The organism is Pedobacter rhodius, from assembly GCF_027213645.1.
GTDB classification, from domain to species: domain Bacteria; phylum Bacteroidota; class Bacteroidia; order Sphingobacteriales; family Sphingobacteriaceae; genus Pedobacter; species Pedobacter rhodius.
The window spans coordinates 1-115,343 of sequence record NZ_JAPWGL010000003.1 but is presented as its reverse complement, the minus strand read 5'-3'; the positions used below and the strand labels follow the sequence as shown (position 1 = coordinate 115,343).

Sequence of the window (115,343 nt, the reverse complement as noted above, 5' to 3'; positions counted from 1 at the left end):
CGTCGGGCAGCGCTACTTCACCTTTAAAAGTTAAAGGACTTGCAGAAGTTAAGTAACCGCTTAAACGAACATCGCCTTTAGGATTCTTCTTCAGGTTAAAATTAATGCTTACCCAATCGCCGTTTCTGGCAAATGTTGCTGTTGTTTTAACACTATCCACACCACTTCTTTCGATGGCAGCAGTTGAGCCGCCAGCAGTTCCGGTAATTTTCAACAGTAGGCCTCCGCTAATTCCATCAACATTCAGGTTGTAATTTCCACGAACATCAGAAACATCCATTTTATTGACGATGTAGCGTTTACCCTGCACCCAGTTTTCGAAAATGATATTTTCCTTTTTGAATAAATTATCCGAAGAGATTAGGAAATTAGCCACTTTACCTTTTTCCAGTGAGCCAACTTTATCACTGATGCCTAAAAGTGAAGCCGGAACCTCAGTAATTGATTGTAAAGCTTGTTTTTCGGTTAATCCGTTATCAATCGCAGTGCGGATATTCGCCCAGAAATCGCGGATATTTTCTAGACCAAAAGCCGTTAAGGCAAATTTAACGCCTGCTTTTTCAAGCGCTGCAGGGTTTGTTGGTGCCAGTTCCCAGGCTTTCATTTGTGCTAATGTAATGTTTCTTGCTTCCGCAGGATCTTCAACATCGTAAGCTTTAGGGAAAGACAAGGGAATAATCAAGCTTGCGCCTGTTGCCTTTACCTCATTAATGCGTTGATACTCATCGCCTGTGGATTTGATGATGTATTGTTTGCCAAACTCTTTTCCAAGTTTATCTGCACGAAGTACATTTGCCCAGCCGTCAACTTCAAAAATCTGAGGCATCGCTTGTTGTTTTCCAAACTCCTCTAAAGAGATATTATACTCCTCTTTTTGTTTGCCATACCATTGCGAATCGTAATAGGTTTGGCGTAACAGAGCGATTGAACCCATTAAAGACGTCGGGTAATCGTTTGATGATGTGCCTTTATTAAATGAATAGTTGGCTGCGGTTTGGTCTTTTAAAAAGACATTATTATCAGAACCCTCGTTTAAAGTTACAGCTGCCGAAACGCCACGTGCAATACCATCACGACTAATCGTATTCACACTTCCGAAACCGGCTTTACGTAACTCATCCGCTTTTTTACTGTCGACAGTGAAGATATTCTTCACATAAGTTTCTGGTCTGATGGATTCATTCCAGCCATAAGCGCCTTTTTTAGTAGAAACAAAAATAGACTGGCGCTGACCACCACCTCCACCGAAACCACGTGCCTGAACAGTTGCTTCAGGAACGCCATAACTTGTAAAAGCATCAACGAGAGCAGGGTAAACGAATTTCCCTTTTAAATCTACAACAACATAGCCTTTTGGAACGGCCAATCCGGAGCCAACGGCCTGGATAGTAGAGCCTTTTACTAATAATGTTGCATTTGTTAAAGTTTGATTGGCATTTACTACAATTGTTGCATTAATGAATGCAAACATACCCGGCCTTGTGTCGTAAGAACCGTTAACTGGATAGGTATTTTGCTGTGCAAACAAAATCGTAGAGGAAAATACCAGCGCAAAGGCGAGTAAAATTTTCTTCATAATATGTTTTAGGGGTTTATTTTGTTTAAAACTAATATAAATTACAGTCGAAATTGCTTGTTAACCTCTTTTTTACAATTAATCATTACTTTTGGTGTACAAAACATTATCACTATGTATCAAATTTTAAAAAGTGCTCATTCCGGATGGCGTTATATCGTTTTTATTTTATTGCTTATTGCAGTTATTAAGGCCTTGACTGGCTGGTTAGGCAATAAAAGTTATACTGAAGGCGATAGAAAACTAAATGTGTTTACTTTAATCAGTGCGCACATTCAACTATTGATTGGTTTGGCTTTATATTTTATTGGCGATTGGTACAAAGCAGATAGCAGCAACGCTGTTGGTCGTTATTGGAAAATGGAACACATCAGCATGATGATTTTGGCCATTATTTTAATTACAGTTGGGAATTCAAAATCGAAAAAGGCAGTTGAAGCGGTTGCAAAGCACCGTACGATATCAGTGTTTTTTGGATTGGCATTAATTCTGATTATCGTCGCCATTTTATTAATGGTTAAAGATGTTCCGGGTAGAAGTTTCTTTGGAATATCTTAAAGGGATTTAACCGCAAAGCGCATAAAGTTTTTTCGCAAAGTTGAGCAAAGGTTTTTACCATAGAGCACACAAAGATCTCACAGAGGGCATGGAAAATATATAAACTCATGTGCTTGTGCCTTTTCTCCGTGTGCTCGGTGGTTAAATGGTTTTAGAATTCCAGTTTAGCGGACTTTGCGGTTAAAATTTTTAAAACTATTTTTATTAATATTTCCGTTTTTCAAAATTCTTTATATTTTTGTCGCTCATGATCAACAATATACATACATGGCTTTGGCAAGGTAATTCAAAACAGAATTGCGCCGGCTGCGTATGAGGAAATATTTTTTATCAACCTAAACCTTAAAGAACCATTAAAGCCCGGCGTAGAACCACACGCCGGGCTTTTTATTTATTAATAAATTCACGTCATTGCGAGGTACGATGTAATGATGACTACAGAGAAAGAAATGTTTAAAATTAATACCACCTATAAAAAATTGCTTGCTGATACCACTACACCGGTAAGCATTTACCTACGCTTGCGCGATGTATACCCGAACAGTATTTTATTGGAAAGTTCTGATTACCATAGTCGTGAAAATTCAATGAGCTTTGTATGCGCCGATCCGGTTGCAGGCATCATTTTAAAAGGTACCAGACTGGAAAGTTATTTTCCTGATGGTTCGGTTGAAATAACCGAGAGTGAAAACTTAACCGAACAGATTTCTGCCTTTAAAGATAAATTTAAAGAAACCGAAATTCCCGAAATCAAGTTTATAACAAGTGGCTTGTTTGGCTATTTCACCTGGAATGCCGTTCAGCATTTCGAAGATATTAAGTTTACATCTGAAACGCCGGAAGGAGAAGAAATCCCTGAAATGCAATATCATTTGTATCGCTACATCATCGCAATCGACCATTTCAAGAATGAAATAACCTTATTCAGAAATGCTTTTGAAGGTGAAGAAGAGGTTGGTTTGGAGAAAATGGAATACCTGATTCAGAATAAAAACTACCCGGAATACAAATTTCAAATTAAAGGCGAAGAATCTTCTAATTTAACTGATGAAGGATTTATTCAGCTGGTAGAAAAACTTCAAAAACACATTTACCGCGGCGATGTTTTCCAGATTGTACCTTCCAGGGCCTTTAAACAAGCTTTTACAGGGGATGAATTTAATGTTTACCGCTGCCTGCGCTCAATAAATCCTTCACCGTACCTGTTCTATTTTGATTATGGGAATTTTAAACTTTTTGGTTCATCACCCGAAGCACAGATTACCATTAAAAACAATACAGCCAATATTTTTCCTATAGCGGGTACTTTTAAACGTAGTGGAAACGATATCGAAGATGCAGAACAGGCAAAAAAATTAGAACAAGACCCGAAAGAGAGCGCCGAACATGTAATGCTTGTTGATTTGGCCAGAAACGATTTAAGCAGGCATTGCAACCGGGTAGAAGTTAAATCTTTTAAAGAAGTTCAATATTATTCACACTTAATTCATTTGGTAAGCAAAGTTAGCGGCCATTTACAGGATGATGTCAGTGCTTTTAAAGTTGTTGCAGATACGTATCCGGCAGGAACTTTAAGTGGCGCACCGAAATATAAAGCTATGCAGCTGATTGATGAAAATGAGCAGCTGGGGCGCAATTTTTACGCCGGTGCAATTGGTTTTATGGGCTTTAACGAAGACTTTAATCATGCCATAATGATTAGAACTTTTATGAGTAAAAACAATGAACTGCATTACCGTGCCGGTGCCGGAATTGTTGCCGATTCTGTGCCTGAAACAGAAATGCAGGAAGTAAACAATAAGATTGCAGCTTTACGCAAGGCGATTGAAATGGCACAAAATATTTAAGATTTTTAATTTACGAATTACAATGAGTGATAATAAAAAGACGGTTCTGGTAATCGATAATTACGACAGTTTTACGTATAACCTGGTTCATTTAATTAATGAAGTTGGTTACGAAGCCGAAGTATGGAGAAATGACAAATTTGAACTTGCCGACGTAGAACAGTACGATAAAATTTTACTTTCTCCCGGACCAGGAATTCCGGAAGAAGCCGGATTATTGCTTGATGTAATTAAAACTTATGCGCCTACAAAAAGTATTTTCGGCGTTTGTTTAGGTCAGCAGGCAATTGCGGAGGTTTTCGGCGGAACACTTTTAAATCTTGGCCGGCCAATGCATGGCATTGCAACGCCGGTAACGGTTGTAGACGGCGATGAATTTTTGTTTTGGGAATGCCCGCAAACCATCAATGTTGGTCGTTACCATAGCTGGGTAGTTAGCAAAGAGAATTTTCCATCCTGCTTAAAAATTACGGCCAGGGATCATAAAAACGAAATTATGGCATTAAGGCATGAAACACTCGACGTTCGTGGAGTGCAATTCCACCCGGAAAGTGTATTAACGGAATTTGGTAAACAAATGATGGAGAACTGGTTGACATCTTAAAGAAAACTCGTCATTGCAAGTATATCCGCCATTGCGAGGGCACGAAGCAATCAATTTTATAGAAAATATTGCTTCGTTGACTGAAAAAGCCAGCTCGCAATAACGACTTAATAGAAAAGTAAATGAATATTTTAGATAAAATCGTATTACGCAAGCAGCAGGAAGTTGCCAACGCAAAAGCATTGGTTTCTGTTAAGGATTTGGAGCAATCCATCCATTTTAACAGAAATACTTATTCTTTTAAAGAATTTTTGCTGGCTGAAGACCGAAGCGGAATTATTGCTGAATTTAAGCGTCGTTCACCTTCGAAGGGATTAATTAACGGCACTGCAGATGTAGCTGAGGTTACACAAGCCTATAATAATGCGGGTGCTTCTGCACTTTCTGTTTTAACCGACGTAGATTTTTTTGGCGGTAAAACCGACGATATCCTGGCTGCAAGGGCGGCAAACAATATCCCGGTTTTGAGAAAAGATTTCATGATTGATGAATACCAGATTTTGGAAGCGAAAGCCTGGGGAGCGGATATTATTCTGCTGATTGCCTCGATTTTGACGCCGCAGCAAGTAAGCGATTTCGGAAAGTTTGCCCAAAACCTTGGTTTAAATGTGCTGCTTGAAGTGCATAATCTTGAAGAGTTGGAAAGAAGCATTTGCCCGGATTTAGACGCTATTGGTGTTAATAACAGGAATCTTGGCGATTTTACGGTTAATATTCAAACATCATTCGATTTGGTAAACAGAATCCCTGATGAGTTTTTGAAAATTTCGGAGAGTGCAATTAGTAATCCGCAAACAATTAGAGAATTAAGAACGGCTGGATTTAATGGATTTTTAATTGGCGAGAATTTTATGAAAACCGACAATCCTGGTGCTGCGATTAAAGAATTTGTAGGGCAGATTTAGTTTTTTGGTTTTCCACGGAAACACAGAAGGCACTGAATTTAACTTATAGCTCACGCTCATTTGTAACAAGCGGGTTTTGTATTATCGCATCTTACGATGTTGAAAAATGTGCAGGTCCGGAGCCTCTATCTAAAGCGCAGCGTCGGATGTGTTTTATAACGAAGCTTAATAAATAAAATCAATTTATATGCTTAAAATTATTAAACCATTTAGAGGTTAAGACTATTAAGATAAATATGCTTTTGGCATTTTTCCCTATTAGATATATACCGGAAAAGCCTTAATTTTCTTAATGCATTAATGATTTCAATTCTTCCGACACCTAAAGGGTATAACTGACCAAAGCAAAAAACTTTTATTACACCTTCATGGTTTGTATATGGATTTACACGTTTGCAAATTTCGTATCTTTGTTCTAATTACATGGGAAAACAAAAATTTTATGATACTGCTATCAAGCAGGAGCGAGCCATTTTGGTCGGCGTAATAACGCCTGGCGAGAAAGAGGAGCAAACAAAAGAATATTTAGATGAGTTGGCCTTTTTGGTTGAAACAGCCGGTGGTATGGTAGAAAAAAACTTCACCCAAAAGATGTTAAAACCAGAGCGTGCAACTTTTGTGGGTACCGGAAAGCTTGAAGAAATAAAAGCGTATGTAAAATCGGAAGAGATTGATACAGTGGTTTTCGATGATGAATTATCGCCATCGCAACTGCGAAATATAGATAGAGAATTAGGCGTTAAGGTTTTAGACAGAAGTAATTTAATTCTGGATATTTTTGCTAGCAGGGCACAAACTGCACAAGCGAAAACACAGGTAGAATTAGCCCAGTTACAATACGTTTTGCCACGGCTAACCGGTATGTGGACGCACTTAGAGCGCCAGAAGGGTGGTATTGGTATGCGTGGACCTGGTGAAACGCAGATTGAAAGTGACAGGCGAATTATTCTGAATAAAATCTCTTTGTTAAAAGAGCGTTTAAGGAATATAGATAAGCAAAATGAAACGCAGCGCAAAAATCGCGGTCAGCTTATTCGTGTTGCCCTTGTTGGTTATACCAATGTCGGGAAATCGACTATTATGAACATGCTTTCGAAATCGGAAGTGTTTGCAGAAAACAAGCTTTTCGCTACTTTAGACACAACGGTTCGTAAAGTCGTAATTGAAAACCTGCCTTTCTTGCTGTCCGATACCGTTGGATTTATCAGAAAGTTACCTCACCATTTGGTAGAATGTTTTAAATCGACTTTGGATGAAGTTCGTGAAGCAGATCTTCTGATTCATGTTGTCGATGTTTCGCATCCGAATTTTGAGGATCAGATTCATATCGTTAACGAAACCTTAAAAGATATCGGTGCAATTGATAAAGACATGATTTTAGTTTTTAATAAAATTGATGCCTATGTTTCGCCGGAAGTTAAAGACGAAGATGATGATGGAAAATTAACCATCGAAGATTTTAAGAAAAGCTGGATGAGCCATGGCAAAGTGCCGGTTTTGTTTATTTCGGCTACAGAAAAAGAAAATATAGAAGAATTTAAAACGCTATTATATGATAAGGTAAAGGCTGCACACACAGCGAGGTATCCTTATGATAGTAATTTGTTATATTAATTAATCAACCGTCATTGCGAGGGACGAAGCAATCTTACAACAATCGCTATTCAAAATTAAGCGTTTTAGGATTGCTTCCTGCCTCGCAATAACGAAGAAAAAATATTATGGAAAGTAAACGTCAGCAGAAATTTGCAGGAGTACTACAGGAAGAATTGGCACAGGTTTTTCAGCGCGAAGGCGGTTCGTTTTTGCCAAATACTTTGGTTACTATAACACGTGTGCGGGTTTCGCCGGATTTAGCCGTTGCCAAAGTTTATTTGAGCTTTTTTAATACGAATAACACAACGCTTTCCATTAATACTGTAAATGCCCACAGTGGCGAAATCAGGTATAAATTGGGTGGAAGAATACGTCACCAGGTAAGAGTTGTGCCCGAACTCACATTCTTTGTAGATGATACAAATGAATATGTTGAACGTATGGACAGTCTTTTCGAAAAGATTGCTAAAGAACCAAGGCAAAAAGAAGAAGACAGTGAAGAATAGTTTCGCTGTTTTAGCGCAGAAATTAATGAGAACTTTCAAAGAGGTTATTAAAGCCAATGCCTTATCTATTCAAAAAGTAGTCGATTTTAACAAAAATTCTGATAAACTTTTGCCGCTTGATTTTACTTCAGCCAATACCGAATTAACAGATGAAATTCTGGATAAAACGGATTTGTTTTCTGCATGGGTAAATCAGAAACTGGCAGATAATGATGCCCGTTATGGTATTGGCGGTTATAATGAGCATAGAACGATTTATTCCAGAAGTGCTCATTTCAATACCGGCGAAGAACCCCGCCGCTTACATTTAGGTGTTGATGTTTGGGGTCCGGCCGAAACATCAATTTATAATTTTTACGATGCTAAAGTTCATAGCTTCGCGAACAACAATAACTTCGGCGATTATGGCGCAACGATAATTCTTGCCTACAACATGGAGGGCTTTGAATTTTATGCACTTTATGGCCATCTAAGTTTGGCGTCGTTAAATGGTTTGGAAGAGGGCAAGGTTATAGGTGCAGGGAAAAAGATTGCTGAACTTGGCGTAAAAGAAGAAAACGGATACTGGCCACCACACCTTCATTTTCAGCTAGTTTTAGACATAAAAGATTTAAAAGGTGATTATCCTGGTGTTTGTAAATTCAGCGAGCGCGATAAATACCTGGCAAACTGTCCTGATCCAAACTTAATTCTAAAATATTCGTTTTATTAAACTAAGTAGGTTTTCAGCTTATTTTCAGTAAATTAGGGTGATGAAGAAGTTATTAATTCTTGGTTTTGTTTTGTTCAGCAGCCTGGCAATGGCGCAGGTGCAGTTTAAAAGCGGACCATCTGGTTTTGCTTCGTTCCTTAAAAACAATACCATTTATCCTCAGTTTTCGAAGCAAAATTGTATTCAGGGAACTGTTAATGTAAGTTTTAAGTTAGATCAAACCGGGAAAGTTTACGCATCGAAAATTACCAGGGGAATTATTTCCGATTTAGATGATGAAGCACTTCGATTGGTTAGAATGAGTAGCGGTAAATGGCAGGTTCCGGCAGGTTACGATACCACAATTTCAGTCGTTGTTCCGGTGAATTTTAAATTATCCGGCTACAATTGTGAAGGCAAAAGCAATGCTGAAATTAAAGCTTCTATTGCAGCTTATCAGGCAGAAGAGGGATTAACAAATGCGGTAATTAACTTTTACAAAAATAAAGCACAGGCAAAACCCGGACAGGAAGCACAAATATTAGCCATAAAATCTCAGCTTGGAATTGATGATGAGTACCTGGATGGTGTACTTAAAACGGCACTAAAAAAAATAAAACAAGGCGATAAGCAAGGTGCCTGCGAAGATTTTAATCTCGTAAAAAATCTGGGAAGCGATAAAGCAGATGATTATCTTGCCAAATATTGTAAATAATGCGGTTAACCATTCGAATTTTTGCGCTTTTAGATGTTATTAGTATCGGTCTTTTAGCAAAACCTTTCTGGGAAATCATCACACATCTGAAAGAAATCCCTAATCAGATTTTATCACAGGTAAGGGTTGTGCTCACCATCCCAATTTTTTTACTGTTATTTGTTTCTGCTATAGGATTATTGCTTAATAAAAAATTTGGTTTCATTGCCTACTACATTCAATTCCCTTTTCGGTTAATCGTTTGGATATTTTCTATAGGTTTTATAACCTTATTGCCAGAACTGTTAAACTTAAACCAAAGCTGGTTCGATATTCTGTTTAAACTATGTTTTATTGCAGAATTTTTCAGGTTGTTCTTTACCATCAAAATCCATAAAAGATTATTTTAAACAATCACCGAAATTGCTGCAGGTATAATTGTTGCCTCAACCTTATTTAGCTTACCGATATACTCACCATCTACCTGGAAATGTGCTTTGTACTTAGAGTATATTTTCACTTCTGAAGTTTGAAAAACTTCTATTTTCTTTGGATTAAACGGCAGTTTGGTTATCCAGATTTTAAGAATCTCCAGATAAGAATAGTCTTTCACCAGAATGATTTCGAACAATTCATCATCTAATTTTCCGTCGGGATTTATCTTTAAGCCGGTGCCGTACATCGTTGCATTCGCTATTGCAACCATTGCCGCTTTCGATTTTACAGTTTCATCCTTAAGTTTCAGTTCAACATCCATTCTTTTATGGTTCCACAGGGCATGCCAGGTTGCCTTCGCATAACCCCACATACCACGTTCCGGTAAGGTATCGAACTTATTTACAAGGTAGGCATTAAAACCTAAATCGGCCAGGTGGATGCAAATCTCATCGTTAATTTTAACCACATGAATTTTCTTCGGCGTTCCTGTTTCCAGGAAATTTAATGCTTCCGTGATATCCGTTGGAATTCCCAATTCCTTTGCCATTCCATTTGCAGAACCTGCTGGAATTATGCCGATTGGCGTTTCCGAATTTAATAAGCACTCGGCAACCAATTTTAACGTTCCATCGCCACCAACGGCAATAACTTTATCGGCTTTTGAGCGACTTATTTCGTGTTTTATTTTATCAATAGAACAATCATCAGGTAATTCGAAAAGATCAGTTTCAATTGGATTTTTCTCGAAATGATTAGAAATTACTTCCTTCAGATTGATATTGTGGCTACCCGAACCCGGGTTAATAATGAACAGTAATTTCATGGCAGATTAACCTCTTTTGGTAACATCAAAACAACTTATTACAAACTCTGTTTTAATTATAATGAATAAATCGGTTAGCGTTAAAGTATATCATGGTTATGGCCACACACACAATTTAGTGGTTTATGGGCATGTTTTTAAACATAAAGCAAAAACTAACCAGATATACAGTAACAATTTATTCGTGAACATCATTCACCTGTTCAAGCTTTTTGTACTCAAACCTTATCCTTTTGTGCAAATAAGGCTTCAGTTTTCAACGCAAACCATATATAATAAAACCGAAGCAGATGGTTTCTTTAAGTTTGAATTTGAGGCAGAAAAAGAGGTAGCAGCAGGCTGGCATGCGGTAATGGTTGAGGCAATTGATGAAAATGGAAATATTTTAAATTCAGGCGAAGGTGAAATTTATGTTCCGCATATCACCCAGTATGCTTTTATATCTGATGTGGATGATACTGTTATGATTTCACATTCGGCAACAATTGGAAGACGATTACGGGAGCTTTTTATTAAAAACCCACATACGAGGAAAACTTTTCCTGATGCCGCAAAACACTATCGGCAACTTGCATTTGCACACACAAAGGCAGAACAACCAAATCCCTTTTTCTATGTAAGCAGTAGCGAATGGAACTTATATGATTACCTGCTGGAAACATTTAAATTTAATAATTTACCAAATGGAGCTTTTTTGCTTAACACTTTAAAAAGATGGAAGGATTTGGTTAAAACCGGTAAAACAGGACACGAAGGTAAACTGCTCCGGGTGATGCGGATTTTAGATGCTTTTCCAAATCAAAAATTTATTTTTTTTGGCGATAACTCACAGCAGGATCCGGAAATTTATACTTCCATAGCAGAAAAATATCCAAAAAATATCGAAGCGATTTACATTAGAAATATTCGTCCGGAAAGAGCGAACGAAACAAAAATGCTTTTAAAAAAGGTGGAAGTTAATAATGTTTATACCTGCCTTTTTAATAACAGCAATGAAGCTATTGAACATTCAAAAACAATCGGACTGATTAGTTAAGTTATCGACTTCCCGAATGGTGTAAAAGCCAGGTTCATTAATTTAAAATGCTGGCGACCGAAAGGAATCCCGACAATTGTCAGGCAAAGCAAAATACCAAAAAAGAAGTGTGTTAATGCTATCCAGATGCCTCCGCAACAAATCCAGATGATGTTCATAATTGTAGAAAGACAACCTGTGTTCGATGAAGTATCGGTTATTTTAACACCAAATGGTGCCAAGCCCACAACAGCGAATTTAAAGCATTGAATACCAAATGGGATGCCGATAATGGTTAGGCAAAGGATTAATCCACCGATTAGGTATTCAAAGAAAATGAAAATCCCACCGAAAATAATCCAAATGATGTTGCCTAAAAAATTCATTGTTGCTTTTATTTTAAGATAGCAGGAAATCAATTTTGTTACAAATAAGGCAAAAGCTTAAAGCATATATTTTCTTATTTTAGATTACACACAAAAGAAAACCTTATTATGAAAAAATTATTTGTCCTGGCTACAGCTGTTGCCTGCTTTGCTTTTTCCGGAGCAAAAGCTCAAAATGTTAACAAAGTTAAATTAACTGATATTAATTCGCCTTACATTGAAATCTCTGAAGACACCCAGCCTTTTAGTAATAAAATTGGAATAAGACTTGAATACGGACAAAAAGTTGATTACAGTGACGACAACTTAATCAGAGATGACAATGGGAAAAGGATAGGGTTTAATTCTTTATTGGATTGTGCAAATAAAATGAAAAATTATGGATATGAAATTTTTCAGGCAAGAGAAGTTCAAAACGGAAAGGATTCGAGTTATACAAAATACCTGCTAAAAAGAAAATAGCAAGATTATTCATTTCCCGCAGATTTGCTAAACTAACTTATTCTCGCTATTTGTCTTCCGCGAAAATCTGCGGGAAACCTATAGGGCATGAAATAAAATCCAAGGTATTAAGCACATTTTTTCCGCGAAAATCTGCGGGAAACCTTTTAAACCTTAAATGAAATCCAACGTATTAAACTTCTTATTCAAAATGTCGGCATTGTTTACATCGAGCCATTTATCTAAAATAGTTCCATAAACCTGCCTGAAATCGAGTTGATATTTCAAATCACCGGTATCTAAATCACTTAAATTTGGTGCTTCGTTAAAAATACCTTGTTTCTTCAACCGGCCTCCGAAGATAAACATGTTATTTGCTGTTCCATGGTCGGTACCATTACTTGCATTTTGTTCAACCCTCCGCCCGAACTCAGAAAACGTAACCACTAAAGTATCTTCAAGTTTATTGTTTGTTTTTAAATCTTTCAAGAAAGCGGCCATGCCTTCGCTGTATTGTTTAAGCAAATTTCCCTGTTGCTGAACTTGATTTACATGTGTATCAAAACCGCTCAACGACACATAATAAACCCTAGTTTTTAATCCCGATGAAATGAATTTGGAAACAGTTTTCAACTGATTTGCAAAACCAGATTGTGGGTAAGTGGCTTTACTTTGATAAACTTTAGAAGTGTTTTGAATATAACTTGCAGAAGAAGAGGTTTCGATCATTGTTTTGTACAGATAACCCAAATTATCTTCATCTAAATGTTCTTTGTCATTTTGTAACATCGCTTTAAAGAAAGGATCATTGGTGTTACGAAACAATGCTGCAGGATCTTTTAGTGCGATACCTTTTTTAGTTTGCCCCTTCATGGCCAGCGAAAGTGAATCATCTACTTCGATAGCGGTATAGGGAAACTTGCAAGTCTGGCAATTGCTATCCAGGTAACGGCCAATCCATCCGGTAGATAGAAACTGATTACTTTCACTTCCCGTTTGCCAGATATCCATTGAGCGAAAGTGCGATCGATCGGGATTTGGATAACCCACATCATTAATAATCGTCATCCAACCCTGGTCGTGAATTTCCTGTAATGCTGCCATATTTGGATTCAAGCCCTGCATGTCGGTTAACTTAATTACTTCTTCCGGTTTAATGGCGATACCCTTTCTTTTTTGATAGTAAATGTCGTTACCATAAGGGATAACCGTATTTAGACCATCATTACCGCCGGAAAGCTGTACGACAACTAAATTTTTATACAGGTTCAACTCATCGAGCGCCATTGCCTCCAAAGGTTTCATAAATGCCGGAACGAAAAGTGAACCTGCGGCTACAAAACCTGTATTTCTTAAAAAACTTCTTCTATCCATTTTTTTTAAATTTAATGGTTGTTTATATATCGTGCCTTTTAACTTTAGGTACTAAGGGCTTTTAACAAAGTTGATATTCGGGCATGCTTGCAAGTTCTACAGAGGTATTTCTCAAGCCCGCATTGTTGCTAATCATTTTTGTTATTTTATCAGTCAGTTTTGGTTGAAGTAAAAATTCCGCAAGTTCAACCGGTGTTATTCCTTTTGGCAGCGTGTCTAAAAACTTCTGCCAATCTGCCTTCGCATCAACAAAAGATTTTGGTTTCGTTTTTATGTTTGCGTTCGCTGTGGCCGTTTTACTCTGTGCAATTACGGCTTCATCTTCCGGGTCGGCTTTACCGCTGAAATCTATTTCGCCATCATTTAAAACTAAAGATGGAATGCGCATGCGCAACATTAACGAAGAACTATCTATCCAGCTTTGTCCGCCCGGCCAACCGGCTACATTTGGTGGATTAAATAAGTATTGACCCAAACTGCTTTGTAACTGAATTAAAACCTGCGGTTTATTATAAGTAACGTAAAACTCACGGCTTAATCCAACCAAAAATTCAGCCGGCGATTTAATTTTAGTACCTACATTTTCTGGCGCATAAAACCAGTCGGCGGTAAACATTTTCTTCATCAGTTCAGAAATATCATACTTCGAATTGAAAAATGCCAGTGCTAATTCCTTTACGTGAGCTTCATTTGGTGTATCGTTTACAAAAAACTTATAAACCTTTCGAGAAATGAATTCAGCCGTTTCAGGCTTATCTAAAATGATATCAATGATGTTTTCGCCATCGAAGTCTCCAATTTTTCCAAAAAAAGTTTTTGTACCGGTATCGTGCAAATTCGGTCTGAAAATAAACGAACCATCTTTGTCGTACATCCAGCCTGTAAAAGAACGTGCTGATTCTTTTATATCCTGCTCCGAATAATTTCCCCGTCCTAAAGTGAATAATTCCATCAGCTCCCGGGCAAAATTTTCATTAGGTTTCCCTTTTCTGTTTTGCTGGTTATTTAAATACTGTAACATGGCAGGCGATTTAGAAACCTCAACCAGTAAGGTTTTAAAACTGCCTAAACAATTTGTTCTTTGAATATTATTAAGCTGTTGTGCAAACATTGGATTGTTGCTTCTGCAGGCAAAATGACCATGCCAGAAAAGCGTCATCTTCTCTCGCAGCGGATTCGGCGTATTTATCATTTTCTCCACCCAGGCAATATTCAAATCGCGGCTTTTTTCATTCTGCATTTTTATAATATCCTGGCGTTGCTTTTTTTCCTCGTCGGTTAAGTCTTTCTTCGCGTATAAGCCTGCCTGCATTAGAAGCTGTTGTTTAGAAGCGACTGTATCAATCAGTGTAATATCATCTGCTTCTTTGGGTTGCTTAAACAAACCATCAATAACTTTGCTTAGATTTTTCCTGCTTAATTTGTGTAAATCTGTATAGGATATACCAAAACCTGCTCTGTTGTAAAGATGTTTTACTTTATAGAAATTATCTTTCGAACTCATAATGATAACTTTTAATAGTATGACTTAATTAAAACGCAGTGGTTTAATCTTTGTTTCATTTGCTACTTTTACGTATGTTTTTTCAATTGTCTGATGATGACCTGAGTTTTCCGAATCCTGCCCTGGCAGAAGACGATGGTTTGCTGGCCATAGGAGGCGATTTAAGTTTAAAAAGATTGCTTTTAGCCTATTCAAATGGTATTTTTCCATGGTTTAGTGAAGGCGAACCAATTCTCTGGTATTCGCCACATCAGCGCTGCGTAATTTATCCTGATAAGATAAAAATTAGCAAAAGCATGAAGAAAATTATTAAGGACGGGGTTTTTAAAATAACGATTAACCAGGCATTTTCAGAAGTCATTAAAAATTGTGCAACAACGCCCAGAACAGGTCAGGATTCGACCTGGATTACCAGGGAAATGCAGGATGCATATATCAACCTGCACAAAAAAGGTTTCGCCCATAGCGTAGAGGTGTGGTTAAACGGTAATTTGGTTGGCGGGTTATATGGATTGAAAATTAACCGTGTTTTTTGCGGAGAAAGTATGTTCAGCCATGTGAGCAACGCTTCGAAAGCTGCGCTGATTTTTTTAAGTAAAACGGATGTTGATTTAATTGATTGTCAGTTACCTAACGATCATTTAATGAGTTTAGGCGCAGAAATGATTCAGCGAGATACTTTTATAAGTATATTGAAAAGCCGGTAATTCTTAATTTTTTTCTTCTAATGTTTGATGAATTGCATGTTCAATTCTTCTGTCGGGAATAAACCAAATACAGGCAACTACAACATACATACTTGCACCAACCCAGGGACTAATAAAGGCTAAACCGGCACCCAGAACATAAAAAACCAGGGAGATTTTTCCTTTGCTGTCATTGCCAATTGCCTGTACAATTAAAGAATGTTCACCTTCTGTTTTCTTTATAACAATAACTAATAAAAGGTACGCCAGTGCCGCTAAGAATAAAACTATGCCATAAACAACAACCGGCCATAAAGCAAAGTGATTTTCACCCATCCAGCCGGCAGTAACGGGAAACAGCGATAGCCAGAATAAAAGATTAAGGTTTGCCCACATCATTTGTCCGCTTATTTTTTTTACAGCATGCATTAAATGATGGTGGTTATTCCAATAAATACCCACATATGTGAAACTCAAAACATAGCTGATAAACTTCGGAATTAAAGGTTTTAGAGTCATCAGATTTTCTCCTTCCGGTACTTTGATTTCTAAAACCATAATGGTAATTATAATCGCGAAAACTCCATCGCTAAATGCTTCTAACCTACCTTTATTCATAATTAACTGCTTGGATAATACAATTATGCAGCAAATTATTATTAAAACAAAAAATCCCGCGATTTTTAAGTCGCAGGATTTTAAAATATAGTTTTATATTTTTAAAGTTCTCTAACCCAAATGTTTCTAAAGCTTATCGCCGGACTTGGGTCGCCATGATCTTGAAGCTTGATTGACGAAGGACCATGTTTTTTATATTGTGGTGCGCCGATGTATCTTGTTTCACCTTTCAAAACAAAACCATTTTGAAGCAACACACCGTTTAAAAATAAGGTAACACTGGCCGGTTTTAGCAAGCTGCCATCCTCATTAAAACGCGGTGCATTCCAAATAATATCATAGTATTGCCACTCGCCAGGTTTTTTATTTGCGTTGGCTAAAGGAATGGCTTGTTTGTAAACACTTCCGGTTTGGCCGTTAACATAAGTTTTGTTGTTATAAGCGTCCATAATCTGGATTTCGTAACCATCATCGCCACCGCCCGTTGATGCTAAAAATACACCGCTATTACCGCGTGCCTGACCTTCGCCGGTAATATTTGCAGGAATTTTCCATTCCATATGTAATTGGTAATCGGTAAACTTTTTATTCGTTTCGATATTACCTGTACCTTTTTTAACGGTGAAAAAACCATCGTCGATTGTCCATGCTGCAGGTTTAGTTGCATCTTTTACAGAATGCCATGCATCTAAATTTCTGCCGTTAAACAAGATTATTGCATCAGAAGGGGCTTCCTGAGGTAAGTTGCCCGGAGTAACCACCTTTGGAACCGGTTCCCAAACTTCTGTTGTTTTTGGATCTTTGGCCGGATCTATCTTTTTATCTTGTGCCATTGCCTGCATTGAAAAAAATGCCGGGATAAATAATAATGCGTATTTGCTCATAATTACTGATTAACTGGTTAAAGTTAATCGATTTATTAATAAATGAAAATAATAGTATTCAATTTATTACGCCAAATCATCTACAACATAAGTTTCTGTTACAATAACTTCATCAGGAGCTATGCTTTCTTTTTGTTGTTCAGAGATATCGCGAACAGGACAATAACCAGTTATACCTCTGTATAATAAACCTGCACCAATTGCGGCGCCTGTTAAACCAATTACCGGGTGAGAGAATAACCCTGTTATACCTTTGTAAAGTAAATACGTTCCGGCTGCACCAGATAACCAACGCTCAGAACGAGATACATTGTTGTAAAGCTCAGGATAATTCCATGCTTCTTTAATATTATTTATCGTGGTATTTAAATCTTCGTTTGTCATGATAATAGAAATTTATATTCAATAGTATAACAAGTTAGGAAGGAATGAGTTTTGAAAAGAAATTTATATTGTTTACTTAATAAGGTTGTCGTCATTTCGAGGTGTAATTTATTTCATAAAAATCGATATAAATGACAGGAGAATTTAAAGGCGATAATCTCCTCGAAGCGTCGTCATTTCGACCGCAGCGGAGAAATCTTTTTAATTTCATTTCAATACTTGATTCAAAGATCTCTCCATTCCGTTTCACTCCAGTCGAGAAGACGATCTTTTATTTGAACCTGTCAATGGTAGCGGAGTGCAACGTAGTCGAGAAATCTTTTAATATAGATATCTCCGTATAGATATCTCCCTGCCTTCCGCAGGCAGGCAGGCGTTCCACTGCGTTTCATCCGATAGCTATCGGATCGAGATAACGGGTGACTACAGGATACTTAATTCAAAATATCTCGGATATCTTCCTTACTTAACGATTTAAAGAAACTTTCTTCAGTCGTGATTAAGGAATTTGCAAGTGATTTTTTGCGCTTTTGCAGGGCAAGGATTTTTTCTTCAACGGTATCTTTAGCAATAAATTTATAGATGAAAACTTTTTTATCCTGACCAATACGGTGCGTCCTGTCAATCGCTTGCTGCTCAACAGCCGGGTTCCACCAGGGGTCTAAAATAAAAACATAGTCGGCCTGTGTTAAATTTAAGCCGACCCCGCCGGCTTTTATAGAAATTAAGAAAACCTTCAAATCTTCATTCTGCTGAAATTCGGACACAATTTCGCCGCGATTTCTGGTGGCGCCATCTAAATAAGCAAAAGGAATATGTTCAGCTTCGAAATGTTTTTTGAAAATATCGAGGTGTTTAACAAATTGGGAAAACACTAAAACTTTATGACCGCCTTTAAGTACGTTATCTAATGTATGGATAACATTTTCAAATTTCCCTGAATCAGAAAGGTATTCGGCATCAATCATGAACGGGTGATTTGCCAACTGGCGCAAAGCTGTTAAACCCTGTAAGAGCTGAACCTGCTTTTGCGCAAACGTGCCATCATCCATGCTTTGCAACAAATCGTTACGATAGGCAGATTTTGTTTTTTCATAATACGCAGCCTGGTCTTCACTCATGTCGCAGTAAATTACCTGCTCGGTTTTTGGCGGCAATTCAGATGCAACCTGTTCTTTTGTCCGGCGAAGCACAAAGGGTTTTATTATCGACTGAAGTTTACGGGCTTTCTCCTCATCTTTTTTCTTCTCAATGGCCTGAACGTACTCGTCGTAAAAAAAGGCTTGTGTGCCCAGCAAACCCGGATTTAAAAAGGTTAACTGCGACCATAAATCGCCAACAGAATTTTCGACCGGCGTACCGCTCAAAATTAATCTGTGCCGTGATTTCAACGCCCTAACTGCTTTAAAAGATTTTGATGAAGGATTTTTTATGTTTTGGCTTTCATCTAAAATCACATAGTTGAAATAAAAATTATTTAACTCATCGATATCAACCCTGGTAACGCCGTAGGTGGTAATAACAATATCATAATTGGCAAAGTTGGCTACATCTTTATTTCTGTTTGTGCCGGTATGTGCCAGTATTTTAAGCTTCGGGGTGAATTTTTTTGCCTCAGTTAACCAGTTATAAATCAGCGACGTTGGCATAATAATTAACGATGTGGTTTGCGTAGCAATAAGCTGGTCATCTTCCTTAACTTTTTGCAGCATTGCAAGCGTTTGAATGGTTTTACCCAAACCCATATCATCGGCCAAACAGCCACCGAAATTATATTCACGCAGAAAACTGAACCAGTTGTAACCGGCTTTTTGATAATCGCGTAAGTTGCCTTTAAAATGAACCGGCATCTGCATATCGGCAATATCCTCAAAATTGCTCAAACGCTGTAATTTACGTTCTAAGGTTATATTTGCCAGGCTATCTTCGGCCAAATCATTAATTAAGCCGATGTGGTGTTTCTTTAGTTTCAGTGTTTTACCCGCCTCGGCCAGGCTGAATAAGCTGCCATATTGAGTGAACCATTTATCAGGAATAATGGCTACTTCGCCATCAGGTAAGGTGAATTCTCTCCTTTTATGGAGGATGTGTTGTTTTAACGATAAAAACGGTATCTGGTATTTACCAAACCATACAACAGCGTTAATATCGAACCAATCATTTCCTTCTTTAACTTCAAGGTCGATTTTACTTGCACCAAAAACAAAACGTTTTTGCCCGGTTGCCTGCTCAATTTCAAAACCAGAAGCTTCCAAAATTTCAATGTGTTCATTTACCCAGTTAATGGCCGCATAACTTGGATTTTCATCTGCGGAAATAACTTCCAGGTGGCTAAATAATGCGCTTGTTTTTTTTAAGCCGAGTGATAATAGCAAACTGAATTGTTTTTTCTCCCAATCGGCAGAACGTTTAATTCTATGAAATATGTAGTTATCTGCTGTTTTTTCTAACCGGACGGTAACCTTATGGGCATTTTCTACCGGGAAAATATATTCACCATATTTGAAATAAAGTTGTATTTGTGATACGCCTCCATCTACATAAAGAACTTTTAAAACCGGTACTGCTTCATATTGCTCCGTTCTGATTTCAAAACCTTCAGCATAAACATGATGTTTCTCAATTAAGGGCGCCACAAATTTCTCGAAATAAGCAGCTTCCGTGGATTTAGGTATCGCGATATAGCGCTTAGCTAAAAAAGGCTGTAACTTTTTGCCTTCAATATCCTGGTCAAAAAAATATAAAACATCGTTCAATAACAGCCAGGCTGGTTTATTGCTGATGATTTGCGCTTCTTTAAACATAAATTCGATGCGCAAATTCTGATATTTGATTGTCGGGAAATAACGTGTTTCCGTTTCGTTCCTCCGGAAGTGAAAAAGTATAGAAGCGGGTTCAGCGGCTAATTCAATTTTACGTTCTACCGGCCAGCCATCTTTATCCATTAAATAAAGTTCATCCTTAACTTTTAACAGCTCCAAAGCTTCGGCAAGCTTTTTTTCAATTTTCGGGCGAACCGTTTCATAGAACTTGTCGTCAAAAATTTTGGTGAAAAATTCGGTAGGCCTGATTAATTTTTTGTAATGTTTTTTGATAAGTGAATCCTGTTCAATATCATCTAATATTTTAATCAGCTTATAATCAATTTCACTCATACAAGCATTAAACTCTTCAGCGGTATGTGTGAAAATTCTTTGATAGGTAAATGAGAAATCGCCTTGCGGATTAAGCTGAACCACATGAGGTTCAATTAAATAGCCTAAATACTCATGCTTGCACAAGGAGTACACAACTTTACAGTTTTTAGAGCTATCGACGCGTAACATTTGATGAGTTAAAATTTTTTAAAAGCTAAGCGCTTAAAAAACTTTAAACTTACAATATTTTAAGGTTACATCAAAAGAAGTAGCTGAAATAGGAATAAAAAAAATCAACAAGCGCTATAGTGCTCACCATCGAAATACCGTTCAAAATAAATAAAATTTTCGTGTCTTCGAAGATTCTGTAGCAACTGTTTTAATTCGGTTTGTCACAAAAACACAGGTTAAAAATTTCCATGTTAGATTTCGGTACATAGCAAAACAAAAAAAGCATCCTGAATTTCAGAATGCTTTTATCTGTTAATAAATAATTATTTACCTTATTTCCAGCCACCGCCTAAAGCACGGTATAATTCAACAATGGATTGTAGTTTTTGTAATCTGTCGTTAATGCCACTTAACTGAGCAGTTAACAGGCTTTGTTCTGAAGTTAAAACATCAGTGTAATTTGTTGCCGAACTATAGCGCAATAATTCTTTGGTATAATCTACGGCTTTAGTTAGGGAAGCAATTTGTTTTGCCCGGGTTTCTTCTTTTTCGGCAGCCGTTTGATATGCATATAAAGCATTCGACACTTCTTGACCGCCGGTTAAAAGTGTTTGCTGAAAAGTATAAAATGCGATTTGTTGATTTGCCTGAGCTGTCGTTAAACGCGCTTTATTAGCGCCTTTTGCAAAAATAGGCTGGGTTAAACCGCCGACTAGATTATAAAAAATAGACTTATCGAAAAAATTGCTTAACTGCAAACTTGTTAATCCACCGGAAGCAGTTAAAGTTAAAGACGGGTAAAAGTAAGTCTTTGCCACATTGGTATTTTCAAATGCCGATCGGAAGCCAAATTCAGCCGCAATAACATCGGGGCGATTTTGTAAAAGCTGCGCAGAAACGCCTGTTTGTAAATTTGTGTATGGTACTTGCTGGTCTAAATTTGTGCGGTTAATCGGACCTGGTGCTTTGGCCAAAACAATGCTTAACGCATTTTCTGCTTCTTTTATACTTCTTTTTAAATCGGGTAAGGTAACCTGTGCAGCATACAAATTTGCTTCACTTTGTACAACAGCTGCACCATTTACAATTGCACCTTCTTTTAAGGCTTTCATCGTTTCAACATCCTTAATCCGGATTTCAATGGTTTGTTCAGTTATAGCTAATTGTTTATCTAACGCTAACAAAGTATAATAGCTTGTCGCAATTGTTGCAATCAACTGCGTTTGAACAGCGCGTTTTGCAGCATCTGTTTGCAGTAAAGTTGCATAAGCCGCACGTTTAGCACTGCTTAATTTGCCCCAGATGTCTGCTTCCCAAGCCGTACTTAATCCGGCTTTATAAGTTTGGGTTTCTAAATTAATGTTAATTCCTGCCGGAAAATTTTGTGCCGCTGCTGCTGATTTGTTATCGGTAACAGAAACATCTGCCTGTAAACTTGGCAAAAATGCGGCGCGGCTCTGACGCAAAGTTGCCTCAGAAATTTTAATGCGTTCAATGGCCTGTTTCAAATCTAAGTTTTGATTTATCCCTTGCTGGATCAGCGATTGCAACGTAGTATCAGAAAATAAACTTTTCCATGGCAGATCTGCCATAGTTGTCGTGTCTGTTGTGTTATTATCCCGGTATAAACCTGAACTTCCAGCTTCCGGGCGTGTGTATTTTTTAGTTACGCAGGCACTCAAAGTAAGAATGGCAAAACCGATTAAAATTGAATATCTAGATTTTAATTTCATGGTCTGTTTAAATTAGTGTTTACTTTTAGCTGTTGCTAATTCGTACTCTTCAGGTGTTTGTTCTTTTTCAATGCCCTCATCAAAAGGAGATTTATTGCTTATTTTTTCCTGAAGATTTTGGAAGATGATAAACAATGAAGGAATTACAAATACGCCGAATAATGTACCTATTAACATTCCGCCAACGGCACCTGTACCAATGGATTTATTTCCTGATGCACCAACACCTGATGATAACATCAAAGGCAGTAAGCCCAGAATAAAGGCAAAAGAAGTCATTAAAATCGGGCGTAAACGAGCCGTAGCCCCATCTATAGCCGCATTTACAATGCTCATTCCTTTTCGTCGCCTGTCAACAGCATATTCTACAATCAGAATCGCATTTTTGGCCAGTAAACCAACAAGCATAATCAGTGTGATCTGCGTGTAGATGTTGTTATCCACACCGAAAATTTTATCGAAAACGAATACGCCGGCTAAACCAATTGGTAATGATATTAATACGGCTAGTGGCAAGATATAACTTTCGTATTGTGCCGCCAGTAAGAAATAAACGAAGATTACACAAAGTAGAAAGATTAAAACGGTTTCGCTACCGCTACTCATTTCCTCGCGGGATAAACCTGAGAATTCATAACCATATCCTGAAGGCAAACTTTCTGCAGCAACTTCCTGTACTGCTTTTAATGCATCTCCGGAACTATAACCTGCATTCGGGTTACCGGTTATTGCAATCGACGTGAATAAGTTGAAACGCGAAATTGCCTGCGGACCATAAACTTTGGTTAAGGTAATAAATTCAGAAACAGGTGCCATCTGGCCAGAACCATTTCTAACAAAAATTCGGGTTAACGTTTGTTCATTGGCACGATATTGCGCATCGGCCTGGTACATAACCCTGAACTGTTTACCAAATTTATTAAAGTTTGATGCATAAACACCACCATAATAACCTTGCATTACACCTAAAACATCGGCCACGGTTAAACCGGCCTGTTTAACTTTTGCCACATTTACATCAATTTGATATTGCGGGAAGTTTGGGTTAAATGAAGTTGAAGCGTACTGAATTTCCGGACGTTTACTCAGCGCCGCTAAAAATCCATTGCCGATTTCATTGAATTTATTAATATCGCCACCGGTTTTATCCTGTAACTGAAACTCAAAACCACCACTTGTACCAAAACCCTGAATGGTAGGGGGCGCAAAGAATATAATTTTAGCCCCTTTGATGTTAGCCGTTTTAGCAAAGAGCTCTCCGATAATCGCTTTTACATCACGTTTACGTTCATCCCAAGGAGATAACCGGGAAATTACCATACCGTAAGAACTACCTGTACCACTGATAAGGCTACGGCCTACAACTCTTAATGTATTTTTAATTTCAGGAATACCGTGCGCAACACTGTCAATCTTGGAAATAACTACATTCGTTTCTTCCTGAGATGTTCCTGCAGGTAAGGAAATGTCAGAGTATATGGTTCCTAAATCCTCATTGGGTACGAAGCCTTTTGGTGTGGTATTCATCGTCCAAACCAAAACTATTGTGAAGAATGCAATACCCAATCCAACCATCCATTTATTACGGGAAAGGAAGCCAACCGATTTTTTATATTTTCCGGTCACCGCATCAAATGAAGTATTGAAAGCATCGTAGAAACGATTTAGGAAATTCTTCTTTTTCTCGTGATCTTCAGTATGTGGCTTTAAAAATAAGGCACATAACGCCGGACTTAAAGTCAATGCGTTAATCGCCGACAGGATAATTGAAATTGCCAGCGTTAAACCAAACTGTTTATAAAATACACCTGATGAACCCTGGATAAAACTCACCGGGATAAATACGGCAGCCATTACCAAGGTGATTGAAATAATCGCACCGCTGATGTCATCCATTGCATCAATCGTAGCTTTTCTGGCATCGGTGTAGCCTTCATCTAATTTGGCATGGACAGCCTCTACAACCACAATCGCATCATCCACTACAATACCAATGGCAAGTACAAGGGCAAATAAAGTTAATAAGTTGATGGTAAAGCCGAATAAACTCAGGAAGAAGAAGGTACCAATAATCGCTACCGGAACACTTATCGCCGGAATTAACGTTGAACGGAAATCCTGAAGGAAAATAAATACCACTAAGAAAACCAGGATAAATGCTTCGATTAAGGTGTGGATCACCTTTTCAATTGATGCATCTAAGAAATCATTTACGTTTACGAGCGTTGAGTAGTGCACACCTTTTGGAAAAGATTTCTGTGCTTCATCTAAAGTTTTAATCGAATTTTCAATTACCTCTTTGGCATTTGAACCGGCAGTTTGGTTAATCGCAATACCTAAAGCCTGTTTACCATTAAATTTAACCGAACTTGCATAACTCTGCGCACCTAATTCAATCCTTGCAATATCTTTTAAACGAAGAATCTGACCGCTGGCATCTGATTTAATGATGATGTTTCCAAATTGCGCCTCGTCTTTTAACCTGCCGGTATATTTCAGGGTATACTGAAAAGCCTGGTTACCCTGCTCACCAAACTGACCCGGTGCTGCCTCCACATTCTGGTCGGCTAAAGCAGTATTAATATCTGCAGGTACCAGGCCATAAGTAGCCATCACATCCGGTTTCAACCAGATACGCATCGTATAATCTAATGTTCCGAATGCGCTGGCATCACCTACACCATTAATACGCTTGATTTGAGGAATAATATTGATATTGGCATAATTCTGTAAAAACTTCTGGTCATAGGAAGGATCATCGCTGTACAAACCAAAAATTAACACATTACTGGCTTGCCTTTTCGCTGTAATTACACCCGACTTTGTTACTTCTGCCGGCAATAAACTTGTTGCCCTGGCTACCCGGTTTTGAACGTTTACGGCAGCCAAATCGGGGTTAGTACCTAATTTAAAATTTACGGTAATGGTTGCGGTACCATCGTTACTTGCTGTTGAAGTCATGTAAGTCATGTTTTCAACACCATTGATTTGTTCTTCGAGCGGAACAACAACGCTATTCATAACCACATCGGCATTTGCACCCTGGTATGAAGTAGAAACCTGCACCGTTGGAGGCGCAATTTCGGGGTATTGCGAAACCGGTAAAGTAGCTAAACCTAAAACACCGAGAATAACGATAATGATGGATATAACCGTTGATAGAACCGGCCTTTCTATGAATCTTTTAAACATAATTAATATTGATTACACTGATTAGTGTGAATTGCACTGATTATATCATTTATTTTTTTAGGTCAGCATAAACTGAATCGGCACTTTTTTCCTGTGGTTTTATTTTAGTGCCATCTTTTAGGGATTGGAAACCTTCTAAAACAACTTTATCACCCGCTTTCAGGCCTTTTGTTACCACATAAAATTTATCTTTGGCCAAATCCATAATCTGGATTTCGGTACTGATAATTTTTGCTGAATCGCCCAATACATAAACGAATTTTTTACCCTGTAAATCGATGGTCGATTTCTGAGGAACCAGGATTGCATTTTCAACTTTTTGAGGAATTCTAACCGATGCACTACCGCCGGATTTTAATAAGGCTACCGGGTTTGGAAACGTTGCTCTCAAACTCGCCGAACCGGTACTCGTATTAATCTGGCTGTTTATGGATTCAATTTTGCCATCCTGAGCGTAAACGGTTCCATCAGCCAGTACTAAACTTACAGGAGGTATATTTTTCATCTGTTGCGCCAAAGTATTGCCTTTATAAGTTTTAGAAAAATCTAAAAGTTGTTTCTCATTCAGGGAGAAGTATGCATAAACTTTAGATGTATTTGAAACCGTAGTTAGAGGTTCAGTACTTGAACTGCTTACTAAACTTCCATTACGGAACGGGATGCTTCCCACAATACCATCAACAGGACTGGTAATTGAGGTGTAGCTTAAATTTACCTGAGCGTTAACTAAAGCTGCTTTAGCTTGTGCCAATGCAGCCTTTTTGCTTTGAAGGGTTAACTGGGCGGCATCTAAATCATATTTGCTGATGATATCTTTCTCCACCAATGGCCTGGTTTTGTTAACCTGAAGCTGAGCGGCAACAACATCTGCTTCAGCACTACTGATGGCAGCCTTTGCTGTGCGAACTTCCTGTTCATATTGAGGTGCCATGATGGTGAAAAGCAATTGACCCTTCTTAACAACCGCACCCTCATCTACTAATATTTTTTGAATAAAACCGTCTACTTTAGGGCGGATATCAATGTTTTGAATACCTTCTATAGTTGCAGGGTAATCTGAATTTAATTCTGTAGTTTGCGCATTAACGGTAAAAACCGGGTAAGCTTGCGGACCAGCCGCTGCAGCAGCTTGCGCTTTTTTAGCATCGTCGTTACCGCCACAGGATGCTAAAATCATAGCGGCACCGATACCGAAAAAGAGAGTTGTTATTTTTCTCATGGACTATTCTTGTGAGTTTAAATTTATTTCATAGTTCAAAAACAGCATAGAATTGCGTTTTCAACTTTGCGATTTGTATCCAAAAATAGAGCCTAAAAAAAAATAAATCTGTCCGAATTCTGTCATTTAATCAATCGATTGATTTATTTTGTGTTTTTGAGGGGCTTGTATTTTATTTAAATAGTTGTTTTTTAGCTAATTAAAGCGTTTTTTTGGAAGAAAAAAATAGAGTGTAAATAAATTGAGACAGATGTTAAAGCTTGTTAAAATGGACGCAATGTGCTATTAAGACAGCCGCAATTGTTTAGAAAATCGGCCAGTTTTTATTTTGATAGTGTGAAAAGTACACAGTTGTTTAATTAGAAAGGGAACGAATGACTGGTTAAAATATTCAATGGAAATCTCAATCAACCTCACCCTCAAAAACCAATTTCGCCGGACCGCATAAAAATACATTGGTAAACTTATGCCCATCGTAGTCAAATTCTATTTTAATATCACCACCTAGAACTTTAATGTCTGTTGTAATATGTCCGGTTTGATTTTTATGTTTAGCCATTGCCATGGCAACCGCGGTAACACCTGTACCACAAGCATAGGTTTCATCTTCAACGCCACGTTCGTACGTACGAACAAATAAATGGTCGCCTTTATCTTCAACAAAATTTACATTAATACCTTTTTCATTGTAGGTGGCATTGTAACGGATGCTTTTACCGGCGGTAAATACATCAAATCCATCTAAATCACGTTGTTGTATAACATAATGAGGTGAACCTGTATTCAAAACATAAGCATCAGCATCCCTGGTTACCGTATCTACATCAATCATTTGTAAATCTACCCAATCACCAGATGCTGAAATTCTGGCATAATGAGGGCCATCGACTGCCAAAAAGTTCGCCTCCATGTCAATGATACCTAAGTGTTTAGCGAAAGCAACGATACACCTTCCGCCGTTACCACACATACTGCCTAATTTACCGTCGGCATTAAAATAATGCATTTCAAAATCGTAGTTCTCATGCCTGGTGATAAACATAAGCCCATCTGCACCAATGCCAAACCTGCGGTGGCATAGTTGTTCAATCAGCTCATTATCAATGTTTTTTAACGGACTGGTGGTATGGTCTATTAAAATAAAATCGTTGCCGGCGCCTTGATATTTAAAGAAATTAATTTTCATTTATTCTTCATTATTTAATGCAATATTTGAGTTGCAAATGCCACTTCATACGCAATGTTTTTTAATTTAACATTTTTTAACACAGCTTGAAGTGTTTTGGAGATGCAAATATCGTTTATATGGTATTAAATTTGAATAAACTTACGAAAGAAAATTTGAGCAGATAAAAACTGCCTGAGCATTCTGCTTAAATCAAAGTGAATAAATGCTCTTGCAACTTTTACAAATACAAATAACGAACGAATATTAAAGGCAAACAATTAGCTGGCAATTAGGCTTGTAATATGAGTGGATTAAAAAAAACAATTATCAAACATGTGAAACCATTAAAAGCTGACCAGATAGATTTACAGAAAGCTTTTAATAGCTTCATAAGTATTAAAAACAATCAATAAACACATGAAAAAAATATTAGGAATTACCGTGTTAGCTGCTTTTATAGGTGGGGCAGCAGCAATTGGAGGCTACAAACTATTTGAGCGAAACCAAACAGGCAGTACAATTTCAGAGAAACAGAATTTATACTTCGCCAACAACCCACTAAAAGTATCATCGGCAGGCACTTTAGATTTTACACAGGCAGCAGCCGCTGTTGCGCCGGGTGTTGTTCACATTAAAACGACTTATGCTACAAAAAGTGGCGGTAGCCGGGGTTCATCACCTATGGATATGTTCGAAGATTTCTTTGGCGGTGGTGGTCGCCAGTTGCAACGTCAGCCAAGAGCAGCATCTGGTTCAGGTGTAATTATCAGCCAGGACGGTTACATTGTTACCAATAACCACGTTGTTGAAAATGCTGAAAAAGTTGAAGTAATATTAACTGACAGGCGTAAAGTTGAAGCTAGAGTTATTGGCCGCGACCCGAATACGGATTTAGCTTTGATTAAAGTAAATGAAACAGGTTTACCTGTTGTAAAATTGGGTAACTCTGATAATGTTCAGGTTGGTGAATGGGTTTTAGCTGTCGGTTTCCCATTAGATTTGAATACAACGGTAACCGCAGGTATTGTAAGTGCTAAAAACAGAAGTATCGGTATCATTGGCCGTGAACAAGAAGGTAACGAAATTACTGAAGAAGAATATCGCGAATACCAACGTACAGGTAAAAGACCTGATCGCCCGGCTAACACAAGTATCGAATCATTTATTCAAACTGATGCAGCAATTAATCCTGGAAATAGCGGTGGCGCTTTAGTAAATGCAAATGGCGAATTGGTTGGCATTAACTCCGCAATTGCATCGCAAAGTGGTTATAATCAGGGTTACGGCTTTGCTATTCCTGTAAATCTAGCCCGTAAAATCGTTGATGATTTTATGAAATATGGTTCAGTGAAACGCGGTTATATTGGTGTTAGCTTTCAACCGTTAAGTGCTGACAACCCTTCAGAACTAAAAACTAAAGAGGTTAGTGGCTTATATGTTAATGAAGTGGTTCCTGGTGGCGGCGGTGCAGCGGCAGGTATTAAATCAGGCGATATCATTAAAAAGGTAGATGGTGTTGTAATTAACGATTCACCTGATTTACAGGAAAGAATCGGTCGTTTAAACCCTGGTGATAAGGTAAAATTAAGTGTTTTAAGAGATGGTTCTTTAAAAGATTTTACAGTAACATTAAAAGGTGAATCGAGCGTTGGTGTTAATACAAGTACTGCTGCTACAAAAAGCGTCGAGGTTTCAAAACTAGGTGCAACTTTTGTTCCGGCTACACCAGCACAGAAATCTAAGTATGGTATAAACAGCGGTGTTGTGGTAAGTTCGGTAACTACCGGAAAAGCTTTCGATAACATTGGTGTTGAGAAAGGTTTGATTATCACGAAAGTGAATGGTCAGCCTGTAAACTCTGTTGCCGACGTTCAGAAAGCGTTGCCTCAAACCAGAAATAGTATGATTTATATGTCTGGAGTGAATGAGCAAGGAATATTTAACTTTAGTTTTCCAGCTCAATAATTAATTAAAAAATAGTTTTAAAAAGCTTCCTGATTTTACATCAGGAAGCTTTTTTTGTTTTTCGTCATTGCGAGGTACGAAGCAATCTTAATGCGTTAGATATAATAGCGATAGTTGTAGGATTGCTTCTTACCTCGCTATGACGGCCGCTCTATAAAAATTATGCAACTCATCTGTTGGTTATCCTGAACTATCCCAAGTTTTCTAAACCTGACAAAAGCGGGCACGAAAGCCGAATTTAAGCGTTTGTTTCTGTTTTATTATAGGAATGCTCGCTTGCGCACAGGTTTCTTTCGGCTGAGTAAAGCGGCTGGCAGGACTTTCGTAACCGAAAAGCACAGAAACCTGCTTTGCAAATCATTTTTATTTCGGCAAACTGATAAGCGGTAAAAATACGAGCCCAGCTGTAACAGAACTGATTGCCAGGCTGTCATTTCGAGTGATAATTTATTTCATAAAAATCAATATGAGTGACAAAAAAAACAGGAAAATCAAGCCTTCTAGAGCCCGTCATCCGGTAGCTATCGGATCGAGATGACGACTTTCTTTTGATCTGTCAATGGTAACGAAGCCGAGAAATCTTTTAAAGTTGAAATAGCTTTAACAAGGTCGAAGCTTTCCCCCATTTCAGTCGAAAAAACGATTGAGTTGATGTTCCACATCGTTTTTATTTCACTTCCATGAAGCGATTCAGCTAATTAACTCGTTTTGTTAAAAGGGACATGTTCATTCTAAATTCATAATCACCATTTAGTTTCGCATTTACCGATTGAATATCAGGTTTTACCGATACTCTACAAATTAAAGGATTTTATTATATCATATTTGAATCAGCAATTAAAACCGAATATTATGGCTTTAGCTTACATCAACCTTAGCTCAAAACAGTATTTTAATTTCATGTGCAGAACAGATTTCGAACGCAGGATCTTTCACGATACTTATAAGGAGTTCCAAAAGAAATCTAAACCTTATAATCTAAATCAAACCTTGCATACATTTTCGCAAATGTGCCGGGCAAATGAAAAAGCAAATTGTATGCATCAAAAACTGCATTATGCTGTTATGCATACAATCGAATCTTTAGAAAATAAAATGCCTTTGTTGCTAGATACCAATGGTAATCCGATATTATTCGATTGGGCCGAACTACACATTTATGCATCCGATTTGTTGAATAAAGCCGGTCACGTGGTTTCGTTAACGTATACCAGTCCAAGGTTGGTTTTAAATGAAATTATTGGCAATTTGCTTATATTAAGTTATGATGTAAAAGATTGTTATAACAAAACTTTTATGGTTGAGATGACTAATGAATTGGTGGTAAATTACGAACAAAGCGATGAATTGGTTTATGGTTAAAACTACCTTTATTTTTAGCCGGAAAATTATTATTAATTTGTAGCATGCAACGCTTCGAAACCCCGACTTTCATTATTCATACAGCAGGTTGGCTTTTGTTTTTGACTTTCCCGCTTTTGTTTATTAATAACGAGCAATCGGGGCAAAGTAGTTTCTTGTTGCTGGCATCGCCTTACTACTGGCTTTTTTGCCTTACTTACATGTTGATGTTTTACGTTAATGCCATGGTTTTAGTACCCAGGCTGATGTTTAAAAAACGATATGTCATTTACAGTGCGGTTGTTTTATTGTTATTCGGATTTGTATATTATGCTCAGCCTTATGATAATTTATTGGGACATAATAAAAGTGTAATGGCCGCATTGGGTACACTACAGGATTCGCAGCCGAAAGGTTTAAACCGAACGTTGCAACCAGGCAATGATTCTACTGTCGGGCCAAATGCAGGTATGCCTTTCGGCCCTTTACCTAATGAAGATTTACGCATGCAGGATCCAAATCTGAAAAAACCGGCCGGGATTTTGGATTTGCATCAGTCGCAGAATATCGATGTAATCAGTCTTTTCATTTTTATGATGATTATGGGCTTAAGTATTGCGACAAGTACGGTTAAACGCTGGCAAAATGCCGAATCCAAAGTGGTAAAAGCAGAAGCTGAAAAGGCAACAGCCGAGCTTTCCTTTCTGAAGGCACAAATCAATCCGCATTTTTTATTTAACACACTAAACAACATCTATACACAGTCGGTTATCAACAGTAAACATACTTCGGAAAGTATAATGAAGCTTTCGAACATTATGCGCTACGTTACGGATGATGTTACGCAGGATTTTGTAATGATGAAAGATGAAATCGATTGTGTTCGCGATTATATCGAACTTCAACGTTTACGTTTAGGTGCAGATGCAGAAATTAACTTTAATGTTCAGGGTAAACCGGAGGGAAAAAAAATTGCACCTTTAATTTTTATGACTTTCATAGAAAATGCATTTAAATATGGAGTAACGAAAAAGGAAAAAACAATTATAAACATCAATTTAAGCATTGAAAAAGATAAAATCGATTTTACATGTGAGAATAAAATTTATCAGCATAAGCGTAATCTGGAGCGTAAAGGAATAGGAATTATGAATACGCATCAAAGGCTGGAACACCTTTATCCGAATCGCTTTAAACTGGATATCAACAATGTTAATGAAATGTTTTCGGTAAATCTTTATGTAAATTGCTAACCAAAAATTAACGTATGGCTTTAAAATGTGTTGCTATCGATGATGAGCCCTTAGCTTTGGAACTCATAAAAACCTATGTGGCCAGGTTTCCCGGATTGCAACTCGTTCAGGTTTTTGAGGATGCACTTTCAGGAGCTGAATACCTGAAACAAAACCCTGTGGATTTACTTTTTGTAGATGTTAATATGCCAGACATTACAGGTGTGGAGCTGGTCCGTAGCCTGATTAATAGCCCGATGATAATTTTTACTACAGCCTATCGAAATTATGCTTTCGAGAGTTACGAACTGCAGGCGGTTGATTACCTCTTAAAACCGATAGATTTTACCCGGTTTACTGCTGCGGTTGAAAAAGCCATCGATTTTCATAAGTATAAAAATGCTGTTCAGGAAAATACAAATAACGAAAGCTTATATGTTTACTCCGAGTATAAAATGATTAAGATTTTGCTTCGCGATATGGAATACATTGAAAGCATGGGCGATTATTTAAAAATTTATTTAAGCGGAAATGATAAGCCCGTTCTGACGCTAATGACGATGAAAAAGGTTCTGGAAAAATTACCTGAAGATCAGTTTGCCAGGATTCATCGTAGTTTTATTGTTGCTTTAACTAAGATAAAATCAATTCATAACAGAAAAGTAAATTTAACCAATGCGGAACTGCCAATCGGGGATGCCTATAGTAATTTTATAAATCAGCAGAAGGGATTATGAGGTTAAAAGCAAACATTGCAACCAGCGAAAATGGTTTTATTTTCAACCCGTCTACCGGCGATTCCTTTACGAGTAACGGCATTGCATCGGAAATTTTAGCACTAATGAAATCGGGTGAAACGGAAGAAAAGATAAAACAAAAAATATTAGACAGATACGAAGTTGAATCGTTCCAGTTGGAAAAAGACTGGGATGATTATATGCAGCAACTAAAAGAAGCAAATTTGTTAGATTTGTAGCTACAAACAAATATCATGTCCGCTTTTTTAAATCAAAAACAAACTCAAGCTTTAACTATTGCGGTTACAGGTTTAAATGCTAACGATAACCCCGGGCCTGGTTTGGCGGTTATCAGGGCATTGCGGGCGGGCTTTAATGCGGATTTGAAAATAATAGGTTTAGCGTACGAAACGTTGGAACCCGCAGTTTACCTTCGTGATGAAGTAGATAAAACATATAGAATTCCTTATCCTGCGGCTGGAATTGAAGCGTTAAAAACACGTATTAAACACATTCAGGAGATTGAGAAAATCGATGTTTTAATTCCGAATTTTGATGCAGAATTATATAATTTCATTAAGATAGAAAAGGATTTGCTGGAAATGGGAATTCATACTTTTTTACCCTCGCATAAGCAACTGATACAACGCGATAAGGCAAATTTAAAAGCTTTTGGAGATGAGAATAATTTTAAAGTTCCGGCAGACGATGTAATCTTTAAAGCGTCTGAAATCAATAGTTCGGCAGAAAAACTTGGCTTCCCATTAGTTGTGAAGGGAAAATTTTATGATGCATATACGGTTCAGAATTTAAGTGATGCTTACAACGCCTTCTATAAGTTACAGGCAAAGTGGGGCTTGCCGATTATTATGCAAAAATTTATTAAAGGTATAGAAATAAATATAGCAGGTTTGGCTGATGGAAAAGGAAATGCTTTAAGTGTTATTCCGATGCGAAAATTATATATTACTGAAAAAGGGAAAGCCTGGGCGGGAATTACCATAGAGAATGAAAACCTGATAGACCTGGCAAAAAATTTTGCAAATGCAACACAATGGAAAGGTAGTTTTGAACTGGAAATTATGTGTGAGGATAATGGTGATTTATATATTATGGAAGTAAATCCACGTTTCCCGGCATGGGTTTATTTAACTGCCGCCGCAGGCCAGAATCAGCCAAAAGCATTAGTTGATTTGGCTTTAGGTAATCCTGTCAACGAATTTCAAGGCTATAAAGTCGGTAAAATGTTTATTCGCTATGCTTCAGACAATATTGTTGATGTTGAAGACTTTCAAAAATTATCGGTATTTGGTGAATTGTAAATTATGAGCTGGTCAGGATAAATTGCAAACTTATGGCGCATTATTATTAATAAAATTGTGGCAAAATGGGATTGTCCTGATACTTAATACTCGATACTTGCTACTTGCTACTTGCTACTTGCTACTTGATACTTGATACTACAAAATAAATGAAACAAAAATACGAACGTCCAAGCATAAAAAAGATGAATACCGGATTTATGAATAAGTTCGGCACCAGAACTGATTTCGACCCTGTAAAAGAAATCAGCGGTGTATCCATCAAAAGCCTGATCGCAGATTACGGTTCGCCTGTTTTTGTATTGTCTGAAAAACAAATCCGAAAAAATTATCAATCTGCGGCGCGTTCTTTTAAAACCCGGTATCCAAAAGTTCAGTTTGCCTGGAGTTATAAAACGAATTATTTAAACGCGGTTTGTAAAATTTTTCATCAGGAAGGAAGTTGGGCAGAAGTTGTTTCTGGTTTCGAATATCATAAAGCTTTAGGGAATGGAGTGGCCGGTAATCAGATTATTTTTAATGGACCGGATAAAAAAGAAGCCGATTTAATCCTGGCAATTGAAAACCACTCCTCGATTCACATTGATCATTTCGACGAGCTTTACCAAATCATCCGCATTTGCGAACAAATAGATAAAAAAGCTAAAGTGGCCATCAGGGTGAATTTCGATACAGGTACTTACCCAATCTGGGATAGATTTGGTTTTAATTACGAAAATGGCCAGGCCTGGACAGCAATTAATAAAATTATTTCAGCAAAAAACCTGGTACTTACAGGCTTACATTGCCACATCGGTACATTTATGCTTTCCACTTCCGCCTATGCTGTGGCGGCAAATAAGCTTTGTGAGTTGGCAATGCGCTGTAAAGTTGAACTTCAAAATCCAATTCAGTATTTAGATTTAGGTGGCGGCTTTCCATCAACCAATACATTAAAGGGGGCTTATTTACCCGGCGTTGATACCGTGCCATCTGTTGAGGAGTTTGCCGATGCCATAACCAATACCATCTTGTCGTTCGGTTTTACTGCTGATGAACTACCGCTATTAATTTTAGAATGTGGCCGGGTTTTAATTGATGATGCCGGTTATTTAATCGGAAGTGTAGTTGCAAACAAGCGTTTAAGTGATGGCAGAAGAGCTACGATTATGGATTTCGGAATAAACATCTTGTTTACTTCAAACTGGTACGATCATAAAATCAGCGTTGCTCAGGAGGCCGGTCAGTACACTGAAGATACCGTTCTCTTCGGCCCGCTTTGTATGAATGTAGATGTTGTACGTGAAAGCATAACCTTACCACTTTTAGAACCTAAAGATAATGTTGTGGTGCACAAAGTTGGTGCTTATAACATGACACAGTGGATGCAGTTTATTAACATGCGCCCTGCAGTTGTATTGATCGACCAAAATGCAAAATGCCATTTGATAAGAAAACCCGAAACACTGGAATATTTGGAAATGATGGAACAACTGCCTGATTATTTAAAATAATACACCCCCTTCCCTCCTCAATTAGGAGGGGAGCAGATGGTGATTTATGAAAAGTGATTTTGTTAAAAATAGGGTTTTGTGGTTCAAGGCACTTGGAAATAATAGAACATAAAATACACCGAATTACTAACTCCCCTCCTTATTTTCAAGGAGGGGTTGGGGGTGGTTTTAAGCTAAACATTTGAAAAAAAACATACGATATCACCTTAGTTCAGCTTTAAACAGCTACGCAATTTTGTTCTTCTCGCAGAATAAGATTTTAGGTACATTATTATTTGTTGTTTCCATGTTCAACCTTAATGCAGGCATCTCCGGACTTGCATGCCTAATTTGCGCGTTGCTTTTAGTAAATTCCTCAGGCTTTAATAAAGAAAATATAAAATCAGGTTTATACAGTTTTAACCCGCTTTTACTTGGTATTGGTTTCGGCACTTTTTATAATTTTAATTACGCTTTCTGGTTTTGGCTGGCTGCTGCATGTTTGCTTTGTGTTGTTTTAAGTGTTAGCCTGACTGCTTTATTAGGTAAATACGCCCTGCCCACTTTATCAATTCCTTTTGTAATAACCTTTTGGATAGTTTTAATTGCTGCCAATGGCTATGCCGGTATGGGGTTAATACAAAAAAGCAGTTCCCTGGTTTTTGAGTTAGCCACGAATGTGCCATCTCGCTTTACCAGCATCTGCAATTTCTTTGATAAATTAAATATGCCGGCTTACCTTGCGCTGTTTTTCAGATCGGTAAGCGCTGTTCTGTTTCAAAACAGCATTTTCGCGGGTATTTTAATCAGTCTGGGCTTTTTTATCCATTCCCGTATCGGATTCAGCTTGCTCATAATTGGATTCGTTGCCGCATGTATTATCAATCATTTAACCGGTACTTATCCCGATGGAATCAGCTACTACCATTTAGGTGCAAATTTTATGATGGTAAGTTGTGCCATCGGCGGTTTTTTTCTTATCCCTTCATGGCGTTCTTATCTGTGGGCAATTGCTACGATTCCGTTAATCTTTTTGGTGTTAAATGGTATTTCCAGGCTATTGGGCATACATAGTTTGCCCGTATTTTCCATGCCATTTTGTTTAGTTACGGTTGGATTGCTTTATTTTTTCATGCTCCGAAAAACAACCGGAAAATTAAAACTTACCGCTTTACAGAATTACTCGCCTGAAACAAATTTATATCAGTTTCTAAATGGTGAGGAAAGATTAAAAGGTTTTAGATACTTAGCATTAAATTTACCTTTCATGGGTTCCTGGTCAGTTTCTCAGGCTTACAACGGCGACATTACCCATAAGGGAGAATGGAGCGAAGCTTTAGATTTTGTGCTCAAAGATATCGATAATAAAACCTACGAATGGCCGGGAATAAAACCAGAAGATTACTATTGCTATAACAAGCCTGTTTTAGCTGCTGCAGCTGGTTATGTTTGCGAAGTAATTGATCACGTCGACGATAATGTAATCGGACAGGTTAATTTAGCGCAAAACTGGGGTAATACGGTTGTTATAAAGCATACCGATAATTTATTTACGAAAGTTTCACATCTCAAAAAGAATTCAGTAAAAGTAAAAGTTGGCGATTATGTAAAGCAAGGTGATGTTATAGCACTTTGTGGTAATTCAGGCAGGTCGCCGGAGCCACATTTACACTTCCAGGTTCAAAAAACACCTTTTATCGGTTCGAAAACATTTGCCTATCCTTTCGCCTATTTTGTAAATGAGCAAACTAATGAGTTAAAATCATTCGAAATTCCCAAGCAAAATGAAGTCGTAAAATCGCCGGAAATCAATCCTTATCTGAAACATGCTTTCAATTTCCAGCCCGGTTATATAACCAGGGTATCAAACGAAATTAAGCAGTCAGAAACCTGGGAAGTTTTTACTGATGATTTCAACTACACCTATTTTTTCTGCCATGAAAATGGAGCAATAGCCTATTTTGTAAATAATGAGAACGTTTTTTACTTTACCAGGTTTTACGGGAATCGCAAATCTTTATTGTTTATTTTCTATCAATCGGCTTACAAAATAAACTATTCTGCACATCAGGCAAATGATGTGTTTGCTAATGATACTGAGCATTTTAATCCCGGCTTGTGGTTGCAGGATTTAATTGCGCCTTTTTATACTTTCACTAAAAACACCTATCACAATATTGCTTTTACCGGTGGTGAAGGCATTACATTGGAATCAGTTGCAAAAAACCGGGCTTTTGGGAAAGATAAAACCCTTATGAATAGTAAAATTCTGGTCGATGTAAATGGAATCAGAAGTATAGAAATTCTCTATAAGAACAAAATATCAAAAGTAAAATGGGGAACAGGTTTAAACTAACTGTTTTGCTTTTGGTCGTTTTTATGAAGATGGCCGGGGCGCAAAGCTATTATCAAAAAGCAGACAGTATTTCTTTGGCACTATTCAATGGAGGAGAATGGCAGCAACTGCTTGCATTTGGAGAAGAATCAATTAATGATGGAAAAGACTTTTCTTTACTGAGATTGAGACTAGGCTATGCTTCTTTTGTGAGGGGAAATTACAGTAATGCTTTATCGCATTATGATAAAATTTTGCAGACAGATAAACACAATCAAATCGCTTTGTACTATTCTTATTTAAGCAATCTTTACCTGAACCGGATAGAAGATGCCGCTTATCTGGTTCCTGGATTAGATACCGCAGTTGTGGAGGGTGAAAAAATAAAATCACTTCAACTGATTGCAGCCGGTGCAGAAGCAGGTGCTAAATTCACTGATATTTACGAACGCGGGAATTCTTCTTTTTCACGGGCTTTTGTAGATTTAAGATTAAATTATAAGTTAAGCTTACTAACTTCTTTTACATACTTCAAACAGCCGGTAAGAAATGATAATATTGAACAGCCCGGCTATTACGCACGGTTAAATTATACCCCTTTCCGGAAAATTAACATTATCGGCGCCTATCATTATATGAAATCTAAATTATGGCGTTTGATTTACCAGAATAATGCAGCTTTATTGGGTTTAAGATATGCAGACAGCGGTAGCGATTTACAAGGTGATTTTATTTTATCGCAGATAGGTGATGAAAAAACACGGCAGTATAGTTTGAAGTTTACGAAATATATAACGGGTAATTTAGATTTCTATAGCACTAGCCGGATATCTATCGTTGATGTTTTGAATAATAACAACCCGGTTTTTCAGCAAAAATTTGGTGTTAAGCCAATTCGAAATTTCTGGGTTGAAGGTGTCGTAACTTTAGGTAATCAGTACAATTATGCCGAGGCAGATGCCCTGTATATTTATAACGGTTTCGATAAAACTAAATTTAAGGCCGGCGGCAATTGTTATTTTTTGTTAAAACGACACTTACTTTTAGGATTGAATTATACATTTGAACGTAAATCTGATAATATATTTAGATTTAACTATTTACAACACTCTGTTAACGGTAGCATTACATGGAATTTTTAAAGCGATTTACAATATTTGCAATTCTTAGCTTATCTGTTTTTGAGATAAAAGCGCAAAGCAATACGGCTTTGCAAAAAGCTTTTCAAAATAGTTACAATGAAGAAAGTAAAAAAGATTATGCGGAAGCGATAAGTTACATCATGCCATTTTATGCCGAAGGTAATTATGAGACAAATTTAAGAATCGGTTGGTTATACTACCTTGCCAAAAATTACACGGCATCACAAAATTATTATATGCGCGCCGTTAACATTCGCCCGAATTCTATTGAGGCAAAGTTCGGTTTAATAAAGCCGCTTTCGTTACTAAGCAATTGGGATAAAGTGACAGAGCAATATAATAATATTCTTAAAGTTGACCCGCAAAATACGCAGGCTAATTATTGGTTAGGCGTAATTATATATAATAAAAAACAATATGCTGCGGCATCAAAATATTTTGCAAAGGTTGTCGGCGCCTATCCATTCGACTATGATGGCAACCATATGTTAGGCTGGGCATTGCTGTTTTCAGGTAGAAAAACGGAGGCAAAAGGTTGTTTCGAGAGGGCATTATTAATAAAACCTGGCGACACATCAAGCATCGACGGATTAAACAGAGCTGTAAAATAGTGGCTTAATGGCCAATTAATCAGGATATTTGGTGATTATTTAATTATAAAAATAAAAAATTGATTTATAGGTATTTAACCATATCTTTGAAATAAATTAAAATACAATATAATGCAACAAGGAACAGTAAAATTTTTTAATGAAACTAAAGGTTTCGGATTCATTACTCCATCAAATGGCGATGCCGAAATTTTTGTTCATGCTTCAGGCTTAATTGATAACATTCGTGAGAATGATACCGTAAACTACGATGTAGAAGAAGGTAGAAAAGGCCTAAACGCGGTAAATGTAAAAGTAGCTTAAGAAAACTCGAACACATAAATCGTAAAAGGTCCCGGTATATTACCGGGACTTTTTTTTGCCATATTTTTTATCCCGCCGGGAGAATTTTAAAGAAATCATTAACATAATACCTGGCAGATTTTTTGATGTTATCTGCAAAGAAGTTTAATAATATTCCTTGTAGGGCTGGAACCAGTTTCATATAGGTCATTAGTTGTGCTTCGTGAACAGGAAGAATATTGGTAATGGCTTTATTTCGCTAACAATTGTTTTTTCTACAAATAAATCCAGACGTAAATCGACATCACAGCCAGCTGTTTCAAGACAATTGAGTAATTTGTTTTTTAGTCATTACTAAGTTAATAAAATCAGGAAACTTTATGTTTAACAAACCAGAGGATGGCCAGAAATAGCAGGTCTGTTATACTAAATATAGGGCTGTTTCGCATTAAATGAATAAGAAACTTAAGAGATGTATCTTATTATCCTGGTCGGCTACAAATTAATTACCATTAACTTCTTAATGGTGATAAATGAAATTGTCAGTATTTATTATTCAGGAAATTAAGTTAAGATTTGTTTTTAGTTAACTTATTATGGCAATAAAAAGTAAAGAACCATTCAAATTTTAAAGTTCCTGTATACCTTTCTGTCAAACCATAATAAGCTTACTCGTCAATTTATTTGCAAAGATGCTTTAGAATGTTTCTAAATAAATGTTTTATCCTTGTTTTGTCACAATCGTTTATAAATTAAGTTCATAATTAGATACTTTTGCAAGAAATTTAGATATAAATCCTAATCAAATGAGTGGTTTCGGAAATGCACTTTCTTCATCAATAGGAAGAAAATACGTTATGGGTATTACAGGTATATTCCTGATACTTTTTTTAATTGTACATGCTGGTATTAATTCGTTGATTTTTCTTGACGATAACGGGTTAAAGTTTAATATCGGGGCACATTTTATGGCGACTAACTGGATAATAAGGGCTGGTGAGTACGTATTGTTCTTAGGCTTGCTTGTACATATTTACCAGGCGCTTAATCTTACAATTAAGAATAAAAAAGCCCGGCCAGAGGGGTATGCTGCTTACAATGGTAGTGCAAATAGCAAATGGTACAGTCGTTCAATGGGTTTGTTAGGCACACTATTACTTATCTTTTTAGTGATTCACCTTAAAGATTTCTGGGTAGTTTCCCGTTTTACCGGAATTCCAACAGTAGACGCAAACGGTAACGAAGATTTATATGCGGTAATGAGAGCGAAATTTCAAGATCCGGTAAGGGTAGCAGCTTATGTTCTTTTAATGATTTCCCTATGTTATCACTTACTGCATGGTTTCGCTTCAGCCTTTCAAACAATGGGTTGGAATCATTCAAAATATAACGGCATAATTAAAAATGTAGGCGTTTGGTATGCAATCATCATTTCGATCGTTTTCGCTTTGATGCCAATTGCAGTCTACACACATTTAATCAATTAATTTTAGCACAAAAGAGATATGTCAGATATTAATTCAAATATTCCGGAAGGTGAATTAACCAGTAAATGGACAAAATATAAGTCTTCTGTGCCTTTGGTTAATCCATCGAACAAAAGAACTATTGAAGTAATTATTGTAGGTTCGGGTTTAGCGGGTGCTTCGGCTGCAGCTACCTTAGCTGAAATGGGTTATAAAGTAAAGTGTTTCTGCTTTCAGGATTCGCCCCGCAGAGCACATTCTATCGCTGCTCAAGGTGGTATCAACGCAGCAAAAAATTATCAGAACGACGGTGATAGCACTTACCGTTTATTTTATGATACGATTAAAGGTGGCGATTACCGTGCCCGCGAAGCCAATGTGCATCGCTTAGCTGAGGTAAGCGTTAACATTATCGATCAATGTGTTGCTCAGGGTGTTCCTTTAGCGCGCGAATATGGCGGTTTGCTAGATAACCGTTCATTCGGTGGTACACAAGTTCAGCGTACTTTTTATGCTGCAGGTCAAACTGGTCAGCAGTTATTATTAGGTGCCTATTCTGCTTTAGAACGCCAGATTGGTATGGGTAAAGTTGAAATGTACACCCGCCATGAAATGCTTGAGGTTGTTAAAATTGATGGTAAAGCCCGTGGTATTATCGCCCGTAACTTAATTACAGGCGAACTTGAGCGTCATTTTGGTCATGCGGTTGTTTTAGGAACAGGTGGTTATGGTAATGTATTCTATCTTTCTACAAATGCAATGGGAAGTAACGTTACTGCAGCATGGAAAGCCCACAAACAGGGCGCTTACTTTGCAAACCCTTGCTATACGCAAATTCACCCAACCTGTATACCGGTTTCCGGCGATCACCAGTCTAAACTAACCCTGATGTCGGAGTCGTTACGTAACGATGGACGTATCTGGGTGCCTAAAAAGAAAGATGATACCCGGAAAGCTTCAGAAATTCCTGAAGAGGAAAGGGATTATTATTTAGAGCGTCGTTATCCTGCTTTTGGTAACCTGGTTCCTCGTGATGTGGCATCCCGTGCTGCAAAGGAACGTTGTGATGCCGGGTACGGTGTAGGTGCATCTAAACTAGCTGTTTACCTCGATTTCAAAGCAAATACCGAACGTTATGGCAGAATTGAGGCTTCCAAATCAGGAATTCATAATCCGGATAAGGAAACTTGTATGCGACTAGGTACTGCTGTTATTAAAGAAAAATACGGAAACCTTTTCGATATGTATGCGCAGATTACCGGTGAAAACCCATATGAAACGCCAATGCGTATTTATCCTGCGGTTCACTATACAATGGGCGGACTTTGGGTTGATTATAACTTAATGACATCTGTTCCCGGTTTATATTGTACCGGAGAGGCTAATTTCTCCGACCACGGTGCTAACCGTTTAGGTGCATCTGCATTGATGCAGGGTTTGGCCGATGGTTACTTTGTGCTTCCATATACTATTGGTGCTTATTTATCGAAAGAAATTTCAGTAAAAGCAATACCGACAGATCACCCTGCATTTGTTGAAGCTGAAGAAAGAGCAAAAGGCATTCTAAATACATTGATAAACATAAAAGGAACTAAAACTGTAGATCATTTCCACAAACGTTTAGGTCATATTATGTGGGAGAAATGTGGAATGGCACGTAACGAGAAGGGTTTAAAAGAAGCAATTGAAGATATCAGAGCATTACGTGCCGAATTCTGGAGTAATGTTCGTGTTCCGGGAACTGCAGATGAGTTAAATACAGAATTGGAAAAAGCTGGTCGCGTGGCCGACTTTATCGAATTAGGTGAGTTAATGTGTATCGATGCTTTAAACAGAAACGAGAGTTGTGGTGGCCATTTCCGTGAAGAATACCAGACAGAAGAGGGTGAAGCATTACGTGATGATGTAAATTACGCATACGTTGCCGCCTGGGAGTTTAAAGAAGGTGTAAACTTCGAACTGCATAAAGAGGAGTTGAAGTTTGAAAATATTAAAGTAGCACAAAGAAGTTATAAATAGTAGCAAGTAATAAGTATCAAGATTTAAGTATCAAGTATCAAGTTCGCAAACTGTCTTGATACTTGATACTCACTACTCGATACTAATGGTTGATACTTAAAATCTCAATATCATGAGTACAGGAAATATGAACTTAACGCTGAAAGTTTGGCGTCAGAAAAATAACAATACCAAAGGTGCTTTGGTAGATTATAAATTATCTGGTATTTCGCCGGATATGTCTTTCTTGGAGATGTTCGATGTGTTAAACGAGGATCTTATCAACAAAGGCGAAGAGCCGGTTGTTTTCGATCACGATTGTCGCGAAGGTATTTGCGGTATGTGTTCCATGTTTATTAATGGTCGTCCGCATGGTCCGAAAGATTTAGTTACCACTTGCCAGTTACACATGCGTTCTTTCAAAGATGGCGATACCATTGTTGTTGAGCCCTGGAGAGCCGCTGCGTTTCCTGTGGTGAAAGATTTAACGGTAGACCGTTCTGCATTTGACAGGGTTATTGCGGCAGGCGGATTCATTTCGGTGAACACAGGTAATGCGCAGGATGCAAACAGTTTGCCAATTCCTAAAATGCAGGCTGATGCAGCTTTTGAAGCGGCTGCTTGTATTGGTTGCGGCGCTTGTGTTGCAACTTGTAAAAATGCATCTGCAATGTTGTTTGTTTCTGCAAAAATATCTCAATTGGCGTTATTGCCGCAGGGCCAGCCGGAACGTTACCGCCGTGTACAAAGCATGGTGGCACAAATGGATGCTGAAGGCTTTGGTAACTGTACAAATACAGGTGCATGTGAAGCGGAATGTCCTAAGGGTATTTCACTGGAAAACATTGCCCGTATGAACCGCGATTTCGCTTCGGCTAAATTTCTTTCGGAAGAAACGATTTAAAAATATACTGTGCGTTCCGATTATTTCGGAATTCTTAAGCCTCAAACTTGTTTGGGGCTTTTTAATTTTCCAACCGAAATTAATCGAATAATGAAATTATTAGTAATGGAACAGAAAGATATGAAAGGTGATAAAATTTAAACGAAACAAATTATAATTTGTGAATACCGTAATATTTCTATGTTAGCATATCAATTATTTACCTGATTAAAAATTTTATTCTGTAAAATTTGTATATACATTAAAGATTTTCTAAATTTAGTGTTCCGAGACAGGAGAGAAAGCATAAAACCCCGGCAATTTGTCGGGGCTTTGTGTTTTCTTAAAGGTTATCTATTAGCTTTGAGAGAAGTTAATGTTTATATTATATTTTACCCGAACCGGCTTGCCTTTAACCAAACCGGCGTTCCATTTGGGCGATTCTTCAAGTACTCTAATAGCTTCTGCATTTGTTTCCTTTGTTAAGCCCCTTACTACCTGAATAGCAGTTAATTTACCAGTATTCTCTACTACGAAAGATAACCCAACCTTACCCTTTGTTCCGTTCTTTTTCGCAACTTCAGGAAATTTAATGTTTTTGCTTAAATATTCATAAAACTTCTGCATGCCACCCGGATATGCAGGTACCTTATCAACTGATACGAAATCATAAACTTTCTGTGCTTTTGTCTCAAAATTACCAATCATTAAAATGATTAGCAGTGCCGGTAAAATCAATAGTTTTTTCATTGTTATAAAATTTAGTTTTTAAATTAGTATTAGTTTTATTGAGTTTTTTAGGCAAAAGATTCCCTGTTACCTTCATTTTAGCTCATGAAGATGCTGTTGAAATCAGTAAATTTTAAAATTATCCCGTCTAATTTTTATCTACAGGCCTATCCGTATCTTTAGGCCGCTTTACAGGTTTTGAAGTAATTATAACAACTCCATTGCTTGCCTGAGGGCCATATTGTGCAATTGCGCTATCGTTTTTTAGTACGGTAATACTTTGAATGGTATCCGGATTTATCCAACTTACAGCAGTCTTTTCTATTTTCTGTCCGTCCAAAATATAAACTACATCATTAAAATTAGTTGAAGATTGTTGTTCCAGACCCCGGATGATAATTTTGGGTTTGTTGTCAGCTGATATTGCAGATGCTTTTCCTGCAGGCGCATTGCCGTAAATTTTTAAATTGGTTAGTTTGCTTACACCTTTTCCTTCAGACATCAGGCTAAGTTTTTGCGCTAAATCTAAATTTGCTGCATTGTTTTTCCCTGACTTTGTTGTAATCAAAATTACACCATCTACGGCGTCAGGCCCAAATAACTTTACAGCATCATCGTTCTTGAAGATTTTGATTTCTGCTATCGAGTCTGTTTTAACGCTCGCAATTGTAAATTCCGAAGCCTCCTGCTTAACGCCATCAATTACATAAATCGGGTTTTTAATAGCTCTTATTTGAATATTAGGCGACTTTTTAATTAAGCTGTCGGGTTGGCTTTGCGCAAAGCCGTTAGTAATTGCGCCAATTATTAGTGCTGATATTAGAAATAACTTTTTCATAACGATTACAATCTTGTTTTTACAGTATGATTTGAAGAGTTATCTATTGTTAATTCGGAATGTTCAGGCTTTTTAAAAATGCTGTTCTTACTTGCTTTTGAAGTAATTAGTATAACCCCGTTGACACTTTTGCTTCCATAAATCGCGTACGCACTCGCATCCTTTAAAACAGAAATGGATTCAATAGTTTCAGGATTGATGTATTTCAATGCATCTTTTTTTTGTGCTATACCGTCCAGAATCACTAAAGGACTGTTTTTGCCTTCAATATCTTTAATACTAATTGAAGTTAACTTTGAATTTTCAGTAACCGGCTTTGGTTTTTCATTTTCAGTGTCGAGCTTAAAATTTATATTGATATTGTATTTTACACGAACTGCTTTACCGTTTTGTATACCTGGTGTCCATTTCGGCGATTTTTCCAATACCCGTTTAGCCTCTTCGTCCGTGCCACTTCCTAAGCCGCGGGTAATTATAATATCACTAAGTGCTCCATTTTTTTCTACGGTAAAAGATAACCATACTTTGCCCTGAACGTTATTATCTTGTGCTGCTTCAGGATATTTAATGCTTTTACTCAAATATTCATTAAATTTTTTCATCCCTCCAGGAAACTCAGGAACTTTCTCAATACTTACAAAATCGTAAACTTTCTCTTTGTTAACTTCTTCTGCGGCTGCCAAAGTTGCTGAAGGCGCAAAACCGGTAACATTAAGCTGTGCCAGTTCTTCATAACCTTTAATATCACCAACGGCTTCATTCTGAATCCCGGCTTCGGATCCATCTAACCTGAAAGCTACTTTTAACGCATATTTGCCGTTTTCTACTTCTTTAAAGCCTTTATAAGATAAAATAGCTTTCATAACCTCCTCATCACAGCCTTTCCCTAAATCTGCATTGGTACTTAAATCGCTCACTTTACCATTCCTTAGGGTGAACTTTATCAGTGCATTACCTTGCAAGTCACTTTCCTGTGCATCTTTAGGATAAATTATTGTTTTACCTAGAAAATTGTAAAAGTCTTTCCAGTCTCTTTCTACCGGTACGCTGTGAACAACGATTTTTGCAGGGTTTTTTCCGGTATCGTTCGATTTAATTGGTTCGCTAACCAGCTCTTCAACCAGTTTAATTGGTTGTTCCAGCGGAATTTGTTCCGAAAAGGCAAAAAGCTTTTGATTCTTCCGCACTGTTGCCGATGAGAACACAATAAAAATGGCAAATAAAGGAATCGAGATGCCGTATTTAAGTACAGCCGTTTTCTTCGACCGCTCTTTATGAAGCATATAAATTCGCTTCTTAATTAGAGATTTATCGAAGAAATTACTGGTTAAAGCATTTGGATTAATGCCGAAAGATTTACTTAAAATCAGCATCGCATATTCAGCTTTATCACCCTGAAATTCAGCAGCATGTTCATCTGCTAAAAACTCATGGATATTTTTTATCGTTTTTTTATAAAAATAAATAACCGGGTTAAGCCAGGTAATAATTCCAATTAACTCAAAAAATAATATATCTAAAGTATGCCACTGTTTGATGTGCGCTTCTTCATGACTATCAATTACATCACTTTTTGGAAGGTCTAAATCGATTACTTTTCTGCCAAAGAAAGAAAAGGCTGAGCCTTCTTTAGCTTTCCTGATAAGTTTATTTACAACCAGCAGATTATAAATTAACCGGCAAAGGAAAAATAAAATTCCTCCGCAATACACATACACCAATAAGTTGCCCCAGTTAAAACCTTCATGCCCTTCTGTTACAATAGTGGCTTGTTGCAAAACAGCATCCCATTTAACAGTTGTATAAACTTGTTGGGCTGCCTTTTGTTCCGTAAGCCATTCTAGCCGTATAAAAGGTATGCTTAGCGATAGAATTCCCGCTGTAACCAAATAGAAACGATTTAACGTAAAATAGGTCTCTTTATCTAAAAGAAGTTTATAAAAGCCATAAAAAACAATCAGATATAAGTTTACCTGCAGAAGGTAATGGGCAAAACTCATCTTGGTTTGTGTTTAATTTTATTAATCATTTTTAAAATTTCATCCACATCACTTAAATCCAGTTTTTCTTCTTTAACAAAAAAAGAAAACATACTCTCAACGGAGTTTTCGAAATAATTACCCAATAATTTTTCAGTAGCATGGCGCTTATATTCCTCTTTGCTGATTAAAGGATGGTACTGATGCGCTTTGCCAAAAGCTTCGTGACCGATAAATCCTTTGGTTTCAAGAATTCTGATAATGGTTGATACGGTGTTATATGCAGGTTTTGGAAGGGGTAATTCATCAATTACCTCTTTAACAAATGCTTTTTCCAATTGCCACAAAACTTGCATGATTTGCTCTTCGGCTTTGGTTAAATCTTTAATATCCATTTTTTTTAGATTATAGGAACAGACAATGTATGTCTTTGATATTAAAGTTAAAACTAATTAATTAGTTAAACAAGTTTTTTAACAATTATTTTTCGACTATTTAAATGGGTTCTTAAATTTAGATTTTAATCAAATTATGCTTAATTCCGTAAACGACTAAGCCGGTTCGTGTTTTTATATTAAGTTTGGCGAATAACGATTCGCGATAATTATCCACTGTTCTCGGGCTAATGTTCATTAATTCTGCAATCTCCTTATAAGTAAATTCAGTACTGCAGTGCTGTAAAAATGTAAGTTCCTTTTCTGTAATTAAAGGTTTTGGTTCATCCTGTTTAAGTGAAAACAATAATCTTCCGGAAACCATTTCATTTATATAGAAACCTTTATCAATAATGGCTTTAATTGCAGCGACTAACTCGGTAGGTGTGGATCCCTTTAAAATATAGCCGCCGGCACCTGCTTTCAGCATCCCGATTATTGCATTTTCATCTTCGTGCATGCTTAATGCAAGAACATTGATACCTGGATATTCCTTTTTTACATAACGGGTTGCAGCGTAACCATCCATTATTGGCATATTAATATCCATTAAGATAAGCCGAACATCAGGATGCAGCTTTATCTGCTTTTGCATGTCGCTGCCATTTGTGGCCTCAAAAATTACATTTATTTCATCAAATTCTGATAAAAGATTGGCAAGGCCCGAACGAAAAAGCGTGTGGTCGTCGACGATGCCTATAGATAAGGATTCTGTTTGCATGTTTAAGGGTATGGAATTTCGATAAAAATAGAGGTGCCTTTTTCAGAAGCCGAATTTACATCAATTTTCCCTTTAATCAGCTCCACCCTTTTTTGAATCGATGCTAGTCCTATTCCTGCCTTTTTGTTTTTGGCTTCTTCATAATCAAAACCGATACCGTTTTCTTTAACGGTTAAGAATAAAATTTCGTTCTTTAAATAGGCGTCGATTTGAATTGATGTTGCCTGCGCGTGCTTAATAATGTTATTTATAATTTCTTGTAATAACCTGAGTATGATCAAATCCTTATCAGAAGATGAAATATTTAATCCTAACAGGTCATTATTTACATGAAGGTCATAAGCACCAGCTCTTTTTAGCCAGTTAATTTCCTGTTCAATTGCATTTCCGATACCAGATTCTACAATTTGTTCGCCATGTAAAATTTTAGCAAGTTCTCTTATTTCCTTAATAGATTTATTAATTAAAGAAAGTGAATTTCCAATCTTCTCAGCAGCCTTCTCGTTTTCAGGAATATTTATGGAGTTTAAGGTTAATGTAGTCAGGCTTAAAAGTTGTCCGATATTATCATGGAGCTCAGTAGCTATGGTTTGCATGGTCTGCTCCTGAACTTCGATGTGCGTTTTCAAAATTTCAGATTCAAATTTTTGACGCATATTTTCCTTCTCAACGAAATGATTCTTTTTATGCCTGTTGTACGATCTGATGTAAAGTAATAAGAATATTGGCATCAATAGAAATACTAATGACGCCAATAAAATTATTGACATATTTTCCGCTGACGAGCTCTGCATATAAAAGAGTATGACCAAAAACTATAAAGAAATACGTTTAACGTCGTGTAGATAATCTGACGTGTATTAAATTTACCTAAAAACTTTTGTTGAATGATATCGAAAAAGAAGTTAGCAAGTGTTCCTCCAAAATAAAAAATTATAGCACCGCCAACCCACCAAAAAGCAGGGTGAAATTTTAAATCAATATATTTTTCATCTTTTAATAATAAGTAGAAATACATTAAACCATATATAACAAATACAACCGACATAATACTTATTGTGATTGAATTATATACTAATACCATATCGTTCATTATAGAAAAGCCAATATAGATTGAGAGTATGAGGAGATAGGCCGCTATTAGAAATTTTTTAATAGGTAAAAAATCTTTCAGGAAGTAATAAAAAGCATAAGTAACATATGTTAATTCGAAAAACGTATAAATATTGTATACTATTAAATTACTGTGGTAAATTCTGCCGATATACTTAGCGAAAATTTCTGTCGAAATAACCAAAAAAAGATATAGAATAGTAATTCTCCAAAATGATGTTTTGTCTTTAATTAAAAATATAAGAGCAAATATCAGGCATATAAGCTCTATTTTAGAACTTACTGAGAGTAGATTAAGCATTATACCTCTTTTTGATTATAAATTATAGGCTACATTAACGGGCTATTCTCATCACAAATTGTAGGACACAATTCTGATCGGTTATCCGGATCTGTTGGTAAAGGCGGATCACAAATTGGGTGGTGATGTCCATGTCTATGTTCGTGTCCATGACCTACCTTATCCGTAAAATAATCTGTTTTTGGTACGCCATTAATAATTTTTGTAACAACAAACATTATGGTATCCATGTTTACATAACTATCAGGTATTTTGTCTCCATAATCTAATTTATTTATGGCATCAATTATTTCTTGTGTATATCTTCCGAAATAAACCCGAACGCCATCTCCATCAAAAGATTTCACTTTTTCAGCAAGTTGTGTAATTTGTTTGGCTGGAAACCAAGCCGCTTTCGTGTAAGTACCTTTATCAGTTGTCTGGCTTTCTCTAAAAGCCGCAGTCATTTTCTTTGCAATATCTAACGGGATGGTATTATCTGTACCATCTCTTTTAAGGGGATTTTCAGTCATAATTTGTTTGGGCTATTTATCTTTTAAAATTGGTGATAAATACCCGATTTATCAACCGTAAAATTGCCCCTCAAATTACCGTAAAATTACCCTGTTAAAAAGGGTGTTTCAGTCCTGAATATTAATGTCCTTTCCATTTATTTTTGAATTAAACAAAAGGCCACATAATCTAGGTATATAATCGATTAACCAATCCTTTAGATAATGTTACCAAAAACCAAACAGCTAATTAATTAATAAGCCACTCAATAAATATTTAAAAGCGGAATTTTAATTCCGGAAAATGTTTTAGAAACAAAACAATTTATAATAAAATAAAACAGAGCCGGGTGAGGGTTTTTATAATGATAAGCGCCTTTATTATTCGGTTAACTTTAATTAAATAACAATATTGCTGCCTCAGCACGCCTCTCAAACACCTCAATTCAGACAGCTTCTACCAGTTAAGCCGATCAAATCTTTTTAGTTTTAGTTAGGATTATGAAAAACAATCCAGAAAAGGTCCCGATGAAAATCGGGACCTATCTTGTTTTATAGAATTTGATTTTTAGTTACGTGCCGGAGCAGTTGTTCCGGTTGTGGCTGCAGCAGGTGCAGCTGGTAATTCTTTTCTTGGAATTTGTGCATCACGTTGCGATGTATTGTAAACAAAAGATGCAATAATTGTTGCAGCTTGTTTTAAATCATCTTCAACTAATCTATCATACGTATCCATATTGCTATGGTGTGTACGGGTATTGTAGTCCATTGGGTCCTGAATAAACTGGAAGCCCGGTATACCTACAGCATCAAAGGCCTGGTGATCGGTACCGCCCGTGTTGCTTACTGTAATTGTAGTTGCGCCTAAATCAGCAAATGGCGTTAGCCAGCTTTTAAAAATCGGGCCGGCTGCTTCATTACCTTGTAAATAAACACCTCTGATTTTTCCCGTACCGTTATCTAAGTTATAATAAGCAGAGATTTTTTTCTGATCTGGTGTTAAAACCATTGTTTTCGGATCGCCGAAATGTTTTGCAACGTATCCTCTCGAACCAAATAAGCCTTGTTCTTCAGAGCTCCAGAGTGCGATGCGAATGGTACGTTTTGGTTTAAATTCTATCGATTTTAAAATGCGCATGGCTTCCATCATAACAGCAGAACCTGCAGCATTGTCTGTTGCACCGGTACCGGCATGCCACGAATCAAAGTGACCGCCAATCATCACCAATTCGTCTTTAAGTTTTTTATCTGTTCCCGGAATTTCCGCAATTACATTGTAACCTTGCGGGTCTTGATTGTAAAATGAAGTTTTGATATCAGCCTCAATCTCTACCGTTTTTCCGGCACGTAATAAGCGAAGGATATGTAAATAATCTTCCGCTGCAACCTCTAATTCAGGCGAAACAGGTTTGGCATCCAAAGCGTATGAAGCACCGTTACTTGTAAAGAAAGTACCTTGTCCGCCACGGGCGTAAGTTAAAATCAGGCCAACTTTTTCTTCAACCAGCATTGCGCTCATTGCCGCACGAACTTCACGCATTTTCATCATTTGTGCCATCATGTTATTTGCGCCGCCCGGGCGTGGTCCCCGCTGACCGCCAGCCATTGGTTTTGCTTCAGCCATTTTTGCTAGAGTTGTATCTGCATAACGGGAAAAATCCGGTCTGATGCCACTTGTTAACGGTGCACCTGCATCCATCATAACGATTTTGCCGGCTAATTTGCCTTTGTATTTTGCTAAATCGGCAACACTATCTGCTTTAATTAATACCACATCAGATTTAATCGGACCATTGGTACCGGGTGTCCATGCTTTAGGTGAAGCAATAATAGCATGGTAATATGGCAATGTTGTAGCTGCATAGTATTTATCTATCTGCCAGCCTTTGCCAAAAGTACCCCATGCTTCTAAGTGCGCATTTTTCAATCCCCAGTCAGTGAGTTGTTTCATTGCCCATTCCTGGGCTCTTTTTAAGCCTGGTGAATTTGATAAACGCGGGCCATTAACATCTGTAAGGTTAAATGAAATATCCATTACCTTGGAATTTTCTAAGCCTTCTTTTCTAATCTTTGATATAACAGCTGCGTCGGGAGCTTCTTGGGCGAAAGCATACATGCATATGCCTAAAGCAAATGCTGTAGTTGTAAATCTTTTTATCATTTTTAGTTAGGTTGGTTATTTTTTACCTAAAAATAAACTTTATAAGACTTTTAAAGGATTTACAATGATATTTTTACATCGAAACTAAGTTGCATTTAGTTTAATCGCTGAAAGCAGCCATATCTGATTGTTAGATTTGCGTTTTATAACCGTTATTTAATGCTTTTTTTTGAAACGATGAAATAACCTATTGTAAATAGCACTGCTGCGTAAATTAAGCTTGTCCATATTTCGCGCGTAAAGATTTCAAAATCTAAGGGATCGCCACCTTTTTTAACCCTGGTAACCTGCAAGGCTAAAGCCGGCAGGCTGTAAGGAATTAAATAGGCATATTGCCACTTTAAAGCAGCCGTTACAATGCCCATAATCGTTCCGACGAAACCTATGCCCATTGGTTTCAGGAAATCCGCCCAGATTAAGCTGATTATAAATTGAAGTGATAAAATGCCCAGTGATGACAGAAACAGTTTTGTATAAGAACTTATTAAGAATGTTGATGGATTGTACTGGTTGAATGAAAGCTTTGGAACCAGTGCCTGTAACAAGTGCCCGAAACTGAAAGATAATGCTGCAAATAAGAACAGGCAGATTAATATAAGTAAAATCGCATATAAATATTTGGCCGCATAAATAGAAAATTTATTTAAAGGCTGTGCAAAAAGTGTTTTCCAGGTATCGTTTTTATGTTCGATATTATTGACTGAAAAAGCCATAAATATGACGTAAAAAGGCATAATAAGCATGCCCATAACATTTAAAGTAGCGCCAATATATTGTACCCAAAGTAGCATTCCCGGGTAATTCATCTTAACCAGCTTTTCGGAATTTGAATAAAAACCAAATGTAACCAGGCTGCAAATAATTACGGGAAGTAAAATAGCCGCCCAAAAGGCAAGTGTTTTTCTCGATTTGTAAAATTCGGAAACTAAAGAAATGTATAATGAGCGCATGGTTAATTATTTTTAGTGATATCAAGAAACAGGTTTTCTAAATCTTTTCTTTGTTGATAAAGACTGGAAACAGTAAATCCATTTTGAATTAAAAGTGTATTTATGGTTCCGCTATCTTTTGACGAGGTATAGGGGATAAGGATTTTTTTATCAGTTTGGTCTGCAATTTGATAACCCGAATTAGCTAAAAATTCTGCCGCATGCTCAATATTATCTATTTCAATTTCCAGCATTGGTTTGCTGAGCAGGTGCAGCTCATTTATGGTGCCCTGAAATAATAGTTGTCCTTTATTTATGATGCCTACATGTGTTGCAGTGCGCTCGATTTCGGCTAACAAATGGCTTGAAACCAAAATGGTTTTCTTATGTTTCGTCGCTAAATCTATCATCAGATTACGAACTTCGATGATGCCATTCGGGTCTAAGCCATTGGTGGGTTCATCTAATAATAAAAGCTCAGGATCTGAAACAAGCGCTAAGGCGATGCCCAGTCTTTGTTTCATACCCAAAGAGTATTTATTCGATTTTTTATTCGCAGCTTCGGTTAGGCCAACAAGCGCAAGCATTTCATCGGATTTGCTTTTTCTTATGCCCAAAAGGATACAGCGATTGATAAGATTTTCTTTTCCGGTTAAATGGCCATAAATGGCAGGCTGCTCTACTAAAGCACCTACCCGTTTTAAAGTGGCAATTCTGTTGCTGTTAATTTCTTTACCAAAAACAAAAACCTGATCAGCAGGCGACTGGAGCAGGTTTAACAGTATCTTTATGGTAGTGGTTTTGCCGGCGCCGTTCGGGCCTAAAAAACCATAAATGCTACCTGTTGGTACTTGTAGCGATAAATCTTTAACTACGGTTTGGTTGCCGAAGTTATAATTTAAACCTACCGTTTCGATGGCGAAATTACTCATACTATTTAAAAATAGCAGTTGCTTGTTTCACGATAGATGTTGAAGCTTTAGCAGGTTTAACTACGATTTCTCCGTTGTCATTTTGGTTGGTATTAACAGTAAGGGTTAATACTATCATCATAAATACAGGTAATAATAAAAGTAAAAATGGCGAGGTGTTGGCTAATTTTTTCATAATAGGTTCATTTATTTTCAGCTCGATGAAGCTTTCAGCAGTAAGTGATAATTGATTTTCTGATAGGTTTACTGTTGATGTTTTCATGGTTGTTTTGTTTTGATGATTCAAAGAAACACAAGAAAATCAGGCCGCTAAAATCTATTATACCAAGTGTTAAAGATTATAGATAAACGGGCATTTTTGGCGTTTGTCGATAAATTTTGCCAATTGGGCCGTTCGTAGAAAAAAAATGCCCGTTGGTAGATTGTTTGGTGGATAAGAATATTTCTTTCTTTATTTTGGTTGCATCATTTTTTGTAGGTCTGATAACCTGCATTTCTATAATTGTACAATATGAAAAATAGTAAAGGGCCATTAATACTGCATATCATCTTCTGGGGAATAATTCTTTTAATTATTGGCCTGGCTTTATTTTTTGAAAAGGAACCACATACAATGAAAGATTACATTTTGTCTTTTGGTGTTTTTGGGGTAATTAATGTCTCTGTATTCTACATAAATTATATTTTCCTGATACCTGAATTTATTAAAAAACATAAGAAATATTGGCTTTTCGTAATTTCATTTATCGTATTAATTGCCGCCACCTCATTAATTAAAACGGTTATCGCTGTCTTAAATCCAGAAGAGCTTTTAAAGTACAGAATGGATGGGCAGGAACGAGAGTTTTCAGTAAATGCTTTTGCCATTAATAGCATTTTTTCCGGTGGTTTTTTTCTGGTTAGCAGTTGTATTATCAGTTTCATTATCGATTGGTTTTCAAGCCAAAGCATTCAACGAAACCTCGAGAGTGAGCGCCGTGAAATGGAACTTCAGTTTTTAAAATCTCAGTTAAACCCACATTTCTTATTTAATTCGCTTAATAATATCTATTCGCTGGCTTACCAGAAATCGGATAAAACAGCTGATGCAATAATGAAGCTTTCAGAAATTATGCGCTACATGATTTATGAAAGCAACACGCCTACAGTTTCGTTAAGCAAGGAAGTCGATTATCTGAAAAATTATATTGAGCTTCAAAAAATCAGGTTTAAAGATGGTGCTTTTGTTGAAATGACATTGAACGGCGAAATTGATGATCAGAAAATTGTGCCTTTGATGTTAATATCATTTGTAGAAAATGCATTTAAACACGGTGTTGTTACCGACCCGCAGGAGCCGGTCAAAATTGAGATTATAGCAAATCAAAAGATTTTACATTTCAGCGTTATCAATAAAAAGAATAACCAGAATAAAGATGCACAGGGTGGCGTAGGCTTAACTAATGTTGAGCGCCGGCTTCAATTGATTTATCCCGACAGATATAAATTAAATGTTGTAAATTCGGCTACTCATTATACTTGCGAGTTGATGATTGATATTTAATAAAAAGCCGAAAGGCTAAAGACCAAAGTGAAAAGCAAGGGCAGGTGAAACATCCGGCCTTAATATTAGATACCTGAACTGAATACTTGATAAAAAATGAACTTAAACTGTATTGTTGTTGATGATGAACCATTAGCGCTCGATATTTTGGAAGATTATATATCCAAAGTACCTTTTTTAACAATGGTTAAAAGATGCGAAAACCCGATCGAAGCTTTACAAATTGTTCAGGGTGGTGGGGTTGATTTGGTTTTTCTTGATATCCAGATGCCCGAGCTTACCGGAATTCAATTCCTGAAAATTGCCGGTAATAAATGTCATTATATTTTAACAACGGCTTATCCTCAATACGCTTTAGAGAGTTACGATTTAAACGTTTCGGATTATCTTTTGAAACCAATTGCTTTCGATCGTTTTTATAAAGCTGTAGAAAAAGTACACAATCAGGCCAAGCCTGCTGATGCTGCGCCTCCGCAAATACAACCTTTAATAACACCGGCACCTTTTTCAGGTTCACCAAATCCTGTTCAGGATTTTATCTTTGTTAAAACAGAGCATAAAATTCAAAAAATATACCTTCACGATATTTTATACATCGAAGGGTTGAAAGATTACATCTCAATTTTTACGAAGGATGAGCGAATCATCACCCTGCAGAGTATGAAAAAGATGGAAGAGGCTTTGCCTCAAAGTCAGTTTATCAGGGTGCATAAATCTTATATTGTTGCGGTGGATAAAATTGAAAGCATCGAGCGAAGCCGAATTACCATTAATAAAAAGATTATTCCTGTTGGGGATACCTATCGCGATGAATTTTTCAAGGTTATCGGCAATAAGAACATATAGGGGGATGGAAGATGGATGAGGGAAGATGGAGCGTGTTTGGGATTAATCAGTTATTGACTGACCTAAAACTTTTCTGATCTCCGTTTCAACTTCTAAAGTAATGTCGTTTGGTGTTTTAATGCCTGGCTCTATAGGTTTTAAAACCGTCCAGCGTAATGCATTTCCGGTGGTTAAGGGAAACATTCCGAAACGTACAATTTTCCATGAGTTTTCAATTGCAACCGGCACAACCAGTGCATTGGGTACAACCTTAAGTAAAGTTGCAATTCCGCCAAACTGAAAAGTTTTTAGCCGGCCATCTTTAGCCCTGGTTCCTTCGGGAAAAATTACGGTACTCCAGTTGTTGTCTTTCATTCTTCGGCCAAGCTTGATAATTTCTGAAATCGCTTGTTTATTATCTTTACGATCGATGTTTGCGCCTCCGCCAACACGTAAATTGATCGAGATTGATGGAATGCCTTTAGTAAGCTCGATTTTGGAAATAAATTTTGCGTGGTGCTTACGTAAAAACCAAATCAGCGATGGAATGTCATACATGCTTTGGTGATTGGCTGCAAATATTATTGGCCTATCAGTTGGTAAGTCGAAGTCATTTTTAAAAGAAATAGTGTTTACCAGGAAAATCTGGCAATAAGTCAGGAAAAAATTTAAGGCATCAACCGAAACTTTATGTGCTTTATAACCAAAAAGTTTAATGCAAATCCATTGTATCGGATGAAAAATACAAAGGCTTAATCCGAAGAAAATATAAAATATTGGGCTTAAAATGTAGCCGAAAAACTTACTCATTGACTGGTTTTAATATCACAAAGATAATCATTCATCCGAATGTGAAAATTTGAAATTACAATTCACCATTCAGCATCATCAGTTTTGCTCTTAATATTGCAGCAACACTCATCGAATCTGTTATTTTACCATTCAGCACCATCTGATATGCATCTTCAAAAGGCATCTTTTTAACAACCAGTTGTTCCGTTTCTTCGGGCATCGAAATACCCTGAATTAAGTCTGTAGCAACATAGATAATACTTAATTCATCGCTAACCGAATTTGACAAATGCATGCGCTGAATTTCTTTCCAGTTTTTAGCCGTCATGCCGGTTTCTTCAATTAATTCCCGCCTGGCACTCTCAATAGGTTCTTCATCCAGCGGACCGCCACCTTCAGGAATTTCCCAGCTGTATGCTTTAAGGGGATAACGATACTGCCCAACCAGCCAGGTGTTATAATCCTTATCTAATGGCAAAATGCCGATGGCCAGATTTTTGAAATGCACTTCACCATAAATGCCCTTTCCTCCCGTTGGATTTATAACCTGGTGTTCGGTAAGCCGGATCCAGTTGTTGTCGTATTTTATTTCGCTTTCTAGTGTTTGCCAGGGATTGATCTCTTCCATGTTGCAAGATAGAAAATATGGTTGAAACGGACGGCTGCGTTAATTTACTTACACAGAAAAAGGCGTTTTGAAATTCTTCAAAACGCCTTTGTATTGTTTTTAGAAAGAGCCTTCATCCGGCCTGTTTTCCTGCTGTTCTTCTTTTTTAGGTTTCTTTGTGCTGTTGAATAATGTTTTACCAAAACGATAAGAGAAAGTCAGGTTGCCCATTGTACCCTGCATCCGACGCTGGAAGTCAACAATCGTTGATGCATCTTCAGTTGTCATGCTCCATCTGCGGGTGTTAAACACATCTCTGACATTGAAGCTCAGTGAAGCTTTTTTGTTAGGGAAATCGTATTTTGCACCGCCATCTATGCCATACATTGCATTACGTTTTCCCTGTGCCATAACCTCTGGTGCGCGGTAATCGCCACGAACCTGTATCGATAGGTTTTTAACAACCGTTAAATTTCCGGTTATATTCGCGTTCCAGCTGAAACCGCTTGTTGTTGCAATATTAAAACGATCATCGCCAAAAAACTTGCTTTGGTATAAGTTTACATTTGTTGTAAAGTTTAAAGCTTTAACTAAATCGAAACGGCCAATTAATTCTAAACCGCTGTTAATTTGACGGGAAAGGTTTTGAGGGGTTGAAGTGATAATGCCATTAACATCAGGTGTACTTCTTACCCTCTGAATTACATCATTGGTTTGACGATAATATAAACTCGATGTTAAAGTTACCTTCTTAAAGTATTTGCTGTAGCCTAACTCAAAAGCGTGCACATCTTCCGGTAATAAATTCGGATTACCGGCCCTGTAATTCAACGGATCTGAGACATCTAAAAATGGATTGGTATCCCATGGTCTCGGGCGGTTAACACGACGCGTATAACTTAGTTGAATGGTGTTATCGCCTTTTAGTTTTTGAGTTAAAAAAACACTTGGATATAATCTTTTATAGTGGATATTTCCTGCACTGGATGTTAACAGGTTATTCGTGTAACCTTCTAAATGTGTATCTAAACGGGCATCTTCGGCTCTTAAACCCAACTGATAGCCGAAATCTTTAATTTGATTCTGATAATTTAAATAAAGCGCATGAACCTGGTCTTTACTATCGAAGTTATTAATCAGCTTGTTGTTTTGAACATATATACTTGTTGCTGTCAGAATTGAATCTGCATACTGACCGTTATCACCTAAACGAATTTGGCTGCGGTAACCGGCTTCAATTTTTCCGGCTTTCCCAACAGGCAGGGTATAATCGGCCTGAATGTTATAGTTGGTATTATCGCCGGTATTGAATGTCCGCTGTAAACTTCGATTCAGGTTTACTGCAGTTCCGTTTAAATTGGTAACGTTGGTATTATATGTTTGGTCGTTATCATTTGTTCCGTAAGAATAACCAAAGTTGAAGGTTAATTCCTCTTTAGGTTTTTTAAACTTTTGGCTGTAATCCAGATTTAAATCGTAGCTGTTTCCGGTACCGCTTGTGATGTTATTTCTATTGCTTAGTAAAACCGGATTTGATGTCGCGCCCAATTGTCGGATGCTGATGGCTTCATTACGGTCATTTTCTCTGGCATTAAATCCGCCCGATAAACTTAAAACACTTTTTGGTGCTACATAATAATCAATACCCGCTTTTGCATTATGCCCTTTATCTAGAGAACCTGAAGATGTATTTTGATTTGCGAATGATGTGGAGCTCGGTGAATTTTTGTACGTTATGTTCTGAAAACCACCACCCAGTCGATTACCATAGCGGTAACTATAATTTCCGTAAACATTAATTTTGCTGTTTTGAAAACTTAAGTTTGTGTTCGCATTATAGTTATCGCGATTACCGGCGGTTACAGCAGCAGAACCATTGAAGCCCAGCTTCGTGTTTTTCTTTAACACAATATTTATAATCCCCGATTGCCCTTCAGCATCGTATTTTGACGATGGATTTGTAATTACTTCTACGCTTTCGATCGAACTGGCCGGAATAGATTGCAAAATTTGAGCAACGTTTCCGCCGGCAATTAACGATGGCTTACCATCAATTAAAACTTTTACACCCGTTGAACCACGCAAGCTTACGTTCCCGTCCATATCGGTAGATACAGAAGGCACGTTTTGCAATAAGTCGCCCGCAGAACCACCTTCACTAACTAAACTTTGGTCAACAGAAAAAACTTTTTTATCGATACCCATTTGTATAGCTGCTTTCTGAGCAGTTACGGTAACGTCTTTCAATACGTTTCCGGCAGCGGCATTCATCTTTATTTCGCCAAAATTTAAAGTACCAGTTGCAGCGGTAATTGAAACGTTATCCCGAACCATCGTTTGATAACCAACAAAACTTATTTTGAAGGTGAATGTTCCGGTGGGTAAATCGGCCATGGTAAAAGCACCATTCATATCCGTCTGGGCAACTTTAACATTTGCCTTTGTTTCTTTATTGATTAAAACAGCTGTTGCAAAAGGAATGGTTTCCTGTGTTTTGGCATCTTTTAGTATGCCGGTAATTTTGGCTTTACTGCCGGTTTGAGCAAATAGAGTAAAGGAGAAGAGCAGAAAAAAGGTTGTGATTTTTATCGTCTTGGATTGTAAAAGTCTCATTAAATTTATAAAGTTTTATTAGTTTTCTTAAAGAGTGACAAAGAAACGGCAAGGAAGTTTAAAACCATTGCCGTAACTATTTTATTACAGCTGTTTTAAAGTAATATTTTTGTTGTTATTCTCCGGTATTTTTACTGCTTTAGGTCAGGCATTTTTTAACAACAATCAAACAATATTACAATTGATGAATTCTGAAAACGTTACTTTTGTCTTGTCATGAGTAAAAGAATATTAATTGTTGATGATTTGCATCCTGCTTTTAAAGAACAGGCGATTAAACTTGGTTATGAGGTAGATGATGAACCAAAAATTACCCGTCAGGAAACTTTGAGTAGAATTGCCGGTTATGAAGGCCTGGCCGTTAGAACGAAGTTCCGTATCGATGCTGAAATTTTCGCTGCTGCGCCCAATTTGAAGTTTGTTGCCCGTGCCGGTGCAGGTTTGGATAATATCGATGATAAAATTGCTTTTGAACGTAACATTCAACTGATTAACGCGCCAGAAGGAAATTGCGATGCCGTTGGCGAACATGCAACAGGTTTGCTATTGTCGTTAATGAATAATTTCCGCAGGGCGGATATCGAAATTAGAAACGGCATTTGGGATAGGGAAGGCAACCGTGGTTACGAATTGAAAGGCAAAAAAGTTGGTCTAATCGGTTATGGTTTCATGGGGCAAAGTTTCGCCAAAAAGCTGGCGGGTTTCGAGGTCGATGTAATGGCGTATGATAAGTATAAAACCGGTTTTAGTGATGCCTTTGCCCGAGAGGTAAGCATGGAAGAAATTGTTAAACATAGTGATGTACTTAGTTTGCATATTCCGTTAACCAGCGAAACCAGGCAGATGGTTGATGATGAATATTTCTTTCATTTCAAAAAGCCGATTTTCTTTATTAATACGGCCAGAGGTGAAATTGTGAATACGAAAGCCGTACTGAATAATTTAAAATCGGGTAAGATTTTAGGTGCTGGCCTGGATGTTCTGGAAACTGAAAAATTCCCTGCTTTGGGTGAACAAAGCTGGTATGAAGCATTAAAAGCGAATGATAAAGTAATTTTAACACCTCATGTTGGTGGCTGGACATTCGATTCTTACCGGAAAATTTCAGAGGTATTGGCAGATAAACTGAAAGATTTATAGCCGTTATTTCTTCCAACTAATTTTTACTGCAGACATTTTTTCGTTTTCCAATCTAATTTCCGGATAAACCAGGAAACCATTTTTTAGATAAAAGTTCAATGGCGACTTGTAGATTTCTCCGTTTAGCTTTAAGGCCTCTTCCTTATCGATAACCCAGGCATTTAAAACAGGTTCATCTTCCTTCAGTGCATTTAATAGCAATGTGCCTTTACCTTGCCCGTGAATTTTTTCATCCAGAATTACGGCAAACCATTTTTCATTGTCCCTGATAAATTTGCAGGCCCAGGCCAGTAATGCACCACTTTCACTTTCGAGTATATAGTGAAGTGGTTCTGATAAAGTTGCCAGGTAATTATCAAAGCCTTTCGAATCCGTAAAGCTTAACGATTTTGGATATTCATTATTCCAGATGGCGGAGATTTGGGTTTTTTGGGATGATGTTAGGAAGGTTTTGTTAAGTAGCATTTGACGAATCAATAATACGGTGGCCAAGCGAATATAAATATTTACAAATCAACGCTCAACTACCTTCCCAATTTCCTCAAAAAACTTACCTCAAATCCATCTTAATTTCTTAAATTGGCAATACAATTCTAACTTAATATATCATGCCGAAAGATCACCTATACAAAACCACGGTAACCTGGACGGGCAATAAAGGCTCGGGTACAATGGATTACCGCTCTTATGATCGCGATTATTTAATTTCTGTAACCGGTAAAGCCGATATTTCCGGTTCATCAGATTCTGCTTTTTTAGGCGATAAATCTAAATACAATCCCGAAGATTTATTGCTGGCTTCGATTTCGAGTTGCCACATGCTTTGGTATTTGCACCTGTGTTCGAAAAACGAAATTGTGGTAATTGACTATAAAGATGAGGCCGTTGGTACAATGGAAGAATCGGCAGATGGGAGCGGTAAATTTAGAGAGGTAACGTTACACCCACAGGTTTTGATAGCGGATAAGGCACATTTCGAATTGGCAGAATCGCTGCATAAAGAAGCAAATAAAATGTGCTTTATTGCAAATTCATTGAATTTTCCTGTTAAGCATGAAGCAAGCTGTAAAGCGGAAAATGGTTAATCGTTTTTCGCTGTTCGTTTTTAGTTGGCAGTTTCCCTGACTGAAAACCGCCAACTGTAAACTAAAAATTATTTTACTTCGTAAACATTATCCGTTGGTGTCGCATCCATAAAAATGCCCCCATCCAATTTAATCGATTTTATTTTACGGTTCGTATTAATCGTCATCGTCATTTCCTTCTGATTCACTTTCCAAACTGCTGGTGTTTTGTGGATGGTTTCCGTTTTGCCTTCGGCATCGGTTACCAGAATATCAAATGGAATTGCAAATCCACCTTCATTTTTAATTACAAAAGTTGCCTTACCGCTGGAGATTTGAGGTTTTGTTAGCGCTAAATCGATATAATTATTGGTGAAAAACCAGTTCTGAAAAAACCAGTTTAAATTCTGGCCGGAACCGCTATTCATCGAGTTGAAATAATCCCAGGGAATGGGGTGTTTGCCATTCCAGTTTTCCATATAGTGATGCAATGCTTTTTTGAATAAATCATCACCCAGCATATCTTTTAAAGCAATATAAGAAAGTGAGGCTTTTCCGTATGAATTGTTTCCATAACCTGAACCCGAAACCTGGTCTGACATCGAAATTATAGGTTGATCTTCTTCCGCAGATTTATCGTTGATGTAACGCTGAACCCTGAATGCTTTATAAAATTTATCAGCAGCTTCTTTGCCCCGCTCGGCAATACCGATTAAATATTCTAAGGTCGTTGCCCAGCCCTCGTCCATGTAGGCATAACGGGTTTCATTAATGCCCATGTAAAACGGAAAGTAGGTATGTGCCACCTCATGATCCTGAACCAATTGTGCAAAAACCGGGTCGCCGGTGTCAGAATCGTTTACCATCATCGGATACTCCATATCGGCAAAACCCTGGAAAGCAGTCATTTTTGAGAAAGGATAAGGAACGCCCGGCCAGTTATTGGAAAACCAGGCCAATGCATATAAGTTATTCTTTACTGAGTTGGGGAAGTCTTTCGATTTTACGTTATAAGCGGCCTGGGTACTTACTCTTCTGTTGGCTTTTGCATCAACCACCACACTTGCGGCATCCCATAGATAAGTACTGCTTAAGCCGAAACAAACATCAGTAATGTGATTGGCTTTAAATTTCCAGGTGTTCCAGTCTTTTTGTAAGGTAACTTTGCCATCTTTCAGTTCCTGTTCGGTTGCAATGTGCTGAATTTCATCTGTTAAATAAGATTTTTTCAATCGCGAAGCAATCTCAGGTTGCAAAACTTCATCAGGATTTAATAGATCGCCGGTAGCATAAACGACGTAGTTTTTAGGTGCTTTAACAGCAAAAGTGTAATCATTAAAATCATTATAAAATTCAGCTCTATCCGTATGCGGAATTCTGTCCCAACCGTTATAATCATCATAAACAGAAATCCTCGGATAACTGTAGGCAACATAAAAAGTATTTGGATCGATTTGCCCTTCGCGACCACTTTCTTTGGATAATGGGTAATCCCAGTCTATTTTAACAGTAATTTTTGACTTCGGAGCCAAAGGTTTTTTCAGCCTCACATTTCCCACTGTTCCCCAATCTTTAGAGTTTACGGCAATGGTTTCGCCATCAACAGAAAATGCGGAAATATTTAAACCTGCACTTAAAAAATCCTGACTAACGCTTCCGCCTCTTGGTGCAGTAGGTTTGTGCAGGTTGTTTACAAATCGGATAGCCAGTGTTTTCAGGGTATCTGTACTGTTGTTGCTGTATACAATTTCTTCGGTTCCGCTAACTATTTTTGTACCGGCATCAACCTTAATATCCATGTTATATTTACCGTGGTTTTGCCAGTAATTTGGTCCGGGTTTACCGTTCATGGAACGTGTACCTTTTGCGTAAGCTGCTTTAATGTTTCTGGGCATGTAAAGTTCCTGTGCTGATACGGCATAACTTCCTAAACAAGCCAGAAGGGCTATAGAGATTAACTTTTTCATTTTTTAAATAATTTCTACTAAGCTAAAAATAATGGATGAATTTAAGGTGAAGGAGTTAATAGGATTTCCCGCAGATTTACGCAGAAAAAGAACGCAAATGTTCGGGGATTTCAATATAGAGCATTTTTTTGATCTTAATTCTATAATCTTAATAACTAAAATCAGCGTTAATCTGCGGTTAAAATCAGCGAAAATCTGCGGGAAATATTTAGCATTTACTTTTAAAATTCAATCTTGAATACTTTATCATTAATCTGCGGACAAAATCAGCGAAAATCTGAGGGAAACATTTACATTTAATTTTAAAGTTTAATAACTAAAATCTGCGTCAATCTGCGTGAACAATTTCCACCAAATCTTAATCTTAAAATCCTTTAGTCCTGAAAATACTGGCTAATCATAAAAATCCTGTGTATTTATTTGCTTTTGTAATTTCCGCAATTTATCTTCGTTATAATTGAAGCAAGACTATGTAGGAAACCAACTATGTAGTCTTGTTTGTTTTTTACAGTGTTTGAATAAAATTAACAGAGCAATGACAGAGGTAACGTACTATACACAAGAGGGATTAGATAAATTAAAAGAGGAAGTTCATTATCTAACAACCACAGGGCGTCAGCTAATATCTAAAGCAATTGCTGAGGCCAGAGATAAAGGAGATTTATCAGAAAATGCAGAATATGATGCAGCAAAAGAAGCACAGGGTTTGCATGAAGCTAAAATCTCGAAATTAAAAAATACATTAGCTAATGCCCGTTTAATTGATGAATCGAAATTAGATTTATCGAAAGTTTTAGCTTTATCGATAGTTAAAATTAAAAATGTTAAAAACGGTGCTACTATGACTTACCAATTGGTGGCAGAAAGTGAGGCAGATTTAAAAACGGGAAAAATTTCGGTTAAATCGCCTATTGCACAAGGTTTGTTAGGTAAATCTGTTGGAGAATTTGCCGATATTGAAGTGCCTGCAGGTAAAATGCAATTCGAAGTTTTAGAAATCTCAAGATAAGGTAGAGGATGGAAGGTAGATGGCGTAAGGCTGACTTTCCACTTTCAAACCCTGTAATTCAACCTTTTTAACCTTCTACCTTTATGACTATCTTTTCGAAAATTGTTGCAGGCGAAATCAGCGCACATGTTGTTGCTGAAACTGTAGAGTATTTAGCTTTTTTGGATGTTCAGCCCCTAACTGCGGGACACGTTTTAGTGATTCCTAAAATAGAAGTGGATTACATCTTCGACATGGAAGAAGACCTGTATGTTGGTCTTTGGATGTTTGCGAAGATTGTAGCGAAAGGCGTTAAAACAGCTTTTCCCTGTAAAAAAGTTGGTGTTTCCGTAATCGGATTAGAAGTTCCTCACGCGCACATTCATCTTATTCCCATGAATAGTGTAAGCGATATGAATTTCAGCAAAGAAAAATTAAACCCTACGCAGGAAGAACTGGCTGAAGCTGCTGAAAAAATCAGGCAGGCTTTACTATAAGAATCATAAAAAGCCGGCTAACCTAACATCAGCCGGCTCCTTTTACCCACACATTCTATTGTGCCGGGGCAATCGTGGTATTCAACTGTAATACCGGCCAAACTGAACCTGGTGTTTTTCCAACCAGAAAGCCTTGGTTATCGCCTCTTTTTACATCTGGTACATAGTAGTATAATGGCCACCCTTTATAGGTTAATTGTTTTTTGTTAATTACAGCTACCGTAATTACACCAATATCGGTTTTTGTTACAGCTGAAGGTACGTTAAGTGCTTCCGATTCGTAAACCGGCCAGATACCTTCCTGTGCAACACCTTTTGTATAGGTATTTACACCATTTTTATCTGGAGCAAAAGCATACAAGGTACGGCCTTTGCTATCGGTTAGATAAATGGTTTTTCCATCACCGATGGTATAAGTGCTGGTGTAATTTACGCTGTTTCCAGACAACTGCGCGTTAGCCAGCATTAATGAATAATCGGGTTTGGCCACAAACCAGATTCCTCCCACACCGTCTCCCTTTACGTCGCCTTTTGCTGTATCGTTGGCAAAATAATAAAGCGGATAACCTCGGTAAGTACTTTGTTTGCGGCCATCGGCTCTGATAACCTCACCAACTTCGGATTTGTTCAGGTTTAAATCTGTACTGGCATCAGCTGAATAATAAAGTGGCCAGGTCGTTTCACAACCACCGGTGCAGGTGGGCACACCAGCAGCATCAGATGAAAAAAAGTACAAAGTTTTACCATCTTTATCCGTCAGTACTGTTCCAAATTTGGCATCAGCAGCCAATTGTATCCCCTTGTTATTAGAAGCAGATGGTGTTGTAGGTTCTTCCGAACTATTTTTCTTACAGGCAGTAAATGTCATGGCTATACAAGCGATTGCCAATAGATTCTTTTTTAAGTAGATTAGCATAATGATTTTGTTTTAAGGTGTATTTATTCCTGTTACGCTCGCTGCCTTTAAAAGGTTGCCAGATTGAAGCATAATTTTTAAGAAAGGACATGCTTCATTTAGAGGAATAAAAAATTATTAATTTCCAGGCAACCTTTTATTTTTTTAACCGTATGGATGGTTAGAAAGGAGAATTAGTGAACCCAAGTGGCAATAATGAATATGTATTAGACAGTTACATTAAAAGTTGTATTAGAAATGAAAGGGAAGGGCAGAAAGCACTTTATAAACATTTCTATGGCTTTGCTATGGGCATTTGTTTACGTTATGCAAATAACCGGCTGGATGCTGCGGGAATACTTAATGATGGTTTTTTTAAGGTTTTTAAAAATATTGATAAATACGAGCAAGATAAGCCTTTCAAAGCCTGGATTGGTCGCATTATAACCAATACAGCTATTGATTATTACCGTGCAAACTTGAAATTTGCTGATCATGCTGATATTACGGAACATAATGAAATTGCACAGGAGCAATCTGTTTATGGAAAATTAGCTTACGAAGATTTACTTGCTTTTGTTCAAAAGTTAACACCTGCCTACCGAACGGTTTTTAACCTTTTCGCAATAGACGGTTATTCGCATGAGGAAATTTCAGAAATGCTTTCTATTTCTGTCGGAACTTCAAAATCCAATTTATTTAAGGCCAGGCAAAAACTGCAGGATATGCTTAAAGCACCTGTTATAAATGCTTACGAGCGGAAAATGGTTGCTTTTGATGCAAACAAGGGGAGAGTAGATTTTAATACAAACACAAAATGAAAATAGGGAACGATATAGATAATTTATTTAAAGAAGGATTGGAGCACCCTGACATCCCTTTTAACGATGCACATTGGCAGGCGCTGGAGGAGCATTTACATCCGAAACCAACACGCAGAATTGCGCCGGTAATTTGGTTTTCCGCATTAAGCGGATTGGCTGCAATGCTTTTAATTGTATTTTTTGTTATAAAACCTGCTGAAAAAAAATCAAATCCAAATGCTGTTGTAAAAACGAAGGCGAAACAAAATGATGGCAAGAAAACAGACGTTGAAAATGAACATCAGAAAGGATTGAAAACCGAGAAAAATGATGGGTTGCCTCAGAAAAATCAACAGGTGGCAAGGGTGAATAAATCAGTTATTAAAAATTCTATGCTTAAAAACTCGGCAAAGGCTGAAAACGCATCAAATCCGATTTTGGAACCCGACGCCTTAAATAAGAATTTATTAGAAAATACGACTGCCTTGAACAATTCACTGTCATTAGAAAACTTAAACCAGCTGGTGGTTTTTAATGGGAAAAAAACTTTTCCGACGGATTTTGGTCAACCGAAAGATAAAGTTGTTGTAAAGAAATCGGGCAGCAGGCCAAGATTTGTTTTAAGTATTCTGGCGGCGCCTGATTTAACGTCTGTAAAATATTCCGGCAAAAGTAATTTAAGTGGAAGTATTGGTGCAGAACTTACTTTTTCACTTACGAAAAGATTAAGTATAACAACCGGTGCGGCTTATGCCAAAAAGATTTATGAGTCTGATTTCAGTCTGTATAATCCGAACTCATCGTACGTTTTTAAAACAGAACCAACAAATGTATACGCCAATTGTGATGTAATTGATATACCGTTGAATGTTAACTATAAAGTTTTTAATGGAAAAAGGAATTCAGTGTCGGTTAGTACAGGTTTGTCAAGTTACCTAATGCTTAAAGAAAAATATAGTTATACTTATAATTCTGCTTATCCAGGGCCGGCGAGTTACGAAGTTAAAAATCAAAACCAGCATTATTTAGGAATAGCAAATATTGGTGTAGAATTTCGACATAAAATAAACAGCAAATTAAGCATCAGTGCCCGTCCGTTTATGAAAATTCCGTTAACCAATATTGGCTATGGCAACTCAAAACTGTCATCCACAGGGGTTGCCGTTTCGGTAAATATGAACTTATTCAGAAAATCGAATTAGGTTAACGCAAACTTTGAACCGGCAGAGGAACAAAATCTGTTTCGCCTGGAACTGGTTTATAACTCTGGTTTAGCCATTTTGTTTTCGCTTCTTCAATCAAGGCTTTGTCGGTGGCAACAAAATTCCAGTACATAAAACGTTCTTCAGGAAAAGGTTCGCCGCCAAAAATATAAATTGTTGTATTTTCATGCATTTCAAATGCACATAACTTCGCATTATTGGCAATAAGGATGTGTTTTGGTTCGAAAATATGGCCTTCGCTTTCGATGGCGCCTTCTAAAATATATAAAGCGCTTTCTCCAAATAAATCATCGCCGATATTTACTTTTTGTCTAGCTGCGCTTTTTATTTCGATAAAATAAAGCGGGCTGTAAACCGGAACAGCAGATTTTTTTCCAAAAGCTTCGCCGGCGATTAACTTAAACTTTAAGCCATTTTCTTCCCAATGTGGAATGTCTTTTTCTTCAACATGGAAAAATTCAGGTTCCATTTTTTCTAAAGCCTTTGGTAAGGCAACCCATATTTGCAAACCATGAAGCATTTTATCGGTATGCCTTAAATGCTCCGGTGTTCTTTCCGAATGCACAATTCCGCTTCCTGAAGTCATCCAGTTTACCTGGCCAGGTTTTATCACCACATTATTTCCAAGAGAATCTTTGTGTGTAATTTCGCCTTCAAACAAAAAAGTTAATGTAGATAACCCAATGTGTGGATGTGGCGGAACATCGAGGTTTTCGTGGTCGCCCATGGCCGCCGGGCCCATATGGTCGATAAAAGAAAATGGCCCAACCATTCGCTTTTCTCTGAAAGGTAATAACCTGCCAACCATAAAGTTGCCAATGTTAGCCGGGCGTTCATCTATAACCAGTTTGATATTCGACATGGGATTTACTTTGTTTGATGAGGTGAATTTAATGAAAACTAAATGAAAAAATATCAGTTTGGGGTGCGAGTCAATTCATTTTTTTAAAAATTATTTTTTTTACGACACAGTCGTTATCCTGTCTGTACTCGTTAAAAACGAGCGCAAGCCTTGCGCTCTTGAATATCGTCATTACAACGAGGAAAGTTCATAAAAAAGGCATCCCTTTCGAGATGCCCCTTAAAATGTATATAGATTTTAAACCAATTCAGCCAAAGCTTCTTTGGTAAAACCTTTCAATTCGTCGGTGCGGTTAGCTTTAATTTTTTCTACCCATTGCGGATCAGATAAAAGCGGACGGCCAACAGCAACTAAATCGAAGTCGCCTCTATCCATTCTGCGTACCAATTCATCTAACGAACTTGGTTGTGAACTTTGACCGGCAAATGCACCAAAGAAATCGCCATCCAAGCCAACGGAACCCACAGAAATTGTGGCTTTGCCTGTAATTTTCTTAGCCCAACCGGCAAAATTTAAGTCAGAACCCTCAAATTCCGGCTCCCAGAAACGGCGTTGTGAACAGTGGAAAATATCTATACCGGCATCAGTCATTGGCGCTAACCATTGCTCCATTTCGTTTTCGTTTTTGGCTAGTTTGAAATCGTAGGCAGCAGGTTTAAATTGTGATAAACGAATGATTAGGGCAAAGTCTTCACCAACCCTTTTACGCACTTCTTTTATCACTTCAACGGCGAAGCGTGTACGTTCGGCAAGTGTTTTGCCACCCCACATATCCCTACGGTTATTGGTCGCATCCCAGAAAAACTGGTCGATTAAATATTGGTGCGCACCATGGATTTCAACAGTATCAAAGCCCAAAGCTTTTGCATCTGCAGCAGCCTGGCCGAATGCCGCAATCGTATCTGCAATTGCAGCATCTGTCATGGCAACACCATTCTCAAACCCTGGACTGTTAAAACTCGACGGACCTTCAAACGGTGTATTTGGCACCCAACCTGAAGCATGATTTGCTGAAATCCCCTGATGCCAGATTTGTGGCCCCATCTGGCCGCCTTTGGTGTGAACATCATTAATTACCTTTTGCCATCCCGCCAATGCTTTTTCGCCATAAAAATGCGGAATATTCGGGTCGGCTGAAGATGAAGGCCTGTTAATTACTGTTCCTTCTGATAAAATTAAGCCAACTTCACCTGCGGCTCTTTTTGCGTAATAATCCGCAACATCAGCTGTCGGAACACCATCAGGTGAGAATGAACGCGTCATTGGCGCCATTACAATCCTATTTCTTGTATTTAATGTTTTCAGATTAAATGGTCTGAATAAACTATCTGTATTCATATTTTTTTTAATTTATAATTCGGAATTGATGATTTTACTTAACTGCGCTAAACCTTCTTTGTTGCGTTTGTAATAAGTCCACTGGCCAACCCGCGTTGCGCAAACTAAATCGGCACGCTGTAAAATGGATAAGTACTCGGAAATTGTACTTTGAGATAAACCCGCCTTAACCTGAATTTGCCCGACACAAACACCTACATTTTCGAAATCGGCATTTGGCTGATCAGGGAAATTTTCTGCAGGTGCTTTAAGCCAGTTTAAAATTTGTAAACGGGTTTTGTTTGACAGGGCTTTGAAAATTTCGACTTGATCCATACTGCAAATATATATCGACTTTTCCCGATATACCAATTATAAAACTAAAGTTTACAATACGATGTAAAAGCCTTTATAATCGTTAATAAAACGTTTTAAATTAAATATATAATGCAAAATTTGTTAGGATTTAATTTAAACTTATCCTTACATTCGTTTAATCATTCTAACCAAATGTCTAACTATAATTCATTAACGGATAACGAACTTCTTATTCTGATTCAAGCCGGGGATAGGCGTGCATTTGAAGAAATTTATGAACGCTTTAATGGTTTGTTATATATCTATGCGTGTAAATTAGTCTCTGAAAGGGAAGATGCTAAAGATATTGTTCAGGAGATTTTTGTCTATCTGTGGAGTAATCCGGATATTAAAATCAAATCCCAGCTATCCGCTTACTTATATACAGCAGTTCGATATAAAGTTTTCGATTGGCTGGATAAAAATAAATCGAAGTCCAATTATTTGTTATCCCTGAAGAACTTTGCGGAGCTTGGCGATTGTATTACGGATGATTATATACGCGAAAAAGAGTTTGCATCAATTATTGAAAAGGAGATTAGTCTTTTACCACCAAAAATGCGGCAAATATTTGAAATGAGTCGTCAGCAACACCTTTCGCAAAAAGAGATTGCAGAAATACTTCACCTATCAGATAAAACCGTTAAAAAACAAATGAGTAATGCTTTGAAGGTACTTCGTTTAAAGCTTACATCTTTCATATCAATTGCCATTATTTTATTCGTCAGATAATCCGGCATTCGTATTTTCGCCGCGTTCAAGCGGTTTTTCGGGAAAAAATAAAAATATTTTTTATTCATCTACTACCTGCACCCGGGTTATCCTACATGTATTTAATTAGCCAAATATATTATAGTGATGAATAAAGCTGAAGTTGAAAAACTTTTAGAAAAATACAGAGACGGACTTTGTACGGAGCAGGAAAAAGCTTTGGTAGAATCGTGGCACCTTTCCGAGCTTTCAGAAAAAAAATCTGAATTAAACCATAATGATATTATTGAAGCCAGAACCCAAATCTGGCAGGCTATTGAGGCAAAAACTGAATTAAAATCAAGAAAAAATTATACACTTTGGTTAAAAGTTGCATCCGCGGCAGTCGTGTTATTTTTTATTGGGTTTGTGATTAACAATCAAATTAAAAAACAAATTAAAGGGCAAAGTTTAGCTAAAAATAAGCAGGAGATAATTAAACCGGGTGGAAACAAAGCAATTCTGACACTGGCCGATGGCTCGAAAATCTCTTTGAGCGACGCAACAAATGGCGTAATAGCCAACCAGGCCGGCATCAACATTACCAAAACAAAAAATGGTGAATTAATCTATACAGTTGTTTCTACAACAGCAGAAAAAACTAAAAATTTATATAATACAATTGAAACACCGCGGGGCGGCCAGTATCAAATCAATTTGCCAGACGGCACGAAGGTTTGGCTGAATGCAGAATCATCTTTAAAATATCCAACGGCATTTAATAATGAAGAGCGGCTGGTACAATTGAAGGGTGAAGCTTATTTCGAAGTGACAAAGTTATTAACCAAAAATGGCAGCCGGGTTCCTTTCAAAGTAAACAGCGAGATTGGCGAAGGCAGAAACCAACAGGTTGAGGTTTTGGGTACACATTTCAATATTAATGCATATTTAAATGAACCAAATAATAAAACAACCTTACTTGAGGGGAAAGTCAGGATTCTGAATTTGAGTTCGTTAGCCTCTGATATTTTAAAACCTGGTCAGCAGTCGTTAATTGCAGCTTCATCACCAGCTGTTTTAATAAAAAATGTTGATGCGGAAGATGCCGTAACCTGGAAAGATGGCTTTTTCAGTTTCAATGATGAGAATTTACAAACGATAATGAATAAAATTTCCCGCTGGTACAATGTAGACATTGCATATCGCGGTGCTAAAATGGATAAACTTTTTGGCGGGAGAATTTCGAGGTTTAACAGTGTAAACGAAGTTTTGGAAACCCTACAAGCTACCGGAGATGTTCATTTCAAAATTGAAGAGAGGAGGATTTTAGTTATGCCTTAACGTATACTTTCCATCATCGGTTTCGATAATTTTAGCATAAAGCATAGCTGAAAAACCGGAAGCGCGGCAACGCTCCCGGCATAATTAAGGCTTTATTCTAATCGTAAAAATTGTGAGATACAACTATTCTAAACCTAATAACCAAATATATGAATTTTTATACTGAATGGTTGCCCAATCCAAAGGGCCGACTATCTAAATTATTGTTGATTATGAAATTGACTTTCGTCTTATTAATCACCACGTTTCTTCAAATCAGTTACGCAGCAAAAGCACAAAATGTAACGCTTTCAGAAAAAAATACAACCTTACTTAAAGTTTTCCGTAAGCTGAACAAAAGTATTGGTTACAGCTTTTTATACAACACCGAACTTTTAAAAGAAGCTAAACCGGTAACAATTGACATTAGAAACACGGATATCAAAGAAGCGTTAAAACAGATTTTTAACGAGCAACCTTTGGGGTATACAATTAAAAATAACACCATCATCATCCACAAAAAATCTTTGGATGGCTCTCTTTTATTATTACGTGCCTATGCAGATATAAAAGGTAAAGTTGTTGATGAAACCGGTGCCCCGCTTGTGGGCGCCAGCGTAAAAGTTAAAGGTTCGAATCAAGGCACCATAACCGATGCAAATGGTGCATTTATTTTAAAAACAGTAGAAGAGAATGCCATTATTGTGGTATCATATATCGGCTATGAAAATAAAGAAGTAGCGGCCACGTCAACCGGAGACTTAACCATTCAAATGGCACCGCAGGCGGGTGTACTCGCTGATGCGGTTGTTATCGGTTATGGCACACAAAAGAAAAGCGTGGTTACCGGCGCAATCTCGCAGGTAAAAGGCACTGATTTGGAAAATATGCCTGTTGTTCGTGTTGAACAATCATTACAAGGACGTACTTCGGGTTTAACCATTACCACATCTTCTGGTCAGCCGGGAGAGGGTGCTACCTTGCGTATTCGTGGTACAACTTCAATTAATAATAGTGAAGCTTTATATATTGTTGATGGTGTGCAGGTTGGGGGTGGCATCGATTACCTTAACCAAGCCGATATCGAATCTATCGAAGTTTTAAAAGATGCGGCTTCAGGTGCAATTTATGGTGCGAGAGCGGCGAATGGTGTAATCATCATCACCACAAAAAAAGGGAGCAGAAACGGCAGAATGGCTGTTAATTACAACACTTATTTAGGTACGCAAGCGCCATCCAGAAAATTAGATTTATTAAATGCGACGCAGTACGCTACCATTTATAACGAAGCGGAATATGCGAAAACACCAGGCTTAACGACGCCAAGATTTCCAAACCCTGCACAATATGGCGTCGGAACAGATTGGCAGGCAGCTGTTTTTAATAATGATGCAAGAATTCAGAATCATGAGTTAAGCATTAGCGGCGGCGGTGAAAAATCTACTTATTACAGCTCTTTCGGTTATTTTGACCAGGAAGGCATTGTTGCAACCAGTAATTCTCAATACAAAAGATTTACAGCTCGTTTCAATTCAGAACATCAAATAACAAAAGCCATTAAATTCGGACAAACCATCGGTTATACCCGCACAAATTCTGTTGGTGTTGGTACCAATACAGAATACGGTTCACCATTAAATAGAGCAATTAACATCGACCCGATTACACCAATTGTTGAAACCGATCCGGCAAAATATGGTGCTGCGCCTTATATTGGCAACCCTGTTGTAAGAAACGAAGCTGGTTTTCCTTACGGAATTTCGCAATACGCACAATCGGAAATTTTAAACCCTGTTGCCGCTTTGCAAGTTGCACAAGGCAACGGCTGGTCGGATAAAGTGGTTGCAAATGCTTTCGTTGAAGCAGAAATTATTAAAGGTTTAAAAGTAAGATCGCAAGGTGGTGTCGATTTAGCCTTTTATGGTAGCGAAGGTTTTACGCCTATTTATTATTTAAATTCAATCAATCAAACTACAATTACTTCTTATAACAGAAACTCAAACAGAGGTCTTTTCTATTCATTGGAAAATACAATCAGTTATAACAAGCAAATCGCTAAACATAACATTACAGGATTAATCGGATATTCGTTCCAGAAAAACAGAGGCGAAACCCAAGGTGGAACAAAAGATGGTATTCCGGTCAATAACATAAAAGACGCTTCTTTACAATTCCCGGTTTCCAGAGCAAATGATGTGTTCTACGGTGGCGAATACTTAAACACTTTAAACTCGGCTTTTGCCCGTTTAACCTATAACTACGATGAAAAATATCTTTTAACCGGTATTATCCGCAGAGATGGTTCTTCCCGTTTTGGTCCGAATAACAAGTTTGGCTATTTTCCTTCAGCATCAATTGGTTGGGTAGCGAGTAAAGAAGATTTCTTTCCTAAAAACGGCTATGTAACCTTCCTAAAATTCAGAGGTTCTTATGGTGTTGTAGGTAACGATAACATTGGCGATTTCAGGTATTTATCTACCGTTAGTGGCGGCAGAAACTATACTTTAGGTACTTCAGCAGGTTTAAATAACGGTGTAAGTCCTGATGCCTTATCAAATCCTGATTTAAAATGGGAACAAACTTCATCAACAGATATTGGTGTTGATATGAACCTTTTTGGCAACTTCACGTTAACGGCCGATTGGTACAAGAAAAAAACAACAGGCATGTTGCTTCAAATCGCTGTACCGGGCTATGTTGGTAATGCCGGGCCGATTGGTAACATTGCCGATTTATCTAACAAAGGTTTCGAATTAGAATTAGGTTACACAAAAAGAATTGGCGAACTCTCCCTAAAAGTTAATGCAAACGGTGCATTCGTTAAAAACAACATCGATTTCTTAGGTGATGATAAAGAATATCTGGGCGGACAAACGGTTACGCCTCAGGCTTTAGAAATTACCCGTACAAAGGTTGGCCATGCGATTGGTTCATTTTATGGTTACAGAAGCGATGGTTTATTCCAAAATCAAACGCAGATTAATAACTACAAAAGCCAGTCTGGCGCACTTATCCAGCCAAATGCTAAACCGGGCGATATTAAGTTTATCGACTTAAATGGCGATGGTCAAATCAACAATGACGATAGAGAAATTATTGGCGATCCAACGCCTGATTTTACTTATGGTATGACGGTTAACCTGGCTTATAAAGGTTTTGATTTAGTTGTTCTTGGTCAGGGAGTTGCCGGTAATCAGATTTTTAACGCCTTAAGAAGGTTCGATTTACCAACAGCGAATTACACGACGGCTATTTTAAACAGATGGACCGGTGAAGGAACAAGCAACACCATTCCAAGGGTAACTTTAGATGATACCAACCAAAACTACAGCCGCGTTTCGAGCATTTTTCTGGAAAGCGGTTCGTATTTCAGAATCAAGACTTTACAAGTAGGTTATAGCCTTCCTAAAAAATTGGTTGCTAAAGCTGGTTTAGATAAAGTAAGATTTTATGTAATGGCAAATAACCTGGTCACATTTACAAAATATACCGGTTACGACCCGGAAATTGGTGGTGGAAGTTACGGTGTCGACCGTGGTTTCTATCCGCAGGCAAGAACTTTCTTTGCCGGTTTAAATGTTGGTTTTTAATTATTGGAAAAGATGAACAATAAAAATCTTAAAAGCCTGATGGCAATAGTTGCTGTTATGGTAGTTTTTGTTTCTTGTAAGAAGGATTATTTAGAGCTGACGCCCCGCGGAACCGCTCTTGAAGATAACTTTTATAAAAATGAAACGGAGGTTATGCAAGGTGTAATTGCCGTGTATGATGTGACGCAGTGGGGTACAACCGGTGGTTATACCATGAAAATGCCGCTATTAAGCGCCGCATCTGATGACTGTTTTGCCGGTGGCAGTAATGCCTCTGACCAGCCAAACTGGGTTTCGTATGATAATTTTAACATGAACTCAAGTCTTGGTCCGCAGGTTGGTTTGTGGAATAAAAACTTTACCGGTATTAATCGTGCCAACGTCATTTTAAGCAAAATAGATAAAGCAACGACATTAAGTGCTGCTTTCAAAACCCGCGTAACAGCTGAGACTAAATTCTTAAGGGCTTACTTCTATTTTGATTTAGTAAGATTCTTCGGAAATGTTCCGCTGATTACTAAAGTTTTAGAAACAAGTGAGCTTTATACGCAGGTTCAATCTACACCCGCTCAGATTTATGCACAAATTGAGAAAGATTTAAGAGAAGCCATTCCAGGTCTGCCGGTAACAATTTCAACAGCAGAAAAAGGTAGAATATCGCAAGGTGCAGCGAAAGCGCAGTTAGGTAAGGTTTTACTGTATCAAAATGACAATGCGAAAATGACTGAAGCGGCTACTTTGTTTGAAGACATAAACCGCGTTGGTAATCCATACGGTTATTCATTGTTGCCAAATTATGCTGATATTTTTAATCCGGCTAATAAATTCAACGCGGAATCCATTCTGGAAATTCCACATTCTAATAATGCGGCCTGGTCTGACTGGGGTTACATTAACGGTGGCGAAGGAAATGTTGGAACGCAGTTCGTTGGTATGGACAGCTATAATGGCGATACATATTCCAGCGGTTGGGGTTTCTGCCCGATAACGCTTGATTTGGTAAATGTAATGAAGAACGACCCTCGCTTTGCGGCAACAATTATCGATGGTGCAGCTTTAAAAGCAGCCGGCGCAACCTACAATGCCCGTTACCAAAACACCGATTATTTCATTAAAAAATATGCGCCTTTAAAAGCATTCCGCTCGGCGAGTGGTGTTGCCGAACAAAACTGGCCGATTGATGAGATTGAAATCCGTTTGGCTGATACTTATTTAATGCAGGCCGAAGCTTTATTAAGAAGCGGCGGCAGTGCAACCCGTGCAAAAGAATTGCTTGATGCCGTTAGGGCACGCGTTGGTTTAGCATCTATTCCGGCTACGCTTGATAACGTTTATGCCGAACGCCGGTTAGAACTGGCTACCGAAGGTCATCGTTTCTTCGATTTGGTTAGAACAGGAAAAGCTGTTGCGGTTTTAGGTTCGCAGGGATTTAAAGCTGGTAAAAGCGAATATCTGCCAATTCCGTTAAACGAAATTGAAGTTACCAAAGGTGTTATTAAACAAAATCCAGGTTATAATTAATCCGCATTGAAATGAAATTATTTAAAAATAAAATAAACGTATCAATCTTGCTTAGTCTGGGTTTGATGCTTAGCCTGATGGTTTCCTGCAAAAAGAGCGAAACCACAAAAGATATAGGGGTTCCGCCAACGGCCGCTGAAATTCAGTTTACGTCTACGCCTACATCTGCTAACCCAAATATTGTAAGCTTTAAAAGTCTTTACAATGGCATTAATGCCCACTGGGATTTCGGAAATGGTGCAACCGCTGACGGGAATGATGTACAATCATCTTATCCGATTGCGGGAACGTACACGATTAAGTTAACTGTATTGGCTGATGGAGGTTCCGTTTCGACAACCAAAACCATTACGATAGCAACAACGAATACAAGCATGCTAAGCGACCCGGCTTATACGTTGCTTTCAGGCGGTTTATCAAATGCAGCAGGTAAAACCTGGGTTATCGACCAAACGCAACCAGGTCATTTAGGTGTTGGCCCGATTACTTCGCAAACACCTGACTGGTATCAGGCAGGTCCGAATGAAAAAGCCGGCCAAGGTTTTTACGATGATGAGATGACCTTTGCAATGGGCGCATCTTCATTAAAATACACTTATGCAAATAACGGAACTACTTTTGCCAACGCATCTAATGCGCCAGGGATTGGTGGACCAACAGGGAGTAATGATCCAACGGTTAATTATACACCGCCAACAAACCTGACATGGATTTTGAATGATGTTAACGGGGTGAAATACATTAACCTGAGCAATAACGGATTTATTTCTTATTACCTGGGTGTTTCTTCCTATCAGATTTTATCGCTTACCGCGGATGAAATGTGGTTGAGGTGTGGCGATAAATCAAACGCCGGCAATGCATGGTATTTGAAATTAATCAGAAAAGGATATGTAAGACCAGTTGTTCCTCCTGTTCTGAAACCAATTCAGGCGGCTAACTTATCTGATGATTTCCAAACTGCAACCGGCATGGCCTGGATAGCTGAAAATATGGATTTCAACAGAAATTATGATAACCCTGCTCGTTTCCCTGTAAATACTTCTTCAAAAGTAGCTTACTACGAAAAAAGAACAGGTAATGATGGTCAGTATGGAAACATCAACATCACCATGCCATATCGTTTTGACTTGGCTGCAAAAAATAAAATCAGACTAAAAGTATTTATCCCTGGCGGAAATGATTTTACTAAAGTTGCACCAACAGTATCTGTTAAATTGCAGAATTCGCTATTAGGTGGTAATGCATACACAACTCAGATTGAAATTGTGAAAACGATTACAGCAGCTCAATACAATACCTGGGTGCAGTTAGAATTTGATTATTCTGCGTCTGCAAGCCAAACGTTGTACGATAAAATCGTTGTACAGTTAGGCGGTGAAGGACATCCAAATCCAGGTATATTCTATATCGACGATTTCGAATTTAAATAGTGGGAATAAAAGCAGTTTGAGATTCGTTTCAAACTGCTTATTTAATTTTTTTAAAATGAGGGATTCAGTGAAGTACTTAAAAAAAGAGATTTTAGCAGCTTTTGCAATTGTTGCAGTTGGAATAATCGGGTGTTCGAAGGGCACAGATGAAAACGGTCCGGTATATGTTCCACCAGTTGTTACAACGCCGGTTGATAAAAACTGGAGTTTCGAAACCACACCGGCCTGGGCTGATGAATTTACAAATAGTGGCGCGCCGCTGACTTCAAATTGGGATTATGATACCGGCGGTGGCGGATGGGGGAATAACGAATTGGAGTATTATACCAATACGACCAATAATGCAAGTGTAGCCAACGGAATTCTAACCATAACGGCAAAAAAAGAAAATATGGGAAGCATGGCTTACACATCTTCTCGTATGGTAACCCGCGGAAAGTTAGATGCTTTATATGGCCGTTTTGAAATTAAAGCGAAACTCCCTGTCGGCAAAGGAACATGGCCGGCCATATGGATGTTGCCCACAGACCGAGCTTATGGGGATTGGCCAAAATCCGGCGAAATCGACATTATGGAGCATGTAGGTTACGACCAGGATAATGTGCATTTCAGTACGCATACCGAAGCTTATTATTTCAAAATAAATACGCAGAAAACCATCACTAAAAAAAATGATGGCGCAAGCACTGCCTTCCACTTATACCGAGTTGATTGGACGCCTTACGCAGTTAGAGGATTTTATGATGGTGTTCAAGTATTTGAATTTGCGAATGAAGGCACAGGTTATAAAGTCTGGCCATTCGATAAGAAGTTTCACCTGCTTTTAAATGTTGCGGTTGGTGGCGATTGGGGTGGCGCACAAGGCATAGATGACTCCATCTGGCCACAAAAGATGGAAGTCGATTACGTTCGTTATTACAAAATGATTGAAAAGTAGACTTAAGGTTAGTTTAATTGTAAGTCGCCAAGAAATTGGCGGCTTTTTTTAATATTTTACCCCTAAGACACCTTAGGTTACCTAAGTTCTAAGCTATTTTTTTGCACATAGTTTATTATTATTATATAACTGCTTCAGATAAGCTTAATCTTATGTTATTTCCTGGATGTTTGAGGTGGTGAGATTTGTAATCAGCCATTCCCCAAAAAAGAACGGGGATAAATCATACCGACCTATCCCCGTCATCTAAATTAACGCTCTCAAATATATAAACAACTAAAAAGGCGATTTATTATATCGGGCTGAAAATTTTTTTATTTTTTTGCTGCGGGCTTCTTTGCTGCGGCTTTTATTTTCTTTTCAACAGCAGGAACTTCTTCTGTAACTTCAGCTTTTTTCTTCGCAGGTGCTTTGGCTTTTTTTAATTCGGTAACGGTTTCTTCCGTAACTTCTGCTTTCTTTTTAGCCGGTGCTTTCTTTTTTGGTTCGGCAGTTACTTCTTCTGCAACAGCTTCTTTTTTCTTAGCCGGCGCTTTAGCTTTTTTAGCCTCAACAGCCGGGGTTTCCGCAATGACTTCTTTTTTAACTTCAGTCGTTTTTGGGGCATCTGCCTGATTTAAATAATTTGCTAAAACCTGTTTTAGATAAATTTCAGGTTTAGGCATATTAATAATTGTACCAGGTTCCTTATCCTGAGATTGCTTAATGTAAGCCGATTTAATCTTGCCCCAATCTTTGGAATAAAGTTTAATAAACATTTCCACAAATTGTTCGTCTGTATATTTTTTAGCCAGCCTGCCCAGCACTGCCTGAATTTTTTCTTCTTTTTTATGTAATACCGCCATTGCTTTAATTTTGTGCAAAGATAACCGATATTACAGATAATCATCTAAATACAGGATTTAAACTTTCCGGCCTGTTAATTTCAGCTGTGAACAGGTGATGGATAGATTCTAATTATTTAGGGTAGATCTTACTTATTTGGATTTTTTTATATTTTGAGGGATGAAGGACGCTAAGCTTTAACTTTGTCGAAAACGACCTCAGTTCTCCTGTGCTTTACAAGTCTTTCGCGATGTTGCATTCCCCAATTTCTAAGCTCATTAATAACTTTCTCTAATGAACCACTATATTCAGTTAATTCGTAAGTCACGGTTACGGGGGTAGTTGAATATACCTTGCGCAACACAAACTCATTTAATTCCAAATCTTTCAGTTCTTTCGATAAAATTTTAGGCGTAATCTCTCCAAGTGATTTTTGAATTTCATTAAATCGCTTCGGACCATCCTGTAAAGTTAGAATTAAAGGCAGTTTCCATTTTCCGTTTAAAACATAAATGGCATCCTTAACAGCGTTTAAGCTGGCATTGCAACTTTCTATGGTATGGTTTTCTTTTGCAAAGGGCATAGTTCAAAGATAACTGCTTTCATAAACGATACCGCTATCCTTTGGGAAAGTAGTATCTATTTGATATCAAAAGTAAATATGTTTGTATCAAAAAAAAGAATATGAACACAAAAACAATTAAAATTATTTACTGGATATCAACAGTACTAATTTCGCTCATGATGATTTTTTCCGCCTATTCCTACTTTACCAATGCTGAAGTTAAAAACGGATTTAAGCACTTGGGCTTCCCCGATTATTTCCGGATAGAATTGGCGGTGGCAAAGATTTTAGGTGCAATTATACTTTTGGTTCCGGTTAAATATCAGTTAAAGGAATGGGCTTACGCAGGTTTTGCCATTACTTTTATATCAGCTTTTATTGCACATACAGCATCGGGCGATCCCATTGCAAATCGGGTTGGGCCAATTGTGTTTTTATTGATATTGGTGCTATCATATTATACTTACCATAAATCGAAAGCAACTAATATTTAATTTATCCCCCTCAGAATTCTCTGGTACGTGTAGAATATTGGTTTCAAACCAGCTGCAAAAATCGGCGTTTCTGCGGGGGTATCTCCGCTGTTTTAAGATGGGAAATCCATTCAATTTGCCAGCATCGGTAAAACCGCTCATCGTTTTTCAGCAATTGATGTGGTTTTATATTTTTTCCAGTACAAGTTCGGAAACCGGTTTCGCCCTTTGTATATTTTTAATTTCGCCTCTATATAATCTTCTGTATGATAAACAACCAATAAGCACAGCAATAGCGCCTTGAAATAAAACCGTGTTTTGTGTGCCAATCAACTGAGAAATAGTGCCGATTAACAAACCGCCAAGCGGCTGCATACCAAAGAAAGCCATGGCGTAGAAGCTGATTACCCGGCCACGCATGTTCGGGTCGACAGTAGTTTGAATTAAAGTATTGCTGATGGTAATTTGCGACATCATTCCGAAACCGGAGATTGTCGCGAAAATTAATGCTGCGGGATAAAAGGTCGTGTGAGAAAATAATGCTAAACCCGCGCCAAAAATGAGCGTATTTATAGCCAGAATCTTCCTTAGGTTTTTACCAGGTTTCAAAGAGGCCAGAAATATAGCACCGGAGAAGGCACCCAACCCAATCACACTGTCGATCACGCCAAATGTTGATGCTGTTCCGTGAAAAATATCTTTTGCGTAAACCGGAATCAATGTACTGAAAGGCAAAACAAATAAACTTATCAGTGCCAGCATAGTTAGAACGTAGGCAATCGATGGTGTTTGCCTGATATAAGCAAAACCTTCCTGCAATTCTCCGATAATATTTTTGGTGTGCGGTTTTGAAATGTACTTCGGTAATTTCATCATTAATAAAGAACCGATTACGGCAATAAAGCTTACGGCATTTAAGCCAAAACAAACATCATCTCCTAGCTTTTCTAAAGCTAAACCTGCCAAACCCGGGCCAATTAATCTGGAAAGATTTACCATCGATGAATTTAAAGCTAATGCGTTTGGTAGATCTTCTTTGTTATCAACCATTTCATAAACCAGCGATTGTCTTGCCGGAACATCAAAGGCATTTATTATACCAAGCAAAGCACTCAGAGCGATGATTTGCCACATTTCATAATGTTTCGAAAAGATTAAAACCGTCATTAAAATGGCCTGTACCATTGAAGCGATTTGTGTAACCAGGAGTAGTTTATACCTATCGTACCTGTCGGATGCGACACCGCCAATAAAGGAGAAAATGAAGGAGGGGAATAAACTCGCAAAAAGTGTAAGCCCCAGCATAAAATTAGAATGTGTCTGCTCGTAAACAACCCAGCTTACAGCAGTTTTTTGCATCCAGGTTCCGATTAGGGAAACGGATTGTCCGCCAAAGTAAAGGCGGTAATTGCGGCTTTTAAATGCATTAAATGTACTGATGTTCATAATTCAAGGCCATCTGATTATAAATTAACCAGTTTTGTTAAAGGACCTATAGCTTCTTTTAAAATTAATTGTTCCTGTTCTGTGCAAACTTCTGCAATGGCTTTACTTAGCCATTCATCGCGTTCGTGCCTTACCTGTTCGAGCATTTCTTTGCCAGTTGCAGAAAGTGCAATGTGAATTTTCCTTTTATCACTTTCAGAAACTGTTTTGGAAATCAGGTTAAGTTCTGCAAGGTGATTCAATAAAGCACCCATTGATTGTGGCGTAATTTTCTCCAAAACCGCAAGCTCTGCTGAAAGTAAATAGTCGTGCTGCTCGAGTAAAACCAAAATTGAACGTTCTGTTTGAGACAAAACTGTATTTGACGGAGAGAGTTTGCGTAATTTTCGGTTTAGCCGGGCTAAAACCGGGCGAAGTGATGAAGCAATTGCGTTACTTTTTTCTGTGCTCATTTTTGTAAGTAAAACTTATAAGTTTACCTTACAAATATAGTGCAAAATTTTAAACTTCGTTTTATCAAAAAATTAATTGACATTAAAAAGATTTATCCTGTAAAAGGCTGTAGAATTATTTCTTCCAGCCTTTTTGCATTCTCTTATAAGCCTTTTTACTAATCTTCGATTTCTTTTTCGACCTCGATTTCCCTTTTTTCTTCCGGGCATTGATGTTATTTACCAGCGAATTTTTAACGCCTAACTTATTTTTCTTAAGTCCTTTTTTCTTTTTTTTGTCTTTCTTCTTGCCGCCTTTCTTCCTGGCTGCTTTCTTTTTGTCTTTTGCCATATTATGATTTTAAAGATTATTAAACCATAACATCAAATCAATGGGAAAGGTTCCTGAAAATATAAAAACGAGCTTTTCAGCAAAATAAATTGAGCCTTTCAACAAAACGTAAATTTAATTACCGCCATACCTTTGAATAAATAAAAAATAAGAAAATGAAAAAAGTTTGGTTTATAACAGGTAGTTCCCGCGGATTGGGCAGAAGCCTTACAGAAGCAGTTTTGGCAAAAAGAGATGGCGTTGCAGCTACCGCCAGAAATACAAGTGCTTTAAAAGATTTAGTAAAAAAATATAGTGAGCAAATTTTACCAATAACACTGGATGTAACTGATTACAAACAGGTTCACTCGGCTGTTGACGCGGCAATCGATCATTTCGGGAAAATTGATGTGTTGGTTAATAACGCTGGTTTTGGAATTGTTGGTGCTGCCGAAGCTTTCACCGATGAGCAGGTTCGTTCTCAGCTGGAAACAAATTTATACGCCCCGATTGAAATCACCAGAGCGGTTCTGCCCTTTATGCGCAAACAAAAATCAGGTCGTATTCTTCAAATATCTTCAATTGGCGGGCGGGTCGGTAATGCAGGTGTAAGCATTTATCAGGCAGCGAAATTTGGATTAAGTGGCTTTAGCGAAGTACTGGCTAAAGAAGTTGCAGGTTTAGGAATTTTAGTAACCAGTATAGAACCAGGTGGTTTCCGTACAGACTGGGCCGGCGATTCTATGACGTATGCTTCAAAAATCGAGGGTTATGATTTGGTCGATAAAAGAAGTGATTTCTTTCAGGGTGGCACTTTCGTTCCAACCGGCGACCCGGAAAAAGCAGCGAAAGTAATGCTTGATTTAGTTGAACATCCACAACCGCCGGTTCATTTGGTGTTGGGCAGCGAAGCCATTGGCATGTTGAAACACGCTGATGCCGTTAGAACTGAAGAAATGGAAAAGTGGTTGAGTGTCAGTTTGTCAACTGATCATAATGATGCTACAAATTTTCTGGATACAGAATTGGGTAAATCCTTTACCAAAGGTTAGCTTATAAACAGGAAAGATTTTGAAATAAAGTCAATGGATAATTTATTTCACAAAAATCAATATAAATGGCATTGATTAAGACACTTCGTCGTTTCGGTCTGATAGCTATCGGATCGAAATGACGATTTGACCACAATACGATAAACATCGTTGTTCGCTTGTCGAAGACCGGCAAAGCCAGGGAATATTTCGATAAGTTTCCATTTAAAAATAAAGGGATTTTGTACCACTTTATGAAGATCGTTACCACAAAAAAAAACTTAATTTTAACCTATGACAAATCATATCGAAAGGAGCGGAATTCTTTATTCCTGTTATGCACAAAAGAGTAGTGAAGGGGAGCAGTTTATTCCCAATCATACTTTTGGATACGTAATTTCGGGTTCTTCAGAAATCTTTATTGGTGGTAAAAAATATGTTTTTAAGGAGGGTGATTTTCGGTTTTTCAGAAGAAACCAATTGGCTAAATACACCAAATTTCCTGCTCCGGGTGGTGAATATAAATCGGTTTCGATAATTTTTGATCAGGATACCCTGAAAGCTGTTGGTGCGGAATATGATTTGCATATGCAGCAACCGAATAACAGCATATTTGGTTTGGAATTGGAACCAAAAAAATTGTTGCTGAATTATATAACATCTATTACGCCATTTTTAGATAAGCAAAACAGTTTTAATACAGCGCTTGCTAAATTGAAAGTTAAGGAAGCTATCCTGACATTGCTGCAAACAAACCCTGAATTGAAAGATGTTCTGTTTGATTTTACCGAACCCGGTAAAATTGATTTAGAAGCCTATATGAATGAACATTATAAGTTCAATGTTGATGTAACCCGGTTTGCTTATTTAACAGGAAGAAGTCTGGCTACGTTTAAACGGGATTTCGAAAAAATTTATAAAACTTCACCAAACCGCTGGATTCAGCAAAAAAGATTGGCTGATGCACATTACCTGTTAAAAGAGAAGGGCTGGAAAACATCTGATGTATACATGGAAGTTGGATTTAAGGATTTCTCGCACTTTTCTTTTGCCTTTAAAAAAGCTTATGGTATTACGCCATCAAAATTAAGTGCTTAAAAAAGCACCAACCATTTCTGATTGATGCCCCGTAAAAAACCACTATGAAAAAATCTTTATTTACTAATGCTTGTAAGTATAGAACTTGTTGTAAATGTTGTTGAAATAGTTCCTTTCGTATAAGTTGAACCTGTAAATAAGCCATGGAAATTAGTGCCGCCTGCAACACTGCCCCCTCTGTAAATCGTATAAGCGGTGTTCGGACTTAAGGTTGGCATGCTGAATAATAACGTCATTTTAGAGGCATAAGCCCGTGGTACTTTAAATGTAAATACATCAGCCCCTAATGAGGTTTCAATATGAATTAACTCATCTGTTGCTGCTGTGCTTGAGAAAACGACAGTGTTTTGTGTGGTTGCGTTTGCAGTTGGATTACTGGTTGTACCGCCTATACCAATTAATGTTCCGCCCGTAATTTTGAATGTATTGTTGCCGCAATCGAAGCCCCCTTCCGGTACCGTTGAACCCGATGCAACAATTAATCCGCCTGTAATTGTAATTGTTCCATTCGAATTCATGCCATCATTTGTGCCACTATAGCTGTAAATATTTCCCCCGTTAATTACAATCTGATTTATTGCACTTAAACCATTATGAGTAGCAACGCATTCTATTGTTCCGCCATTTATGGTCAGGCTGGCATCACTCCCTATTCCTTCGGCCTCTGTGCCGGATGTTCTGACATTAACCGTACCGCCGTTAACCGTCAGGTTGCCAGTACTCTTAACCGCTTTAGATGTTATATTATCGCTGCCATAAGTAAATTTAGCCCCCGATGTGGATACGGTAACAGTTCCGTCATTAATAACAAAAGTGCCATCCGAACTAATTCCTTTCCCTCCGATACCAGAGCTCGTAATGGCAATGGTGCCTTTATCCATTCTGAAATTACCACCTGTTTTAATACCTATTGCCGATGAAATACCTTTGTCAGTTGTATCATAAAAAGCATCGCCAGTTGTCGTAACATTTACATTAGCATTTGTTATGGTCAAATCTTTTCCACTGTTAAAACCTTTAGCCCCATTGCCCGAAACGGAAATTTTAACACCATCTGTACTGTTTAATAGGATGGAGCCTTCACTTTTTACCCCTATTGCTTTTTCACCCGTTGTGGTTATGGTAATTGTTCCGCCGTTAATTTTAACAGATGGATCTATCGTACTGTTGGTCCCTTTGTAGGATGCCAGTAAACCGTTATTTACGGTTGTTGAAATATTTAGCACACCCTTGTCTAGCTGAATATAGCCTGTTTCTGCCTCAATGCCATCTCCTGAACCATCTGCGGATAAGGTTATACTTAAGGAACCACCTTCCATCTGGAAATAGTTATTCGTATGAATACCATCCGAAACTGCCCCGGTAATAGCAATATTTCCTCCTTTTATGTCTACATTATCATTACTGCAAATGGCATGTTTATAATTGCCTTTAACAATCAACCGGCCGTTGCCCGTAATCATAAGCTGACCATTACTGAAAAACGTGCCTTTCATATCTTCAGTTCCACTGGCCGTATAAGTAGCGGCATCAATAAGGCGATTATTAGTTTCGCCAACAAGTATAACCGTTGCTTTTTGGCCAGATTGAATATTAATCGCCGGGCCATCTTTACTGATAATGTCAGCACCGTTTAAAACCAAACCAAATTTGTAATCGCTGTAAATTTTTACTGAACCATTGGTGGTAACGCCTGATATTACATAATTCACTTCTGTACCTGGAATGGTAGACGTAACGGTAACTACACCATTTGAATTGGTTATTGTTACACCATTGCCGGAAAAAGGATTTGTAACTGTTGCAACATTATTTGCATATTTTATGAGTACTGCGTTTGTAAGTGTTGTATCTTTAGTATTGGTTTCTATCACTGCATAAGTTTCCGTGGTGGTCGTTGCCGTTTCTTCAGAAGACTTTTTACAAGATAAAATTGTGCTGACAAAAGCAATAGCAAATACAAAGCGTGTTATATATTTAGATGACTTCATTCCAGTTAAAATTTAAGGTTTAACCAAATTATAACCAGGAAATCAATCGATATGTTAAGACTCTACGAAAGGCTAAATTGAATCGATTAAAGTGTTAAATGATTGTTAAAGTAAAATTTTACAGTTAGCGTCAGGCCGATTCTGCCTTATCATTATATTTGGGGAAAATTAAATTTATGATCGCACACCACGTATTATTCTGGCTAAAAGCCGATACCACAGCTGAACAAATAGCCGCTTTCCGTAATGGTTTAGAAAGCCTTGAAAAGATTGAAGTTGTAAAAACATTTCATATAGGAACGCCTGCACCAATCGAAAGAGCGGTTGTAGATACCACTTATACTTTTAGTTTGATTTTATTTTTTGAAGATTTAGCAGCGCATGATGTTTATCAGGTTCACGAAATCCACAAGGCATTTTTGGACGAGTTCCGCAGTTTGTTTGAAAAAGTTATTATTTACGATGCGGAATAAATAATTAAATAAGACGAGGGTTAATTAATTTTATAAAAACCAATATGAGTGACCTCCGTCTTTTCGAGCGCAGTTGAGAAATCTTTGTACACAATTAGAAAGTATGGGTTTAAAGATCGCTCTGTTTCGCTACGCTCCAATTGAGATGACGAAAAGATAAGTCGTCTTTTCGAGCGTAGCCGAGAAATCTCTAGGGTTAAAAACTCAAATTCAAACCCTCGACTGCGTTCGAAAGAACGACTAATTCAACGTAGCTTGGCAAAATCAATTGTGATAGTCCTTCGAGAGGCTCACGATTACAAAAGATTGATAGTTGTCGTCATTCCCACGCAGATGGGAATCTTAAAGCTTGCACGACCAAATTGATGCGTGAGGTACTAATCATCAATAATTAACGTAATCACCCATGTTTACTAAACTTTTTTCGGAGGAAGATCAAAAGCAATTGCTTCATGCTCAAAATGGCCGTTGTGTGCGCCATCGCAAAAAGGTTTGTTTTTAGATAATCCGCATCTGCAAATCGAAAGCACGGTTCTTCCCTGTAAACCATATTCGTTCCCGTTTCTATCTACGATTTCAAAATCGCCTTCTATTTTAACCGATCCGTTATTGTTAATTGTAAGTTTTGTCTTCGACATAATATGTTTTGTTTGCCGCAAACTTAGAACAATAGAAACCGGTTACATAATTTCATTTTAATTTAGAAACGTTCTCTGTTGGCGGTTATGGCTTTAAAAAAATTAAAAGCATCAATCAGAAATGGTTGATGCTTTTAATTTTTTTAATTTATTTTCTACTTCCAGTCATCTATAAAATCCATTCCACCCATTCCAATCGGTGCGCCCGGAGGCATTATTTGGGCAGGTTCAGGTTGAAATTTAGCCGGCGATTCTTCAAATTCTTTGATTTGAGATAAGCCGTACAAAATATTTGCCTTTTGCTTCGGGGCAGCAGCACTCATTTTTCCATTCATCCATGATTTTAGCTCCGAAATTTCCAACAGTGCTTCGCCCCTGACACTTTCAGAAGCGCGGTTGTTTGCCGCCAGCTGCAGTAGATATTTCAGCGTAAGGTTGTTCACCATAACCTGTAATTGTCCTTTATAACCTGATACAGGTTCAGCTTTCCAGGTTTTTAAAAGCAGTTTTTCTACCACAGCAATTAATCCAGGTTGCTCCGAATCGCGTGAATTATATTCTACCAAACGCGAGGCACGTTCAGGGTTTAGCAATGAAGAAATGGTTTCATTAGCTGCCGCTTCGGCAGTAGCAATCGGGTCGAAAGTTGGACCTGTATAGCCGCTGAAAGTTTCTGCAGAAGCCGGGTAACCCGACGGGCGAGGCGGGATTTTCTGTATCAAACTTTCCGGCAACGCTAAGGCGTCAGGACTAACAGTTGCAAGCAAAGCATCGAATGCAGCCCATTGTTGTGCCGGCTCAACCATTTTAGTAGGTTTTTGCCCGTCATTTTTAACTGCATGGGTGAAGTATAATCCGCCAATGTTTTTGGCAACCGCTTCAATCTCGTAACGGTGCAATAAATAAATCGGAACTAACACTTCTTCCAGCGTTGCCATCGGTGCATCTTTAACAATTGCTTTTTCCGAGAAATTATCTAAAACCTGTCTGCGGATTTTCATCAACCTGTTCAGTTCGGTAATTGTATTTTCGCCATCTTCCCATTGGTTTGCATTCGGATGTACATATCCACCAATGTCTGGAATGTATTGGAAACCCTGTTTTAAGGTTTCATTCATAATTTTATCCAGCTCTGCATTTTCATCAGCTCCTTTCGGGAAATCGCTGTATCCCCACATGATCGCTCTTTTATCCCAGCTGCCAATGCCTTTGGCGTAGGCATCAGATAAGTCGATGCTGCCATCGGCCTTTTGTTTAATGCGTGGAAACGGATAATCCATTACAGAAGCCCGTTCCTTCAGACTGGCCGCAAAATTGTGGTTCAAGCCAAGCGTATGACCGATTTCATGCGCTGATAATTGCCTGATTCTGGCGATAGCCATTTCCTCCATTGCTTTACTAACGGGCTTTCCATCGGTATATGGTTGCAATAAACCTTCAGCGATTAAATAATCCTGGCGATGACGGTCGGAACCTAAAGTTACCACACCTTTAATGATTTCGCCTGTTCTTGGGTCGCTGTAAGATGAACCATAAGAAAATGCTCTCGGGCTGCCTGCACGGGTAATCCAGTTTACAACATTATAACGGATATCCATCGGGTCGGCACCTTCGGGTAACTCTTTAACCTGAAAAGCATTTTTATACCCGGCCGCTTCAAAAGCTTCGTTCCAGAAGGCGCCACCTTCAATTAACGCTTTTTTTATTGGGGCTGGTGCACCTCTATCGATGTAGTAAATGATGGGTTTAACGGCCTCACTCATTTTAGCATTCGGGTCTTTCTTTTCCAGGCGATGCCTGCGGGTAAAGCGCTTAACCAGAGGTTCGGACATTGGTGCTGAAAAATCTGTATAACTAAATAGCTGATAACTGGAGCGCGGATCGAATTTTCGCTGTTTAAAATTATCATCAGGTAATTCTACAAAAGACTGATGCATTCTAACCGTAACCGCGTTGGCATCAGGAGCGATATTGCCTCGTCCACTTGGTGCGCCGCCTGTAAAAGTGAGCATGGCTTCAAACTCGGTATTTTTAGGGAAGTTTTTAGTGTTTGGTAAGAATATAGCCGAACGGGTTTCATCTACGCGGTAAGTTCCGCCTCCTGTTGCTGCACCTCTTCCGCCTGCACCACCCGAAGAAGCAGGTGCGCCAATTGTTCCGCCAATATTCTGGCTATCACGAATAATAAATGGTGTTAAATCAATTAAAACCTTATCGCCTTCTACAGCTACAGGCGCAAAACCCCAGATAACTGATTTTGCAAAAGAGCCTTCAACGGTTTTAATTTCATCAGGATTGCCATTACCGGCACGATAAGCCAGGTTTGGTTCTAATAGAAAAACTTTCGGACCAACTTTAATAAAACGGGTAACATTTGTAGAGGCGCCACCCCGCTCGGCATTTCTGCCTGCCCCATCCGTTAACGAACTGAAATAGAGAAAATCTTTATCAAAAGCTGTAATTTCTAAAAATACTTTTCCGGTTTTTTCATCATAATAAAAATCGAAATAGCCTTCCTGCTTTTTAAAATCTTTGGTAAAGGTGGTAATACTGGTTGCGGGTGTTGCCGATTGCGTTCGTCCGCCAGCCGGCGTTGTTTGCGCGTACGTAGGCTCATAGGCAAACAAGGGCACAAGTACGGCTAGAGCGTAAAGTTTTTTAATCATATGGGATAGCTTTAGTTTGGTTCAAGGATACAAAATCAACATTGGGTTAACAATTCGCTTTGCATAGCAAATATAGTTTAAAGGATGATTAACAATTAGTTACTCGCGTAACTTTTTGATGGTGCAGCATATTTTTCTAAACAAAAGAAAAGATTATTTTTATAGTAGCGTTTTTAAATCTCCTATCGTTTACATTTTGAAAACCTAAACCTAAAATTATGCGCTATTTACCTCTACTGCTTTTAACCTTGTTATCCTTTGGCTGTAAAAAAGAATCTGAAAACGGTAAAGTTGTTGAATTATTCGTTGATCATTATGCTGCTTCAGGAAAACAAATGATATATACTTTACCTGATAAAGCATTAATCGGTACTTATCTCGAAGGTTTTGATGAACGTGAACTTGGCTATACTTACAGGGTACGAGCTACGCTTTACATTCCGGATGTAGCGCCAATGGATGGGCCAAGTCAATGGTATACGTTTGTAAAGGTTTTAGATAAAGAACTTTATAAAGGAACAGAATCATTTGTAATCTCATTGAAAACCAGCAGTATTTTCACCACAAATATAGCCGTTCGATTAGAAAATCAAACTTTCTATTATGGCAGTTATATTTTAAGGCCAGAAAACGATGCGGTAAGAAAGCAATTGGAAGATGTTTTAGCATTAGTACCAAAGTTTCAAACGGATTCGCAATATGCCGCGAAGGTTTTAATAGATGCTACCGTTGTTCATGACCCGAATAATAGAAACAATGGTTATTTGGTGAAATCAGTTAAAATCCAATAGGAAGTTTCCTGATATCTTACCACCTTGGACACCTGAGGCTAACGGTATTGTTTTAAGTGCTTCGCTTAGATATACTAAGGTTTCTAAGGTGGTGAAGTATTTCTAAAGAAAGCAGTCGTATTTAATATTGACCACCTAAGGCACCTAAGAAAACGGCACTTATTTAGCTATCCTACTTAGTTGAACTAAGGTTTCTAAGGTGGTGAAGTATTTTTAAAGAAAACAGGCGTATTTAATATTAACCATCTAAGGCACCTAAGAAAGCAATATTTTATTTATATACATCGCTTAAGTGTACTAATATGTTTAAGGTTGTGAAAGATTTTCGAACAAAAAAGTCGCCAATATCTTAGATAAATCATTCCTATATTTAGTGGAAAATTGAATAAACAATGTCGCAAAAATTAGAAGTCTGGCAGCGGGGTCCATTACCTGATATTATTCCTGTTTTGCAACCTGTTGCCCATGCATTATTACAGGCAAGGGAAGAAATTAATGACTATTTACATCAATTTCCGGTAGAATTGCTTTGGATACGCCCGGCAGGGATGGCCTCAACAGGTTTTCACCTGCAGCATTTAAGTGGTGTACTCGATCGTGTCTTTTCCTATGCCAGAAACGAGAAACTCTCTGAATTTCAATTTGAACAGCTGGCAGAAGAAGGAAAAGATTCGGAAGTTGGTTATAAGGTTGAAGATTTAGTGAACCGTTTTAATACGCAGGTTGATATTGCTATAGCACAAATTAAAATTACCGATGAATCTTCTTTGGGTGATTTCAGAGGGATTGGCCGGGCTGGCTTACCATCTACTGTAATAGGTTTATTGGTTCATGCTGCTGAGCATACCATGCGCCATGTCGGACAATTAATGGTAACGGTGGCTGTTGTAAAAAATGGTGGTATTTAACAATATAAAAGCTTATTAATGTTTAATAATGAAAGATAAGTATGCAGTTATAGAATTTATTACTATTTATACTATTAAAAAAGAGCCTGTATCATTAATTATGACAGGCTCTTTTATTTATCCGGTTGCATTTTAATGCTACTGGTTATTATCAAATTTTGATTAATCTTCTACAATCTCACTATTCAGGCTAACGTCGTCCTTTACATCTTCTTTAAAGTAATTTTTCTGGAAAATTAGTATAAGTATCACGCCAACTGAAATCGCGGCATCAGCAAGGTTAAAAACCGGTCTGAAGAATACAAATTCATCACCACCCCAAATTGGAATCCAGCTTGGGAAATGTCCTTCCGCAATCGGGAAATAAAGCATGTCTACAACGCGGCCGTGAAACCAGCTTTCGTAGCCATAAATCTTCCCGTAAAATACCGAATCGATAATGTTTCCCAGCGCACCGGCGAAAATTAAAGCTACATTTAAGATTAAGCCACGGTGGTATTTGTGCTTAATTAAATAATGTAAACCGTAACCAATACCTGCAACGGCAGCAATACGGAACAATGATAAAGCTAACTTTCCAAACTCACCGCCAAATTCCATCCCGAACGCCATACCGTTATTTTCGGTGAAATGGATAATAAACCATTTACCGATAATGTTAAACTCCTGACCGAGATACATATGGGTTTTAATCCACGTTTTCAGCACCTGGTCGGCAAGTAAAACTAAAAAGATAACGAATAAAGGTTTTGTATAGCCTTTCATTAACTCTGCTTTAATTTAGCTTCCATGCTCAAAGTAGCATGAGGAACTGCACGTAAACGTTCTTTTTGGATTAATTTCCCGGTTTCGCGGCAAATGCCGTAAGTTTTGTTTTCGATACGTACTAGAGCATTCTCCAGGTTATCAATAAATTTTTTCTGACGGGCAGCCAATTGATTGATTTGCTCTTTCTCCATGGTTGCTGAACCATCTTCTAATGTTTTGTAAGCCCCTGAGGTATCTTCCGTGCCATTAGCGTTAGGGTTACTTAATGATGAGGTTAATGCATTAAGTTCTTCTTTCGCCATGCGTAATTTATCTTGAATTAATTCTTTAAATTCCTGAAGTTCGCTGTCTGAATAGCGCGTTTTGTTACTATTTTCCATGCTTTTAATTTAGTTTTCTAATATATGGATTTATATTTTAGTTATTGAAATGCTTAACTCAACATCATCGATAACGATTTTGTTTGCATTAGTTACTGTATCCGTTAATTCGAGGTCATCGGCTAAAATTTCTGCGCAAATGTATGCCTTGTTTTTAGCAACTGCCGCCGTTACAAGATTATCATTTTGTAAAGCTACTTTAATCCTATCGGTCACTTCGAAGTTTAATTCTTTACGTAAGTTTTGAACCCTGTTAACCAATTCACGGGAAATTCCCTCTTGTTTCAGCTCTTCAGAAATGGTTACATCTAAAGCAACGGTTAAGCTGCCCAGATTGGTTACCTGCCATCCCGGAATATCTTCCGCAAAAACCTCAACATCATCATTTAAATCGATGGCATGCTGAATATTGTCGGTACCGAAAACATTTAAATAGCCATCTACTTCCAAACGTTGGATGTCGTCCTGAGTCATGTTTTCTAAAGCAGCCTTTACAATGCTCATGTCCTTGCCCACCTTTTTACCTAACGACTTAAAGTTTGGCTTTAATTTTTTCTTTACGATGCCATGCGTATCCGTAATGAATTCGATGTGCTTAACATTGGTTTCTGAAAGAATATAATCGGCTACCTTTGAAATTTTACGCTCGAAATCGCCATTTAAAGATGGGATTAAGATTTTTTCTAAAGGCTGACGAACATTAATACCAGATTTTTTACGCAATGATAAAACCATTGATGAAATATCCTGGGCATAAACCATACGTTCATTCAAATCTGTATCGATTAAGCCTTTATCCGCCTCATTCCATAACGTTAAGTGAATAGATTGCTCCGCATATGCATCGGTAACCGTTAAATTTCTGTACAACCAATCGGCAAAGAAAGGTGCTACAGGACTCATCAGTTGTGCTAAAGTTTCTAGGCAGGTATATAGAGTCTCGTAAGCGGCACGTTTATCATCGGTCATTTCACCTTTCCAGAAACGGCGGCGGCTTAACCTGATGTACCAGTTGCTTAAATGTTCATCAACAAAAGTTTGGATGGACCTTGATGCTTTTGTTGGCTCATAAGTATTGTAAGCCTCATCCACTTCGCTGATTAAGTTTTGCAATAAGGATAAAATCCAACGGTCTAACTCGGTTCTATCCGCAACTTTGATTAAATTATTTTTGTCGATTTCGAATTTATCGATGTTGGCATACAAAGCAAAAAATGCGTACGTATTATAAAGCGTTCCAAAGAATTTACGGCGCACTTCATCCAATCCCTCTAAGCTAAATTTCAGGTTATCCCAGGGCGATGCATTACTAATCATATACCAACGCGTTGCATCGGCACTATAGGTTTCGATGGTGCTGAATGGATCGACTGCATTGCCTAAACGTTTAGACATTTTGTTGCCGTTCTTATCCAAAACCAATCCGTTTGAAACAACGTTTTTGAATGCTACGCCAGGGTTTCCAACCTTTTCATTTACGGCTTTGATTTCATCACTCGTTTCGTTTAACATGACTGCAATAGCATGTAACGTGAAAAACCAGCCACGGGTTTGGTCAACCCCTTCCGCAATAAAATCGGCAGGGTAAGCATTTTCGAATTCTTCTTTGTTTTCGAATGGAAAATGCCATTGTGCATAAGGCATGGCGCCACTGTCAAACCAGACATCAATAAGGTCGGTTTCGCGTATATAAAAAGAATAGCTTGGTAGAAAAGACTCATTGCGACCCCTTTTCTTTACTATCATTACATTATCAATATAAGGACGATGTAAGTCAAAAATTTTACCTTTCCAAAGTGTTTCTAAAGGTGTTGCATATTCATTTAATAATTTTTCAATCGCTAACTCATCTACTGTCAGCAATAAAATCTCTCTAAAATAATTTACATTTAAATTATTGGTAAGAGCTAAATCTTGATAAGTTCTTATCCAATGAGTTTGATATGTATCATAATCATTGAAAATCGAAAATAAAATAGAATTTGAATCCTTTAAATCTAAGTTGAATTTTTCGATATCCAAATAAAAGGAACGTAATAAACAATTTTTCTCAATAGATTGTGGATTATACAATTCTTCTATACTGCCTATACACAATTCCAATTCATCGAATTCGAGTTCATTATTCGTACGCCAGATTGGAAGTGGTGTTCCCCAATAACGGGAGCGGGATAAATTCCAGTCAACCAGGTTTTCCAACCAGTTACCGAAACGGCCGGTTCCTGTTGATTCCGGTTTCCAGTTGATGGTTTTATTCAGTTCGGCCATCTTATCTTTAACCGCAGTTGTTTTGATGAACCAGCTGTCCAAAGGATAATACAAAACCGGTTTATCAGTTCTCCAGCAATGCGGATAGGTGTGGACGTATTTTTCTACTTTGAAAGCCTTATTTTCTTCTTTCAATTGGATAGCCAGCTCCACGTCAACAGATTTATCCGGAGCCTCGCCATCTTTATAATATTCGTTTTTAACGTATTTGCCGCCATAATTACCACCTAAAGCAGCGATGAATTTGCCTTGCAAATCAACCAATGGAACGGCATTTCCTTTTTCATCCAGCACCAGCATTGGCGGCACTTCTGGTGTTGCCAATTTGGCTACGCGGGCATCATCAGCTCCGAAGGTTGGCGCCGTGTGAACAATACCTGTACCATCTTCAGTGGTTACGAAATCGCCTGAAATCACCCGGAAGGCATTTTCAGCATTCTGATAAGGCAATGCATAAGGTAATAATTGCTCGTACTTAATGCCTACTAAATCTGAACCAACATGTTCTGCTAAAATGGTATATGGTATTTTTTTATCTTCGGCTTTGTAGCTTTTGAAATCTTCGTCACTTTCAGATAAAAAGTATTTTCCTGCAAATTGTTTACCTACAAGTGCTTTTGCTAAAATCACCTGAACGGGTTCGAAAGTATATTGATTAAAAGTTTTAACCAATACGTAATCAATTTTCGGTCCTACGGTTAAAGCGGTATTGCTTGGCAATGTCCATGGTGTGGTTGTCCAGGCTAAAAAGTGAACAGTTCCGAATGCTTTTAAGGCCTCAGGCAAAGTTTCATTAATTGCTTTAAACTGCGCAACAATTGTGGTGTCGCTAACATCTTTATAAGTGCCTGGTTGGTTCAATTCGTGTGAACTTAAGCCCGTACCGGCAGCAGGTGAATATGGCTGAACCGTATAACCCTTATATAAAAATCCTTTATCGTAAAGTTGTTTTAGAATCCACCAAAGTGTTTCTATGTAGTTGTTTTCGTAAGTGATGTATGGATTTTGAAGGTCGACCCAATAACCCATTTTCTCGGTCAGGTCGTTCCACACATCAGTATAGCGCATCACCTCTTCTTTACAGGCCGCATTATACTCATCAACACTGATTTTTTTGCCGATATCTTCTTTAGTGATGCCTAATTTTTTTTCAACAGCAAGCTCAATTGGTAAGCCATGTGTATCCCAGCCACCTTTACGCTTAACCTGGTAGCCTTTTAATGTTTTATAGCGGCAAAAAATATCCTTAATCGCACGAGCCATTACGTGATGAATCCCCGGCATGCCATTAGCAGACGGCGGACCCTCGTAAAAAGTAAAAGGATTAGATTTCGGACGGGAAGAAATGCTTTTTTCAAAGATATTTTCCTTTTTCCAGAAATCCAGTATTTCCTGCCCTATTTTGGCAAGTTCCAATTGTTTAAATTCGCTATACATCAATCAAGTACCTCAAAAAATTTAAGGTTGCAAAGTTAAAAAAATTGAATGAATTTCGGTAGTTTTGATGTAAATACTTTGATGTGAAATCATTTAATATCGGGCTTTTAATTAGGATTGCAGCTTTGGTAACAGTTCCGGTTGTTGCCATTATCAATACCGCCAGCCAAGATTGTGCAATACGCACGCTATTTCTATTGCCTGCCCGAACTAATTGGACTCATCTTTGTTTTGGTTCATATTTATTATCTTAACAGAATACGCCATGATCAAGCTCCTTAAATTACAGAAAGCCGTTTTAGTACTTATTCTTGGTGTGCTTTCTTTTATTGCCTACCGGATTTTAGATGCTTATGAAGTAAGTTGGGCAAGGTATATGCAAATGTTGGCCGGCGTTTTGGTTATGATAGGTGCCCTCTGGTTATTATTTCCAATCCTTTTCGCTAAAAAAGACAATGATGGAAATGCTGAAATCATTACCGATCCAACGGTTGAGGTTCCGGTAGATGAAGAAGAGGAAAAACCAGCTGTGGAATAATGCGACAAATTCTTCAATTCAACCAAACCAATCGAAAACAGCTTTTCTTTCTAATTTAGAATTTTTATTTATCGCAGAGCCGTTGCGTAATAACCCTGTAAAGATTCAGTTATCACTATAATTTATTAAGTCTAAATGCCATTTGAAACATTTTATAAAAAAGGGAATAGTATAATTCTATCCCCTTTTTCTAAATTAATGCTTAATTGATAAGTTATAATAAGCGTATTTTCAGGTGTTTTATAGCTTTTTTAATGGTTTGGCATAGCCATAAATAGATTTTATCAATTAAATAATTTAATTGTTTAATCTACTTTCCCTTTTGCCTTACTCACAACGAACGCATTTATAATGCCCATAAGAATAATTATCAAAATGTTTCTCTGCCAATTAACTTCGGAGAAAACAAAATAATCAATCAGAAAAAGTACTATTCCGCCGATTATTGGAGGCAATAATATTAATGGTAATCTGTTCATTTATATAAAATTATAATAACTGCATAATTTTTTCAGGGTAATATTTTTTTACACAAACTATTTATTTTATTACACGAACCACTGATATCTATTACACAAATCTAAAATTTATAAGACGGTCTGGTTTTAAATTTTACTTAAAATATTAGACTTGAATTAGTTTTAAAAGGATTGGTCTGGTAGCTCCTTATTTAAAGCTACTAATGATCAAACTCCCCAACATTTTTTGCAGATTCCTCATCGGAAACCAACTTTCTAACTTTCTTTTTATCCAGCCATAATACCAAAGCAGGCAGTAAGGTTAAATTAAAAATCAAAGCAACGAATAAAGTTATCGAAAGCAATAAGCCTAAAACGACCGTTCCGCCGAAAGTTGAAGCAGTGAAGATTCCGAAACCGAAGAACAGAATTAAGGCAATATGTGTCATACTTACCCCTGTTTCGGTAATCGTGTCGGTAATCACTTTAGGGACAGAAAAGTTGGTTAAATTAAGTTCCTGCTGATATCTTGTTAAGAAGTATATCGTTTGGTCTGATGCTAAACCAAAAGCAATCGTAAAAATTAAAATCGTTGATGGTTTTAAAGAAATTCCAAAATAACCCATGATTCCGGCTGTGATAAGGAGCGGGACGATATTTGGTAATAAAGAAATGAACATAATGCCCAAACTCTTAAACTGAGCCAGGCGTAAAAGCGATATCAATACAATTGCCAAACCAATACTTTCGAACAGATGCCTCAACATATAATCCGTCCCTTTTGAGAAGATAACGCTTGAGCCGGTTAATTCGACATCAAATTTATCAGGAGGCAAAATGCTGTCGATGCGGGGTTTCAGTTCAGCCATGATTGCATCCAGGCGTTTCGAACCCACATCGGCCATTTGGAAACTGATTCTTGTACTTTGATTTCCTTGGCTTACGAAATTGGTTAGCAAATTGGCGTTTCCTTTTCCGCCGCTGGCAATATATGCCAGAATGAAGTTTTTCTCCATGTTATCAGGTAAACGGAAGAAAGTAGAATCATTGTTGTAAAAAGCCTGGGTGGCATATTTTAAACCCATATTCACCGAAATTGAACGGGAGAATTCCGGATAAGCTGAAATCATTTTCTCCATTTTCTCCATTCTCTTCAGGTTCGTTAAGTTGAAAACGCCATTCTTTTTCCTGGTGTCAACACTGACTTCCAAAGGTAAAATGCCTTCAAAATTTTTCTCGAAGAATTTCAAGTCTGTTAAAATCGTGGAGCTTTTTGGTAAGTCATCAACTACATAACCATTCACATTGATTTTCATTACGCCAATAAAGGCAATGATTGAAATCACGATTGTGCCAATGTAAATCAGGCTGCTTTTCTGTTGAACGAGGTTGTCCGTTTTAACCAGTAATTTATGCAGAAAGCCTTCTTCAACATGAGTTTGGGCTTTTAATTTTGGTGCAGGTAAATAGCTGAAAATTATCGGAATTAAACATAAACACATCAACCAGGTTATCATTACATTTATCGATGCCACGCTGCCGAATTGCATTAATAACTCACTTCCGGTAAAATATAAAACGCCGAAGCCAATTGCTGCGGTAATGTTGGCAATTAATGTGGTAACCGCAATTCTTTCAATGGTTAGACTTAGTGCCCGTTGTTTATCGCCATCTTTTCTTAACTCGTTCTGGTATTTGTTGAGTAATAAAATACTGTTCGGAATGCCGATAATTACAATCAGTGGTGGAATTAAACCTGTCAAAATGGTCAATTCGTAACCAAATAAAACCAGCGTTCCGATGCTCCAGATTACGCCCATAACCACCACTAAAATCGGAAAGAAAACCGCATAAAATTTTCTGAAGAAAATCAATAAAATAATTGCTGAAACCAGAATTGATAAACCTAAGAAAAGAACAAATTCGTTACTTACTAATTTACTCACCGCCGTACGGATGTAGGGCAAGCCTGAAATATGAACCTGTATTTTTGTTTTTTCCTGAAACGCTTTTGCTTTTTCTTCAATCTGTTTTAAAATCGGGTTTCTTTCTGCCGTATTTAAGATTTTGGTATCAAAGGTAATCGCCATTAGAGTGGCATTTTGTTTATTGTAAACCAATCCCTCGAAAAAAGGGGTATTGAATAAGGTGTTCTTAATCGAATCCATTTCGGCATCTGTTTTCACCAGGCCATTTGGAATAGGCTTTAAAACAAACTTTTGTTCAACCGTATCTTTCTCCAGTTGAAAAATCCGACCGGAAGATAAAACCGCCTTTATGCCCTTTAACTTTTGAATTTCATTCGAAAGCTGAACCCATTGGTTGTAAACATCTTTCTTAAAAATAGCAGGCGATTGAATACCCACAACCATTACACTTCCATCTTCGCCGAATGTTTTTTTGAAGCTATTATACTTTACAAAAGCACTGTCGGTAACGGGTAAAATCTTACTTCCTGTATAAGAGAGTTTTACATTTTTGGCCTGATAAGCCATGAAAACTGTACCAAGTAAAAAGAATACGATAATTGCAATACGGTTCTGAAGAATAAACCTTGATAGCTTTACCCACATGTGTAGTCTGGTTTTAATTATAATGATAAGGGCAAAACTAATCTTATTTATAAATCAGAATGACTTTTTGCACAATTAAATTTGCACAAATAACATACTTTTGAAAAAAATGTTTTAACTGCATGTTGCACAAGGTCAGGGGGATTGTTTTAAAAACGACTAATTACAGTGAAAGTAGTGTAATTGTACAAGTGCTTACCGATAAATTCGGGATGCAATCTTACCTGATTAACGGTGTTAAAAAGCCGAAGGCGAAGATTAAAATGAACATGCTGCAGTCTTTGCATCTGCTGGATATGGTGGTTTACCATAAAATAAATACCAGCATTCAGCGTGTTTCTGAAGTTCGTCAAACACCAGTTTTTAAGCGTATTCCTTACGATATTGTGAAGTCTAGTATTGTAATTTTTCTGAATGAGGTATTGTATAAAAGTATCCGGCAGCAATCTGCTGACGATAGTTTATTTGATTACATCTTTAACTCGGTAGCCTGGTTTGATGAAAGTGAAGAACTTAACCCCAATTTTCATTTATCGTTTCTTTTAAAATTAACGCGTTTCCTGGGTTTTTCACCAAATGAAAAAAGGAGAACCGACCAAATTTATTTCGATTTACAGGAAGGAGAATTTGTTTCCAGAGTACCCATTCACTTAAATTATCTTCAGTTAGAGGATGCCCTGGATTTTATTTCATTATTCAATACACCCCTTGAAAAAATTTCTGAAATAAAAATGGGTAATATGAAAAGGCGCTTTTTGCTGGATAAGATATTGGTTTTCTATACCTTACATACAGCGTCATTTGGTGAAGTTCAATCCCATAAAATCTTAGAAACATTGCTCAGCTGAAAAAAAATAAAAAAGATTTGCGAAACAAGATTATAGCGCTATATTTGCATTCCCAAAAGGAAAGGGAAATTAGCTCAGCTGGTTCAGAGCACCTCGTTTACACCGAGGGGGTCGGGGGTTCGAACCCCTCATTTCCCACCAAGGCCTTTTAGTTTAAACTAAAAGGCTTTTTTAATAAAAAATGCAATCCTTTAAATAGGGGAAATTAGCTCAGCTGGTTCAGAGCACCTCGTTTACACCGAGGGGGTCGGGGGTTCGAACCCCTCATTTCCCACCAAAAGCCTTTCAGGAAACTGAAGGGCTTTTTTTATTAGTCCCTTTCTTATTCTCTGTATTTATTCATTTTTATATCCGAAATTGGCAAACAATATGGAAAGGTAAATGGGTAAAATCATCCGCTTTATTTTTTTTGGGAACTATTTTGTAGGGATTTTAGCAGTCGCTTTAACCATAGAAGCAACCATGCAGTTGCGGTTACCTTTTAATTCTGTTAATTATTACCTGCTGCTTTTCTTAGCGCCAACAATTTATTATACCTACGCGTACAATAAGGTTTCTACCAATCCATCAGCGATTAACCCACGCAACAAATGGTATTTTAAGCATAAAAAATTCATCAATTGGAGCCAAAGTATCCTTTTTATCCTGTGTATGATACTGGCAATAAATCTCCTTTATCAAAATTTCAGCAACATTCTGAATCTTCCCTTTATTTACTGGATTGCAATCATCATCATTATTATAGCCGGCGGGTTGTATTACGGACTATTGCCCAAATCTTTTTTAAATTTTAACCTTCGGAATACAGGTTGGTTAAAAGCTTTTGTTATTGGTTTTGTTTGGGCCTGTTGTGCGAATGTATTGCCGCTGATTATGCTTAAGATAGAAACGGGTATTGGATATCATGATTCTGTTTTATGGACCTGGCTTTTCATAAAAAACTGGATGTTCTGTACTGTAAATGCCATCATTTTCGATATTAAGGATTACCCTACAGATGCTAATAAACATTTACGAACCTTCGTTGTTCGTTATGGATTGCGTAAAACAATTTTTAATATTCTAATTCCCTTATTAGTTATTGGCCTGATATCGCTTGGAATATTTGCCAATTATAAAGGTTTTGCATGGCCCCAGGTTTTTTGTAATGTTTTGCCATTTATACTAACCATTTACGTGGCTTATTCCATGCACAAAAGGAAAAATATTCTATATTATCTGATGGTAATAGATGGGTTAATTTTATTCAAGGCCATTTGCGGAATTACAGGCATGCAGTTTGTTAGATAGACAGAAAGCCAAAAGCAGAAAGACTAAAGCTGAAAACAAAGCATAATGTTTAAATTTGATTTAGGTATGATCTTAAAAATTCATATTATCCTGAAAATCTTTTAATCCTGAAAATCCTGGTCAATAATTATGATAAAATAGCGGATTACTATGATAGCTTAAGCCGGCTGGTATTTGCTAAATCGCAGGTTAATGCCCAAATCAATCAATTAAGCCATATTCCTGAAAACAGTTTGATACTTATTGTCGGTGGGGGTACGGGTTGGATATTGGAAGAAATTTCAAAGATTTATACTTCAGGATTAAAGATAATCTACGTGGAAGTGTCAGCGAAGATGATTGCTTTATCCAAGCACCGTAAAACAGGCAAAAATCAAATAGAATTTATAAGTACAGGCATTGAAGATTTTAAAACGGCTGAATTGTTTGACGTCATATTAACACCTTTTCTATTTGATAATTTTATCGAAGTGCGTGCTGAAATTGTATTTAGAAAACTAAATTTATTACTTAATACTAATGGACTATGGTTTCTAGTTGATTTTAGCTTAGATGACAAAAAAGGAAAATGGTGGAAGTGGGTCCTGCTAAAATCGATGTACATTTTTTTTAAAATCATTGGCATCGTAGAGGCGAATGATCTTGTTGATATGAAGCCATATTTTTTAGCTGAAAAATATCAAATTCTGGAGGAAAAATTTTATTACGGAAGTTTTATTAAAGCGTCCATATTAAAAAAGAATGAAAACAGGTAGCATTTAATATTATCTAAATAAAATAGCACCCGCTACTGTCGCAACAAACATTGCTGCCATTACAATTCTATCGGCATTAATCCATTGTGCTCTGGTTAAGGGGGTTGCAATTTTTTCTTCCGTTTGAGTTTTCTGCCTTGCAAGCCTGAAAACAGCGATGTCTAATTTAATAATCATAGGAAAATGTTTTTATAGGTTATTTTCCATAAGACAAAAGCCAGGCCAAAAGATTAGAAAAATGTTGAATTGTTAGTAACTCGCATTTTTTTGTTAACTAATTGATATTTATACTATTGCTGCGTATAAATTCCGGATTAAATCTCTAAAAAAGCTGTTTTATATTTAATACAGCTTTTACCGCCATCTGTATAGCAATGAATTTGTTAAATCAGAGTTAAATCCCTGATTTTAGTTTACTGTTCTTTTTGCCATACCAAAAATAGATGGCTAAGCCGATAATTAACCATACCCCAAGTCTCAACCAGGTTTCCCAGGGTAAGAAAGCCATCATAATTAAGCAGACCAAAATTCCCAACATCGGAATTAATGGAACAAAGGGAACTTTAAATGGCCGTTTTGCATTGGGATCGGTTTTTCTGAGGATTAAAATACCAACACAAACCATCAGGAATGCAAGCAAAGTACCAATGCTCGTCATTTCACCAACTACATTCATAGGCACAAATGCAGCAAAAAGTCCGATAAAAACACAAAGCATAATGTTTGATTTCCAGGGTGTTTTAAATTTTGGATGTACATCAGAAAATATTTTTGGTAGCAATCCATCTTTACTAATGGAATAAAACATTCTCGATTGCGCCATTAAATCAATTAGAATCACGGAGGTATAGCCAATCAGAATGGCTAAAATTATTGCCTGACTCAGCCAGCCATATGGTGTTTTTTCAATTGCAATGGCAACGGGTGCACCGCTATTTGCAAATTCCTTGTAATTTGCTAAACCTGTCATTACATGACCGAATAGGCCGAAAAGTATGGTACAAACCAATAAAGAACCAATAATGCCTATTGGTAAATCTCTTGAAGGGTTTTTTGTTTCCTGGGCTGAGGCGGCCACGGCATCAAAGCCTATAAAGACAAAGAAAACCAATCCTGCACCACGTAAAACACCACTCCAGCCAAAATGTCCAAAAGTACCGGTATTTTCAGGGATGTAAGGGTGGTAATTAGCGGGGTCAATGTATTGCCAGCCCAGGGCGATAAAAACCAAAACAACACCGACTTTTAAAAATACAATAATGCCGTTTACAATAGCCGAACCTTTTGTACCGCGGATTAAAATGGCAGTCATTAAAACCACAACCAAGGCTGCGGGTATGTTTACGATACCATTAACGGTTGTTCCATCGGCGAGTTTTGCAGTTTCGAAAGGAGATAAAGTTAGCTGCGGAGGCAAATAAATGCCTAAGCTGGAAAGAAAACGCGTTAAGTATTGCGACCAGCTAATGGCAACAGTAGCACAACCTACAGAATATTCGAGCACCAAGTCCCAACCGATAATCCAGGCAAACAGTTCGCCCATGGTGGCGTAAGAATAGGTGTAGGCACTGCCGGCAACCGGAATCATAGATGCAAATTCTGCATAACATAATGCCGCAAAACCACAACCTAAGGCAGCAATTACAAAAGATAACGTTACCGCCGGACCTGAATGATTGGCAGCAGCTAAACCTGTTATTGAAAACAAACCGGCACCTAGTGTTAAGCCAACGCCGATCAGAATTAAATTAATCGGGCCTAAAGTTCTTTTTAAAGAGCCTTCACCTTGTTGATTGGCTTCAGCAACAATGCTGGAAATTGATTTTTTCATGATTTTATTTTGTTGTCATAGGTTTGAAAGCTGTCAAGCAAGAAAAAGCTCAATTGATATTTCAGTGTTGTGCTTGATGGTTTTCATGAAAATAAGTTAAGATGCTGTAAAATTATCAAAATATATTAAATCTACCGTATTTGTATAGTTTTTGTCCCGCAGTTTTTTTTCGTAAAGCCGTTATTTCCGCGTAGACGGAAATTTTAATGCTTTTGTACAAAAATATTGCATCAGGATTCTCATTCCTGTAAGGATGAAAATTTTAATGCGCTCCGACTTATGGTCTGTTTCTTAAAGACCATTTCCTGTCGTTTTGCAAATTATAAACCAGGACTTAGATTTTTAAATTCTGCTCCCGTAGATATAGGTGATTTACGCAGAAATTTGCACGGGAGTCTGGGGCTTTTAAAGGTATCGTCTTTTCCTTGCAGACGGAAATCTTAATGCTTTCCGTCAATTAAACACTTGTTAATTCTTCAAAATCTTAACAAATCTAAACCTGATAAAGCCAAATAACGCCCAATTTTCTTTTCTCAAATCTGGACTATCGGCGATAGCAGGACCGATGGAACTTAACAATTATGATGCTTGCTTTTCAAAAAAATAGAATTTTAAGGCCTGTTTAAATATTATTAAAATTTTAAATAAAAATTAATAAACTGATTATCAGTTATTTACATAAAAATTAAATATTATTTTAGTACTATGTATTGCATAGTAATATATAAAACATATATCTTTGTATTATGATAGCAGAAAATACGCAAACGCAAATGCGGAAGGGAATTCTGGAGTACTGTGTTTTATCAATCATTGCCAGAGGCGAAATTTATGCCTCAGATATTATTGCTGAATTAAGGTCGGCAAAACTTTTGGTGGTTGAAGGCACATTATACCCATTATTAACCAGGCTTAAAAACAATGGTTTGTTAAGCTATAACTGGGTAGAATCTACCTCAGGCCCGCCCCGTAAATATTATACCCTAACCGAAGATGGCAGAGGTATTTTAACTCAATTAGATCAAACCTGGCAGGAGCTGGCTTATGCTGTAGGTATTTCACAAAAAGGAGCCAATCCGTAAATTATTTATAACCGCAAAGAAATGGAAAAGACCATCATCATAAATATAGGCAACACCATCATCCACATTGAGGAAAGTGCCTACGAGCTTTTGAAGGCTTACTTAAATGAAGTAAAACACTATTTTGCCAATCATGCAGATGATTTGGAAATCGTTACCGATATCGAAAACCGTATTGCCGAATTATTAACCGAGCAATTGGAAGAACAGAAAAAACAGGTGGTTGATGCCGCAAATGTGAATTTTGTTATTGGGCAAATGGGCAGGGTTCAGGATTTTGATACCGTTGAGGCTGATGCCGAGGAAGAACCGGTAAAGCACACAACTTACCAGGCCCAACCAACAGATAAAAAACTGTACCGCGATATGGACGAACGTGTAATCGCCGGTGTTTGTGCCGGAGTAGCACATTATTTGGATTTCGAAGCAAAATGGATTCGCCTGGCTGCGGTTTTAACCGTTTTCCTGGGGGGTACAGGTATTCTGGTTTACGCCTTACTTTGGATCATTATGCCTAAAGCTAAGTCTAGAATTGAAAAAATGGAGATGAAAGGTGAACCCGCAAATCTCCAGGGTTTCCAGAAAAATCTTAATGAAGAATTGGAAGCCGTGAGGGCACATCTCAATGAAGCAAATAAACACGCTCAACCGCTATTGGCACAATTCGGTAATTTTATTGGTGAGTTTTTTGAGTGGCTGGGTCGTTTTATATCGGGTACGGGGAAAGTGATTTTTAAGATTATTGCAATTATAATCGTCATATTCGGAGTACTATTTCTGTTGGGTTTAATCGTTGGTGCAGCCGCTTTTCAAGGTTTCTGGGATGCCAGCATTTATGAATATTTCCCATTCTCGATAATTAATGAAGGTAACCGTGGTGTGATTTTGTTTAGCGCTTTCATCGTATGTTTCATCCCGATTTTAGCTTTAGTTCTTTTCTCCATTCGTGTGGCTTTCAGCAAACAGGCTATTAATAAAACACTTTCTTTCGCCTTATTAATTATCTGGTTAGCCGGTGTGGCAACAGTAGGCTACCAGGCAGCGAAAATTTCATCAGAATTTAAGCAACATGCAGAGCTTACGCAAACCACTGAGCTGAAAACATTGCCAACCTACATTATTGATATTGATAAAAGCAAGTATTTCAGCAAGGAAGACAGTATTGCTTACCACATTAATGCCAACCAAAAAAATCAGATTGTAGTAGATGATTTTGAAGACGGACCATTTGTGTCGCCAAATAACATTCGTATCAATATTAATAAAAGTGAAACCGGCACAACGCGTTTAATACAAAAATTCGAATCGCAGGGAAAAACCTTTCAGAGTGCTTTGCAGAATGCCCAGAACATCAGCTATACATATACTGCTAAAGATGCCTCGTTGATTTTTAACCCTCGTTTTCAGTTAAGAAAAGGTGCCATCTGGAGAAATCAGGAAGTGTGGCTAAATTTCGAAGTACCGGTTGGAACGAAGTTGATTATCAGGGAAAATGCTTACCGATACGTTAACAATTATGGAACATGGGACTGTGCTGATAAGGAAAATGATTCAAATGATTATAGTACATGGATAATGACTGAAGATGGTTTGAAATGTGTTGCGCAATTGAAGGAAGATGCGATAAAAAAGAAAAAGCTGAAAGAAGAACTGCTTAATTTGGAATTGCTGCAAAAAAACAGACCTGTTGATACGGTTTATCAGGATTCTGTATCCAACAGAATCAGAGAAGTAAAAGAAGAATTGGGCATCAATCCTGAAGAAAATTAACTTAAAAACTTCGTAAGCCTACAAAGAAAAACCATGAAAAAATTATTTATACTAATTGCATGCCTTTTGGTGTGTGGGGCTTCCTTTGCCCAAAAAACCAGCAAACTTTCCGGAAAAGTTGTCGATGCAAAAGGCCAGGCTTTGCCCTTTGCCGTAGTGAGCGTTTTAAATTCTCCCGATACAACGGTAGTAAAAAGCGGTTCTACCAATGTAGACGGAGAATTTATTTTCGACCAGCTTAAAGACGGGAATTATCAGTTAAGGATTTCGATGTTGGGTTACAAAACAATGAAAACCGCAGTTTTTGCACTTACTGCCGATTTGAAAATGGCGAACTTAACAATTGAGGGCGATGCGAAACAACTTAAAGAAGTTAGCATTCAGGGGCGAAAGCCTTACATCGAACACCAAATGGATAAAACCGTTTTAAATGTTGAAAATAGTATTGTTTCGTCGGGAAGTACTGCATTGGAGGTTCTGGAAAAAGCACCGGGTGTACAGGTAGATCGTCAGAGTGAGCAGATTAAGCTGAACAATAAATCGGGTGTAACCCTAATGATTGATGGAAAAACCAACTTTTTATCCGGCGCTGATGTAACCACGCTGCTCAGCAACATGAGCAGCGAACAGATTGCTACCATTGAGTTGATCACCAATCCTTCTTCCAAATACGACGCCTCGGGAAATGCCGGAATTATCAATATTAAATTAAAAAGAAATAAGGCTTTCGGAACGAACGGAACAGTGTCGCTTAATGGCGGACAGGGCCTAATGCCCGATTCGCCCACTGATTTGGTTCGTGCAGGTATCAACTTAAACTTAAATCACCGCGAAGGTAAATGGAATATCTTCGGCAATGGTGCAATGGCCAGAAAATCCAATTTCAACAATACTTATTTAACCCGTAATACTTTTGCTAACGGTTTGGCAAGTGCTTTTACGCAAGATTTCGACAGAAAAAACAAGGGTGTTGGTTTCCAGGGTAAATTAGGCGCTGATTATTATGCTTCGGAAAAAACAGTTTTTGGGCTAATGGTTGATGCAAATACAGTAAATACGAAACTGGATAATTTTAGCAATACATTCATCCGTGAGGTTCAGTCGAATGCGGCTACTAACAATTCTGTATTACAAAATGCTTATTCGAAATCGCCTGCCAACAATTTAACAGCTAACTTCAACGTAAAACACGATTTCGATAAAACGGGTAAAAACATCACTTTCGATGCCGATTATTCTAACTTCAACAACAAAAAGAATGAGGAATTTAACGCCAGGTATTTAAATCAAAGCGGACAGCAAACCAATAATAGCCTGCTTAGAAATAACACAGATGCCAACATCGATATCTTCGCTGCAAAAACAGATTTAACCCTTCCGGTTAATAAAACGATGAAGTTTGAGGCCGGTTTAAAAAGCAGTTATGTTGTTACGCACAATGATTTTCTTTCTGAGCAATTTTTATCAGGCATTTGGCAGAACGATTTGGGTAAATCGAACAACTTTATTTATAAGGAAAACATCAATGCGGCTTATGTAAATTTTGGTAAAGAGTGGAAGGTTTGGCAAATTCAACTGGGTTTAAGGGCCGAACATACACACTCAAACGGTAACTCGGTAACCAGCAATAAGGAGGTAGATAGAAATTACCTTTCTATATTTCCAACGGCTTTTGTAAACCAGAAACTGAATGAAAATAATAACATCAGGTATTCTTACAGCCGCAGGGTAGACAGACCTAACTACCAGCAATTAAATCCATTTGCTTTTTACATGGACCCGTACGCAGTTGACCAGGGAAACCCTTACTTAAAACCACAGTTTACCGATAACTTTGAAATTGGTTACAGTTATAAAGAGATTTCTTTTTCGGTGAACTATTCAAATACAAAGGATTTAATTACACAAATCAGTCAGCAGGATGAGGTAACCCGAATTGTGAGCGTAATACGCCAGAATTTAGGAAGGGCACAAAATTATTCGGCAAACTTATACTTCCCGGTTAAAATTGCAAAATGGTGGAGCATGCAGAACAATGTGAGTTTATATTATAATAAATTTAGTGATGGCAACCTCCAGGGGGCAGTCTATAGCGCAGGTAAACTGGCTTATAATTTCAACACCTCACAATCTTTTATTTTACCAGATAATTTTACGGTTGAAGTTAGTTTCTGGTACAACTCGCCAAAGGTTTACGGGGTTGAACAAACCACCATTCCGCAATATGCCCTGAATGCCGGTATTCAAAAAAGTATGTTGAATAAGAAACTCAAACTGCGGTTAAATATGGATGATATCCTTTTAACCAATTACTGGAAAGGGGCACTTAATTATCAAAATGTTAACCTGCAGGTAACCAATCATTATACCAGCAGGAGGGCAAATTTTAGTATCAGTTATGCTTTCGGAAATCAAAATGTTAAATCGGCAAGATCAAGAAATACCGCAACAGATGATATTAAGGGCAGAGCCGGAGGTTAATAATAACCAATTAACAATAACCAAATATCAAGGAACCAATGACTAATGAACGATATAAAAATGAAAAGAAATATCTACGCCATTTTGCTGTCGGCGATTGCGATAAGCTTCGGCTGCAAAACCAACAGCACTAATTTAAACATCCAGGTTAAGGATTCCGAAACAGAATATACTTACGCAGCCGTTTATCCGGCCGGTAAAACGGAAAAACTCAAAAAATATATTGCACTTGAGCTAAATAACAAATTACCGATAGAACAACAAGTGGATACAACGGTAAGTTTACCCGGCGGCGAACAGTTTAAATTAAAAGCAACGGCGGGTGAGCTGAATATTCAGTTTAATAAACGGGATAATTCGGCAGCAGGTTATATCAAAATGAAAAAACTGACTGATGGAATCAATAAGATCCTTTCAGGGAAATAGCTTGTTTTTATAGCAGCGGTGAAGGGGCTGTATTATCGTGGGAAAGGCCAGTCTGATGGATAATTTATTTCATAAAAATCAATATAGATGACGTCGTCATCCGATAGATTCTGTGTTAATTTCCAAATAAAATATTTTATTTTTGTTTCATGGGCAGTCAAGAACTAGCCAGTGTAGCGTGCTGATCTTTTAGGTTTAGTGCGCTACTTTCTTTTAAAGCTGA

Annotated in this window: 102 protein-coding genes and 2 tRNA genes (1 of these 104 running past the window's edge); 56 read left to right on the top strand and 48 right to left on the bottom strand. The window is 37.6% G+C overall.

Annotation, left to right across the window (positions count from 1 at the left end; genetic code table 11):
- Positions 1 to 1,576: the 5' portion of an amidohydrolase family protein gene (locus O0931_RS10565; protein WP_269415545.1), read on the bottom strand. Its footprint begins 1,457 nt before the window's first position; the window shows 1,576 of its 3,033 coding nt (coding positions 1-1,576); its start codon is at positions 1,574 to 1,576; the stop codon falls past the left edge of the window.
- A 114-nt stretch (positions 1,577 to 1,690) separates the two neighbouring features.
- Between O0931_RS10565 and O0931_RS10560 the strand changes: the two genes are divergently transcribed.
- The 9 genes from O0931_RS10560 (at position 1,691) to O0931_RS10520 (ending at position 9,387) form a co-directional block, all read left to right on the top strand.
- The gene (locus O0931_RS10560) at positions 1,691 to 2,134 is read left to right on the top strand and encodes a cytochrome B (protein ID WP_269415544.1); all 444 of its coding nucleotides are present in this window, start codon (positions 1,691 to 1,693) and stop codon (positions 2,132 to 2,134) included.
- A gap of 449 nt (positions 2,135 to 2,583) precedes the next feature.
- A complete protein-coding gene (locus O0931_RS10555; RefSeq protein ID WP_269415543.1) occupies positions 2,584 to 3,981 on the top strand; it encodes an anthranilate synthase component I family protein in 1,398 nt (465 codons plus the stop codon).
- Between the two features lie 22 nt (positions 3,982 to 4,003).
- Positions 4,004 to 4,585, top strand: coding sequence for an anthranilate synthase component II (locus tag O0931_RS10550; protein ID WP_269415542.1), 582 nt, complete (start codon positions 4,004 to 4,006; stop codon positions 4,583 to 4,585).
- 122 nt (positions 4,586 to 4,707) lie between these two features.
- On the top strand, positions 4,708 to 5,490 hold the full coding sequence (trpC, locus tag O0931_RS10545; RefSeq protein ID WP_269415541.1) for an indole-3-glycerol phosphate synthase TrpC: 783 nt from the start codon (positions 4,708 to 4,710) through the stop codon (positions 5,488 to 5,490).
- Between the two features lie 423 nt (positions 5,491 to 5,913).
- On the top strand, positions 5,914 to 7,104 hold the full coding sequence (hflX, locus tag O0931_RS10540) for a GTPase HflX (protein WP_269415540.1): 1,191 nt from the start codon (positions 5,914 to 5,916) through the stop codon (positions 7,102 to 7,104).
- A 107-nt stretch (positions 7,105 to 7,211) separates the two neighbouring features.
- A complete protein-coding gene (gene rbfA / locus O0931_RS10535) occupies positions 7,212 to 7,592 on the top strand; it encodes a 30S ribosome-binding factor RbfA (RefSeq protein ID WP_269415539.1) in 381 nt (126 codons plus the stop codon).
- On the top strand, positions 7,582 to 8,304 hold the full coding sequence (locus O0931_RS10530; protein WP_269415538.1) for a peptidoglycan DD-metalloendopeptidase family protein: 723 nt from the start codon (positions 7,582 to 7,584) through the stop codon (positions 8,302 to 8,304). Before rbfA ends, O0931_RS10530 begins: the two co-directional genes overlap by 11 nt.
- Before the next feature lie 40 nt (positions 8,305 to 8,344).
- Positions 8,345 to 8,998 (top strand): TonB family protein, encoded by a 654-nt coding sequence (locus tag O0931_RS10525; RefSeq protein ID WP_269415537.1) that lies wholly within the window; start codon positions 8,345 to 8,347, stop codon positions 8,996 to 8,998.
- Positions 8,998 to 9,387: a hypothetical protein gene (locus O0931_RS10520; RefSeq protein ID WP_269415536.1), complete on the top strand. Its 390-nt coding sequence runs from the start codon at positions 8,998 to 9,000 to the stop codon at positions 9,385 to 9,387. The genes O0931_RS10525 and O0931_RS10520 overlap by 1 nt, the downstream gene beginning before the upstream one ends.
- Here the strand turns inward: O0931_RS10520 and O0931_RS10515 are convergent.
- Positions 9,384 to 10,238: a diacylglycerol/lipid kinase family protein gene (locus O0931_RS10515; RefSeq protein ID WP_269415535.1), complete on the bottom strand. Its 855-nt coding sequence runs from the start codon at positions 10,236 to 10,238 to the stop codon at positions 9,384 to 9,386. The genes O0931_RS10520 and O0931_RS10515 overlap by 4 nt on opposite strands.
- A 61-nt stretch (positions 10,239 to 10,299) precedes the next feature.
- Between O0931_RS10515 and O0931_RS10510 the strand changes: the two genes are divergently transcribed.
- Entirely contained in the window at positions 10,300 to 11,274 is a 975-nt protein-coding gene (locus O0931_RS10510; protein ID WP_269415534.1) for an App1 family protein phosphatidate phosphatase, read from the top strand.
- Here the strand turns inward: O0931_RS10510 and O0931_RS10505 are convergent.
- Entirely contained in the window at positions 11,271 to 11,639 is a 369-nt protein-coding gene (locus O0931_RS10505) for a YccF domain-containing protein (protein ID WP_269415533.1), read from the bottom strand. The genes O0931_RS10510 and O0931_RS10505 overlap by 4 nt on opposite strands.
- A 108-nt stretch (positions 11,640 to 11,747) precedes the next feature.
- Between O0931_RS10505 and O0931_RS10500 the strand changes: the two genes are divergently transcribed.
- Entirely contained in the window at positions 11,748 to 12,101 is a 354-nt protein-coding gene (locus O0931_RS10500) for a hypothetical protein (protein ID WP_269415532.1), read from the top strand.
- Positions 12,102 to 12,254: 153 nt separating this feature from the next.
- Here O0931_RS10500 and O0931_RS10495 read toward each other — a convergent pair whose 3' ends face one another.
- Positions 12,255 to 13,454, bottom strand: a complete 1,200-nt coding sequence (locus tag O0931_RS10495; protein WP_269415531.1) for a DUF1501 domain-containing protein — start codon at positions 13,452 to 13,454, stop codon at positions 12,255 to 12,257.
- Positions 13,455 to 13,515: 61 nt separating this feature from the next.
- Positions 13,516 to 14,958, bottom strand: coding sequence for a DUF1800 domain-containing protein (locus O0931_RS10490; protein WP_269415530.1), 1,443 nt, complete (start codon positions 14,956 to 14,958; stop codon positions 13,516 to 13,518).
- Between the two features lie 74 nt (positions 14,959 to 15,032).
- Between O0931_RS10490 and aat the strand changes: the two genes are divergently transcribed.
- Positions 15,033 to 15,665 (top strand): leucyl/phenylalanyl-tRNA--protein transferase, encoded by a 633-nt coding sequence (aat, locus tag O0931_RS10485; protein ID WP_269415529.1) that lies wholly within the window; start codon positions 15,033 to 15,035, stop codon positions 15,663 to 15,665.
- A 3-nt stretch (positions 15,666 to 15,668) separates the two neighbouring features.
- On the opposite strand, the gene O0931_RS10480 is transcribed toward aat, so the two are convergent.
- From O0931_RS10480 to dapF, 8 genes are all read right to left on the bottom strand, one after another.
- Positions 15,669 to 16,262: a TMEM175 family protein gene (locus O0931_RS10480; RefSeq protein ID WP_269415528.1), complete on the bottom strand. Its 594-nt coding sequence runs from the start codon at positions 16,260 to 16,262 to the stop codon at positions 15,669 to 15,671.
- 101 nt (positions 16,263 to 16,363) lie between these two features.
- Complete coding sequence (locus O0931_RS10475) at positions 16,364 to 17,146, bottom strand: 3-keto-disaccharide hydrolase (protein ID WP_269415527.1); 783 nt, start codon at positions 17,144 to 17,146, stop codon at positions 16,364 to 16,366.
- Positions 17,147 to 17,212: 66 nt separating this feature from the next.
- Positions 17,213 to 17,530 carry a YgaP family membrane protein gene (locus O0931_RS10470; RefSeq protein ID WP_269415526.1) on the bottom strand — a complete coding sequence of 106 codons (318 nt, stop codon included), beginning with the start codon at positions 17,528 to 17,530 and terminating at the stop codon, positions 17,213 to 17,215.
- Between the two features lie 434 nt (positions 17,531 to 17,964).
- On the bottom strand, positions 17,965 to 20,856 hold the full coding sequence (locus O0931_RS10465) for a DEAD/DEAH box helicase (RefSeq protein WP_269415525.1): 2,892 nt from the start codon (positions 20,854 to 20,856) through the stop codon (positions 17,965 to 17,967).
- 314 nt (positions 20,857 to 21,170) lie between these two features.
- Positions 21,171 to 22,571: an efflux transporter outer membrane subunit gene (locus tag O0931_RS10460; protein ID WP_269415524.1), complete on the bottom strand. Its 1,401-nt coding sequence runs from the start codon at positions 22,569 to 22,571 to the stop codon at positions 21,171 to 21,173.
- A gap of 12 nt (positions 22,572 to 22,583) precedes the next feature.
- The gene (locus O0931_RS10455; RefSeq protein WP_269415523.1) at positions 22,584 to 25,763 is read right to left on the bottom strand and encodes an efflux RND transporter permease subunit; all 3,180 of its coding nucleotides are present in this window, start codon (positions 25,761 to 25,763) and stop codon (positions 22,584 to 22,586) included.
- A gap of 49 nt (positions 25,764 to 25,812) precedes the next feature.
- The gene (locus O0931_RS10450) at positions 25,813 to 26,982 is read right to left on the bottom strand and encodes an efflux RND transporter periplasmic adaptor subunit (RefSeq protein WP_269415522.1); all 1,170 of its coding nucleotides are present in this window, start codon (positions 26,980 to 26,982) and stop codon (positions 25,813 to 25,815) included.
- A 403-nt stretch (positions 26,983 to 27,385) separates the two neighbouring features.
- Positions 27,386 to 28,168 carry a diaminopimelate epimerase gene (gene dapF, locus O0931_RS10445; RefSeq protein WP_269415521.1) on the bottom strand — a complete coding sequence of 261 codons (783 nt, stop codon included), beginning with the start codon at positions 28,166 to 28,168 and terminating at the stop codon, positions 27,386 to 27,388.
- 399 nt (positions 28,169 to 28,567) lie between these two features.
- On the opposite strand from dapF, the gene O0931_RS10440 reads away from it, so the two are divergent.
- The 11 genes from O0931_RS10440 (at position 28,568) to O0931_RS10390 (ending at position 40,610) form a co-directional block, all read left to right on the top strand.
- Positions 28,568 to 30,115, top strand: coding sequence for a trypsin-like peptidase domain-containing protein (locus O0931_RS10440; protein WP_269415520.1), 1,548 nt, complete (start codon positions 28,568 to 28,570; stop codon positions 30,113 to 30,115).
- 852 nt (positions 30,116 to 30,967) lie between these two features.
- Positions 30,968 to 31,477 (top strand): hypothetical protein, encoded by a 510-nt coding sequence (locus tag O0931_RS10435; protein WP_269415519.1) that lies wholly within the window; start codon positions 30,968 to 30,970, stop codon positions 31,475 to 31,477.
- Positions 31,478 to 31,521: 44 nt separating this feature from the next.
- Entirely contained in the window at positions 31,522 to 32,709 is a 1,188-nt protein-coding gene (locus O0931_RS10430; RefSeq protein WP_269415518.1) for a sensor histidine kinase, read from the top strand.
- 14 nt (positions 32,710 to 32,723) lie between these two features.
- On the top strand, positions 32,724 to 33,425 hold the full coding sequence (locus tag O0931_RS10425; protein WP_269415517.1) for a LytR/AlgR family response regulator transcription factor: 702 nt from the start codon (positions 32,724 to 32,726) through the stop codon (positions 33,423 to 33,425).
- Complete coding sequence (locus tag O0931_RS10420; protein ID WP_269415516.1) at positions 33,422 to 33,664, top strand: PqqD family protein; 243 nt, start codon at positions 33,422 to 33,424, stop codon at positions 33,662 to 33,664. Before O0931_RS10425 ends, O0931_RS10420 begins: the two co-directional genes overlap by 4 nt.
- A gap of 15 nt (positions 33,665 to 33,679) precedes the next feature.
- Positions 33,680 to 34,747 (top strand): ATP-grasp domain-containing protein, encoded by a 1,068-nt coding sequence (locus tag O0931_RS10415; protein WP_269415515.1) that lies wholly within the window; start codon positions 33,680 to 33,682, stop codon positions 34,745 to 34,747.
- Positions 34,748 to 34,896: 149 nt separating this feature from the next.
- Positions 34,897 to 36,240 (top strand): type III PLP-dependent enzyme domain-containing protein, encoded by a 1,344-nt coding sequence (locus tag O0931_RS10410; protein WP_269415514.1) that lies wholly within the window; start codon positions 34,897 to 34,899, stop codon positions 36,238 to 36,240.
- A gap of 181 nt (positions 36,241 to 36,421) precedes the next feature.
- Positions 36,422 to 38,575 carry an urea transporter gene (locus O0931_RS10405; protein ID WP_269415513.1) on the top strand — a complete coding sequence of 718 codons (2,154 nt, stop codon included), beginning with the start codon at positions 36,422 to 36,424 and terminating at the stop codon, positions 38,573 to 38,575.
- A complete protein-coding gene (locus tag O0931_RS10400) occupies positions 38,554 to 39,696 on the top strand; it encodes a tetratricopeptide repeat protein (protein ID WP_269415512.1) in 1,143 nt (380 codons plus the stop codon). The genes O0931_RS10405 and O0931_RS10400 overlap by 22 nt, the downstream gene beginning before the upstream one ends.
- A complete protein-coding gene (locus O0931_RS10395) occupies positions 39,684 to 40,307 on the top strand; it encodes a tetratricopeptide repeat protein (RefSeq protein ID WP_269415511.1) in 624 nt (207 codons plus the stop codon). Before O0931_RS10400 ends, O0931_RS10395 begins: the two co-directional genes overlap by 13 nt.
- A gap of 111 nt (positions 40,308 to 40,418) precedes the next feature.
- The gene (locus O0931_RS10390) at positions 40,419 to 40,610 is read left to right on the top strand and encodes a cold-shock protein (RefSeq protein ID WP_010599638.1); all 192 of its coding nucleotides are present in this window, start codon (positions 40,419 to 40,421) and stop codon (positions 40,608 to 40,610) included.
- Between the two features lie 67 nt (positions 40,611 to 40,677).
- Here the strand turns inward: O0931_RS10390 and O0931_RS20140 are convergent, their stop codons facing one another.
- On the bottom strand, positions 40,678 to 40,836 hold the full coding sequence (locus tag O0931_RS20140; RefSeq protein WP_428982691.1) for a GxxExxY protein: 159 nt from the start codon (positions 40,834 to 40,836) through the stop codon (positions 40,678 to 40,680).
- A 559-nt stretch (positions 40,837 to 41,395) separates the two neighbouring features.
- On the opposite strand from O0931_RS20140, the gene O0931_RS10385 reads away from it, so the two are divergent.
- The 3 genes from O0931_RS10385 (at position 41,396) to O0931_RS10375 (ending at position 44,957) form a co-directional block, all read left to right on the top strand.
- Positions 41,396 to 42,076: a succinate dehydrogenase cytochrome b subunit gene (locus tag O0931_RS10385; protein ID WP_269415510.1), complete on the top strand. Its 681-nt coding sequence runs from the start codon at positions 41,396 to 41,398 to the stop codon at positions 42,074 to 42,076.
- A gap of 18 nt (positions 42,077 to 42,094) precedes the next feature.
- Positions 42,095 to 44,074 (top strand): fumarate reductase/succinate dehydrogenase flavoprotein subunit, encoded by a 1,980-nt coding sequence (locus tag O0931_RS10380; protein ID WP_269415509.1) that lies wholly within the window; start codon positions 42,095 to 42,097, stop codon positions 44,072 to 44,074.
- A 112-nt stretch (positions 44,075 to 44,186) separates the two neighbouring features.
- A complete protein-coding gene (locus tag O0931_RS10375; RefSeq protein WP_269415508.1) occupies positions 44,187 to 44,957 on the top strand; it encodes a succinate dehydrogenase/fumarate reductase iron-sulfur subunit in 771 nt (256 codons plus the stop codon).
- 336 nt (positions 44,958 to 45,293) lie between these two features.
- Here O0931_RS10375 and O0931_RS10370 read toward each other — a convergent pair whose 3' ends face one another.
- The 11 genes from O0931_RS10370 to O0931_RS10320 form a co-directional block, all read right to left on the bottom strand.
- Positions 45,294 to 45,686: an energy transducer TonB gene (locus O0931_RS10370; RefSeq protein ID WP_269415507.1), complete on the bottom strand. Its 393-nt coding sequence runs from the start codon at positions 45,684 to 45,686 to the stop codon at positions 45,294 to 45,296.
- A 127-nt stretch (positions 45,687 to 45,813) separates the two neighbouring features.
- Positions 45,814 to 46,503 (bottom strand): TonB-dependent receptor plug domain-containing protein, encoded by a 690-nt coding sequence (locus O0931_RS10365; RefSeq protein WP_269415506.1) that lies wholly within the window; start codon positions 46,501 to 46,503, stop codon positions 45,814 to 45,816.
- A 5-nt stretch (positions 46,504 to 46,508) separates the two neighbouring features.
- Positions 46,509 to 48,503, bottom strand: a complete 1,995-nt coding sequence (locus tag O0931_RS10360) for a M56 family metallopeptidase protein (protein WP_269415505.1) — start codon at positions 48,501 to 48,503, stop codon at positions 46,509 to 46,511.
- Entirely contained in the window at positions 48,500 to 48,877 is a 378-nt protein-coding gene (locus O0931_RS10355; protein WP_269415504.1) for a BlaI/MecI/CopY family transcriptional regulator, read from the bottom strand. Before O0931_RS10355 ends, O0931_RS10360 begins: the two co-directional genes overlap by 4 nt.
- A gap of 118 nt (positions 48,878 to 48,995) precedes the next feature.
- Positions 48,996 to 49,637 (bottom strand): response regulator, encoded by a 642-nt coding sequence (locus O0931_RS10350; RefSeq protein ID WP_269415503.1) that lies wholly within the window; start codon positions 49,635 to 49,637, stop codon positions 48,996 to 48,998.
- Between the two features lie 2 nt (positions 49,638 to 49,639).
- The gene (locus O0931_RS10345; RefSeq protein ID WP_269415502.1) at positions 49,640 to 50,407 is read right to left on the bottom strand and encodes a sensor histidine kinase; all 768 of its coding nucleotides are present in this window, start codon (positions 50,405 to 50,407) and stop codon (positions 49,640 to 49,642) included.
- 673 nt (positions 50,408 to 51,080) lie between these two features.
- The gene (locus O0931_RS10340) at positions 51,081 to 51,563 is read right to left on the bottom strand and encodes a hypothetical protein (protein ID WP_269415501.1); all 483 of its coding nucleotides are present in this window, start codon (positions 51,561 to 51,563) and stop codon (positions 51,081 to 51,083) included.
- Positions 51,564 to 52,110: 547 nt separating this feature from the next.
- Positions 52,111 to 53,703 (bottom strand): M28 family metallopeptidase, encoded by a 1,593-nt coding sequence (locus tag O0931_RS10335; protein ID WP_269415500.1) that lies wholly within the window; start codon positions 53,701 to 53,703, stop codon positions 52,111 to 52,113.
- 152 nt (positions 53,704 to 53,855) lie between these two features.
- Positions 53,856 to 54,653, bottom strand: coding sequence for an ABC transporter permease (locus O0931_RS10330; RefSeq protein ID WP_269415499.1), 798 nt, complete (start codon positions 54,651 to 54,653; stop codon positions 53,856 to 53,858).
- A gap of 2 nt (positions 54,654 to 54,655) precedes the next feature.
- Entirely contained in the window at positions 54,656 to 55,564 is a 909-nt protein-coding gene (locus O0931_RS10325) for an ABC transporter ATP-binding protein (protein ID WP_269415498.1), read from the bottom strand.
- A 1-nt stretch (position 55,565) separates the two neighbouring features.
- Complete coding sequence (locus tag O0931_RS10320) at positions 55,566 to 55,826, bottom strand: hypothetical protein (RefSeq protein WP_269415497.1); 261 nt, start codon at positions 55,824 to 55,826, stop codon at positions 55,566 to 55,568.
- 249 nt (positions 55,827 to 56,075) lie between these two features.
- Between O0931_RS10320 and O0931_RS10315 the strand changes: the two genes are divergently transcribed.
- Both O0931_RS10315 and O0931_RS10310 read left to right on the top strand, forming a co-directional pair.
- The gene (locus tag O0931_RS10315; protein WP_269415496.1) at positions 56,076 to 57,107 is read left to right on the top strand and encodes a sensor histidine kinase; all 1,032 of its coding nucleotides are present in this window, start codon (positions 56,076 to 56,078) and stop codon (positions 57,105 to 57,107) included.
- A gap of 96 nt (positions 57,108 to 57,203) precedes the next feature.
- A complete protein-coding gene (locus tag O0931_RS10310; RefSeq protein ID WP_269415495.1) occupies positions 57,204 to 57,953 on the top strand; it encodes a LytR/AlgR family response regulator transcription factor in 750 nt (249 codons plus the stop codon).
- A 42-nt stretch (positions 57,954 to 57,995) separates the two neighbouring features.
- Here O0931_RS10310 and O0931_RS10305 read toward each other — a convergent pair whose 3' ends face one another.
- From O0931_RS10305 to O0931_RS10295, 3 genes are all read right to left on the bottom strand, one after another.
- Entirely contained in the window at positions 57,996 to 58,742 is a 747-nt protein-coding gene (locus tag O0931_RS10305; RefSeq protein ID WP_269415494.1) for a lysophospholipid acyltransferase family protein, read from the bottom strand.
- 55 nt (positions 58,743 to 58,797) lie between these two features.
- Entirely contained in the window at positions 58,798 to 59,352 is a 555-nt protein-coding gene (locus tag O0931_RS10300; protein WP_269415493.1) for an NUDIX domain-containing protein, read from the bottom strand.
- 99 nt (positions 59,353 to 59,451) lie between these two features.
- Entirely contained in the window at positions 59,452 to 61,944 is a 2,493-nt protein-coding gene (locus O0931_RS10295) for a TonB-dependent receptor (protein WP_269415492.1), read from the bottom strand.
- 216 nt (positions 61,945 to 62,160) lie between these two features.
- On the opposite strand from O0931_RS10295, the gene O0931_RS10290 reads away from it, so the two are divergent.
- A complete protein-coding gene (locus O0931_RS10290) occupies positions 62,161 to 63,084 on the top strand; it encodes a 2-hydroxyacid dehydrogenase (RefSeq protein ID WP_269415491.1) in 924 nt (307 codons plus the stop codon).
- A gap of 3 nt (positions 63,085 to 63,087) precedes the next feature.
- On the opposite strand, the gene O0931_RS10285 is transcribed toward O0931_RS10290, so the two are convergent.
- A complete protein-coding gene (locus tag O0931_RS10285; protein WP_269415490.1) occupies positions 63,088 to 63,549 on the bottom strand; it encodes an N-acetyltransferase in 462 nt (153 codons plus the stop codon).
- Positions 63,550 to 63,692: 143 nt separating this feature from the next.
- Here O0931_RS10285 and O0931_RS10280 point away from each other — a divergent pair, with 143 nt between their 5' ends.
- Complete coding sequence (locus O0931_RS10280; RefSeq protein WP_269415489.1) at positions 63,693 to 64,169, top strand: OsmC family protein; 477 nt, start codon at positions 63,693 to 63,695, stop codon at positions 64,167 to 64,169.
- Positions 64,170 to 64,237: 68 nt separating this feature from the next.
- On the opposite strand, the gene O0931_RS10275 is transcribed toward O0931_RS10280, so the two are convergent.
- Positions 64,238 to 66,115 carry a M1 family metallopeptidase gene (locus tag O0931_RS10275; protein WP_269415488.1) on the bottom strand — a complete coding sequence of 626 codons (1,878 nt, stop codon included), beginning with the start codon at positions 66,113 to 66,115 and terminating at the stop codon, positions 64,238 to 64,240.
- Between the two features lie 535 nt (positions 66,116 to 66,650).
- Here O0931_RS10275 and greA point away from each other — a divergent pair.
- Complete coding sequence (gene greA / locus O0931_RS10270; RefSeq protein ID WP_269415487.1) at positions 66,651 to 67,124, top strand: transcription elongation factor GreA; 474 nt, start codon at positions 66,651 to 66,653, stop codon at positions 67,122 to 67,124.
- An 83-nt stretch (positions 67,125 to 67,207) separates the two neighbouring features.
- On the top strand, positions 67,208 to 67,600 hold the full coding sequence (locus tag O0931_RS10265; protein WP_269415486.1) for an HIT family protein: 393 nt from the start codon (positions 67,208 to 67,210) through the stop codon (positions 67,598 to 67,600).
- A 55-nt stretch (positions 67,601 to 67,655) separates the two neighbouring features.
- On the opposite strand, the gene O0931_RS10260 is transcribed toward O0931_RS10265, so the two are convergent.
- On the bottom strand, positions 67,656 to 68,516 hold the full coding sequence (locus tag O0931_RS10260) for a hypothetical protein (protein WP_269415485.1): 861 nt from the start codon (positions 68,514 to 68,516) through the stop codon (positions 67,656 to 67,658).
- 176 nt (positions 68,517 to 68,692) lie between these two features.
- On the opposite strand from O0931_RS10260, the gene O0931_RS10255 reads away from it, so the two are divergent.
- Together O0931_RS10255 and O0931_RS10250 are read left to right on the top strand one after the other, a co-directional pair.
- A complete protein-coding gene (locus O0931_RS10255) occupies positions 68,693 to 69,316 on the top strand; it encodes an RNA polymerase sigma factor (protein ID WP_269415484.1) in 624 nt (207 codons plus the stop codon).
- Complete coding sequence (locus O0931_RS10250) at positions 69,313 to 70,500, top strand: porin family protein (RefSeq protein ID WP_269415483.1); 1,188 nt, start codon at positions 69,313 to 69,315, stop codon at positions 70,498 to 70,500. The genes O0931_RS10255 and O0931_RS10250 overlap by 4 nt, the downstream gene beginning before the upstream one ends.
- Before the next feature lies 1 nt (position 70,501).
- Here O0931_RS10250 and O0931_RS10245 read toward each other — a convergent pair whose 3' ends face one another.
- From O0931_RS10245 to O0931_RS10235, 3 genes are all read right to left on the bottom strand, one after another.
- Positions 70,502 to 71,383, bottom strand: coding sequence for a pirin family protein (locus O0931_RS10245; RefSeq protein WP_269415482.1), 882 nt, complete (start codon positions 71,381 to 71,383; stop codon positions 70,502 to 70,504).
- 237 nt (positions 71,384 to 71,620) lie between these two features.
- Entirely contained in the window at positions 71,621 to 72,721 is a 1,101-nt protein-coding gene (locus O0931_RS10240) for an NADH:flavin oxidoreductase (protein ID WP_269415481.1), read from the bottom strand.
- Positions 72,722 to 72,733: 12 nt separating this feature from the next.
- Complete coding sequence (locus tag O0931_RS10235; RefSeq protein ID WP_269415480.1) at positions 72,734 to 73,036, bottom strand: ArsR/SmtB family transcription factor; 303 nt, start codon at positions 73,034 to 73,036, stop codon at positions 72,734 to 72,736.
- A 174-nt stretch (positions 73,037 to 73,210) separates the two neighbouring features.
- On the opposite strand from O0931_RS10235, the gene O0931_RS10230 reads away from it, so the two are divergent.
- From O0931_RS10230 to O0931_RS10205, 6 genes are all read left to right on the top strand, one after another.
- Positions 73,211 to 73,789, top strand: coding sequence for an RNA polymerase sigma factor (locus O0931_RS10230; RefSeq protein WP_269415479.1), 579 nt, complete (start codon positions 73,211 to 73,213; stop codon positions 73,787 to 73,789).
- Between the two features lie 126 nt (positions 73,790 to 73,915).
- Positions 73,916 to 75,088 carry a FecR family protein gene (locus O0931_RS10225; RefSeq protein ID WP_269415478.1) on the top strand — a complete coding sequence of 391 codons (1,173 nt, stop codon included), beginning with the start codon at positions 73,916 to 73,918 and terminating at the stop codon, positions 75,086 to 75,088.
- A gap of 212 nt (positions 75,089 to 75,300) precedes the next feature.
- On the top strand, positions 75,301 to 78,657 hold the full coding sequence (locus tag O0931_RS10220; protein ID WP_269415477.1) for a TonB-dependent receptor: 3,357 nt from the start codon (positions 75,301 to 75,303) through the stop codon (positions 78,655 to 78,657).
- 12 nt (positions 78,658 to 78,669) lie between these two features.
- Positions 78,670 to 80,178: a RagB/SusD family nutrient uptake outer membrane protein gene (locus O0931_RS10215; RefSeq protein WP_269415476.1), complete on the top strand. Its 1,509-nt coding sequence runs from the start codon at positions 78,670 to 78,672 to the stop codon at positions 80,176 to 80,178.
- Positions 80,179 to 80,189: 11 nt separating this feature from the next.
- Positions 80,190 to 81,611, top strand: coding sequence for a PKD domain-containing protein (locus O0931_RS10210; RefSeq protein ID WP_269415475.1), 1,422 nt, complete (start codon positions 80,190 to 80,192; stop codon positions 81,609 to 81,611).
- 67 nt (positions 81,612 to 81,678) lie between these two features.
- Entirely contained in the window at positions 81,679 to 82,548 is an 870-nt protein-coding gene (locus O0931_RS10205; protein WP_269415474.1) for a glycoside hydrolase family 16 protein, read from the top strand.
- A 314-nt stretch (positions 82,549 to 82,862) separates the two neighbouring features.
- Here the strand turns inward: O0931_RS10205 and O0931_RS10200 are convergent, their stop codons facing one another.
- Both O0931_RS10200 and O0931_RS10195 read right to left on the bottom strand, forming a co-directional pair.
- Positions 82,863 to 83,393, bottom strand: a complete 531-nt coding sequence (locus O0931_RS10200; RefSeq protein ID WP_269415473.1) for a hypothetical protein — start codon at positions 83,391 to 83,393, stop codon at positions 82,863 to 82,865.
- Between the two features lie 170 nt (positions 83,394 to 83,563).
- Positions 83,564 to 83,956, bottom strand: coding sequence for a winged helix-turn-helix transcriptional regulator (locus O0931_RS10195; RefSeq protein ID WP_269415472.1), 393 nt, complete (start codon positions 83,954 to 83,956; stop codon positions 83,564 to 83,566).
- Positions 83,957 to 84,057: 101 nt separating this feature from the next.
- Here O0931_RS10195 and O0931_RS10190 point away from each other — a divergent pair, with 101 nt between their 5' ends.
- A complete protein-coding gene (locus O0931_RS10190; protein ID WP_269415471.1) occupies positions 84,058 to 84,432 on the top strand; it encodes a DoxX family protein in 375 nt (124 codons plus the stop codon).
- 165 nt (positions 84,433 to 84,597) lie between these two features.
- On the opposite strand, the gene O0931_RS10185 is transcribed toward O0931_RS10190, so the two are convergent.
- From O0931_RS10185 to O0931_RS10175, 3 genes are all read right to left on the bottom strand, one after another.
- Positions 84,598 to 85,857: an MFS transporter gene (locus O0931_RS10185; RefSeq protein ID WP_269415470.1), complete on the bottom strand. Its 1,260-nt coding sequence runs from the start codon at positions 85,855 to 85,857 to the stop codon at positions 84,598 to 84,600.
- A 17-nt stretch (positions 85,858 to 85,874) separates the two neighbouring features.
- Positions 85,875 to 86,309, bottom strand: a complete 435-nt coding sequence (locus tag O0931_RS10180; protein ID WP_269415469.1) for a MarR family winged helix-turn-helix transcriptional regulator — start codon at positions 86,307 to 86,309, stop codon at positions 85,875 to 85,877.
- A gap of 115 nt (positions 86,310 to 86,424) precedes the next feature.
- Positions 86,425 to 86,640, bottom strand: a complete 216-nt coding sequence (locus O0931_RS10175) for a hypothetical protein (protein ID WP_269415468.1) — start codon at positions 86,638 to 86,640, stop codon at positions 86,425 to 86,427.
- 155 nt (positions 86,641 to 86,795) lie between these two features.
- On the opposite strand from O0931_RS10175, the gene O0931_RS10170 reads away from it, so the two are divergent.
- Both O0931_RS10170 and O0931_RS10165 read left to right on the top strand, forming a co-directional pair.
- Positions 86,796 to 87,671 (top strand): oxidoreductase, encoded by an 876-nt coding sequence (locus O0931_RS10170; protein ID WP_269415467.1) that lies wholly within the window; start codon positions 86,796 to 86,798, stop codon positions 87,669 to 87,671.
- A gap of 273 nt (positions 87,672 to 87,944) precedes the next feature.
- Positions 87,945 to 88,748, top strand: coding sequence for an AraC family transcriptional regulator (locus O0931_RS10165; protein ID WP_269415466.1), 804 nt, complete (start codon positions 87,945 to 87,947; stop codon positions 88,746 to 88,748).
- Positions 88,749 to 88,804: 56 nt separating this feature from the next.
- Here O0931_RS10165 and O0931_RS10160 read toward each other — a convergent pair whose 3' ends face one another.
- Positions 88,805 to 90,739: a carbohydrate-binding domain-containing protein gene (locus O0931_RS10160; RefSeq protein WP_269415465.1), complete on the bottom strand. Its 1,935-nt coding sequence runs from the start codon at positions 90,737 to 90,739 to the stop codon at positions 88,805 to 88,807.
- A gap of 176 nt (positions 90,740 to 90,915) precedes the next feature.
- On the opposite strand from O0931_RS10160, the gene O0931_RS10155 reads away from it, so the two are divergent.
- Positions 90,916 to 91,212: a Dabb family protein gene (locus tag O0931_RS10155; protein WP_269415464.1), complete on the top strand. Its 297-nt coding sequence runs from the start codon at positions 90,916 to 90,918 to the stop codon at positions 91,210 to 91,212.
- A gap of 413 nt (positions 91,213 to 91,625) precedes the next feature.
- Here the strand turns inward: O0931_RS10155 and O0931_RS10150 are convergent, their stop codons facing one another.
- Together O0931_RS10150 and O0931_RS10145 are read right to left on the bottom strand one after the other, a co-directional pair.
- Positions 91,626 to 91,850, bottom strand: a complete 225-nt coding sequence (locus O0931_RS10150; protein ID WP_056087622.1) for a CDGSH iron-sulfur domain-containing protein — start codon at positions 91,848 to 91,850, stop codon at positions 91,626 to 91,628.
- A 155-nt stretch (positions 91,851 to 92,005) separates the two neighbouring features.
- On the bottom strand, positions 92,006 to 94,516 hold the full coding sequence (locus O0931_RS10145) for a zinc-dependent metalloprotease (protein WP_269415463.1): 2,511 nt from the start codon (positions 94,514 to 94,516) through the stop codon (positions 92,006 to 92,008).
- Positions 94,517 to 94,734: 218 nt separating this feature from the next.
- On the opposite strand from O0931_RS10145, the gene O0931_RS10140 reads away from it, so the two are divergent.
- Both O0931_RS10140 and O0931_RS10135 read left to right on the top strand, forming a co-directional pair.
- Positions 94,735 to 95,307, top strand: a complete 573-nt coding sequence (locus tag O0931_RS10140; RefSeq protein ID WP_269415462.1) for a hypothetical protein — start codon at positions 94,735 to 94,737, stop codon at positions 95,305 to 95,307.
- Positions 95,308 to 95,699: 392 nt separating this feature from the next.
- The gene (locus tag O0931_RS10135; protein ID WP_269415461.1) at positions 95,700 to 96,215 is read left to right on the top strand and encodes a DinB family protein; all 516 of its coding nucleotides are present in this window, start codon (positions 95,700 to 95,702) and stop codon (positions 96,213 to 96,215) included.
- Positions 96,216 to 96,377: 162 nt separating this feature from the next.
- On the opposite strand, the gene O0931_RS10130 is transcribed toward O0931_RS10135, so the two are convergent.
- The 3 genes from O0931_RS10130 to ileS are packed head-to-tail and all read right to left on the bottom strand — an operon-like array spanning position 96,378 to position 101,068.
- On the bottom strand, positions 96,378 to 96,980 hold the full coding sequence (locus O0931_RS10130; RefSeq protein ID WP_269415460.1) for a lipoprotein signal peptidase: 603 nt from the start codon (positions 96,978 to 96,980) through the stop codon (positions 96,378 to 96,380).
- Positions 96,980 to 97,363 carry a TraR/DksA family transcriptional regulator gene (locus tag O0931_RS10125; protein ID WP_010600357.1) on the bottom strand — a complete coding sequence of 128 codons (384 nt, stop codon included), beginning with the start codon at positions 97,361 to 97,363 and terminating at the stop codon, positions 96,980 to 96,982. Before O0931_RS10125 ends, O0931_RS10130 begins: the two co-directional genes overlap by 1 nt.
- A gap of 30 nt (positions 97,364 to 97,393) precedes the next feature.
- Positions 97,394 to 101,068, bottom strand: coding sequence for an isoleucine--tRNA ligase (gene ileS / locus O0931_RS10120; RefSeq protein ID WP_269415459.1), 3,675 nt, complete (start codon positions 101,066 to 101,068; stop codon positions 97,394 to 97,396).
- Positions 101,069 to 101,333: 265 nt separating this feature from the next.
- Between ileS and O0931_RS10115 the strand changes: the two genes are divergently transcribed.
- Positions 101,334 to 101,606 carry an isoleucyl-tRNA synthetase gene (locus tag O0931_RS10115; RefSeq protein ID WP_269415458.1) on the top strand — a complete coding sequence of 91 codons (273 nt, stop codon included), beginning with the start codon at positions 101,334 to 101,336 and terminating at the stop codon, positions 101,604 to 101,606.
- A gap of 679 nt (positions 101,607 to 102,285) precedes the next feature.
- On the opposite strand, the gene O0931_RS10110 is transcribed toward O0931_RS10115, so the two are convergent.
- The gene (locus O0931_RS10110; protein ID WP_269415457.1) at positions 102,286 to 104,637 is read right to left on the bottom strand and encodes an efflux RND transporter permease subunit; all 2,352 of its coding nucleotides are present in this window, start codon (positions 104,635 to 104,637) and stop codon (positions 102,286 to 102,288) included.
- 122 nt (positions 104,638 to 104,759) lie between these two features.
- Between O0931_RS10110 and recO the strand changes: the two genes are divergently transcribed.
- The 5 genes from recO to O0931_RS10085 all read left to right on the top strand — a co-directional run bounded on the left by recO (position 104,760) and on the right by O0931_RS10085 (position 107,530).
- Positions 104,760 to 105,485, top strand: coding sequence for a DNA repair protein RecO (gene recO, locus O0931_RS10105; protein ID WP_269415456.1), 726 nt, complete (start codon positions 104,760 to 104,762; stop codon positions 105,483 to 105,485).
- Between the two features lie 63 nt (positions 105,486 to 105,548).
- Positions 105,549 to 105,626 (top strand) — tRNA-Val (locus O0931_RS10100).
- Between the two features lie 58 nt (positions 105,627 to 105,684).
- Positions 105,685 to 105,762: transfer RNA gene (locus tag O0931_RS10095), tRNA-Val, on the top strand.
- A 104-nt stretch (positions 105,763 to 105,866) separates the two neighbouring features.
- Positions 105,867 to 106,775 (top strand): UbiA prenyltransferase family protein, encoded by a 909-nt coding sequence (locus O0931_RS10090; protein ID WP_269415455.1) that lies wholly within the window; start codon positions 105,867 to 105,869, stop codon positions 106,773 to 106,775.
- 104 nt (positions 106,776 to 106,879) lie between these two features.
- A complete protein-coding gene (locus O0931_RS10085) occupies positions 106,880 to 107,530 on the top strand; it encodes a class I SAM-dependent methyltransferase (RefSeq protein ID WP_331283628.1) in 651 nt (216 codons plus the stop codon).
- 9 nt (positions 107,531 to 107,539) lie between these two features.
- Here the strand turns inward: O0931_RS10085 and O0931_RS10080 are convergent, their stop codons facing one another.
- Both O0931_RS10080 and O0931_RS10075 read right to left on the bottom strand, forming a co-directional pair.
- Positions 107,540 to 107,707: a hypothetical protein gene (locus O0931_RS10080; protein WP_269415454.1), complete on the bottom strand. Its 168-nt coding sequence runs from the start codon at positions 107,705 to 107,707 to the stop codon at positions 107,540 to 107,542.
- Positions 107,708 to 107,924: 217 nt separating this feature from the next.
- Complete coding sequence (locus O0931_RS10075; protein WP_269415453.1) at positions 107,925 to 109,361, bottom strand: amino acid permease; 1,437 nt, start codon at positions 109,359 to 109,361, stop codon at positions 107,925 to 107,927.
- 746 nt (positions 109,362 to 110,107) lie between these two features.
- Between O0931_RS10075 and O0931_RS10070 the strand changes: the two genes are divergently transcribed.
- From O0931_RS10070 to O0931_RS10055, 4 genes are read left to right on the top strand one after another with little or no spacing between them, the layout of a single operon-like run.
- Complete coding sequence (locus tag O0931_RS10070; protein WP_269415452.1) at positions 110,108 to 110,443, top strand: PadR family transcriptional regulator; 336 nt, start codon at positions 110,108 to 110,110, stop codon at positions 110,441 to 110,443.
- Positions 110,444 to 110,464: 21 nt separating this feature from the next.
- Positions 110,465 to 112,213, top strand: coding sequence for a PspC domain-containing protein (locus O0931_RS10065; protein WP_269415451.1), 1,749 nt, complete (start codon positions 110,465 to 110,467; stop codon positions 112,211 to 112,213).
- Positions 112,214 to 112,246: 33 nt separating this feature from the next.
- Entirely contained in the window at positions 112,247 to 114,694 is a 2,448-nt protein-coding gene (locus O0931_RS10060; protein WP_269415450.1) for an outer membrane beta-barrel family protein, read from the top strand.
- A 60-nt stretch (positions 114,695 to 114,754) separates the two neighbouring features.
- Complete coding sequence (locus O0931_RS10055; RefSeq protein WP_269415449.1) at positions 114,755 to 115,120, top strand: hypothetical protein; 366 nt, start codon at positions 114,755 to 114,757, stop codon at positions 115,118 to 115,120.
- Positions 115,121 to 115,343 lie beyond the last annotated feature (223 nt).

Coding starts and splice junctions, on each gene's coding strand:
- O0931_RS10560 (WP_269415544.1), top strand. CDS start 1,691: ATGTATCAAATTTTAAAAAGTGCTCATTCCGGATGGCGTTATATCGTT.
- O0931_RS10555 (WP_269415543.1), top strand. CDS start 2,584: ATGTTTAAAATTAATACCACCTATAAAAAATTGCTTGCTGATACCACT.
- O0931_RS10550 (WP_269415542.1), top strand. CDS start 4,004: ATGAGTGATAATAAAAAGACGGTTCTGGTAATCGATAATTACGACAGT.
- trpC (WP_269415541.1), top strand. CDS start 4,708: ATGAATATTTTAGATAAAATCGTATTACGCAAGCAGCAGGAAGTTGCC.
- hflX (WP_269415540.1), top strand. CDS start 5,914: ATGGGAAAACAAAAATTTTATGATACTGCTATCAAGCAGGAGCGAGCC.
- rbfA (WP_269415539.1), top strand. CDS start 7,212: ATGGAAAGTAAACGTCAGCAGAAATTTGCAGGAGTACTACAGGAAGAA.
- O0931_RS10525 (WP_269415537.1), top strand. CDS start 8,345: ATGAAGAAGTTATTAATTCTTGGTTTTGTTTTGTTCAGCAGCCTGGCA.
- O0931_RS10520 (WP_269415536.1), top strand. CDS start 8,998: ATGCGGTTAACCATTCGAATTTTTGCGCTTTTAGATGTTATTAGTATC.
- O0931_RS10515 (WP_269415535.1), bottom strand. CDS start 10,238: ATGAAATTACTGTTCATTATTAACCCGGGTTCGGGTAGCCACAATATC.
- O0931_RS10510 (WP_269415534.1), top strand. CDS start 10,300: ATGAATAAATCGGTTAGCGTTAAAGTATATCATGGTTATGGCCACACA.
- O0931_RS10505 (WP_269415533.1), bottom strand. CDS start 11,639: ATGAATTTTTTAGGCAACATCATTTGGATTATTTTCGGTGGGATTTTC.
- O0931_RS10500 (WP_269415532.1), top strand. CDS start 11,748: ATGAAAAAATTATTTGTCCTGGCTACAGCTGTTGCCTGCTTTGCTTTT.
- O0931_RS10495 (WP_269415531.1), bottom strand. CDS start 13,454: ATGGATAGAAGAAGTTTTTTAAGAAATACAGGTTTTGTAGCCGCAGGT.
- O0931_RS10490 (WP_269415530.1), bottom strand. CDS start 14,958: ATGAGTTCGAAAGATAATTTCTATAAAGTAAAACATCTTTACAACAGA.
- aat (WP_269415529.1), top strand. CDS start 15,033: ATGTTTTTTCAATTGTCTGATGATGACCTGAGTTTTCCGAATCCTGCC.
- O0931_RS10480 (WP_269415528.1), bottom strand. CDS start 16,262: ATGAATAAAGGTAGGTTAGAAGCATTTAGCGATGGAGTTTTCGCGATT.
- O0931_RS10475 (WP_269415527.1), bottom strand. CDS start 17,146: ATGAGCAAATACGCATTATTATTTATCCCGGCATTTTTTTCAATGCAG.
- O0931_RS10470 (WP_269415526.1), bottom strand. CDS start 17,530: ATGACAAACGAAGATTTAAATACCACGATAAATAATATTAAAGAAGCA.
- O0931_RS10465 (WP_269415525.1), bottom strand. CDS start 20,856: ATGTTACGCGTCGATAGCTCTAAAAACTGTAAAGTTGTGTACTCCTTG.
- O0931_RS10460 (WP_269415524.1), bottom strand. CDS start 22,571: ATGAAATTAAAATCTAGATATTCAATTTTAATCGGTTTTGCCATTCTT.
- O0931_RS10455 (WP_269415523.1), bottom strand. CDS start 25,763: ATGTTTAAAAGATTCATAGAAAGGCCGGTTCTATCAACGGTTATATCC.
- O0931_RS10450 (WP_269415522.1), bottom strand. CDS start 26,982: ATGAGAAAAATAACAACTCTCTTTTTCGGTATCGGTGCCGCTATGATT.
- dapF (WP_269415521.1), bottom strand. CDS start 28,168: ATGAAAATTAATTTCTTTAAATATCAAGGCGCCGGCAACGATTTTATT.
- O0931_RS10440 (WP_269415520.1), top strand. CDS start 28,568: ATGAAAAAAATATTAGGAATTACCGTGTTAGCTGCTTTTATAGGTGGG.
- O0931_RS10435 (WP_269415519.1), top strand. CDS start 30,968: ATGGCTTTAGCTTACATCAACCTTAGCTCAAAACAGTATTTTAATTTC.
- O0931_RS10430 (WP_269415518.1), top strand. CDS start 31,522: ATGCAACGCTTCGAAACCCCGACTTTCATTATTCATACAGCAGGTTGG.
- O0931_RS10425 (WP_269415517.1), top strand. CDS start 32,724: ATGGCTTTAAAATGTGTTGCTATCGATGATGAGCCCTTAGCTTTGGAA.
- O0931_RS10420 (WP_269415516.1), top strand. CDS start 33,422: ATGAGGTTAAAAGCAAACATTGCAACCAGCGAAAATGGTTTTATTTTC.
- O0931_RS10415 (WP_269415515.1), top strand. CDS start 33,680: ATGTCCGCTTTTTTAAATCAAAAACAAACTCAAGCTTTAACTATTGCG.
- O0931_RS10410 (WP_269415514.1), top strand. CDS start 34,897: ATGAAACAAAAATACGAACGTCCAAGCATAAAAAAGATGAATACCGGA.
- O0931_RS10400 (WP_269415512.1), top strand. CDS start 38,554: ATGGGGAACAGGTTTAAACTAACTGTTTTGCTTTTGGTCGTTTTTATG.
- O0931_RS10395 (WP_269415511.1), top strand. CDS start 39,684: ATGGAATTTTTAAAGCGATTTACAATATTTGCAATTCTTAGCTTATCT.
- O0931_RS10390 (WP_010599638.1), top strand. CDS start 40,419: ATGCAACAAGGAACAGTAAAATTTTTTAATGAAACTAAAGGTTTCGGA.
- O0931_RS10385 (WP_269415510.1), top strand. CDS start 41,396: ATGAGTGGTTTCGGAAATGCACTTTCTTCATCAATAGGAAGAAAATAC.
- O0931_RS10380 (WP_269415509.1), top strand. CDS start 42,095: ATGTCAGATATTAATTCAAATATTCCGGAAGGTGAATTAACCAGTAAA.
- O0931_RS10375 (WP_269415508.1), top strand. CDS start 44,187: ATGAGTACAGGAAATATGAACTTAACGCTGAAAGTTTGGCGTCAGAAA.
- O0931_RS10370 (WP_269415507.1), bottom strand. CDS start 45,686: ATGAAAAAACTATTGATTTTACCGGCACTGCTAATCATTTTAATGATT.
- O0931_RS10365 (WP_269415506.1), bottom strand. CDS start 46,503: ATGAAAAAGTTATTTCTAATATCAGCACTAATAATTGGCGCAATTACT.
- O0931_RS10360 (WP_269415505.1), bottom strand. CDS start 48,503: ATGAGTTTTGCCCATTACCTTCTGCAGGTAAACTTATATCTGATTGTT.
- O0931_RS10355 (WP_269415504.1), bottom strand. CDS start 48,877: ATGGATATTAAAGATTTAACCAAAGCCGAAGAGCAAATCATGCAAGTT.
- O0931_RS10350 (WP_269415503.1), bottom strand. CDS start 49,637: ATGCAAACAGAATCCTTATCTATAGGCATCGTCGACGACCACACGCTT.
- O0931_RS10345 (WP_269415502.1), bottom strand. CDS start 50,407: ATGTCAATAATTTTATTGGCGTCATTAGTATTTCTATTGATGCCAATA.
- O0931_RS10340 (WP_269415501.1), bottom strand. CDS start 51,563: ATGACTGAAAATCCCCTTAAAAGAGATGGTACAGATAATACCATCCCG.
- O0931_RS10335 (WP_269415500.1), bottom strand. CDS start 53,703: ATGATAAAAAGATTTACAACTACAGCATTTGCTTTAGGCATATGCATG.
- O0931_RS10330 (WP_269415499.1), bottom strand. CDS start 54,653: ATGCGCTCATTATACATTTCTTTAGTTTCCGAATTTTACAAATCGAGA.
- O0931_RS10325 (WP_269415498.1), bottom strand. CDS start 55,564: ATGAGTAATTTCGCCATCGAAACGGTAGGTTTAAATTATAACTTCGGC.
- O0931_RS10320 (WP_269415497.1), bottom strand. CDS start 55,826: ATGAAAACATCAACAGTAAACCTATCAGAAAATCAATTATCACTTACT.
- O0931_RS10315 (WP_269415496.1), top strand. CDS start 56,076: ATGAAAAATAGTAAAGGGCCATTAATACTGCATATCATCTTCTGGGGA.
- O0931_RS10310 (WP_269415495.1), top strand. CDS start 57,204: ATGAACTTAAACTGTATTGTTGTTGATGATGAACCATTAGCGCTCGAT.
- O0931_RS10305 (WP_269415494.1), bottom strand. CDS start 58,742: ATGAGTAAGTTTTTCGGCTACATTTTAAGCCCAATATTTTATATTTTC.
- O0931_RS10300 (WP_269415493.1), bottom strand. CDS start 59,352: ATGGAAGAGATCAATCCCTGGCAAACACTAGAAAGCGAAATAAAATAC.
- O0931_RS10295 (WP_269415492.1), bottom strand. CDS start 61,944: ATGAGACTTTTACAATCCAAGACGATAAAAATCACAACCTTTTTTCTG.
- O0931_RS10290 (WP_269415491.1), top strand. CDS start 62,161: ATGAGTAAAAGAATATTAATTGTTGATGATTTGCATCCTGCTTTTAAA.
- O0931_RS10285 (WP_269415490.1), bottom strand. CDS start 63,549: ATGCTACTTAACAAAACCTTCCTAACATCATCCCAAAAAACCCAAATC.
- O0931_RS10280 (WP_269415489.1), top strand. CDS start 63,693: ATGCCGAAAGATCACCTATACAAAACCACGGTAACCTGGACGGGCAAT.
- O0931_RS10275 (WP_269415488.1), bottom strand. CDS start 66,115: ATGAAAAAGTTAATCTCTATAGCCCTTCTGGCTTGTTTAGGAAGTTAT.
- greA (WP_269415487.1), top strand. CDS start 66,651: ATGACAGAGGTAACGTACTATACACAAGAGGGATTAGATAAATTAAAA.
- O0931_RS10265 (WP_269415486.1), top strand. CDS start 67,208: ATGACTATCTTTTCGAAAATTGTTGCAGGCGAAATCAGCGCACATGTT.
- O0931_RS10260 (WP_269415485.1), bottom strand. CDS start 68,516: ATGCTAATCTACTTAAAAAAGAATCTATTGGCAATCGCTTGTATAGCC.
- O0931_RS10250 (WP_269415483.1), top strand. CDS start 69,313: ATGAAAATAGGGAACGATATAGATAATTTATTTAAAGAAGGATTGGAG.
- O0931_RS10245 (WP_269415482.1), bottom strand. CDS start 71,383: ATGTCGAATATCAAACTGGTTATAGATGAACGCCCGGCTAACATTGGC.
- O0931_RS10240 (WP_269415481.1), bottom strand. CDS start 72,721: ATGAATACAGATAGTTTATTCAGACCATTTAATCTGAAAACATTAAAT.
- O0931_RS10235 (WP_269415480.1), bottom strand. CDS start 73,036: ATGGATCAAGTCGAAATTTTCAAAGCCCTGTCAAACAAAACCCGTTTA.
- O0931_RS10230 (WP_269415479.1), top strand. CDS start 73,211: ATGTCTAACTATAATTCATTAACGGATAACGAACTTCTTATTCTGATT.
- O0931_RS10225 (WP_269415478.1), top strand. CDS start 73,916: ATGAATAAAGCTGAAGTTGAAAAACTTTTAGAAAAATACAGAGACGGA.
- O0931_RS10220 (WP_269415477.1), top strand. CDS start 75,301: ATGAAATTGACTTTCGTCTTATTAATCACCACGTTTCTTCAAATCAGT.
- O0931_RS10215 (WP_269415476.1), top strand. CDS start 78,670: ATGAACAATAAAAATCTTAAAAGCCTGATGGCAATAGTTGCTGTTATG.
- O0931_RS10210 (WP_269415475.1), top strand. CDS start 80,190: ATGAAATTATTTAAAAATAAAATAAACGTATCAATCTTGCTTAGTCTG.
- O0931_RS10200 (WP_269415473.1), bottom strand. CDS start 83,393: ATGGCGGTATTACATAAAAAAGAAGAAAAAATTCAGGCAGTGCTGGGC.
- O0931_RS10195 (WP_269415472.1), bottom strand. CDS start 83,956: ATGCCCTTTGCAAAAGAAAACCATACCATAGAAAGTTGCAATGCCAGC.
- O0931_RS10190 (WP_269415471.1), top strand. CDS start 84,058: ATGAACACAAAAACAATTAAAATTATTTACTGGATATCAACAGTACTA.
- O0931_RS10185 (WP_269415470.1), bottom strand. CDS start 85,857: ATGAACATCAGTACATTTAATGCATTTAAAAGCCGCAATTACCGCCTT.
- O0931_RS10180 (WP_269415469.1), bottom strand. CDS start 86,309: ATGAGCACAGAAAAAAGTAACGCAATTGCTTCATCACTTCGCCCGGTT.
- O0931_RS10175 (WP_269415468.1), bottom strand. CDS start 86,640: ATGGCAAAAGACAAAAAGAAAGCAGCCAGGAAGAAAGGCGGCAAGAAG.
- O0931_RS10170 (WP_269415467.1), top strand. CDS start 86,796: ATGAAAAAAGTTTGGTTTATAACAGGTAGTTCCCGCGGATTGGGCAGA.
- O0931_RS10165 (WP_269415466.1), top strand. CDS start 87,945: ATGACAAATCATATCGAAAGGAGCGGAATTCTTTATTCCTGTTATGCA.
- O0931_RS10160 (WP_269415465.1), bottom strand. CDS start 90,739: ATGAAGTCATCTAAATATATAACACGCTTTGTATTTGCTATTGCTTTT.
- O0931_RS10155 (WP_269415464.1), top strand. CDS start 90,916: ATGATCGCACACCACGTATTATTCTGGCTAAAAGCCGATACCACAGCT.
- O0931_RS10150 (WP_056087622.1), bottom strand. CDS start 91,850: ATGTCGAAGACAAAACTTACAATTAACAATAACGGATCGGTTAAAATA.
- O0931_RS10145 (WP_269415463.1), bottom strand. CDS start 94,516: ATGATTAAAAAACTTTACGCTCTAGCCGTACTTGTGCCCTTGTTTGCC.
- O0931_RS10140 (WP_269415462.1), top strand. CDS start 94,735: ATGCGCTATTTACCTCTACTGCTTTTAACCTTGTTATCCTTTGGCTGT.
- O0931_RS10135 (WP_269415461.1), top strand. CDS start 95,700: ATGTCGCAAAAATTAGAAGTCTGGCAGCGGGGTCCATTACCTGATATT.
- O0931_RS10130 (WP_269415460.1), bottom strand. CDS start 96,980: ATGAAAGGCTATACAAAACCTTTATTCGTTATCTTTTTAGTTTTACTT.
- O0931_RS10125 (WP_010600357.1), bottom strand. CDS start 97,363: ATGGAAAATAGTAACAAAACGCGCTATTCAGACAGCGAACTTCAGGAA.
- ileS (WP_269415459.1), bottom strand. CDS start 101,068: ATGTATAGCGAATTTAAACAATTGGAACTTGCCAAAATAGGGCAGGAA.
- O0931_RS10115 (WP_269415458.1), top strand. CDS start 101,334: ATGATCAAGCTCCTTAAATTACAGAAAGCCGTTTTAGTACTTATTCTT.
- O0931_RS10110 (WP_269415457.1), bottom strand. CDS start 104,637: ATGTGGGTAAAGCTATCAAGGTTTATTCTTCAGAACCGTATTGCAATT.
- recO (WP_269415456.1), top strand. CDS start 104,760: ATGTTGCACAAGGTCAGGGGGATTGTTTTAAAAACGACTAATTACAGT.
- O0931_RS10090 (WP_269415455.1), top strand. CDS start 105,867: ATGGGTAAAATCATCCGCTTTATTTTTTTTGGGAACTATTTTGTAGGG.
- O0931_RS10080 (WP_269415454.1), bottom strand. CDS start 107,707: ATGATTATTAAATTAGACATCGCTGTTTTCAGGCTTGCAAGGCAGAAA.
- O0931_RS10075 (WP_269415453.1), bottom strand. CDS start 109,361: ATGAAAAAATCAATTTCCAGCATTGTTGCTGAAGCCAATCAACAAGGT.
- O0931_RS10070 (WP_269415452.1), top strand. CDS start 110,108: ATGATAGCAGAAAATACGCAAACGCAAATGCGGAAGGGAATTCTGGAG.
- O0931_RS10065 (WP_269415451.1), top strand. CDS start 110,465: ATGGAAAAGACCATCATCATAAATATAGGCAACACCATCATCCACATT.
- O0931_RS10060 (WP_269415450.1), top strand. CDS start 112,247: ATGAAAAAATTATTTATACTAATTGCATGCCTTTTGGTGTGTGGGGCT.
- O0931_RS10055 (WP_269415449.1), top strand. CDS start 114,755: ATGAAAAGAAATATCTACGCCATTTTGCTGTCGGCGATTGCGATAAGC.